The organism is Variovorax sp. GW821-FHT09B01 (assembly GCF_059418345.1).
This window is the reverse complement of the sequence record NZ_JBWKPQ010000022.1, coordinates 57,672-149,794: the sequence shown is the minus strand read 5'-3', so window position 1 is coordinate 149,794 and position 92,123 is coordinate 57,672. Positions and strand designations below refer to the sequence as shown.

Sequence of the window (92,123 nt, the reverse complement as noted above, 5' to 3'; positions counted from 1 at the left end):
AGCGGGGTCGCCTTTCTTTGCTTACTTTCTTTGGCGAGACAAAGAAAGTAAGTCGCCCGCCGGGGCGAGACCCGGCCAACTGTCCTTCGCAAGGCAAACAACTCAAATTCAAACCAACACCCACATCAACGTAGCCAGGGGAGGCAAGTCAACCACCACCGAGTCGACTTTCCCATGCCAAGCCAAAGCCTCACTGGCAACCACCCCATTCCCCACCCCACTCCCCCCATAAACAACCCCATCGGTATTGATGATCTCCCGATAGGACCCCGAACAAGGCACCCCCAACCGATACCCATGCCGAACCACAGGCGTGAAGTTGCAGACAGCCAATACAAACCCCCCATCCCGCCCCCGCCGAACGAACGCAAACACCGACTGCGCCGTATCGTCATGCACCAGCCACTCGAACCCCGCCCCTTCATGGTCGAGCTCGTGCAACGCCGGATAGTGCCGATACACGTTGTTGAGATCCCGCACCAGCCGCCGCACCCCTTGATGCGATGCGTGCTCGAGCAGATGCCAGTCCAGGCTGCGATCCGCATTCCACTCCGCCACCTGCGCGAACTCGCAGCCCATGAACAGCAGCTTCTTCCCCGGATAGGCCCAGAGATAGCCGTACAGGTTGCGCAGCCCCGCGAACTTCTGCCACTCGTCGCCCGGCATGCGCGCGATCATCGAGCCCTTGCCGTGCACCACCTCGTCGTGCGAGAACGGCAGCACGAAGTTCTCGCTGTGCGCGTACATCAGCCCGAAGGTGATCTCGCGGTGGTGATGCGGCCGGTACAGCGGGTCCTTGCCCGCGTAGGCCAGGGTGTCGTTCATCCAGCCCATGTTCCACTTGTAGTGGAAGCCCAGCCCGCCGTCCTCGGGCGGGCGCGTCACGCCGGGGAAGCTGGTCGACTCCTCGGCGATCGTCACCGCGCCGGGGCGCTCGGTGCCCACCACGCGGTTCATGCGGCGCAGGAACTCGATCGCCTCGAGGTTCTCGCGCCCGCCCTGCGCGTTCGGCACCCACTCGCCGGGCCCGCGGCTGTAGTCGCGGTAGAGCATCGAGGCCACGGCATCCACGCGCAGGCCGTCGATGCCGTAGCGCTCGAGCCAGTACAGCGCGTTGCCCACGAGGTAGTTGCGCACCTCCGTGCGCGACCAGTTGAAGATCAGCGTGTTCCAGTCGTTGTGGAAGCCCTCGCGCGGATCGGCGTACTCGTACAGCGCCGTGCCGTCGAAGCGGCCCAGGCCGTGCGCGTCGGTCGGGAAGTGCGCGGGCACCCAGTCGAGGATCACGCCGAGCCCGGCCGCATGGGCCGCGGCCACGAAGAAGCGGAAGTCGCTCGGGGTGCCGAAGCGCGAGGTCGGCGCATAGAGGCCGATCGGCTGGTAGCCCCAGGAGCCGTCGAACGGATGCTCGGTGATGGGCAGCAGCTCGATGTGCGTGAAGCCCAGGTCACGCACGTAGGGCACCAGGGTGTCGGCGAGCTCGATGTAGTCCAGCCATTCGTGGCCGTTCTTGCGCCGCCACGAGCCCAGGTGCACCTCGTAGATGCTGATCGGCGCGTCGCGCCCGTTGGCCCTGGCGCGGCCCGCGGGCATGGTCGCGACCGGCGGCAGCGGGCGCACCACGCAGGCGGTGTCGGGCCGCAGCCGCGACGAGAAGGCGAAGGGATCGGCCTTGCGCAGCAGCTCGCCCTGCGCCGACAGGATCTCGAACTCGTAGGCATCGCCCACCGCCACGTGCGGCGCGAAGACCTCCCACACGCCGCATTCGCGGCGCAGCCGCATCATGTGGCGCCGGCCGTCCCAGTTGTTGAAGTCGCCGACCACCGACACGCGCCGCGCATTCGGCGCCCAGACCGCGAAGGCCACGCCCTTGACACCGTCCATCTCGCGCAGGTGCGCGCCCAGGCGCTCCCAGGGGCGCAGGTGCGTGCCCTCGGCCAGCAGCCAGATGTCGGTGTCGCCGAGCACGAAGGGAAAGCGGTAGGGGTCGTCGATGCGCGAGACGTGTGAGCCCCAGTCGACCTGGAACGCATAGCCCATGCGCGCCTCGGCCGCGGGCACCAGGCCCGCGAAGATGTCGGAGCCCTCGTGCCGCTCGAGCGTGGCCAGCGGCCAGCCGGTGCGCGCATGCAGCACCGTCACGCCCTGCGCGCCGGGCAGCAGCGCACGCACCACCAGGCCGCGCGAGGTCTCGTGCGGGCCGAGCACGCCGAAGGGGTTGCCGTGCTCGGCGCGCATCAGCGCATGGACTTCGGCTTCGGGCAACTGCGTCGGGGCCATGGCGTGAGCGACCAATCAATCGGTGGTGGGATGGGCGGCGGGCTCGCCGAAGAAGGCGCCGAAAGGCGCCAGCGCGAGCGTGCGCCCTTCGGGGCCGCCGAGCGTCGCGCTCGAGGCCAGCGGTGCATCGACCAGCGGCCGCAGCTCGTCGCGCAGCACGATCGACACCGGTGCCGGGCCGAGGTTGAACACGACCTGCAGTGAACGCGCGCCCTCGCGCCGCTCGAACCACAGCACCGGCTCGGGCGCGTCGAAGAAGGCGATGGCGGCCGTGTGCAGCAATGGCTGCGCGCGGCGCCAATGCAGCATCGCGCGGCTGAAGGCCAGCATCGAGTCGGGATCGGCCTGCTGGCGGTCGACCGCCAGCGGCAGGTGCGCGGGCGACATCGGCAGCCACGGCGTGCCGGTGGTGAAGCCGCCCTGCGCATCGTCGCCGCGCCAGGGCATCGGCGTGCGGCAGCCGTCGCGGCCCTTGAACTCGGGCCAGAAGGCGCGGCCGTAGGGGTCCTGCAGCAGCTCGAACGGCACCTCGGCCTCGGGCAGGCCCAGTTCCTCGCCCTGGTAGATGCCGGCGCTGCCGCGCAGCGACAGCAGCAGCGCGAGCCACAAGCGGTTGCGTCGAACGTCGGGCACCGCGCCGTCGCTCCAGCGCGTGGCCACGCGCGGCACGTCGTGGTTCGACACCGCCCAGCAGCCCCAGCCGCCGGTGGCCGCGAGCGCGCGGTCGAGCGCCTCGACCTGCTGGCGCAGGTGCTTCGCCGTGTGGTCGGCGGTCAGCAGGCTGAACCTGTAGGCCAGGTGCAGGCGCCGGTCGCGCGCGGTGTACTGCGCCATCACGGGCGGCGCGTTCTCGTCGCCGACCTCGCCGAGCGCGACCGCGCCGTGGCGGTCGAGCAGGGCACGCAGCCGCTCGAGGAACAGCAGGTTCTCGCCCTGGCTCTTGTCGTACAGATGCTGCTGCATCGCATAGGGGTTGTCGGCGCGCACCGTGCTGACCTCGCCCACCGACTGCGCCGAGGCCGGCGGGTTGCTGCGTAGCAGGGCATCGTGGAACTGGTGATTGCAGGCGTCGAAGCGGAAGCCGTCGACGCCGCGTTCGCACCAGAAGCCGACCTCGCCGAGCAGCGCGTCCTGCACCGCGGGGCAATGGAAGTTGAGATCGGGCTGCTCGGCCAGGAAGCTGTGCAGGTAGTACTGGCGGCGGCGCGAATCCCATTGCCAGGCCGGCCCGCCGAAGACCGAGAGCCAGTTGTTGGGCGGCGTGCCGTCGGGCTTGGGGTCGGCCCACACGTACCAGTCGGCCTTGGGGTTGTCGCGGCTCGCGCGGCTCTCGGCGAACCAGGCATGCTGGTCGGAGGTGTGCGAGAGCACCTGGTCGATGATGAGCTTCAGGCCCAGTTCGTGCGCCCGCGCGAGCATGGCGTCGAAGTCGGCCAGGGTGCCGAACATCGGGTCGACCGCGCGGTAGTCGGCCACGTCATAACCGAAGTCCTTCATCGGCGAACGGAAGAAGGGCGAGACCCAGATCGCGTCGACCCCGAGCGAGGCCACGTGCGGCAGCCGCGCCGTGATGCCGGGCAGGTCGCCGATGCCATCGCCGTTGCTGTCCATGAAACTGCGCGGATAGATCTGGTAGATCACCGCGCCGCGCCACCAGTCATCGCTCTTGCTGCCGTTGCTGCTGCTGCCCATGCTGTCCCTTGGTCTGAAATCATTGTGGCATGCGAAATCCGGGCCAGCGGTACGCTCGTGCGCGCCCCGCGACTCTCTACACTGCACGCCCTCCATGACAGAGACGACTCCCCACGCCGCCGCGGGTTCCCCGCCCCACGCTTCCGATGCCGAAGGCCTGCCCGCGCTCGAGCGCCGGCTCGCGCGCGACCTCGACATCCTGGGCTGGCGCGCCCGCGCCTGGATGCCGCCCTGCGAACACGAGGGCGAGGCGGTGCTCGACGTGGCCATCGTCGGCGGCGGGCAGGCCGGGCTGGCCGCGGCGGCCGCGCTGGCCCACCAGGGCATCCACGCCGTGGTGTTCGACCGCGCGCCCGAAGGGTTCGAAGGACCCTGGGCCACCACCGCGCGCATGGAGACGCTGCGCTCGCCGAAGGAACTCACCGGCCCGGCGCTGGGGCTCGCGGCGCTGAGCTTCCGTGCCTGGTTCGAGGCCCAGCACGGGAGCGCCGCCTGGGCCGCGCTCGACAAGATCCCGCGGCTGCAATGGATGGACTACCTGCGCTGGTACCGGCGCGTGATGGCGCTCGAGGTGCGCAACGACTGCCCGGTCATGGCGATCGTGCCCGTGGCCGACGGGGCGCTGGTGCAGCTGGACCTGCGCCCGCCGGCCGGCGCGCAGCGCGTATTCGCGCGCCGCGTGGTGCTGGCCACCGGGCGCGACGGCCTCGGCGGCCCGGCGGTGCCGGATTTCGTGGCCGGCCTGCCGCGCGAGCGCTGGGCGCATTCGTCCGACGCCATGGACTACGGCCGGCTCGCCGGGCTGCGCGTGGGCGTGATCGGCGCGGGCTCCTCGGCCATGGACAGCGCCGCCACCGCGCTGGAGGCCGGCGCGCGCAGCGTCGAGCTGCTGATCCGCCGTCTCGACCTGCCGCGCATCAACAAGGGCAAGGGCGCCGGCGTGCCGGGCCTGACCCAGGGGCACTACGACCTGCCCGACGAGAACAAGTGGCGCGTGCGCCACTACATCAACCGGCTCAACGTGCCGCCGCCGCACGGCAGCACCCTGCGCGTGTCGCGCTTCGCCAACGCCTTCTTCAACTTCGGCTGCCCGGTCGAGTCGGTGGCGCTGGCCGGCGACGGCGCGATCCGCGTGGCGACGCCGCGCGCGACCTTCGAGTTCGACTTCCTGATCGTCTCGACCGGCTTCAAGGTCGACTGGGCCGCGCGCCCCGAGTTCGCCGCCATCGCGCCCCATGTGCGGACCTGGAAGGAACGCTACCTGCCCGCGCCCGGCGAAGAGGACCAGGAGCTGGCCGATTCGCCCGACCTGGGCCCGGTGTTCGAGTTCAAGGAACGGGTGGCGGACGCGTGCCCGGGGCTCGCGCGCATCCATTGCTTCTGCTATCCGGCCGCGCTCTCGCACGGCACGGTCTCGGGCGACATCCCGGCCATCAGCGACGGCGCCAAGCGGCTGGCCGCGGGCATCGCGGGGCTGTTCTACCGCGAGGACTTCGAGCGGCATTTCGCCAACATCGAGGCCTATGCCGAGCCCGAGCTGTACGGCGACGAATGGACGCCCGCGCCACCGCCCGACCGGCGGCCGGCACCCAAAGCCGGCTGAATGGCCCGGCCCGGCGGGAGCCCGGCGGCCGGGGCGCGATAATCCGCCTTCCCGGCCGCCCCGCGCCGGGCTCCTGCCGAAGCCCCGTCATGAACCCCAGCTACAAACCCAGCGACGTCGAGTCCGCTGCCCAGGCGCAATGGAGCGCCGCCGATGCCTACCGCGTGACCGAGGACGCGAGCCGCAAGAAGTACTACGCCTGCTCGATGCTGCCGTACCCCAGCGGCAAGCTGCACATGGGCCACGTGCGCAACTACACGATCAACGACATGCTCACGCGCTACCTGCGCATGAGCGGCTACAACGTGCTGATGCCCATGGGCTGGGACGCCTTCGGCCTGCCGGCCGAGAACGCGGCGCTCAAGAACGGCGTGCCGCCGGCCAAGTGGACCTACGAGAACATCGCCTACATGAAGGGCCAGCTCCAGGCCATGGGCCTGGCGATCGACTGGAGCCGCGAGATCGCCACCTGCGATCCGAGCTACTACAAGTGGAACCAGTGGCTGTTCCTCAAGATGCTCGAGAAGGGCATCGCCTACCGCAAGACCCAGGTCGTGAACTGGGACCCGGTCGACCAGACCGTGCTGGCCAACGAGCAGGTGATCGACGGCAAGGGCTGGCGCACCGGCGCCACGGTCGAGCGCCGCGAGATCCCGGGCTACTACCTGAAGATCAGCGACTACGCCGAGGAACTGCTCGAGCACACCCAGCACAAGCTGCCGGGCTGGCCCGAGCGCGTCAAGCTGATGCAGGAGAACTGGATCGGCAAGAGCGAGGGCGTGCGCTTCGCCTTCACCCATGACATCCAGGGCGCCGACGGCCAGCCGATCCAGGACGGCCGCATGTACGTGTTCACCACGCGCGCCGACACCATCATGGGCGTCACCTTCTGCGCCGTCGCGCCCGAGCATCCGCTGGCCGCGCATGCCGCCACGCTCGACCCGAAGGTCGCGGCCTTCATCGAGGAATGCAAGAGCGGCGGCACCACCGAGGCCGAGCTCGCCACGCAGGAGAAGAAGGGCGTGCCCACGGGCCTGACCGTGACGCATCCGATCACCGAGGAGCAGGTGCCGGTGTGGGTCGGCAACTACGTGCTGATCGGCTACGGCGACGGCGCCGTGATGGGCGTGCCCGCGCACGACGAGCGCGACTTCGCCTTCGCCAACAAGTACGGCATCGAGATCATCCAGGTGGTGCTGGTCGACGACGAGCCGCACTTCGACTATCACAAGTGGCAGGACTGGTACGGCGACAAGCAGCGCGGCGTGACCATCAACTCCGACAACTTCAGCGGCATGTCGTACAAGGAGGCCGTGGCGGCCGTGGCGCATGCGCTGGGCCAGAAGGGCCTGGGCGAGCTGCAGACCACTTGGCGCCTGCGCGACTGGGGCGTGAGCCGCCAGCGCTACTGGGGCACGCCGATCCCGATCATCCATTGCGAGGAGCACGGCGCGGTGCCGGTGCCCGAGAAGGACCTGCCGGTGGTGCTGCCCACCGACTGCGTGCCCGACGGTTCCGGCAATCCGCTGAACAAGCACGAAGGCTTCCATGCCGGCGTGGTGTGCCCGGTGTGCGGCAAGGCCGCGCGGCGCGAGACCGACACGATGGACACCTTCGTCGACTCGTCGTGGTACTTCATGCGCTACTGCGATCCGAAGAACGACCAGGCGATGGTGGCCGAGGGCGCCGACTACTGGATGCCGATGGACCAGTACATCGGCGGCATCGAGCACGCCATTCTTCACCTGCTGTACGCGCGCTTCTGGACCAAGGTGATGCGCGACCTCGGCCTGGTGAAGGCCGACGAGCCCTTCAGCAAGCTGCTGACCCAGGGCATGGTGCTCAACCAGATCTTCTACGCGCGCAACGAGAAGGGCGGCAAGGATTACTTCCCGCCCTCGGAAGTCACGCCGGAGCTCGACGCGCAGGGCCGCATCGTCGGCGGCACCGCGGCCGACGGCACCAAGGTCGAGTACGGCGGCGTCGGCAAGATGGGCAAGAGCGAGCGCAACGGCGTCGACCCGCAGGACCTGATCGAGAAGTACGGCGCCGACACCGCGCGCCTGTACACCATGTTCACGGCACCGCCCGAAGCCACGCTCGAGTGGAACGACGCGGCCGTCGAGGGCAGCTACCGCTTCCTGCGCCGCGTGTGGAATTTCGGCGCGGCGCAGTCGGGGCTCGCGGCCGCCGCGGGTGGCAAGCCGGCCTACGGCAAGCCGGCCCAGGCGCTGCGCCGCGAGGTGCACACCGTGCTGCGCCAGGTCGACTACGACTACCAGCGCATGCAATACAACACCGTGGTGTCGGGCGCGATGAAGCTGCTCAACGCGCTCGAGGGCTTCAAGTCCGACGGCAGCGCGGGCGACGCGGCCGCGCTGCACGAAGGCTTCGGCATCCTGCTGCGCTGCCTCTATCCCGCCACGCCGCACATCGCCCAACAGCTGTGGACCGAGCTCGGCTACGACCGGGCGCTCGGCGCCCTGCTCGACGCGCCGTGGCCCACGGTCGACGTCGAGGCGCTGGCGCAGGACGAGATCGAGCTGATGCTGCAGGTCAACGGCAAGCTGCGCGGCAAGCTGCTGGTGCCGGCCGGCGCCTCCAAGGACGAGATCGAGAAGCTCGCGCTGGCCTGCGAGGACTTCACCACCTTCGCGCCGGGCGCGAGCGCCAAGCGCGTGATCGTGGTGCCGGGCCGCCTGGTCAACGTGGTCATTTGAACAAGCCAAGCATGAACATCCGCACTGTCTCGCTGCCGCGCCGCGGCTTCCTCCTGGGCCTGGCGGCCGGCGGCGCCTCGCTGGGCCTGGCCGGTTGCGGCTTCGAGCTGCGCAAGCCGCCGGTCTTCGCCTTCAAGTCGATCGCGGTCTCGGGCAACTCGGCGCTGATCAATCAGGTCCGCCGCAACCTGCGCGCGGCGGGCACGGTGACCTTGCTGCCGGGCGACGACAAGAGTGCCGAGGCGGTGCTCGACATCCTCGGCGAGGACCGCGAGCGGCTGGTGGTGTCGACCAACTCGGCCGGCCTGCTGCGCGAGATCCAGCTCGTGCTCAAGGTGCGCTTCCGGCTGCACGCGCAGGGCGGCAAGGACCTGCTGGCGGCCACCGAACTCATGCAGACGCGCGACCTGACCTTCAACGAGACCAATGCGCTGGCCAAGGAAGGCGAGGCCGACCTGTTGTTCCGCGACATGCAGATCGACATCGCGCAGCAGCTGGTGCGCCGCCTCGGGGCGGTGAAGACGCTGTGACCGGCCGCTGACGCGATGCAGCTTGCCAGCGCCCAGCTTTCGGCCCACCTGCAGAAGGGGCTGAAGCCGCTCTATACGATCCACGGCGACGAGCCGCTGCTCGCGCAGGAGGCGGCCGACGCCATCCGCGCGGCGGCGCGCGCGCAGGGCTACACCGAGCGCAGCTCGTACACCGTGGCCGGCGCGCACTTCGACTGGAGCGCGGTGCTCGCGGCCGGCGGCTCGCTCTCGCTGTTCGCCGACAAGCAGATGGTCGAGATCCGCATCCCCTCGGGCAAGCCCGGCAAGGACGGCAGCGCCGCGCTGCAGCAGATCGCCGAGGGCGCGGCCGCGAACGACAGCACGCTCACGCTGGTGATGCTGCCGCGGCTGGACAAGGCCACGCGCACCGGCGCCTGGTTCTCGGCGCTCGAGAACAACGGCGCCAGCATCCAGGTCGACCCGATCGAGCGCGCCGCGCTGCCGCAATGGATCGCGCAGCGCCTCGCGCTGCAGGGCCAGCGCGTGAAGCCCGGCGACGAGGGCCAGCGCACGCTGCAGTTCTTCGCCGACCGCGTCGAGGGCAACCTGCTCGCGGCGCACCAGGAGATCCAGAAGCTCGCGCTGCTGCATCCGGGCGGCGAACTCGGCTGGGAAGAGGTCGAGGGCGCGGTCAACAACGTCGCGCGCTACGACGTCTTCAAGCTGTCGGAGGCCGTGCTCGGCGGCAACCCGCAGCGCGTGGCGCGCATGCTCGACGGCCTGCAGGCCGAGGGCGAGGCCGAGGTGCTGGTGCACTACACGCTGGCCGAGGACATCCGCGCGCTCAAGCGCGTGAAGGACGCCATGGCCGCGGGCCGGCCGCTGCCGATGGCGCTGCGCGAGAACCGCATCTGGGGCCCGCGCGAGCGCGCCTTCGAGCGCGTGCTGCCGCGACTCGACGACCGCATGCTGGCGCGGCTGCTGCGCGCGGCGCATTTGGTCGACGGCATCGTCAAGGGCCTCAAGCAGCCCGACTGGCCGGCCAGCGGCTGGCAGGCGCTGCAGCGGCTGGCGCTGATGCTGTGCCGGGCCTGCGGCAACGGTGGCGCCGCGGCACCGCGCCGCGCCTGAATTCCCGGCGTCAGCCGCCCGCAGGGTTGGCGTGGGAAAATGCCGGCCATGAACGCGTTCAATGTCAGCGAACACATGCAGACCCTGGGTCTGCAGGCAAAAACGGCCGCCGCCCTCATGGCGCGAGCGGATGCAGCTACCAAAAACGTAGCGTTGAAGGCGCTGGCCCGGCGCCTGCGCGAAGCCGGCGCGGTGCTCGCCACGGCCAACCAGAAGGACCTCGAGCGCGCCACGGCCGCCGGCCTGTCGGCCCCGATGGTCGATCGCCTGAAGCTCGGGCCCAAGGTGATCGAGACCGTCGCCCTCGGCTGCGAGCAGCTCGCGGGCATGGCCGACGTGATCGGCGAGATCATCGGCATGAAGCAGCAGCCCAGCGGCATCCGCGTCGGCCAGATGCGCGTGCCGATCGGCGTCTTCGGCATGATCTACGAGAGCCGTCCCAACGTGACCATCGAGGCCGCGAGCCTGGCGATCAAGTCGGGCAACGCCGCCATCCTGCGCGGCGGCTCGGAGGCCATCGAATCGAACAAGGCGCTGGCGCTGCTGGTGTCCGAGGCGCTGGCCGAGGCCGGCCTGCCGGTCGAGGCGGTGCAGCTGGTGCAGACCACCGACCGCGAGGCCGTCGGCCAGCTGATCGCGATGCCCCAGTTCGTCGACGTGATCATTCCGCGCGGCGGCAAGGGCCTGATCGAGCGCATCAGCCGCGACGCCAAGGTGCCGGTCATCAAGCACCTGGACGGCAATTGCCACGTCTACGTCGACGACACGGCCGAGTTCGGCATGGCGCTGCGCATCGTCGACAACGCCAAGACCCAGAAGTACAGCCCCTGCAACGCCGCCGAAGGCCTGCTGGTGGCGGCCTCGGTGGCCGAGGACTTCCTGCCGAAGATCGGCGCCATCTTCGCCGCCAAGGGCGTCGAGATGCGCTGCGATCCGGCCGCGGCCCAGATCCTGCGCGCCGATGGTGCTATCGATCCGGGAGCAAAGGTGGTGGATGCGGTCGAATCCGACTGGTCCGAGGAATACCTGGCCGCGGTGATCAGCATCAAGGTGGTGGCGGGCCTCGAGGAGGCCATCGCGCACATCAACCACTACTCGAGCCACCACACCGACGCGATCGTCACGCGCGACCACGTGAATGCCCAGCGTTTCCTGCGCGAGGTCGATTCGGCCAGCGTCATGGTCAATGCGAGCACACGCTTCGCCGATGGTTTCGAGTTCGGCCTGGGGGCCGAAATCGGCATCAGCACCGACAAGTTCCACGCCCGCGGACCGGTGGGCATCGAAGGGCTGACCTCGCTCAAGTACGTGGTGCTGGGGCAGGGCGAAGTCCGGACCTGAGGGGGCGCGACGGGCGCCGTCCGGTGCCCTTCGCGTCGGTGGTGCGTGTGGATTCCACGTAGGCCGTGGTGCTTGTCATCGGGGGGCGCGTCCCCAAATCCTAGAATCCCGCATACCTTTAAGTAGAAAACAAAGAAGGCCGCCGCATGGTTCCGCATCTCGTCACAGCCCTGACCGGCCCGATCAACGAACTGGAGCAGCGGGTGCTCGACTCGATGCCCGCCATCGAGCGCTGGTTCCGGCTCGAATGGATGGAGCACACGCCGCCGTTCTACAGCGCGGTCGACATCCGCAACGCGGGCTTCAAGCTGGCACCGGTCGACACCAACCTCTTTCCCGGCGGCTGGAACAACCTCACCAAGGAAATGCTGCCGCTGGCGGTGCAGGCCGCGCAGGCCGCGATCGAGAAGATCTGTCCCGAGGCGCGCAACCTGCTGGTGATTCCCGAGAACAACGCCAAGAACAGCACCTTCTACCTGGCCAACGTGGCGCAGATGGTGCGGATCTTCCACATGGCCGGGCTCAACGTGCGCGTGGGCTCGATCGATCCGGCGATCAAGTCGCCCAAGAAGATCGAGCTGCCGCACGGCGACACCGTCACGCTCGAGCCGGTGGTGCGCACCAAGCGCCGCCTGGGCCTGAAGAACTTCGACCCCTGCACCATCCTGCTGAACAACTCGCTCTCGGCGGGCACGCCGGGCATCCTCGAGGACCTGCACGAGCAGTACCTGTTACCGCCGCTGCACGCGGGCTGGTCGGTGCGCCGCAAGAGCAACCACCTGCACAGCTACGAGGAACTGTCCAAGCGCTTCGGCAAGCTGCTGGGCATCGATCCCTGGCTCATCAACCCGATCTACGCACGCGCCGACGGCGTCGATCTGGCCGAGGGCCGCGGCCTCGACGTGCTGACCAGCCACGTCGACGCGGTGCTGACCAAGGTGCGCCGCAAGTACAAGGAATACGGCATCAACGAGAAGCCCTTCGTGGTGGTCAAGGGCCAGAGCGGCGCCGAGGGCCCGCGCGTGCTGACGGTGCGCGACGCCAAGGAGGTCGAGGGCCTGGCGGGCAAGGTGCGCGCCGCGGCGGCCCGGCCGGCCGGTGCCCGCGAGCCCGGCGAGATCATCGTGCAGGAAGGCGTGCTGACCAACGAGCGTGTGCACAACGGCGTGGCCGAGCCCGTGGTCTACATGATGGACCGCTACGTGGTCGGCGGCTTCTACCGCGTGCATGCCGACAGTGCGCCCGACGAGAACCTCAAGCTGCCCGGCGCGAGCTTCGTGCCGCTGGCCTTCTCCGAGAGCGCGCACCTGCCGCAGCCCGGCGCCAAGCCCGGCGCCAGCGCGCCCAACCGCTTCTACATGTACGGCGTGGTCGGCCGGCTCGCGATGGTCGCCGCCAGCTACGAGATGGAAGCCACCGACCCGGACGCCGAAGTCTACGAATGACCCCCACCGCGCGCCGTGTTTGCGGCCCGCGCGGGTGACGGCAGAATAGCGGCCCCACAGCAACGGAAATCAAAGGGCGGCGAGGGCGAGGATCGAGGCGCGACGGATGCCACCGTCCGCCGATGCGCGCCCCCTGGCATACCTGATGCGTCGTCATCGCGAGCCGCCGGCCCTTTTCCCATCGACCTCGTGTCAGCCCCCAAATCCCTCTCCGCCGGCCTGATCGTCGGCGCCATCGGCGTCGTCTATGGCGACATCGGCACCAGCGTGCTGTATGCCGTCAAGGAAGTCTTCGGCCACGGCCACGTTCCCTTCACCGTCGAGAACGTCTACGGCATCCTCTCGATGTTCGTCTGGACGCTCACCACCATCGTCTCGCTCAAGTACGTGGTGCTCGTGCTGCGTGCCGACAACGAGGGCGAGGGCGGCCTGGTCGCGATGCTGGCGCTGGCCTCGCGCGCCGTGGCCGACAAGCCGCGGCTGCGCCACCTGCTGCTGGTGATCGGCATCTTCGGCACCTCGCTGTTCTACGGCGACGGGGTCATCACGCCGGCGATCTCGGTGCTGTCGGCGGTCGAGGGCCTGGAGGTGGTGTCGCCGCACTTCAAGCACTACGTGATCCCGATCACCCTGGTGGTGCTGTTCTGCCTGTTCGCGGTGCAGAAGCACGGCACCGCGGGCATCGGCCGCTTCTTCGGGCCGATCACGGTGGTGTGGTTCCTCGCGCTGGCGGTGCTCGGCGTGTGGCACATCGTCGACCACCCCGAGATCCTGAAGGCCCTGAGCCCGTTCTATGCGCTCAAGTTCATCTGGGACAACCCCGGCACCAGCTTCATCCTGCTGGGCGCCATCGTGCTGTGCGTGACCGGCGCCGAGGCGCTGTACGCCGACCTCGGCCACTTCGGCAAGGCGCCGATCCGCATCGCCTGGTTCACCGTGGTGATGCCGGCGCTGATCCTCAACTACTTCGGCCAGGGCGCGCTGCTCCTGGCCAACCCCGAGGCGGTGAAGAACCCGTTCTTCATGATGGCGCCCGAGTGGGCGCTGATCCCGCTGGTGCTGCTGGCCACCGCCTCCACGGTGATCGCCTCGCAGGCCCTCATCACCGGTGCCTTCAGCGTCACGCGCCAGGTGATCCAGCTCGGCTACCTGCCGCGCCTGAACATCGAGCACACCAGCGTGCGCACGGCCGGCCAGATCTACATCCCGCTGGTCAACTGGGGCCTGTTCGTGGCGATCGTGCTGGCGGTGGTCATGTTCCGCTCCTCGAGCAGCCTGGCCGCGGCCTACGGCATCGCCGTCACCACCGACATGCTGATCACCACGGTGCTGACCTTCTTCGTGATCCGCTACGCCTGGAAGCTGCCGCTGGCGCTGTGCATCGCCTCGACCGCGGCCTTCTTCTTCATCGACTTCATGTTCTTCGCGTCGAACCTGCTCAAGCTGCCCGAGGGCGGCTGGTTCCCGCTGGTGATCGGCGGCGCGGTGTTCGTGCTCATGATCACCTGGAAGGAAGGGCGCCGCCTCATGGGCGAGGTGCAGCGCTCCGATGCGATCGAGCTGAAGGCCTTCCTCGATTCGGTGTTCGAGAATCCGCCGGTGCGCGTGGACGGCACCGCCGTGTTCCTCACGGCCGAGCCCGGCGTGGTGCCCAATGCGCTGCTGCACAACCTCAAGCACAACAAGGTGCTGCACGAGCAGAACCTGTTCGTCACCGTGCGCAACCACGAGGTGCCGTGGATCCCGATGGACAAGCGCATCGAGATCGAGCCGCTGGGCCGCCATTGCTGGCAGGTGATCGTGCACTACGGCTTCAAGAACGACATCGACCTGCCGCGCGCGCTCGACAACGCGCGCCTGCGCGGTTGCCAGCTCGAGCCGATGCTGACCAGCTACTTTCTCTCGCGCGACGTCGTGATCCCCACGCTGGGCAGCGGCATGGCACCCTGGCGCGAGAAGCTGTTCGCGCAGATGCACCACAACGCGAGCGGCGCGGCGGCCTTCCTGGGGCTGCCGAACAACGCGGTGGTGGAGCTGGGGTCGAAGATCGAGATCTGAGCGAGGCCGGCCCGCGCGCCTCAGCGGAAGTCGTCCGACCGTTCCTGCGCGAGCCGCGCCATGTGCGCGGCGATCGCGCCGGGCGTGGTGAACCAGATATCGCCGCGATCGCGCGCGAGCGCCAGCTGCGTCAACACGCCGCGCAGATGGCGCAGCCGGTAGGGCTGGCCCACGATGTAGGGATGCAGCGCGAGGCCCATCACCAGCGGCTGGGTGCGCGATTGCAGCAGCATCTCCTCGAAGTTGTCGAGCACCATCGCGCAGAAGTCCTTCGCGTCCATCAGCCGGCCCACGATCATCGGGATGTCGTTGAGCTCCTGCGGATAGGGCACCGACCAGATCGCGCCGCCGCCGCGCGTGCGCATGCGCACCGGCTGGTCGTCGTGGCACCAGTTGAGCGTGTAGCCGTAGCCGGTCTCGGCCAGCAGGTCGGGCGTCAGCGGGCTCTCGGAGATCCACGGCGACAGCCAGCCCGCGGGCGCCTGCCCGCTCTCGCGCGCCATGCGTTCGCGGCAGCGCACCAGCAGCGCGCGCTCGTGGTCTTCGCCGAGCGCGCCCTGACGCTCGGCATTGCTGTGGCCATGGCCGATCAGCTCGTCGCCGCGCGCCACCACCGCCTGCACCAGTTCCGGGCAGTGGTCGTACAGGGCGGTGTTGACCAGCGCGCCCGTGGGCAGCCCGAGCGCGTCGAACAGCTCGAGGCAGCGCCAGGCGCCCACGCGGTTGCCGTACTCGCGCCAGCCGTGGTTGAGCACGTCGGGCTGCGGCGAGGCCGGGCCGAGGCAGGCGCCCAGCCCGTCGCCGAAGGCGAAGTGCTCGAGGTTGAAGCCGAGGTAGACCGCGAGCCGCGCGCCGTTGGGCCAGCGGTAGTCGGGCCGGCGCGTGATCGGCCGGTAGTCGAAGCGGTCGTGCGAGGGCAGCAGTTCGGGCCAGCGTGTCGTCATGCCCAGGCCGCCTGCAAGGTGCGTGCCCGATGGTCGACATATCGATCGAAAATTGTTGACCATCGTTCGGCCGAGGCGAGCCGGCGCGGGCGGCCCGGCACAATCGCGCGATGCGTTTCTTCAAGGACCTGAGCCTTTCCGCCTTCACCGCCGGCTTCGTCGCGGTGCTCGTCGGTTTCACGAGTTCGGTGGCCATCGTGTTCCAGGCCGCGCAGGCCTTCGGCGCCACGCCCGAGATGGTGGCCTCGTGGATGTGGGCGCTGGGCATCGGCATGGGGCTGGCCTCGGTGCTGCCCTCGCTGTGGTGGCGCAAGCCCGTGATGATCGCCTGGAGCACGCCCGGCGCCGCGGTGCTGGCGGTGGCCGGCGCGGGCCATGGCATGGGCGAGGCGGTCGGCGCCTTCGTCGTCTGCGCGCTGCTGATCGTGCTGGCCGGCGCCACCGGCTGGTTCGAGCGCGTGATGAACCGGATCCCGATGGCCATCGCCTCGGCGCTGCTGGCCGGCGTGCTCGCGCGCTTCGGACTCGCGGCCTTCACCGCGGCGCAGACCGCGCTGCCGCTGGTGCTGCTGATGCTGGCCACCTACCTCGTGGGCAAGCGCTGGCTGCCGCGCTATGCGGTGCCGCTCACGCTGCTGGTGGCGATCGCCTTCGCGGCCGCGCGCGGCGAGCTCGCCTGGTCGGCGGTGCATGTCTCGCTGACCTGGCCGGTGTTCGTCATGCCGGTGTTCCACTGGCAGGCGATCGTGAGCCTGGCGCTGCCGCTGTTCGTCGTCACCATGGCTTCGCAGAACCTGCCGGGCGTGGCGGCGATCCGCGCCGCCGGCTACGGCGAGCTGCCAGTCAGCAAGCTCATCACGATCAGCGGCCTGACCACGCTGGTGCTCGCGCCCTTCGGCGCCTTCGCGCTCAACCTCAGCGCCATCACCGCCGCGATCTGCATGGGCCGCGAAGCGCACGAGGACCCGGCGCGGCGCTACACCGCGGCCGTGAGCTGCGGCGCGATCTACGTCGTGATCGGCCTGTTCGGCGCGGCCGTGACCGGGCTGCTCACGGCCTTTCCGAAGGAGCTGGTGGCGGCCATCGCGGGGCTCGCGCTGCTCGGCACCATCGGCGGCGGACTGGCGGCCGCGGTGCGCGACGAGCCGCACCGCGAGGCCGCGCTGATCACCTTCCTGGTCACGCTCTCGGGCGTGACCATCGCCGGCATCGGCTCGGCCTTCTGGGGCGTGGTGGCGGGCGCGTTCGCGCTCGCGGTGCAGCGGCTGGGCAACCGGCCGGGCCCGCCAAAAGCCCCGGCCGGCCAGGGCCTCGCCGCTTCCGGCAACATCGCGACCGACAGCAGCAACATGGCGGCCCCGCCGGGCGCCGGAAAGACTTCCTGATGAAAAACATCCTCTTCGTGGCCGACCCGCTCGATCACTTCAAGATCTACAAGGACACCACCTTCTCGATGATGCGCGAGGCCCAGCGCCGCGGCCACCGCATCGCGGCCTGCCTGCCGCAGGACCTGCAGTGGGTGTCGGGCGGCAAGGTCACGGCCACGGTGCGCCAGGTCACGCTGACCGGCGACCCGAAGGACTGGTACGCCGTCGACATCGTCGAGAGCAAGGCGCTGGCCGATTTCGACGCCGTGCTGATGCGCAAGGACCCGCCCTTCGACGCCGAGTACATCTACGCCACCCACCTGCTCGAGCAGGCCGAGCGCGAGGGCGCGCGCGTGGTGAACAAGCCGCGCGCGCTGCGCGACCATCCCGAGAAGCTCGCGATCATGGAGTTTCCGCAGTTCACCGCGCCCACGCTGGTCACGCGCAGCGCGCAGGCGGTGCGCGACTTCCATGCGCAGCACGGCGACATCATCCTGAAGCCGCTCGACGGCATGGGCGGCATGGGCATCTTCCGCGTGAAGCAGGACGCGCTGAACCTCGGCTCCATCGTCGAGACGCTCAACAAGGACGGCGCCGAGACCATCATGGTGCAGCGCTTCGTGCCCGACGTGGTCGAGGGCGACAAGCGCATCCTGATCATCGCGGGCGAGCCCGCGCCCTTCGTGCTGGCGCGCATCCCGCAGGGCACCGAGGTGCGCGGCAACCTCGCGGCCGGCGGCAAGGGCGTGGCCCAGCCGCTCACGCCGCGCAACCGCGAGATCGCCGAGATCGTGGGCCGCGCGCTCGCGCCGCGCGGGCTGCTGCTGATCGGCCTCGACGTGATCGGCGACTCGGTGACCGAGATCAACGTGACCAGCCCGACCTGCTTCCAGGAGATCACGGAGCAGACCGGGTTCGACGTGCCGGCGATGTTCGTCGATGCGCTGGAGGCGCATCTGAAGCAGGCGGGCTGAGGCGAGCCCTCAACGACAACGGCCCCGGCGACGCGTCATGCGCCGCCGGGGCCGTTTGTCATACGGCGATCAGAAGTCGACGGTGCCGCTGACCGAGAAGGTGCGCGGGGCGCCGAGCACGAGGTAGTTCGAGCCCGGGTAGCCGCCGGTCGAGGCCCAGTACGACTTGTCGAACAGGTTGTCGATGCGTGCGCGCAGCGTCAGTGCGCGGCCGTTGCCGATGTCCATCAGGTAGCGCACGCCGGCGTCGACACGGGTCCAGGCGGGCAGGACCTGCGTGTTGGCGGCATTGGCGTACTGCTTCGTGGTGTGGATCACGCGCGCATTGAGCGCCAGGCCGCGCACGCCGGGAACGTCCCATTCGCCGCCGATGTTGAGCTGGGTCTTGGCCACGCCGATGGCGGTCTTGCCGTCGGTGGCGCCGTTGGCGGTGCGGCGCTGTTCGGCATCGAGCCAGGTCAGGCCACCCAGCACGCGCAGGCCCTTGACGGGTTCGCCGAAGAGGTTGAGTTCCACGCCCTGGTTGCGCTGCTCGCCGTTGGCGCCGAAGGTGCCGTTTTGCACGAAGTATTGTGGCTGGGTGGTCGAGAAGGCAGAGAGGCTGCCGCCCAGGCTGCCGCCGTCGTACTTCACGCCGATCTCCTTCTGCTTCGAGCGGTAGGGGGCGAACACCGTGCCTGCGTTGGTCACCGGCAGGCCCGACGAAGTCCGGGTCGGCGCGGTCTCTCCCGGCAGCAGCGCCTCGATGTAGTTGGCGTAGACCGAGACTTCCTTGGTGGCTTTGAACACCACGCCAGCCACCGGCGTCGTGCGCGCCGCCTCGTAGTCGCTCTGGGGCAGGCCGGTGCCGTAGTTGTAGGTGTCCTGGTCGATGTTCTGGCGCCGTGCGCCGAGCGTGACCAGCAGGCGGTCGTCGAGGAAGGACATGGTGTCGGCGATCGCGATGCTCTTCGAGCGGTAGCGCGCCTGGACCAGCGGATTGGACAGGAAGCCGCCGGCCGTGGGGCTGGTCGTGGTCAGCGGCATGTAGGAGTCGTAGTGCGCGTAGAGGTTGTCCGAGATCCCCCCGACGGTCGACAGCGCGTAGGCGTTGCGGCGCTTGTTGTCGTACATGGCTGCGGAGACGGTGACGTTGTGGCCGACCGGGCCGGTCTGGAACTTGCCGCGCAGGCCGATCTCGCCGGTGCTGACCTCGTCCTTGCGCACGTTGTCGAAGCGGTAGTTCGACAAGTTGCCGAAGGCATTGGTGATGGTGGGATTGGCCAGCACATTCGACTCCGTGCCGCGGCGCACGCCGGCGGCGGCCCAGGCCGTGATGTTGTCGGTGATGTCGACCTCGCCGCGCGCGGTGGCGAAGGTGTCGCGTTCCTTCGCGTAGGTCCAGGGCTGCGCGTAGTTGCTGCTGGCATCGGGTGCGCGCGGGATCGGCAGGTTGGAGGCCGGCGTCACGTTGGGACGGCCACCGCGGATTTCGTGGTCCTGGAAGCCGACGTCGGCCGAAATGCGCACGTTGCGGTTGCGCCAGTCGAAGCCCAGGCCCAGCGCGCTGAGTTCGCGCTTCTCGTCGTCGATGCCGGTGCCACCGTCGCGGCGCACGGCGTTCAGGCGGATGCCGGTGCTCTGGTCGGGGCCGAAGCGGCGCGCGATGTCGGCCGCCACGTAGCCCTGGCCGCCGCTCTGCACGCCGGCGCTCACGCGCGTGATCGGATCGCTGGGCGCGCGCTTGGGCAGCAGGTTGATCGCCCCGCCGATGCCGCTGCCGGCCGGTGCCGCACCGTTGAGGAAGGTGCTGGCGCCGAGGAAAACCTCGACGCGCTCGAACAGCTCGGACGCCACGTACTGGCGAGGCAGCATGCCGTACAGGCCGTTGTAGGAGATGTCGTCGGAGCCCAGCTGGAAGCCGCGCACCATGTAGAGCTCCTGGAAGTTGCCGAAGCCGCGTGCCTGCCGGATCGAGGGATTGTTGAGCAGCACGTCGGCCACGCTCTTGGCCTGCTGGTCCTGGATCAGGTCGGCGGTGTAGCTGGTGGCCGAGAACGGCGTCGACATCATGTCCTGGTTGCCCAGGATGCCGACCCGTCCGCCGCGCGCGACCTGGCCGCCCGCATAAGGCTTGGTCAGCCCTTCGGCCGAGGCATCGGCGCTGGCTTCGACGGTGATGGTGCCCAGCGCGGCGCCGGGGGCGGTGGGAGCGGTCGCGGCAGCCGGTGCCGGCGCGGCGCTCTGCGCCGAGGCCGTCAGGGCATGGAGGGCGAGCAGCGTCGCGGCGACGGTCGGGCGAAGGCTGGCGCGGAGAAGGGCGGAGGAGGCGGACATGGACGGTTCGTTTTTCACGCAAATGAGAACCGTTATTGTTAACGGACTCTGTCGGCCCGCCGATACTTTCTTGCAGTGTTGCAAAAATGTGTCAGAAAAAACGTTTCATCGGCAGGGCCATTGCCAGACCGAATTGGGCGTTGCCGCAGCGGCCGCGCCGGGCCGCCGCCCCCTCAGCGCTCCGAGCGCCGCCCGTCCACGAATACGTGCAGCTCGCCCGGCTGGAACGCGGTCCACTCCTCGTTGGTGGTCAGCGGCGCCGTCACCACCACCGCGACGCGGTCGTTGGGCGTGGTGTGCTGGGCGAAGTCGATCTCGAGGTCCTCGTCTGACAGCTGCGCGGTCACGAAGGGATGGCGCCGCTCCACGTACCAGAGGTGGGTGGAGGCATGGGCCCAGAGCGCCTGCCCGTTCGAGAGCATGAAGTTGAAGGTGCCGTGCCGCGCGAGCTGGGGCGCAAGTTCGCGCAAGGTCAGCGTGAGCTCCTCGACGCTCGGCACGCCCGCATGCGACTTCGCGAGCTCCTGCATCAGCCAGCAGAAGGCGTGCTCGCTGTCGGTGTTGCCCACCGGGTGGAAGTTGCCGTGCAGCCGCGGGCGGAAGTCCTTCAGGTCGCCGTTGTGCGCGAACACCCAATAGCGGCCCCACAGCTCGCGCACGAAGGGGTGGCAGTTCTGCAGATTGACCTCGCCCTGGGTGGCCTTGCGGATGTGGGCGATGACGTTGCGGCTCTGGATCGGGTAGCGCCGGATCAGCTCGGCCACCGGCGACTCGCAGGCCGGCTGGTGGTCGACGAAATGGCGCAGGCCGCGGTCCTCGAAGAAGGCGATGCCCCAGCCGTCGGCGTGGTGGTCGGTGCGGCCACCGCGCTGCGCGAACCCCGTGAAGCTGAAGGTCACGTCGGTCGGCGTGTTGCAGTTCATCCCTAGCAATTGACACATGGGGGCCATTAGACACCGCCCCCGCTTACCCGAGCGCCCGGGTTTGCTTCCGCGTCAGCGCAGGAAGCGGCCTTCCTTGGTCACGCGGACCATCTCGATGAAGCGCGAGCCGGTGTTGCTGGCGCCGGTGAAGTCGAGCTCCATGCCGGCGATGCGCAGCTTCATCGCCTTGAGCGCCGCATGCAGCCGCGCGCGCGTGAGGTCGCGGCCGGCGCGGCGCAGCGACTCGATCATCACCAGCGCGTTCACGTAGCCCTCGAAGCTCAGGTAGCCGATGTCGACCTTGGCGCGCTCGGCGAGCTGGCGGTAGTCGCGCGCCACCGGCTCGACCTCGCTCCAGGGATAGGGCACCACCTGCGAGATCGCCAGCCCGCTGGTCTTGTCGCCCACCAGCTTGGCCGTGACGTCGCCCGGCACGATCGACATGCCGTAGAACATCTGGCGCCCACCCGCGTCCCAGGCGCTTTTCATCACCTCGCCGCCGATGGCGCCGCCCAGGTACATGATCACCGCCTGCGCCTTGCTGTCGGCCAGCGCCTTGCCCATGGCGGCGTTGGTCGAGCCGTCGCCCTTGACCGCCACCGCCGCCACCGGCTTGAGCTGGTGCGCCGCGAGCGCGGCCTCGACCAGCTTCGTGACCTCGGCGCCGCCCGGGTTGTCGAGGCAGGCCGAGGCGATGCGCGTCACGCCGATGGTCGTGAGGTGCTGCACCAGCGCCTGCGCCTCGCGCGCGAAGGTGGCGCGCACGAAGTAGCCCGAGCCCATGACCTTCTCGCGCGCCGAATCCGACACCGCGTAGCCCGCGACCATCGGCGCGCCGCTTTGCGACAGCACCTTGGCCGCGGCCGCGGTGGTGGCCGAGCCGACGCAGCCGAAGAAGGCGAACGCGCGGTGCTCGCCGAGCAGCTTCTCGTAGTTGGCCACCGCCTTCTCGGGCGACAGCTCGTCGTCGAGCGACACCAGCCGGATCTTGCGGCCCGAGACGCCGCCCTGCGCGTTGACGGCGTCGAAGGCCAGCCCCGCGCCGGCCATCACCACCTTGATCGGCGCGCCCAGCGGGCCGCTCAGGATGCCGGTGTGGCCGAGCACCACCTCGGTGTCGGTGACACCGTTCTCGGCTGCGCGGGCCACGGAAAAAAGGCCAAGGCTGGCCGCGGCCGCCGAGGCGGCCATGAAGTTCCGACGATGCATGGGAGAAAACCGTCCAATCGATACAACTGATAACAATTGAAATCGATGGGCGGGTGTTTGCCCGCAGGGGTTTACCCCGGCTTGCGGGGCGCGTCGCCGGGATTCGCGCGGATGCGCAGTTGCCAGGCCGCGCAGATCGCGAGCGCGCACAGGCCGGCCAGCATCGCGAACACCTCGTCGAAGGCCGCCAGCCGCGCCGGGCTGGTCTGCGGGTTGGCGAGCGAGTCGCCGTGCGCCGCCAGCCGCCACTCGAGCACGATCGCGCACAGGCTCACGCCGGCCGCGCCGCCGAGCATGCGCACGAAGTTGATCGCGCTCGCGCCCTGCGGGATCAGCGGCTTGGCCAGCGGCCGCATCGAGCCCAGGTTCAGCGAGGGCAGGATGAAGCCCAGCCCGATGCGCCCGACGATCGCGAACGCCACCAGCAGCCACAGCGCGCTGTCGGCGCGCAGCATCATCATCAGCGCGAACGAGGCCGCCAGCAGCGCCAGCCCGATGCTCACCAGCGCCCAGGTCGGCTGCCGGTCGGCCAGCCGGCCCACGCCCGCGATGGTGGCCGCCAGCACGAAGCCGGCCGGCAGCAGGATCGTGCCCACGTGCGAGGCCGACAGGTGCAGCCCGACCTGCATGTAGACCGGCAGCAGGTAGGTGGAGCCGAACAGCGCGGTGCCGTAGATGAAGGCGACCACGCTGCCCATCGCGAACTGGCGGTAGCCGAACAGCGCGAGGTTCATCAGCGGCGTGCCGCCCGCGGCCGCCAGCCGCCGCTGCCACCAGATGAAGAGGCCGAACGAGAGCAGCGCGCCGCCCAGCAGCGCGGCCGCCTCGAGCGGCGAATCGCCGCGCAGCGCCACCAGCCCGTTGAGCAGGCACAGCGTGCCGACGGTGCCGAGCGCGAGGCCGCGCACGTCGAGCCCGCCGCTGCGCGCCGCGACCGCGCCGCCGGGTGCAGTGGTCGGCACGAACTTGTAGGCCAGCCACAGCGAAGCGAGGCAGAACGGCACCACCATGTAGAAGATCGAGCGCCAGCCGAACAGGTCGACCAGCACGCCGCCGATGCTCGGGCCGATGGCCGGCGCCAGCACCACGCCCATGCCGAAGATGCCGCTCGCGCGGCCCTGCTCGTGGGGCTCGAAGGCCCGCAGGATGATGATCGCGGGGATCGGCTGCACCACGCCCGCGGCCAGGCCCTCGGCCACGCGCGCCAGCAGCACCAGCGAGAAATCGTTGGCCATGCCGCCCGCGACGCCACCGGCCAGCAGCAGCAGCATGGTGCCCACGTAGGTGCGCCGGTAGCCGTAGCGCGCCAGCAGCCAGGGCGTGGTGAGCATCGAGACCGTCATCGCCACCATGAAGCCCGAGCTCACCCACTGGGCGCGCTCCTGGCCCAGCGAGAAGTGGTGGCTCATGCCGGGGATCGCCACGTTGACGATGGTCGAGGACATGATCGAGGCCATCGTGCCCACCATCACCGACAGCAGCAGGTACCAGCGGTAGCGTTCGCCGTAGCGCGCGCGCAGCGGGCCCATGGCGGGTGTCGGGGCCGGCGTGGCGGCTTCGGGCGTCTCGTGGTGGGTCATCGGCGGTGGGGGGAGCGGCGGGCGTGAAGGTCGGCGATGCCGGGCCCGTCGTCCTACAAGCATATCGGGCTTTGCGCGGCGGGCCGCATCGAAGGCGGCTCCACAATGCCCGGGCTGTCCCGCATCCGACCCTCCGCCGACATTACACAAAGACGACCATGGATCACTCTCCCCCCGCGACGACCGACGAAACGACGCCCGAGTTCGCCGAGGGCGCGACCACCCTGGCCGCCGAGCTCGCCGCGCCCACCGTCACGCGCGCCTACCGCTGCCAGTGCGGTCGGCCCGTGTTCCTGCGCAACAGCGAATGCCTGGCCTGCCACACGCCGCTGGGCTACGTGGAGGACAGCCTCGGCGTGGTGCCGCTCGCGCCCGCCGCGGCCGAGGACGCCAACGGCAATGCCGTCGCCGAGCCCGACAGCTACACGATCTTCGGTGATGCGCAGGGCCCGACCTACCGGCGCTGCGCCAACCTGATGACGCCCGCGGCCTGCAACTGGATGGTGCCGGTGGCGCGCCCGGGCCAGGCGCTCGCGCCCGACACGCACGGCCTCGCGCCCGGCTACTGCCTGGCCTGCAGCGTCACGCGCACCATTCCCGATCTCTCGGTGGCCGGCAACGACGAACTCTGGCGCAAGCTCGAGCAGGCCAAGCGGCGCCTGATCTCGCAACTGCTCGCGCTGCGGCTGCCGGTGGTGAGCCGCCATGCCGATCCGGTGCACGGCCTGGCCTTCGACTTCCTGAGCAACGTGCCGGGCGGCCCGCACGTGATGACCGGCCACGACACCGGCATCATCACTCTCAATGCCGAGGAGGCCGAGGACGCGGTGCGCGAGCGCATCCGCACCGAGATGCGCGAGCCCTATCGCACGCTGGTGGGCCACTTCCGCCACGAGATCGGCCACTACTACTGGGACCTGCTGGTGTTGCCCTCGGCCTGGCTCGAGGACTTCCGCACGCTGTTCGGCGACGAGCGCGCCGACTACGGCGCCGCGCTGCAGCAGCACTACAACCAGGGCCCGCCGCCCGACTGGGCGCAGCGCCTGGTGAGCAGCTACGCCAGCATGCATCCGTGGGAGGACTGGGCCGAGACCTGGGCCCACTACCTGCACATGGCCGACTCGGCCGACACCGCGATGAGCTTCGGCGTCGATGCCACCAACGTCGAACTCACGAGCGACCTGTTTACGCCCGAGGACCTGTGGCGGCCCGAGCATCCCGAGGCCGCGAAATTCCTCGACTTCATCAACAGCTGGGTGCGGCTGACCAACGTGCTCAACGAGCTGTCGCGCAGCATGGGCCAGCCCGACTTCTATCCCTTCGTGCTGCCGCGCACCGCCGTCGGCAAGCTGCAGTTCATCCACTGCGTGGTGACCGAACTGCGCGGCGATGGCGGGCCTTCGCTGGTGACGGCGCAGGACGTGGAGGCGGCGGCCGAGGCCGCGGCGGAAGCGCAGGAGCAGGGACAGGAGCAGACGCAGGTGCAGGGACAGCAGCAGTCGCAAGGGCAGACGGCCGAGGCGCCGGCCCAGCCCGCGGTTCAGTCGCCCTGAGCGCCCGCCGCGCAGCGCGCGCAGATGCAGGCCTGGCCGCGCAGCGCCTCGGGCAGGCGCTCGAGCGGTGCCAGCGAGAAATCCACCGCCATGCACCAGCACGGCGGCTGCGGCTGGCCGGTCTCGCGCTCGATCTCCATCGCGCAGCGGTTCGCCTCGCCGCACAGCGGGCAGCGCGTGGCGTCGACCGCCTGCACCATGTTCGCCATCACGCGAGCTCGAACGGCGGCAGCTTCTTCGGCACCGCCACGTTGTTCAGCGTGGCATAGACCGGCAGGCCGCCGCGGTAGGCCGGGTAGTCCTCCCCCTCGATCAGTGGCAGCAGGTAGCGCCGGCATTTCTCGGTGATGCCGTAGCCGTCGTCGGAGATGAAATCGCGCGGCATCGGCTTCTCGACGTTGGCCACCGAGGCCAGCGGCGCGCTGCCGATGGCGTAGGCATAGGGCACATCGCTGGTGCGTTCGATCGTCGGCATCACCGCGTTGTGGCCCTCGAGCGCGAGCTCGACCGCGCGCTGCCCGAGTTCGTAGGCCTGGCGCACGTCGGTGGCCGAGGCGATGTGACGCGCCGCGCGCTGCAGGTAGTCGGCCACCGCCCAGTGGAACTTGTGGCCCAGCGCGTCCTTCACCATCTGCGCCACCACGGGCGCCGCGCCGCCGAGCTGCGCATGGCCGAAGGCGTCGCGCGTGCCCTGCTCGGCGAGGAAGGTGCCGTCGGGATGGTGGCAGCCCTCGGACACCACCACCGAGCAGTAGCCGTGCTGCTTCACCAACGCATCGACGCGCGCGAGGAAGCGTGTCTTGTCGAACTCGATCTCGGGGAACAGCACCACCACCGGAATGCCCTGGTCGGCCACGAGGCCGCCGGCCGCCGCGATCCAGCCCGCGTGCCGGCCCATCACCTCGAGCACGAACACCTTGGTCGAGGTGGCGGCCATCGAGCGCACGTCGAACGAGGCCTCGAGCGTGGACACCGCCACGTACTTCGCGACCGAGCCGAAGCCCGGGCAGCAGTCGGTCAGCGGCAGGTCGTTGTCGATGGTCTTGGGCACGTGGATGGCCTGCAGCGCATAGCCCATCGACTGCGAGAGCTGGCTCACCTTGAAGCAGGTGTCGGCCGAATCGCCGCCGCCGTTGTAGAAGAAGTAGCCGATGCCGTGCGCCTTGAAGACCTCGATCAGCCGCTCGTACTCGCGCCGGTTCTTCTCGAGCGACTTGAGCTTGTAGCGGCAGGAGCCGAAGGCGCCCGCGGGCGTGCTGCGCAGCGCGGCGATGGCTTCGGCCGGCTCGGCGCCGGTGTCGATCAGGTCCTCGGTCAGCGCGCCGATGATGCCGTTGCGACCGGCGTAGACCCGGCCGATGCGCTCGGGATGCCGGCGCGCCGTCTCGATCACGCCGCAGGCCGAGGCATTGATGACCGAGGTGACACCGCCCGACTGGGCGTAGAAGGCGTTGGTGGGGTTCGTGGGCATGCGGGGTTCCTTCGCGCGGAGAGGAGAGAGCCATTCTGGCGCAGTCGCCGTCGGGCGGCCAACCGGCACGTGTCGTCACCGTCCGCGATTACAGTGCGTCGTGCAGCCTCGCACCCTACGCCGTGTGCATGAAAGCGTCGTGCATCGCCTCGCGTCGCTGCCCATCTTGTTGCACACCTGACCCTGCCTGGAGTTCATGCATGAGCATCTTTTCTCGCTTCTTCGGCCGCAAGAGCGAGTCCGCCGACGCCGACGCCGATGACGCCCATGACGTCGGCGCGCTGGCGGCGAATCCCGACATCGAGAACCCCATCGCGCTGACCGTGGTGTTCGCGCGGCCGCTGCAGCTCGACATCGCCGCGTTCGGCCAGGCACTGCGCGGCTTCCATGCCTCGACCGCCGATGCGCGCAGCGAGATCTCTCCCGATCCCGGTCCCTTCATCGCGTTGGCGGGCTGGAAGAAGCACGTGGTGCGCATGGTCGGCTTCGACGCGCCGATGCAGGCCGAGGCGCTCGAGAACTGCGTGGCGCCTGCGCACTATCCGCAAGCGCTGAAGGCGCAGGTGCGCGCGCACCGGGGCCATGTGATCCTCTACTACGGGGGGTACGAGGCCTCGGTGCTCGAGCAGTACGTGGCGCTCGCGACCGTGGCCGGCGCGCTGGCCCGGCTCGGCGCGCTCGCGGTGCTCAATGAAGCGGCACGCACCTCGTTGCCCGCGGCGGTGTTCGATGCCGAGGTCGAGGGCGATCGCATCGAGCTGCTGCGCTACCTGGATCTGACCGCGCTGTATTGCGGCTTCGTCAAGTACGAGGTCGAGGGCGTGCAGGGCGTGTGGATGCGCACCTATGGCGCCGATCGCTTCGGCCACGCCGACCTCGCCGTGCTGGCCGAAGGCCATCATGAGGGCGAGATCTACTTCCAGATGTTCAGCAACGTGCTGCGGTACCTGATCGACAGCGGCGCCGAGCTGGGTGCGGGCCATACCATGCAGGCCGACAAGAACAGCTTCCTGCGGCTGCGTGCGCCCTTGGCGACCGAGTACTTCCTCGACGGTCCCGGTCCGGTGCTGGTGGTCGAGGTGATCGGCGCGGACGAGATCAACCAGCGGCCGCACTGAGGCGCGCCGCTCAGCGCCCCGGAAATTCCGGCGCGCGCTTCTGCAGGAACGCGCTCACGCCCTCGCGGAAGGTCGACCGCTCGATCAGCTCGCGCTGGCGTTCGCTCTCGTAGTGCAGCTGCTCGGGCAGCGTGTGGCGCTCGGCCGCGGCGAAGGCGGCGCGCGCCTCGGTCACGGCATGCGCGGGCAGGCGCGCGAGGCGCTGCGCGGTCTCGCGCGCCTCGGCCATCAGGTTCTCGTCGTCCACGCAGCCCCAGATCAGGCCCCACTGCACCGCGCGCCCGGCGCCGAGCCGCTCGTCGAGCAGCGCCATGCCCATCGCGCGCGCCCGGCCGGCGCGGTGCGGAATGGCCCAGGTGCAGCCCAGGTCCGGCACGATGCCGAGCTTGGGCAGGAAGGGCAGGTAGAAGTAGGCGCTGCGCGCGGCCAGCGTGATGTCGGCCGCGAGCGCGAGGCCCACGCCGGCACCGGCGGCCGCGCCGTTGACGGCGGCCACGACGGGGGTGGGCATCGATTGCAGCGTCTCGATCAGCGGATTGCTCAGCGACTGCATCCATTCGGCGGTCTGGTCGCCGAGCGTCTTGCCGTCCTGCGGCGGGCGCATCGCGCTGAGGTCGGCGCCCACGCAGAAGGCCTTGCCGGCGCCCGTGAGGATCAGGGCGCGCACGGCGCGGTCGTCGCGGATGCGTTCGAGGTGGGCGCGCAATTCCTGCTGCAGTTCGATCGCCAGCGGGTTGAGCTTGGCCGGCAGGTTGAGCGTGAGGGTGGCGATGCCCTCGTCGAGCGCGTAGAGCACGCAGGGCTGCGCGCCCGGGTCCTGTGGTGGCTGCTGCGTCATCGGAATCTCTCCACGTGTTCGTCGGCTCGGATGTTCGGCGGGAATGGATGACCGTGCACGGCGCCCAAAGAAAAAGCCGCCCGTCGACGAGGCGGCTCTGGCTGGCGTGCTCCGATTCCCTGGCATCGATGGTTCGATGCCGGGGAGCCAGGGTCAAGCCGGGGACAACCCGTGGGGCAGCAGTCGCCAAGGCGACCGTCGGCGCGCGGGCACGGGCAGCGGGATCGCGGCCGGTTGCGCGTCCGACACCGTGATGCGCGCGGGCTCGAGCGCCGACACCAGGATGCGGCGGTGCTCGGTGCCCTCGAAGCGCTCGCCGGGCTCGAGCACGATGTCGCGCGGATCGCGGTCCAGGGTGACCCAGACCGAGCCGCTGCGGCATTCGATGCCGACGCCGGCGCCATCGGCCACGGCGAAGACCGCGCGCGCCGGCAGGCTGAGCTGGAAGCAGGAAGGGAAGGGGGTGCTCATGGCAAGCTCCATTGCATTCGTCATGCGAATGAATATATTGAGCGCCCAGTCCTTTACAAACGGTCTTTTGGAACTCATTGCATGCGTATCGAGAATGCAAAGAAGGCCTCGCCGGCCCAGCCCCAGAGCACGGTCGACCTGCCGCCGCTGGAACTCATGCGCAGCTTCGAGGCGGCGGCGCGCCGGCTCAGCTTCACGCTGGCCGCGACCGAGCTGCATCTCACGCAGTCGGCCGTGAGCCGGCAGATCCAGCAGCTCGAGGCCAGCCTGGGCGTGCTGCTGTTCGAGCGCCGCCATCGCGCGCTGGTGCTCACCGAGGCCGGCGGCGTGATGCAGCGCGCCGTCACCGACAGCCTGGAGCGGCTGCGCGATGCCACCGCGCGCGTGCGCGCCGGCTCGGCGCCGCGCCAGGTCGCGATCACCACCACGCCGGGCTTCGCCTCGCTGTGGCTGATTCCGCGGCTCGCGCGCTTCACCGGCAGCCATCCGCAGGTCGACGTGCGCGTGTCGGCCACGCTCGAGGTGCTCGACCTCGAACGCAGCCGCGTCGACGTGGCGGTGCGGCTGATGCCGGTCTCGCGCGGCAAGGGGCCGGCGCTGTTCGAGGAGAGCGTGGTGCCGCTGTGCTCGCCCGCGCTCGCCAAGTCGCTGCGCAAGCCGGCCGATCTCGCGAACCTCACCCTGCTCACGGTCGAGTACCCCGACCACAGCGAGGCGCCCACGATCGACTGGGAGCCCTGGCTCAAGGTGATGGGGCTGCACGACCTGCGCATGAAGAGCACGCTGCGCTTCACGCAGTACGCCGACGCGGTGGGCGCGGCGGTGGCGGGGCAGGGCGTGGTGATCGGGCGCCTGCCGCTGCTGCGCGAGCTGATGCGCGAGGGCCGGCTGGTGGCGCCGCTGGGCGAGGGCGCGGCCTCGCAGCGCGGCTACTTCGTCGAGACCTCGCGGCGTGCCGCGGGCAACCGCGACGCGCTCGAGTTCGCGCAGTGGCTGCGCGAGGAAGCCGAGGCGGCGCAGCGCGCCTGAGCACGCCGCGCCGGCGGGCGATCAGCCCGGCAGCAGCACCTTGTTCACGACGTGGATCACGCCGTTCGACTGGTAGACGTCGGCGATCGTCACCATCGCGGTGCCGCCCTTCGCGTCGGTCACGAGCACGTTGCTGCCGCTCATCATCGCGGTCAGCGTGCCGCCGCTCGCGGTCTTCAGCGTGGCCTTGCCGCCGCCGGCCTTGATCGCGTTCATCAGCGCGGCGCTGTCCATGCGGCCGGGCACCACGTGGTAGGTCAGCACCGTCGTCAGCGTGCCCTTGTTCTCGGGCTTGAGCAGCGTGTCGACCGTGCCGGGCGGCAGCGCGGCGAAGGCCGCGTTGGTCGGTGCGAACACGGTGAACGGACCGGGGCTCTTGAGCGTGTCGACCAGGCCCGCGGCCTTCACTGCCGCGACCAGCGTCGTGTGGTCTTTGGAATTCACGGCGTTGTCGACGATGTCCTTCGTGGGATACATCGGTGCGCCGCCGACCATGGGCGTGTTCGTGTTGCTGCTGCCACCCATGCCCATGCCGCCCGCGCAAGCGCCGAGCAGGACCGAGACACCGAGTGCGATGACGAGTTTCTTCATGAAGGTCTCCTTGAGGAGTGCGCCATGCGCGCACCGCCGTGTGTCTGTGGAACCGCCAACAGCGCGGAGGCGCGATGCGCTTGAGACCAATACGGGGCGCATGCGCGGCTGGATTCGCGCGGCGGTTTTTTTCTTCGATGCCGGCGCATGGGACACGTCGCCTTCACGCCACAGCGTTGCACAACGGTCTTGCGCGCCGCACGCGGCCTCGCCAGAATCCGGCCTTCATTTTTCAGCGACAGTTTTTCTTTCACGCGCGCACGGCGACGATCGACCTCCCGGGCGCCCCACCACTTCAATGAACCGTTCTCTGAACTCCTGACCGCACACCGACCGCCCCGGCCGGATGTGCATCCACGCATCCCGCCGCGGCCGTATCGACGAGGGCCCCGCGCGCAAACATTCGCCGGGGCCTTTTTGTTTTTGATCCGGAGTGTGTGCACATGAGTGCTCAGCGAAAGGCCCGCGACGACGAGAAGCGTCTGGGCCGGTTCTATTTCTCGGTGCCGGGCGAAGCCCCGCGCAATCCCGTCGTGGCCGCGATGGCACGCCGCGCATCCAGCCAGGGTGCGGGGCGCCACCTGCGCACGCATCGCGCCGAGCGGCGCGCGCAGAAGGTCGCGCTGCAGAAGGCGGCGCGCGGACTGAAGGAGGACTGACCATGCGTGAAGACATGGACAAGGTGATCGTCGAACGCCCGCGCGGCGGCTGGCGCGTGCAGGGCGACGGCCGCCCCTGGCGCAACAGCCCCGAGCGCGGCTCGCACCTGGGCATGCGGCGCGGCTACCAGCGCCCCAAGTGGCTCAGCGAGAACCTGCAGCCGCTCAAGCGCTGGCTGCACAAGCAGGTGCATCGGCCCTGGGACAAGGTGTGGAGCGAACTCTGCGAAGGCATCGACCGGCGCAACACGGTGCAGGCGCACATCTTCGTGCACATCGACCAGTTCGTCGAACGCCAGGCCGAGCTGCACGAGGGCGAGGTGTGGGTGCCGGGCCGCATGTGGCAGCAACGGATGGTGCCGCTGCGCGAGTCGGCGTCGGTGGAGCTGTTCGTGCATCCCGGCACGGGCATCCTGCTGCCCAACCGCCACCTGCAGCGCGCGAAGCAGCAGCGCAAGGCCGAGTGGGCCGAGCGCTATGGCAGCCGCGACACGGTGCGGCCCTATGCGCCCTATCACGTCATCGATGCCGTCACGCAGTGGCACCGCATCGATGGCGCCTGGTGGGAGGTGAGGCTCGCGCGCCTGCCCGAGGCGCGCGGCGGCGAGGCCGAGCCGCCGCACTACGACGTGCTGCGCCGCTGCTTCGTCACGCGCAAGGGTTGCGAGCCCCCGGCCTTCGGCAGCGCCGATGCGCAGGCCATGTACGGCCGGCCGCACGTGTACGCGCAAGGCATGCGCCGGCTGGGCCGGGTGGAGGTGCGCTCGCGGCTCGGCTGAGCCTCAGCGTCCCGCGGCGACCGCGCCCGCGCGTTCGTGCGCGCGCGGCAGCAGCAGGAAGGCCGTGGTGCCCGCGGCCAGCATCAGCGCGATGGTGAGGAACACCGCGCGGAACGGCTCGACACCGTTCGAGGCCGCCCATGAGGCGGCCACGCCGGTGGTCCACTGCATCAGCGAGACGCCGAGGAACATCGCCATGTTGAGCAGCGACAGCGCGCGCCCGGTCATCGCGGCCGGGTAGGCGGCGCGCGTGTACGAGTACTGCAGCACCGAGTAGCCCGAGAGCAGGCCGTAGAGGATCGGCAGGCCGATGTCGACCGCCAGCGACTGCGTGAACGCCATCAGCGCGAACATGATCGCGGCCACCGAGGCACAGCCCATGAGCCAGCGCCCGCGCCGCGCGCCGCCGGGATCGAGCCGGCCGAACAGGGCCGGGCTGATCATGCCCGCGACGGTCATCACCAGCGCGACGTTGCCGCTGCTCACGAGCGAGAGCCCGTGGCGGTCGTGCAGCACCGGGCCGAGCCACAGGCCGCGCAAGGTGATGAAGGCCGCATACGAAACGCAGGCGAAGCACAGCAGGCCCAGCGTGTGCGGCATCGCGAACAGCGGCAGCAGCTCGCGCACCGCCTTGCCCACCGTCTGGCGCTGCGTGGCCTGCGCATGCGGCGGCTCGTGCACGCGCCAGAACACGAAGCCCCACGACAGCACCGCGAAGCCCGCGAGGCAGGCATAGCCCGCGCGCCAGCTCGCGGCCTCGATCAAGAGCGCCAGCGGCGTGCCGGTGAACAGGATGCCCAGGCCCGCGAGGCTCATGACCAGGCCCGACATCGCGGTGAAGCGCGCGGCCTCGAAGTGGCGCGCGATGAACACGGTGCAGGCCAGGAAGGCCGGCGCGCAGCCGACGCCGATCATCGCCTGGCCGAGCAGCAGCGCGTGAAAGCTCGGCGCCAGCGCGCACAGCACCGCGCCCGCGATCGCGAGCGGAAAGGCCGTGAGCACCGTGCGGCGCACGCCGTACATGTCGATCGAGACGCCCATCGCGAGCTGCGTGGCGCCGAACATGAAGTGGAAGGTGCCGGCCCACAGGCCGAGCGCCTGCGCCGTGAGGCCGAAGTGCTGCGACAGCGGCGTGGCCATCATCGCGCCGACGGTGCGGAAGGCCTGGCTCAGCGCGAAGGCCGAGGCCAGCACGATCAGCATCGAGGTGGCCGAGCGTGCGCGGGCCGGGGAGAACGTCATGGGACAGCAGGAAACGGAGAGCGGCACGCATCCTAACCAGCCATGAAAAACGGCGCCCGAAGGCGCCGCGGTTCGCGAGTCGTTCGCTCGGCGATCAGGCTTCGCCCTTGACCTTCAGGCGCCAGGCGTGCAGCAGCGGCTCGGTGTAGCCGCTGGGCTGCTCGATGCCCTTGAACACCAGGTCCTGCGCGGCCTTGTAGGCGGCCGAGGTGTCGAAGTGGCCGGCCATCGGCTGGTACAGCGGGTCGCCGGCGTTCTGCTCGTCGACCACCTTGGCCATGCGCTGGAAGGTCTCGTCGACCTGCGCCTTCGTGACCACGCCGTGCAGCAGCCAGTTGGCGATGTGCTGGCTCGAGATGCGCAGCGTGGCGCGGTCTTCCATCAGGCCCACGTCGTGGATGTCGGGCACCTTCGAGCAGCCCACGCCCTGGTCGATCCAGCGCACCACGTAGCCCAGGATGCCCTGCACGTTGTTGTCGATCTCCTGCTGCTTCTCGGCCTCGGTCCATTTGGCCTCGGCGGCGATCGGCACCTGCAGCAGCGCGTTCAGGATGTTGTCGCGCTCGGCATCGGCGTCGATCTTCTCGAGCTCCTGCTGCACCGCGGTCACGCTGACCTGGTGGTAGTGCAGCGCATGCAGCGTGGCGGCGGTGGGCGAGGGCACCCAGGCGGTGTTGGCGCCGGCCTTCGGATGGCCGATCTTCTGCTCGAGCATGGCGGCCATCAGGTCGGGCATGGCCCACATGCCCTTGCCGATCTGCGCCTTGCCGCGCAGGCCGCACGACAGGCCGACCAGCACGTTGTTCTTCTCGTAGGCGCCGATCCAGGCGCTGGCCTTCATGTCGCCCTTGCGGATCATCGGGCCGCCCTGCATGGCGGTGTGCATCTCGTCGCCGGTGCGGTCGAGGAAGCCGGTGTTGATGAAGGCCACGCGCGCGGCGGCCTCGGCGATGCAGGCCTTGAGGTTCACGCTGGTGCGGCGCTCCTCGTCCATGATGCCGAGCTTCACGGTGTTGGCCGGCAGGCCCAGCAGCTGCTCGACGCGGCCGAACAGCTCGCTCGCGAAGGCCACTTCGGCCGGGCCGTGCATCTTGGGCTTGACGATGTAGATGCTGCCGGTGCGCGAGTTGCCCTTGCGCTTGAGGTCGATCATCGCGATGGTGGTGGTCACCACGGCATCGAGGATGCCTTCGGGGATTTCCTTGCCGCCGTCGTACAGCACGGCCGGGTTGGTCATCAGGTGGCCCACGTTGCGCAGGAACATCAGCGAGCGGCCGTGCAGCTTGATCGGCTGGCCGTTGGCGCCGGTGTATTCGCGGTCGGGGTTGAGGCCGCGCGTGAAGGTCTTGCCGCCCTTGGCGACTTCTTCCGTCAGCGTGCCCTGCACGATGCCGAGCCAGTTCGAGTAGGCGACCACCTTGTCGGCGGCATCGACCACGGCCACCGAGTCCTCGAGGTCGAGGATGGTCGACAGCGCGGCCTCGAGCACCAGGTCGCTGACGCCGGCGGCGTCGCTCTTGCCGATCGGCGTGGCGCGGTCGATGCGGATGTCGAGGTGGATGCCGTTGTGCTTGAGCAGCACCGACGACGGGGCGGCGGCATCGCCCTGGTAGCCGATGAACTGCGAGGGATCGGCCAGCGCGGTGCTGCTGCTCTGCAGCGCGACGACCAGCTGGCCGTCCTTCACGCTGTAGCCGGTGGCGTTCTTGTGCGAGCCGTTGACCAGCGGCGCGGCCTGGTCGAGCACGTTGCGCGCGAACTCGATGACCTTGGCGCCGCGCACGGGGTTGTAGCCCTTGCCCTTCTCGGCGCCGCCGGTTTCGGGAATCGCATCGGTGCCGTAGAGCGCGTCGTACAGCGAGCCCCAGCGCGCGTTGGCGGCGTTGAGCGCGTAGCGCGCGTTGAGGATCGGCACCACCAGCTGCGGGCCGGCCTGCTGCGCCAGTTCGGCGTCGACGTTGGCGGTGGTCGCCTTCGCGCCCTGGGGCTGCGGCAGCAGGTAGCCGATCTTCTCGAGGAAGGCGCGGTAGGCCGGCATGTCGGCGATCGGGCCGGGGTTCTTCTTGTGCCAGGCGTCGAGTTCGCTCTGCAGGCGGTCGCGCTCGGCGAGCAGCGCCACGTTCCTGGGCGCGAGGTCGGTGACGATGGCGTCGAAACCCTTCCAGAAGGTCTCGCTGGCCACGCCGCTGGCGGGCAGCACCTTCTCCTCGACGAAGCGGTGGAGTTCGGTCGCGACCTGGAGTCCGTGGGCGGTGGTGCGGGCGGTCATGTTTTCTCCTCGGGGACGAAATGCAAAGCGATGCGGTGGGGTGTATTCGGATTCGGGGCGCGCGCATGCGCGATCCATAACCTCCACTTTATTGCATACCGTAGTGAAGAGTAATAGCTCAAAGCGGGATTAATCGATGACAAAAATGAATGTAATCCGAGCCGCTCACCGTCATTGCGTTCACCCGCGGCCTGCAATGCGTTCACCCGCCCGCGGCTTCGGGAAGGGTAGGCCCCGATGGCCGCGCCGGGCCGGCCGGATAAATTTAACTTCTTAAATAAATCCGCCTTTTTGCACCGACGACATGACCGCCCCGAAGATCCTCCTGGCCTCCAACGAAAACCCGCTCGGCATGCCCGAGTCGGCGCGCCGCGCGGCCGCCGACGCGCTCGCGGGCGCCGGCACCTACCCCGACAGCAACGGCAGCGCGCTCAAGCAGGCGTTGTCGGCACGGCTGGACGTGCCGCCCGAATGGCTGGTGCTGGGCAGCGGCTCGAGCGAGATCCTCGAGCTGGCCGCGCAGGTCAGCCTGAAGCCGGGCGAGAGCGTGGTCTATTCGCAGTACGGCTTCGTGGTCTACGCCCAGGCCACGGCGCATGCCCATGCGCGCGCCGTCGTGGTGCCGGCGCGCGACTTCGGCCACGACCTCGACGCGATGCGCGCGGCGATCGGCGAGGACACGCAGCTGGTCTTCGTCGCCAACCCCAACAACCCCACCGGCAGCTTCATCGAGGCCGCGCCACTCGAGGCCTTCCTGCAGTCGGTGCCGGCGCACGTGACGGTGCTGCTCGACGAGGCCTACACCGAGTACCTCGCGCCCGCGCAGCGCTACGACAGCATCGGCTGGGTGCGGCGGCTGCCGAACCTGATCGTGGCGCGCACCTTCTCCAAGGCCTTCGGCCTCGCGGGCCTGCGCATCGGCTATGGCGTGGCGCAGCCGGCGCTGGCCGCGCGCATGAACGCGCAGCGCCCGCGCTTCAACGTCACGACGCCGGCGCTGGCCGCGGCCACGGCCGCGCTGGGCGACGCGGACTTCCTCGCGCGCAGCTACGAACTCAACACCGCCGGGCGCGCGCAGCTCGCGGCGGGCTTCGACGAGCTCGGCCTCGCGCACCTGCCCTCGTCGGGCAACTTCCTGATGGTGAAGGTGGGCGACAGCGCCGCGGTGCATGCGCGCCTGCTGGCCGCGGGCATCGAGGTCTCGCTGCTGGGCAACTACGGCCTGGGCGAATGGCTGCGCATCTCGGTCGGCCTGCCCGAGCAGAACCGCGCGCTGCTGGCCGCCTTGCGCTGAAGAACGAAGAGATCCAGGGACGACGACACGACAACAACGCGACAGACCATCCACCCCCGAGGAGACAGACCCCCATGAAACGCCGTCAGTTCGCAGTGCAGGCCGCTGCATTCGCCGCCGCCGCCGCCATCGCGCCGCGGTCCTTCGCGCAGGAGCGCACCCTGCGCATCCTGGTGGGCTTCCCGCCCGGCGGCTCGGCCGACGTGGTCGCGCGCCTGCTGGCCGACAAGATGCGCGTGACGCTCAACCAGAACGTCATCATCGACAACAAGCCCGGCGCGGCCGGCCGCCTCGCGCTCGCCGAGGTCAAGCGCTCGGCGCCCGACGGCAACACGCTGGTGTTCTCGCCGAGCGGCGCGCTGGTGATCCATCCGTGGCTCTACCCGAGCCTCGGCTACGACCCGGTCAAGGACTTCACGCCGGTCGCGCTCGCGGGCACCTTCGACTTCGCGGTCACGGCAGGCCCCGGCGCGCCGGCCGGCGACCTCAAGGCGGTGCTGGCCTGGATGAAGGCCAACCCCACCAAGGCCAACTACGCGACCTCGGGCGCGGGCACGGTGCCGCACTTCGCGGGCCAGCTGCTGGCGCAGGCCTCGGGCGTGCCGATGACGCACGTGGCCTACCGCGGCGGCGCGCCGGCCGCGCAGGACCTGATCGGCGGCCAGGTGCCGCTGATGGTCGACACCGCCTCGGAGACCATCGAGCACCACCGCGCGGGCAAGGTGCGCATCCTCGCGATGACCGGCGCGCAGCGCAATCGCTCGCTGCCCGAGGTGCCCACGCTCAAGGAGGCCGGCATCGACGTCACGGCCAATGCCTTCTTCGGCCTCTACGGCCCGGCCGGTCTCCCGGCCGAGACGGTGCAGCGCCTCGACCGCGCCGTGGCCGAGGCGCTGCGCGCGCCCGACGTGCAGGAGCGCATCTACGCGCTGGGCCTGGTGCCCACGCACGCCGGCCCGGCCGAACTCGCGGCCACGCAGGCGGCGCATCTGAAGATGTGGGAGCTGCCGATCAAGAACTCGGGCTTCAAGGCCGAGGGCTGAGCGAGGCGCTCAGACCAGCCCGGTCAGCTCGCGTGCCGCTGAACGCACCGCCTCGGCATGGCGCGCGTCGTAGCGATGCGCGGGCATGGTCAAGGTGACCGCCGCGGCCAGGCGGCCATCGCCATGGAACACCGGCGCCGAGATGCCCGCGAGCTCGGCGCTGCGGTCGCCCACCAGCGCGCAGAAGCCCTGCGCGCGGATCTCCTCGTAGCGTCGGCGTTCGGCCGCGGCGCGCGGCAGCTCGGCCTCGGGCCCCCAGGCGATCAGCACGCGCGCGCCCGCGCCGCGGTCGTTGGGCAGCAGGTCGCCGGCGCGCACGTGGTCGCGCACCACCTGCGGCGAATCGACACGGAACTGGCACAGCCGCACCCAGCCCGTGCCCTGCGGCTGCCGCACGTGGTAGGCCGCGCTCTCGCCGGTGGCCGCGACCAGCGCGCGCAGCACCGGCAGCACGATGCGGTCGAGCGACTGCGCGGCCGCGTAGAGCCCGTGCAGCCGCGCGATCTCCGAACCGAGCGCATAGCGGCCGTCGTCCTGGCGGCGGATCAGCCGTGCGTGCTCGAGCGAGGCCAGGAGGCGCAGCACCGTGCTCTTGTAGAGCTGCGTGCGCTCGGCGAACTGCGCGAGCGACAGCGCCTCGTCGCCGGGGCGGAAGGCACCGAGCAGGCTCAAGGCGCGGTCGACCGCGGCCGCGCCACCGGGCGCGGCATCGCGGTCGGACATCGATTCGGTCTGGGCTTTGCGGGGCATGGGGCAGGGTGGGTGGCTTGACAGCGATGCCGGGGCCGGCGTCTAATTCTGTTCTGCAAAATATAGTTCTGTTAGATAGAACTGTCAAATTCCCGATGACAACTCCCGATGTGCTCATCAGCGAGGTCGGTCCGCGCGACGGCCTGCAATCGGTCGCGGCCACCATGCCGACGGACTACAAACTGCGCTGGATCGATGCGCTGCACGCCGCCGGCGTGCGCGAGATCGAGGTCGCCTCCTTCGTGCCCGCGAAGCTGCTGCCCCAGATGGCCGACGCGGCCGAGGTGGTGCGCCATGCGATCACCTTGCCCGGCCTCACCGTGATGGCGCTGGTGCCCAACCGCAAGGGCGCGCAGGCCGCGCTCGAGGCCGGCGTGCACAAGCTCACCATGCCGGTGTCGGCCAGCGTGGCGCATTCGCTGGCCAACGTGCGCAAGACGCCCACCGAGATGGTCGAGGAGGTGCGCGCCATCGCCGAGCTGCGGCGCGCGATCGCGCCCCAGGTGAAGCTCGAGGCCGGCATCTCCACCGCCTTCGGCTGCACCCTGCAGGGCCTGGTGCCCGAGGACGACGTGATCCGCCTCGCCGCCCAGTGCATCGAGGCCGGCGCCGACGAATCGGGCCTGTCGGACACCGTGGGCTATGCCAATCCCGCGCAGGTGCGGCGACTGTTCAAGCGCCTGCGCGCCGAGCTCGGCCTCCACGCCGGCGCGGCCCACATGCACAACACGCGCGGCCTCGGCATTGCCAACTGCCTCGCGGCCTGGGACGAGGGCGTGCGCACCTTCGACGCCTCGCTCGGCGGCCTCGGCGGCTGCCCCTACGCGCCCGGCGCCTCGGGCAACGCGGTCACCGAGGACCTGGTCTTCATGTTCGAGGCCATGGGCGTGCGCACCGGCATCGACATCGCCAGACTCATCGCGGCGCGCGCGCCGCTCATGGCCGGCCTGCCCGGCGAACCGGTCTACGGCATGACGCCCGAGGCCGGCCTGCCCAAGGGCTTCGCCCAGGAGAACACCGCCCATGGCTGACACCAATCCGCTGCCCTACGCCGGCGTGCGCGTGGTCGAGTTCACCCACATGGTGATGGGCCCGACCTGCGGCCTGATCCTGGCCGACCTCGGCGCCGAGGTCATCAAGGTCGAGCCGGTCGAGGGCGACAACACGCGCCGCCTGCTCGGCTCGGGCGCGGGTTTCTTCCCGACCTTCAACCGCAACAAGAAGAGCATCGCGCTCGACCTCAAGCAGCCCGAGGGCATCGAGGCCGCGCTGCGGCTGATCGCCACGGCCGACATCGTGAGCGAGAACTTCAAGCCCGGCACGATGAAGAAGCTGGGCCTCGACTACGACACGCTCAAGACCCTGCACCCGGGCCTGATCTACGTGAGCCACAAGGGCTTCCTGCCCGGTCCCTACGACCACCGCACCGCGCTCGACGAGGTGGTGCAGATGATGGGCGGCCTGGCCTACATGACCGGCCGCTCGGGCGATCCGCTGCGCGCGGGCACCAGCGTCAACGACATCATGGGCGGCATGTTCGGCGCCATCGGCGCGATGGCCGCGCTGCGCCAGCGCGAGCTCACGGGCAAGGGCTGCGAGGTGCAGTCGGCGCTGTTCGAGAACAACGTGTTCCTGGTGGCGCAGCACATGATGCAGTTCGCCGCCACCGGCAAGCCGGCCGACCCGATGCCCAGCCGCATCTCGGCCTGGGCGGTGTACGACGTGTTCACCGTCAAGGACGGCGAGCAGATCTTCCTCGCGGCCGTCAGCGACAAGCAGTGGGCCGTGTTCTGCCAGGCCTTCGGCCTCGAGGAACTGGCGGCCGACCCGCGCCTGAAGACCAACAACGACCGCGTGCTGGCGCGCGAATGGATGATGCCGATCCTGCGCTCGCACCTCGCCGGGCGCAGCGCGGCCGAGCTCGCCGCGGTGTTCGAGAAGAACGAGCTGCCGTTCGCGCCCATCACCAAGCCGCAGGCGCTGTTCGACGACCCGCACCTCAACGCCACCGGCGGCCTCGCGCCGGTGCGCATGAACGACGGCCACATGGCCAAGGTGCCGCTGGCACCGTTCACCCTCGACGGCGTGCGGCCCGGCATCCGCCTGCAGCCGCCGCGCCTGGGCGAACACACCGTCGAGCTGCTGCGCGAAGCCGGCTACGACGACGCAGCGATCGAGGCGCTTCGGCGCCGCCACATCACCACAGGAGACTGATCCCATGACATCCATCCCACGGCGCGGCCTGCTGGCCGGCGCCGCGACCGCGTTCGCCTGCGCCCTGGCGCTCACCGCCTGGCCGGCCCATGCCGACACCGCTTGGCCCGACAAGCCGGTGCGCCTGGTCGTGCCCTACACACCCGGCGGCGCCACCGACATCGTTGCGCGGCTGGTCGCGCAGAAGCTCGCCGAGGACACGAAGTGGAGCTTCATCGTCGACAACCGCGCGGGCGGCAACGGCAACATCGGCATCGACGTGGTGGCCAAGGCCAAGCCCGACGGCTACACCATCGGCATGGGCCAGACCGCGAACCTCGCGATCAACCCGACGCTGTTCCCGAAGATGCCTTACGACGCGCTGAAGGACGTGGTGCCGGTCTCGGTCGTCGCCGCGCAGCCCGTGGTGCTGGTGGTGCGCGCCGATTCGCCGTACCGCTCGCTGGCCGACTTCGTCGCCGCGGCCAAGGCCAAACCCGGTGAGATCAAGCAGGCGCTGGCCGGCACCGGCACCCTGGGCCACATGGCCGGCGAGGTGCTCGCCAAGCGCGTGGGCTTCAAGGTGCTCAACGTGCCCTACAAGGGCGCGGCGCCGGCCATCACCGACCTGCTCGGCGGCCAGACCGACTGCATGTTCGCGACGCCGCAGGGCGCGCTGTCGATGGTCAAGGCCGGCAAGCTGCGCGCGCTGGCCGTGACCTCGGCGAAGCGGCTGCCGGTGATGCCCGACATCCCCACCGTGGCCGAGACCTACAAGGGCTTCGAGGCGGTGGACTGGAAGGCGGTGGTGGTGCCCGCGGGCACGCCGAGCGAGATCGTGAAGAAGCTCAACGCCGCGATCGACAAGGCGCTGGCCAAGCCCGCGACCATCGCGCAGCTGCAGGCCGAGGGCAGCATGCCGGTGGGCGGCAGCCCCGAGCAGGCGGCGCAGTACGTGCGCGCCGAGCATGCGCGCTGGGGCGCGGCGGTGCGCGAGGCCGGGGTGCAGCCCGAATAGCCGGTTCTCGTTCCGGCGCCGGGATGAGCCCGCGCGGCGCCGGGCTTCCCGCCGCCTCTATATAGTTCGGGCGCCATGGACCGCCTGAAGCAGCTCGAATCCTTCGTCTCGGTCGCCACGCGCGGCAGCCTCACCGCGGCCGCCAAGGCCGAGGGCGTGGCGCCCGCGATCATGGGGCGCCGGCTCGATGCGCTCGAGGAGCGCCTGGGCGTGAAGCTGCTGGTTCGCACCACGCGGCGCATCACGCTCACGCACGAGGGCAGCGCCTTCCTCGAGGACTGCCAGCGCCTGCTGGTGGAGTTCGCCAATGCCGAGGCCAGCGTGAGCGCGGGCGGCGTCAAGGCCAGCGGCCACCTGCGCGTGACCGCGCCCGCGGGCTTCGGCCGGCGCCACGTCGCGCCGCTGGTGCCGCGCTTCCATGCGCTGCATCCCGAGGTGACGATCTCGCTGAACCTCAGCGACCGCGTGGTCGACGTGGCCGGCGAGAGCTTCGATTGCGCGGTGCGCGTGGGCGACCTGCCCGATTCCTCGCTGGTCAGCGTGCGGCTGGCCGACAACCGGCGCCGCTGCGTGGCCACGCCCGAGTTCGTGCTGCGCCACGGCGCGCCGCGCCATCCGAACGAGCTCTCGCGCTTCGCCTGCCTGGCGCTCACCAGCGACGCCTCGCAGACGCGCGGCTGGGCCTTCCGCATTCCCGACGACCAGGGCGGCCACGAGCTGATCCATCTGCGGCCCAGCGGTCCGCTCGACTGCTCCGACGGCCAGGTGCTGCACGACTGGTGCCTGGCCGGCCACGGCATCGCCTGGCGCAGCACCTGGGAGGTCGAGGCCGAGATCGACGCCGGGCTGCTGGTGCCGCTGCTCGACGAGTTCGCGGCACCGCCCAACGGCATCTACGCGGTGTTCGCGGGCGCCAAGCACCTGCCGCTGCGCGTGCGACTGTGGCTTGATTTCCTCAAAGACCAATACGGGCGGCCCGAATTCTGGGGTGGACGGACCTGAGCCGGGCGCGCGGCTGCACAATCTGTTTGCATTTGCAAACCCCACGCGCCCCGACGAAGAGAACGCCACGATGACCCTCGAAGCCATCCTCGCCTACCTGCATCTGCTGGCCATCCTCACGATGGTCGTCTTCATCGCCAGCGAGGCGGCGCTGTGCCGCGTCGAGTGGCTCAATGCCGCGGTGGTCGAGCGGCTCGCGCGCGTCGACATGGTCTACGGCATCGCCGCCGTGTCCGTGCTGCTGACCGGCATCGCGCGCACCCTCTGGGGCGTGAAGGGCACGGCCTGGTACTGGACCAATCCGCTGCTGCACTTGAAGCTGGGGCTGTTCATCGTGGTCGGCGTGCTGTCGATCTTCCCGACCCTGAACTACCTGCGCTGGCGCAAGGCGCTTCGCGCCAGCGGCACGCTGCCTTCGGAGGCCGAGGTGAAGAAGACGCGCAAGCTGGTGATGATCCAGGCGCATCTGATCGCCGTGATCCCGCTGGCCGCGGTGTTCTTCGCGCGCGGCTTCGGCAGCAAGTAGCCGCATGGCGAACGCCGGCATCCAGTTCCTGTTTGCCGGCACGATCTTCGGCAGCGCCTTCCTTCTCTTCCTCGTCCAGCCGCTGATCGCCAAGCAGATCCTGCCGTGGTTCGGCGGCTCGGCCGCCGTGTGGTCGATCTGCATGGTGTTCTTCCAGGTCGCGCTGCTCGCGGGCTATGCCTATTCGGACTGGATCTCGCGCCACCTGCGCATGCGCGCGCAGGCGCTGCTGCATGTGGCGCTGCTGCTCGCGAGCCTGGCCTTCCTGCCGATCGTGGCCGGCGCGCAGTGGAAGCCGGCCGGCGCCGAGGACCCGGCCTGGCGCATCCTCGGGCTGCTGGTCGGCACCATCGGCCTGCCGTACTTCCTGCTCTCGACCACCGGGCCGCTGGTGCAGTCCTGGGTGTCGCGCACGCCCTGGGGCGCGCGCGTGTACCGCTACTTCTCGCTGTCGAACCTCGCATCGCTGCTCTCGCTGCTGAGCTACCCGGTGCTGATCGAGCCGCGCAGCACGCTGATGCAGCAGGCCATCGGCTGGTCGTGGGGCTACGCGGGCTTCGTCGTGCTCTGCGCGGGCACCACGCTGTACATGGCGCGCCGCTGGAACCACGACCTGCCGGCCGCCGCCGCGTCCACCGATGCGCCCGTCGCGGCACCGCGCCGCATCGACCAGCTGCTGTGGCTCGCGCTGCCCGCGCTCGGCTCCTGGCTGCTGCTGGCCGTCACCAACCACATCACGCAGAACATCGCGGCCGTGCCCTTCCTCTGGGTGCTGCCGCTGTCGCTCTACCTGCTGACCTTCGTGCTGTGCTTCGAGAGCGACCGCTGGTACCGGCGCGGCCTGTTCGTGCCGCTCGCGGCCGCGATGCTGGCGCTGTGCGCCTACCAGCTGCAGGACGGCGCCGGGCTCAAGATCCACACCGCGCTGACGATCCACGTGGCGGGCCTGTTCGTGCTGTGCATGTTCCTGCACGGCGAGACCGCGCGGCTGCGGCCCGGTCCCGCGCACCTCACGCGCTTCTACCTGATGCTGTCGCTGGGCGGTGCCATCGGCGGCGTGACGGTCGGGCTGGGCGCGCCCTACCTGCTGCCGGCCTACTACGAGCTCGGCATCGGGCTGGTGCTGGCGGCGCTGCTCGGTGCGCTGGTGCTGCGCGCGCGCTGGCTGCTGTGGGTGCCCGGCGTGGGGCTCGCGGCCTGCTGCGGCTGGCTGCTCTCGGAGCAGGTGCGCAGCGACCACGAGGGCCTGCGCACCCTGGGGCGCAATTTCTACGGCTCGATGCACACCTACGATGTGCGGCGCCAGGACCCGCCCGACTACGTGCGCCAGTTCGTCCACGGCTCGATCAAGCATGGCGAGCAGTTCCTCTCTCCCGAGCGCCGCCGCGAACCCACCACCTACTACGGCGCCACCTCGGGCATCGGCCGCGCCATCGAGGCGCTGCCGATCGGCGCGCGCCGCGTCGGCCTGATCGGGCTGGGCGCCGGCACGCTCGCGACCTACGGGCGCACGGGCGACGTCTACCGCTTCTACGAGATCAATCCCGAGGTGTTCGACATCGCGGACCGCGAATTCACCTTCCTGCGCGACAGCCGCGCGCGGATCGAGCGCGTGCTCGGCGACGCGCGGCTGGCGCTGGAGCGCGAGAGCGCGCAGGGCTTCGACGTGCTGGCGGTCGATGCCTTCTCGGGCGACTCGGTGCCGGTGCACCTGCTGACCGCGCAGGCCATGCAGGTCTATCTGCGGCACCTGCGGCCCGACGGCGTGGTGGCCTTCCACGTCACCAACCACTTCCTCGCGCTCGCGCCCGTGGTGGCCCGCATCGCGCAGTCGCAGGGGCTGCATGCGGTGCTGGTCAGCGACGACGCGGAGGATTCGGCCTGGCTGCACGCCACCGATTGGGTGCTGGTGGCGCGCGATCCGCAGGTGCTCGCGCGTGCGCCGATCGCCGCGGCGGCCCAGCCGATCGCGGTCGACCCCACCGCGCGGCCCTGGACCGACGACTACAACAACCTGTTGGGCGTGCTCAAGTAACAAAGCCCGCACGAGGCGGGCTTTGTTCACAAAGGTTGCGGAGAAAAGCGGTCTCAGCCCTTGGCGGCGTCCGCTTCGCACTTCTTGACGAAGCTGTTCTTGGCGGCACCGGCGAGCGCCTTGCCGTTCTTGTCGACCGCCTTGGCGGCGCAGGCGGGAGCGGCGGCGGCCTTGGCTTCCTTCTCGCACTTCTTGATCGAGCTGGCCTTGGCGGCGCCGGCCAGGGCCTTGCCGTTCTTGTCGACGGCCTTGGCTTCGCAGCCGCCGGCGGCTGCGGCGGGGGCCGCCGCGGCGGGAGCGGCCGGGGTGGCGGCCTTGTCCTGGGCCTGGGCGGCGCCGAAGGAAAGGCAGGCGCCGAGCGCGATGGTGGAGGCGACCAGGGAAAGGAGCTTCTTCATGGTGTGTGTCCTTGCAAATGGGTTGTGACAGTGGCTGCCCCGCCTCGGGGTTGACCATCGTAACGGGCGAAGGGGACGGTCGGATGACGATCGTCAACTGCGACCGAGTTTGCCCCCGGTAAAATTCGCCGATGCTATTGGTCAAACAGGAGCTGCTCGCGGCGCTCGCGAACACGCTCGAATCCCTCTCGCCCGGCGCCGGCCTCAAGGCCGCGTTCGAGTCCCCCAAGGTCGCGGCCCACGGCGACTTCGCCAGCAATGCCGCCATGCAGCTGGCCAAGCCGCTCGGCCGCAAGCCGCGCGAGCTCGCCGAGGAACTGAGCGCCGCGCTGCTCGCCACCCCCGCCTTCGCCCAATGGGTGCAGGCGGTCGAGATCGCCGGCCCCGGCTTCCTCAACATCCGCCTGAAGACCGCCGCCAAGCAGCAGGTGGTGCGCGAGGTGCTCGACGCCGGCGCCGCCTTCGGCCAGCGCCCGGCCACCGGCGAGAAGGTGCTGGTCGAGTTCGTCTCGGCCAACCCCACCGGCCCGCTGCACGTGGGCCACGGCCGCCAGGCCGCGCTCGGCGACGCCATCTGCAACCTGCGCGCCTCGCAGGGCGAGCAGGTCTGGCGCGAGTACTACTACAACGACGCCGGCGTGCAGATCCAGACCCTGGCCAACAGCACGCAGCTGCGCGCGCGCGGCTTCAAGCCCGGCGACGCCGAATGGCCGAGCGGCGAGAAGGCCGCGGCCTACAACGGCGACTACATCGCCGACATCGCGGCCGACTTCATCGCGAAGAAGACCGTGAAGTCGGAGGACCGCGAGGTCACGGCCAGCGGCGACATCGAGGACCTGGAGGCGATCCGCGAGTTCGCCGTCGCCTACCTGCGCCGCGAGCAGGACCTGGACCTGCAGGCCTTCCGCGTGCGCTTCGACCAGTACTACCTCGAGTCCAGCCTCTACACCAGTGGCCGCGTCGAGCGCGCGGTGGCGCAGCTGGTCGCCGCGGGCAAGACTTACGAGCAGGACGGCGCGCTGTGGCTCAAGTCGACCGACTACGGCGACGACAAGGACCGCGTGATGAAGAAGCAGGACGGCACGTACACCTACTTCGTGCCCGACGTCGCCTATCACATCGCCAAGTGGGAGCGCGGCTTCCACAAGGTCATCAACATCCAGGGCACCGACCACCACGGCACCATCGCGCGCGTGCGCGCCGGGCTGCAAGCTGCCGGCGAGGGCATTCCCGAGGGCTACCCCGACTACGTGCTGCACACCATGGTGCGCGTCACCAAGGGCGGCGAGGAGGTCAAGATCAGCAAGCGCGCCGGCAGCTACGTCACGCTGCGCGACCTGATCGAGTGGACCAGCACCGACGCCGTGCGCTTCTTCCTGCTGAGCCGCAAGCCCGACACCGAATACACCTTCGACGTCGACCTGGCCGTGGCGCAGAACAACGACAACCCGGTGTACTACGTGCAGTACGCGCATGCGCGCATCTGCTCGGTGCTCGCGGCCTGGGGCGGCGATGCGGCCGTGCTGCAGGGCGTCGACCTGTCGCCGCTCGAGAGCCCGGCGGCCCAGTCGCTGATGCTGCTCTTGGCCAAGTACCCCGAGATGCTGAGCGCCGCGGCCAAGGATTTCGCGCCGCACGACGTCACCTTCTACCTGCGCGAACTGGCGGCCACGTACCACAGCTACTACGACGCCGAGCGCATCCTGGTCGACGACGAGGCCGTGAAGCTGGCGCGCCTGGCGCTGGTCGCCGCGACCGCGCAGGTGCTGCACAATGGCCTCGCGATCCTCGGCGTCACCGCGCCGCGCAAGATGTGAACCCCCTCCCCATGAAGAAGACAACCAGACAACGCGGCAACATCGTCATCGGCCTGATCATCGGGCTGGTGCTCGGCCTGGGCGTCGCGCTGGGTATCGCGGTCTACGTGACCAAGGTGCCGATCCCCTTCGTCACCAAGACGCAGCGCGGCGGTGCCGAGCAGGACGAGGCCGAGGCGCGCAAGAACCGCGACTGGGACCCGAACGCCCCGCTGGCCGGCAAGCCGCAGCAGCCGCGCCCCGCGGCCGCCGGCCCGGTCGGCGCGCCGCCTTCGGGCGACGGCAGCAATCCCGCCACCGCCACGGTCTCGCCCGGCACCCCGCCGCCCACGGCGCCGGTGCCGGTGGTGGTCGCGCCCAAACCCGCGCGGCCCGCGCCGGTGCCGGCCGAGGCCAATGCGCTGCCGCCCTCGAACGATCCGCTCGGCGACCTGGCCCGGGCCCGCGCCGGCAGCGTCGGCGGCAGCACCACGGTGGCCGCCGCCCCGTCGTCGAGCAGCGGCAATGCCGCGGCAGCCACCGGCTCCGGCGGTGCCGATCCCTTCATGTACTTTGTGCAGGCCGGCGCCTTCCGCACCACCGAGGACGCCGAGGCGCAGCGCGCCAAGCTCTCGCTGATGGGCGTCGAGGCCCGCGTGACCGAGCGCGAGCAGGCCGGCCGCACCGTCTACCGCGTGCGTGCCGGTCCGTTCAACAAGAAGGACGACGCCGACCGCCTCAAGGAACGGATGGACGGCGCCGGCCTCGACTCGGCGCTGGTGCGCGTCCAGCGCTGAGCGCCGTCCGGCCGGGGAGCGCCGCCGCCGGGTGGCCTCTCCCGACAACGGTCATGGTTTTTCTTTAAGCTTCGCCGCGGTCCGCGCCGCCCCCGGTTTCCCGGAGCCCCGAGCACCGCGCGCGGGAACTCCGCTTCATCGGCCCGGCTCAGTCTGCCGTCTACCAACTGGAGAGCTCTTTCCCATGAAACGTCGTGATTTCTCGCTGGCCGTCGCCGCTGGCTCGCTCGGCCTGATGGCCCATCTGCCCGCGCAAGCCCAGGCCCGCGCACCGAAGGCCGGCACCGAATACCTCGTGCTCGACAAGCGCGTGCCGGTCGACGCACCGGCCGGCAAGATCGAGGTGATCGAGTTCTTCTCGTACAACTGCCCGCATTGCAACGACTTCGAGCCCGCGCTCGAGGCCTGGGCCAAGGGCCAGCCCAAGGACGTGGTGCTGCGCCGCGTGCCGGTGCCCTTCGTGGGCAACGACGTCGAAGCCAAGCAGCGCCTGTACTACGCGCTCGAGGCGCTGGGCAAGGTCGACGAGTACCAGCCCAAGGTCTTCAACGCGATCCACGCCCAGCGCCAAAACGTGAACGGCGACGCCAACATCGTGGCCTGGGCCGAGAAGAACGGCCTCGACGGCGCGAAGTTCAAGGAGCTGTTCACCTCCTTCGGCGTGGCGAGCAAGGCCAAGCGCGCCTCGCAGCTGACCGAGGCCTACAAGGTGGCCGGCGTGCCCGCGCTGGCCGTGGCCGGCCGCTGGTACGTGGACGGCGAACTCGCCGGCAACATGAACAAGGCGCTGGCCGTGACCAACTATCTGATCGGCGAAGCCCGCAAGGGTTGAGACCGGTCTCGCGGCCCTGGCCGCTCCGCCGCCGGGAGGCCGGAATCCCATCGAGGGTTCCGGGGCGGCCGGGCCGTCATCCGGCCGGTCGGCAGAACGCGGGGCGATCCCGCGGGGTGCCGTGCCCGGGTTCGCCGCCCCGGGGCTTTTTCATCCGCGCGCATGGGTCTGGCGCGATGGGCCGCATACAATGCAGAGCAAGTTTCGTGCCTCTATGACATCGCACTCTCACCCCACCTCCTCCCTTCGCCGCACCGGTCGCCTCGTGCTGGCCGCGCTGCTGCTGGCCGGCTCCGCCGCCTCCGCCCTGGCCGAAACGGCCGACCGGACCAAGCCGATGAACATCGAATCCGATTCGATGCGCTACGACGATCTCAAGCAGACCAGCGTCTTCACCGGCAACGTGGTGGTCACCAAGGGCACCATCATCATCCGCGGCGCGCGCATCGACGTGCGCCAGGACCCCGAGGGCTACCAGTACGGCGTGGTCACCGCGGCGCCCGGCAAGCTCGCCTACTACAAGCAGAAGCGCAACGGCAACGGCGACGAGTGGATCGAGGGCGAGTCCGAGGTCATCGAGTACGACAGCCGCGCCGACAACGTCAAGTTCATCCGCCGCGCCGTCATGCGCCGCCTGGTCGGCGCCACGCCCAACGACGAGAGCAGCGGCGCGCTGATCGTCTACGACCAGAGCAACGACACCTACACCGTCAACGGCTCGACCGTGCCGCCCAACGCCGGCGTGTCGGCGCCAGGTGGCGGTGGCCGCGTCAAGGCCATCCTCACGCCGAAGTCGGCCGCGCCCGCCGCACCGGGTGCGCCCGGCGCCTCGGCGCCGGCCACGCGCCGTCCCGCGGCCCCGGCGCCCACGCCGGCACCGGGCGCCGGACTGCGCTCCACCACCACGCTGAGCGGCGAAGGGGAAGAACGCAAGTGATCGAAGCCGCCGGAACCCAGGAAGCCAACGGCGTGCCGGGCAGCCGCCTCGTCGCGCGCGGCCTGCAAAAGAGCTATGGCAGCCGCAAGGTGGTCAAGGACGTCTCGCTCGACGTGCAGAAGGGCGAAGTGGTCGGACTGCTCGGGCCCAACGGCGCCGGCAAGACCACCTCGTTCTACATGATCGTCGGGCTGGTGCGCGCCGACGCGGGCGAGATCTCCATCGACGGCGAGCCGATCGCCCACATGCCGATCCACCGCCGCGCGCGCATGGGCCTGAGCTACCTGCCGCAGGAAGCCTCGATCTTCCGCAAGCTCACGGTCGAGGAGAACGTGCGCGCGGTGCTCGAGCTGCAGCGCGAGCCCGATGCCAACGGCCGGCCGCAGGCGCTGTCGAAGCAGCGCATGGAAGAGCGCCTGTCGGAGCTGCTGGCCGACCTGCGTGTCGACCACCTGCGCGATTCGCCCGCGCTCGCGCTGTCGGGCGGCGAACGCCGCCGCGTCGAGATCGCGCGCGCGCTGGCCACCCAGCCGCGCTTCATCCTGCTCGACGAACCCTTCGCCGGCATCGACCCGATCGCGGTGATCGAGATCCAGCGCATCATCAGCTTCCTGAAGGAACGCGGCATCGGCGTGCTCATCACCGACCACAACGTGCGCGAGACGCTGGGCATCTGCGACCACGCCTTCATCATCAGCGACGGCCATGTGCTGGCACAGGGCACGCCCTCGGAGATCGTCGACAACGCCGAAGTGCGCCGGGTCTACCTGGGCGAGCACTTCCGGATGTGATGACCCTCGTGCAAGTCATTTCCTGAGGGCATGAAACAAGGCTTGTCGCTGCGCGTTTCGCAGCATCTCGCGCTGACGCCTCAGCTGCAGCAGTCGATCCGGCTGCTGCAGCTCTCCACGCTCGAACTGAGCCAGGAGGTCGAGCAGATGCTCGACGAGAACCCCTTCCTCGAGCGCACCGCCGAGGAAGCCGCGCGCGAGGAGTTCGGCCTCGACGCCGCCGACACGCCCGCGCCGCGCGAGGACACCGAGCGCGAAGCCGAGAGCGACTACGCGAGCGCCGCGCCTTCGACTTCGACCACGTCCACCGAGACCACCTCGTCGTCCGAGGCCGAGCCGGCCCTCGACTCGCCCGAGCGCGAGCCCGACTGGGAAGGCGACGGCACCGTCGACATGGCGCCCGACGACAGCGAATGGGGCAGCGACGCGCCCGCGCGCAACAACAGCAGCACCGGCGACGACGAGCGCGCCGATGCCACCGAGCTCGCGCGCAGCCAGGAATCGCTGCAATCCTTCCTGCACCGCCAGGCGTTGAGCCTGCGGCTCAACGAGAACGACAGCGCCGCGCTGCGCTTCCTGATCGAGTCGCTCAACGACGACGGCTACCTCGAGGATTCGCTGCCGGCGCTGGCCTCGGGCCTCGCGGGCGACGACAACGACCAGTTCGACGAGCTGGTGCACCACTTCCAGGTCGCGCTGGGCCTGCTGCAGAGCCTGGAGCCCGCGGGCGTGGGCGCGCGCGACCTCGGCGAATGCCTCGCGATCCAGCTGCGCGCGCTGGCTGACGAGGACGAGACCGAGGAAGAAGAGCTGGTGCGCAAGACCGCGCTCGCCATCTGCAAGCAGCCGATGGAGCTGCTCGCGCGGCGCGACTTCAAGCGCCTGGCCACGCTCACGCGAACCAACGAGGAGCTGGTGCGCTCGGCGCTGCAGATCATCGCGCGGCTCGAACCCAAGCCGGGCCGCCGCTTCGTCGACGTCGAGCGCAACATCGTCATTCCCGACGTGATCGTCACCAAGACCGGCCGCGGCACCAACGTGAAGTTCCGCGTCATGCTCAACCCCGAGGTGATGCCGCGGCTGCGCGTGCACGACATCTATGCCGGCGCGCTCAAGTCGCACAAGGGCGAGGGCAGCCAGGCGCTGTCGCAACGGCTGCAGGAGGCGCGCTGGTTCATCAAGAACATCCAGCAGCGCTTCGACACCATCCTGCGCGTGAGCAACGCCATCGTCGAGCGGCAGAAGAGCTACTTCGTGCACGGCGAACTCGCGATGCGCCCGCTGGTGCTGCGCGAGATCGCCGACGAGCTCGGGTTGCACGAGTCCACCATCTCGCGCGTGACCACCGCGAAGTACATGTCGACGCCCTTCGGCACGGTCGAGCTCAAGTACTTCTTCGGCTCGGCGCTGGGCACCGAGACCGGCGGCAATGCCTCGAGCACCGCGGTGCGCGCGCTGATCAAGCAGTTCGTCGGTTCGGAGAGCGTGAAGAAGCCGCTGTCGGACAGCCAGATCTCCGAGATGCTCAAGGAGCAGGGCATCGAGTGCGCGCGCCGCACCGTCGCCAAGTACCGCGAGGCGCTGCGCATTGCGCCCGCCAACCTGCGCAAGGCCCTGTAGAAAGCCGCCGATGGCCCGACGCCTGCTGTCGCGCTGTGGGCTCCGGGTGTTCGCCATCGCGGCCGCGCTGCTGGCCGCCGGTTGCGCCACCTTGCCCGACGAGGCTCCGCGCGCCCCCACCAAGGCCATCGCCGTGTCGAAGGACACCGCGCTCGGGCGCATCGCGCTGGCCGCGCAGCCCGACCCCGACCTCAGCGGCTTTCGCCTCATGCCCGGCGGCGACTTCGCCTTCGACACCCGCATCCAGCTCGCGCGCCGGGCCCAGCGCACGCTCGACGTCCAGTACTACCAGATCGAGAACGACGAGACCGGCCGCTACCTGCTGCGCACCCTGCGCGATGCCGCGCAGCGCGGCGTGCGGGTGCGCGTGCTGATGGACGACCTCTACACCGCGGGCGAGGACGAGCTGCTGCGCGGCTTCGCGGCCACGCCCAATGTCGAGCTGCGCCTGTTCAACCCCTTCCCGGCCGGCCGCGGCAGCCTGCTCGCGCGCTTCACGGCCTCGCTGTTCGACTTCAGCCGCGTCAACCGGCGCATGCACAACAAGCTGTTCATCGCCGACGGCGCGATGGCCGTGGCGGGCGGGCGCAACATCGGCAACCAGTACTTCCGGCGCACCGCGGGCGAGAACTTCATCGACCTCGACACCTTCGTGACCGGCGCGCTGATCCCGCGCCTGGGCAGCCTGTTCGACCAGTACTGGAACAGCCCCTACGTGCGGCCCGTCGAGTCGGTGGTGGCGAGCACGCTGCCGAACGATGAACTGCGACGCCGCTTCGAGGCCGCCACCGGCCCCGACACCACGCCGCCGCCGCCGAAGCCCGCGCCCAACGACCTGCTGGGCTACGGCCCGATCGCCGAGGACCTCGACGCCGGCCGGCTAGGCCTGATCTGGACCACGGCCGAGGCCTATGCCGATTCGCCCGACCGCGTGATCGGCAAGACCGCCTCGTACGGCGGCGTGCCGCTGCTCGACGTCGACAGCGTGCGCTACAACGTGGTCGAGCAGATGCGCCGCGCGCGCAGCGAGGTCACCATCGTCTCGCCCTACCTGATCCCGGGCGCCGCGGGGCTCGAGGTGATGAACGAGATCCGCCGGCGCCAGGTGAAGATCAGCGTGGTGACCAACTCGCTCGCCGCCACCGACGAGCCGCTGGTGCACACCGCCTACCGCCGCTACCGGCCCGAGATGCTGCGCCTGGGCGCCGAGCTCTACGAACTCAGCACCAACCGCACCCGCCGCAGCGTGCGGCTGGGCCTGTTCGGCACCTCGGTCGGCCGGCTGCATGCCAAGTCGGCGGTGATCGACCAGCGCATCCTGTTCGTCGGCTCGATGAATTTCGACCCGCGCTCCGAGGTCCACAACACCGAGATCGGCCTGTTCATCCGCAGCCCCGAGATGGCGCAGCAGGCGCTGAAGCTGCTCGAGGTGCTCAAGCAGCAGGGCGCCTACAGGCTGCGCTTCGCCGAAGGCAGCGACTCGCGCCTGGAGTGGGTCAGCGAGGAGGCCGGCAAGACCACGGTGCTGAGCGAGGAGCCCGACTCGGGCTTCTGGGACCGCACCATGCTCGAACTGCTGGCGCCGCTGACGCCCGAGAGCCTGCTCTAGGCGGTTTGGGCGGCTTTCGCAAACCGTCGGTTTCCGTTCCGCAAACCTCGGCCTGTCATGCTGTGGTGCCTCTGCGAGCAGGGGGCCCGAACACCACCGACAGGAGCACGCGCATGAAATGGATCCACTACACCGCGCCCGGCGCGGCCGCCAGCAGCTACGGCGTGCTGGAGGACGACCGCGTCCGCGCGGTGAACGGCAGCCCCTTCGGCGGCCACGACTTCACGGGCGCCGTGCATCGCCTGGCCGACGTGCGGATCGAGGTGCCGCTGCTGCCGCGCACCTTCTATGCGGCGGGGCTCAACTACGTGCGCCACATCAAGGAATACGCCGAGCAAAGCGGCCAGACGCTCGCGATCCCCGAGAAGGCCGACATCGGCTACCGCGCGGTCAACGCGCTGGTTCCTCACGAGGCAGCCGTCGTCATTCCGTCCAACGCGAAGCAGGTGGAGTACGAGGGCGAGCTGGTCGTGGTGATCGGCCAGAAGGCCCGCCACCTGAGCGAGGCCGACGCGCTGTCGTGCGTGCTGGGCTACACCATCGGCAACGACGTGAGCGAGCGGCTCTGGCAGGCCTCGGACCGCACCTTCTGGCGCGCCAAGAACTGCGACACCTTCAAGCCGATGGGGCCGTGGATCGAAACCGATTTCGACCTGGAAGCGGCCCGCACCACGGTGCGCGTCAACGGCGAGGTGAAGACGCAGTTCCGCACCGGCGAGATGCTGTTCGGCATCGCGACCTTCATCAGCGCGATGACGCGGCATCTCACGCTGTACCCGGGCGACGTGATCTGGATGGGCACCGACGGCAAGTCGCCGCACCTGAAGGCCGGCGATGTCGTCGAGGTGGAGATCTCGGGCCTCGGCTGCCTGCGCAATCCCTTCGTCGCCGAAGAGGCCTGAGGGCGACCGTTCAACGACCCGCGGTGCCGCGCGCCGCGGTGGTGGCCGGCAAGGCCCAGTCGGGCGGATGGCGCGACCATTCGCGCAGGAACTCCAGCAGGTGGCGCACGCGGCTGGGCATGTTGCGCCGGGTCGAGAACACCACGTGGATGTCGAGCTCCTCGGGCACCGCGCCGGGCAGCAGGGCCTCGAGCGTGCCGGCCTTCAGTTCCTCCGACACCATGTAGTGTGGGTGCAGCGAGATGCCGATGCCCAGCAGCGCGCACTGCTTGATCGCATCGCCCATGTTGGCGCGCACGGTGCCGCGCACGCGCACCTCCTGCGGCGGGTTGCCGGCGAACTTCCACACGCCCGAGCCCGACTTGATGATGTGCACCAGGCAGTTGTGGCGCGCCAGGTCGGCCGGCGTGGCGGGCCGGCCGTAGGCCTTCAGGTAGGCCGGCGACGCCACCACCACCTGCGGCGCCTTCAGCAGCGACTGCGCGACGTAGCTCGCGTCCTCGAGCGAGGGCGCGATGCGGATCGAGAGATCGAGCGCCTCGGCCACCAGGTCGGAGCGGCCGTCGTCATGGACCACCGTCACCTCGATGTCCGGGTAGCGGTGGGTGAACTGCGCCACCACGCGCATCAGGTGGTAGGCGCCGAACGAGGGCGGCGTGCCCACGCGGATCGCACCGCGCGGCAGCTGCACGGCATCGCGCACCTCGCCCTCGATCGCCTCGTAGCGCTCCAGCAGGTCGCGCCCCGAGTCGAGCACGCGCGCGCCGGCCTCGGTCAATGCCACCTGCTTGGAGGTGCGCTTGAGCAACTGCGCGCCCATCGAGGCTTCGAGCCAGGCCACGTGCTTGGTGATGGTGGCGCGCGACACCGAGAGCTGCATGGCTGCGCGCGCGAAGCTTCCGCAGCGCGCGACCTCGGTGAATATCTGAAGGCAGCGAAGGCGATCCACGTCGTTCGACCCGGTTCAAGGTTTCCAAATCGCAAACCTTGGATTGTCGAACAGGGTGTGTCAGCGGGCAAGCCGACTCCTAGACTCGTCCGCCACATGACCGCCGATGTTTCCATTCCCGACGCCGCGCGCCTGCTGCCCGAGCTGACGCAGGCGCTGCACCGCTTCTTCCATGCGCTCGACCGGCGCGACTACGACGCGATGCTCGCGCTGTTCGCCGACGACTGCCGCTGGCTGCGCCAGGGCCGGTGGCTCGAGGGCAAGCCGGCCGTGCGCGCCGCGCTCGAAGCGCGCGCCGCCGATGTCGAGACGCGCCATGTGCTCACCAATGCCCATGTGAGCGCGCAGGACGGCACATCGGCTGAGGTCGAGGCCTACATGACGGCCTACCGCCATCCCGCCGCAGCGCAGCCCGACGGCGCGCCGCCGCGCATCGCCGGGCCGCTGCGCTTCAACCTGACGACCACCGTCTTCCGCCGCGATCCGGGCCAGGGCTGGCGCATCGCCGAGCAGCGCATGGTGACGGCCTTCGACTTCGCCTCAGCTTCCGCCGAATGAACGCCTTGCCCGCCTCCTTCGTCCACCGCGGCGTCGCCACGCGGCTGGTGATGCGCGAAGGCGCCATCGACGGCCTGCGCGCCGAGCTCGATGCGCTGGGCATCGCGCGGCCGCTGGTGCTGGGCGGCGCGCGCACGCAGCGCTCGGCCCTGTTCGCGCGCAGCCTCGCGGCGCTGGGCGACCTGCCGCATCTGCTGGCCGACCCGGTGCCCGCGCATTCGAGCGTGGCGCTGGTCGAGCAACTGGCCGCGCGCGCGCTGGCCGAGGGTGTCGACGGCTTCGTCGCCGTCGGCGGCGGCAGCGCCTCCGACACGGCCAAGGCGATCGCGCTGCTGATGGCGGAGGGCGGTGCGCTCGCCGACCACGCGGTGCGCTTCACGCCGCCCGATTCGCTGGTGGCGCCGCGCCTCCTCGCGCCGAAGCTGCCGATCGTGGCCATTCCGCAGACCGCCTCCGGCGCCGAAGTCACGGCGTCGCTCGGGGTGCGCGGCGACGACGGCGCCAAGCTGTTGTTCACCGATGTGCAGCTCGCCGCGCGGCTGGTGCTGATCGACCCGCGCGCCAACCTCGAGATCCCCGCGGCGCTGATGTGCGCCACCGGCATGAACGGACTCGCGCATTGCCTCGAGGGCCTCTATTCGATGGAGCGTTCGCCGCTGGCCGAGACGCTGGCGCTCGATGCGATGGCGCGCTTCGCGCAGGCGCTGCCCGCCGTCCACCGCGATCCACAGGACGTCGCGGCGCGCGCCGCGCTGCTCTATGCCGCGCACCTTTCGGGCCAGGTGCTGGTCAACGCGCGCACCTGCCTGCATCACGCCGTGTGCCATGCGATCGGTTCGGTGACCGGCGTCGGCCACGGCGATGCCAATGCCGTGATGCTGCCGCACGCCATCGCCTTCAATGCCGAAGCCGCGGCCGGGCCGCTGATGCGGGCCGCCGCGGCGTGGGGCGCGCCCGACGTGCCTGCGCTGGTGGATGCCCTGCGCGCGCTGCAGGCGGCCATCGGCGTGCCCACGCGGTTGCGCGACATCGGCGTGCCGCGCGATGCGCTCGACCGCATCGGCGCCAAGACGATGCGCGAACGTGGCCTCTACTACAACCCGCGGCGCGTCGCGGGCGCGCACGAGATCCGCGCGCTGCTCGACGTCGCGTACTGACGGCCTTCCCCGAACACGCCCCCCTTCATTCGCCAGAGGACTCCATCCATGACCATCCGCATCGTTCCCGGCGGCGCCACCCTCGGTGCCCGCGTCGAGGGACTCGACCTGTCGCGCCCGCTGTCCGCCGAGGTCTTCGAACAGCTGCTGCAGGCGCTCGGCCGCCACGGCGTGCTGAGCTACCCCCGGCAGGAACTGTCCGCGACCCAGCTGCGCGACTTCTCGGCGAACTTCGGCCGGCTCGAGGTCAACGTGGCGGGCGCCTACCAGGAGCCGGGACTGCCCGAGGTCATGGTGCTGTCGAACATCGTCGAGAACGGCAAGCCGCTCGGACTCTCCGACGCGGGGCAGGACTGGCACACCGACATGTCCTACAACCGGATGATCGCGTTCACCAACGTGCTCTACGGCATCCGGATTCCGCACCGCGACGGCCAGCCCCTCGGCAACACCGAGTTCTGCAACATGCATGCGGCCCACGAGGCCCTGCCCGATGCGTGGAAGCGGCGCCTCGAGGGCATGACCGTGCTGCACGACTTCGACAAGTTCTGGGAAATGATGCGCCGCGAGCGCGGCAGCACGCGTCCGCCGCTCACGCCCGCGCAGCGCGCGGCGCGGCCGCCGGTCTCGCATCCGCTGTTCCTCGTGCACCCGATCACGGGCCGGCGCGTGCTCTACGCCAACCCGGGCTATGCGATCCGCATCAACGAGATGAACGAGAAGGAAAGCGCCGAGGCGCTCGAATTCCTCTTCGCGCACCAGACCCGCCCCGAGTTCCGCTACGCGCATCGCTGGGAGGTCGGCGACGTGCTCATGTGGGACAACATGGGCACCATCCACAACGCGATTCCCGACTACCGGCCCGACGAGCCGCGCTACATCAAGCGCTGCCAGGTGATGGCGACGCGCTTCTTCCATGACGACGGCACGCCGCGCGCGGTGGCCGACACGGCGCTGGCCGGCGCATGACGCACAGCGCGGCCGCCTGCTATTCGATCGCCGACCTGCGCACGCTCGCGCGCCGGCGGCTGCCGCGCGCCGTGTTCGACTTCTTCGACGGCGGTGCCGAGGACGAGCGCACGCTCGCCGGCAACGGCCGCGCCTTCGAGCGCTGGCAGTTCGCGCCACGCGTGCTGGTCGACGTGGCGGATGCCTCGTCCGCCTGCAGCCTGCTGGGCGCGCCCGCGGGCATGCCGGCCGCCATCGCGCCGACCGGCGCGGCGGGCTTCGGCTGGCGCGGCGCGGACCTGGCGCTCGCGCGCGCGGCGGCCAGGATGGGTCTGCCCTACACCCTGTCGAGCAGCGCCACCGCCGCCATCGAGACCATCGCCGAGCAGGCGCCCGGGCGCCTGTGGTTCCAGGCCTATGTGCTGCGCAACCGGGACTTCTTCTGGCAACTGGTCGACCGTGCCCGCGAGGCCGGGTACGAGGCGCTGGTGATCACCGTCGACCTGCCCGTCGGCGGCAAGCGCGAGCGCGATTTCCGCAACCACTTCTCGATCCCGTTCCGCTTCACCTCGCGCAACGTGCTCGACTTCGCCTCGCGGCCGCGCTGGGCCCTCGACATGCTGCTGCGCGGCCTGCCCGCGATGGAGAACCTGCGCGGGCTCGAGACGGCGGCGACCAGCGCGGGCGCCATCGCCTCGTCCGTCGGCCGCAGCTACGACCCCGCCTTCGACTGGGCGCGGCTGGCCGAGGTGCGCGAGCGCTGGCCGCGCAAGCTGATCGTCAAGGGCGTGAGCCGCGCCGACGATGCCACGCGCCTGGCCGCGATGGGCGTGGACGCCATCGTCGTCTCCAACCATGGCGGCCGGCAGCTCGACGGCGCCGTTCCCAGCCTGCAGGCACTGCCCGAGGTGCTGCAGGGCGTGGCCGGGCGCTGCCCGGTGCTGGTCGACGGCGGCATCCGCCGCGGCGCGGACATCGCGAAGGCGCTGGCCCTGGGCGCGCACGGCGTGCTGCTGGGCCGCGCGACGCTGTTCGGCGCGGTGGCCGCGGGCGACGCCGGTGCACAGCGCGCCCTCGACATCCTGCACGACGAACTGCTGCGCACGATGCGCCTGTGCGGCGCCCCGGGCGTGGCGCAGCTTTCGGCCGACCTGCTGCGGCCGGCCCCGTGAATCCCCGAACCGAAAGGAAAAACAAGATGACGAGACATCTCCCCACCCGCCGCCTGCTGCTGATCGCTGCCGCATTGCTCGGCAGCGCCGGCCTCCATGGCCGCGCACAGGCCCAGAACGACTATCCCGACAAGCCGATCAAGCTCGTGGTCGGCTACAGCGCCGGCGGCCCGACCGACATCCTGGCGCGCGTGTTCGCGCAGGACATCGGCACCGCGCTCGGGCAGTCGGTCATCGTGGAGAACAAGCCGGGTGCCAACGGCAACATCGCCACCGAGTACGTGCAGCGCGCCGCGCCCGACGGCTACACGTTGGTCGTCAACACCATCTCGCACAACGTGAATCCGCTGCTGCAGCCCGAGCGCGTCAAGTACGACCCGGTCAAGGACTTCACGCCCGTGAGCATGGTCGCGGTGCTGCCGCAGCTCATCGTCGTGGCCGGCGACTCGCCGTACCGGACGCTCGGCGACCTGGTGAAGAAGGCGCAGAGCGGGCCGAGCGCGGTCAGCTACGGCACGGCCGGCGTGGGCGGCTCGGCGCACCTGGCGGCCGCGCTGCTCGAGCAGCGCACGAAGACGAAGATGAACCACATCCCGTTCAAGGGCAACGCGCCGGCGTTGACCGAGGTGATGGCGGGCCGGGTCGACTTCATGTTCTTCCCGATGGTCGGCGTGTCCGACTTCGTCGCGAGCGGCCGCATCCGCATCCTGGCCACCACCACCGCCCAGCGGCATCCCGACTATCCGCAGGTGCCCACCACCGCCGAGCTCGGCTTCAAGGGCTTCGAGGACTATGCGCAGCCGATCGGCTTCATCGCGCCCGCGGGCCTGCCCGCGCCCATCGCGGCCAAGCTCGACACCGCCATCGCCGCGGCGCTCGCCAAGCCGGCCATGCAGGCCAAGCTCAAGTCGCTGGGCGCCGAGGTCAAGCACCTCGGGCCGGCCGCGTACCGCCAGTGGCTCGGCGAGGACCGGGCCCGCTGGGCCCAGCTGATCCAGAGCGCCGGCATCAAGGGCGAGTGAGCGTCCCGCCTCAGGTCCCGCGCACCGCCGACCACACCAGCCGCAGCCCCAGCAGCCCCATCACGCCGCCGGCCGCGCGGTCGATCCAGGTCTTGTAGCGCAGGTAGGCCGAGCGCGGCGCCGCCGACGACAGCGCGAGCGCGACGATGGCGTACCAGCCGGTCTCGATGCAGAAGATCACGGCCGGCACCGCGAGCGCCAGCACCAGCGGCACCTCGCGCGGCAGGAAGGCCGCGAAGATGCTCGCGTAGACCACGGCCGTCTTCGGGTTGCTGACCTGCGTGGCCAGCCCGAGCAGGAAGGTGCGCTTGCCGCGGCCGCCCGATGCGGCGGGCGTGCCCGCCTCCGGCGCCATCGCGAGCGGCTGCCGCGCGCCGCGCCAGATGCGGATGCCCAGGTAGACCAGGTAGGCGCCGCCGAAGCCCTTGATCGTGAGGTAGAGCGCCGGCACCGCGAGGAACGCGGCCTGCAGCCCCGCGAGCGCCGCGATCGCGAACACCAGCCCGCCCGCGCCCATGCCGAGCGCGGCCGCGAGGCCGTCGGCGCGCGAGGCCACGGCCGTGCGCGCCACCATCACGAAGCTCGGGCCCGGGCTCATCGCGCCCACGGCCATGGCGCCGGCGATGCCGAGCAGGGAAAGGGTGGTGTCCATCATCGGAAGTGCTCTCTTTCGGAATTCATTGCTGCACGTTCACCGCCTCGACCTGCACCAGCAGCTTCACCTTGTTCTCGAAGCCGAAGTTCAGCCCCCAGGTGATGCCCCAGTCGCTGCGCTCGACGGTGGTCTCGAAGTCGCCGCCGCAGACCTGGCGGTTGATCAGCGGGCTCAGGTAGCAGTTGAAGCGCACGGCCTTGAGGGTGACCGGCTTGGTCTGGCCCATCAGCGTGAGCGTGCCGGGCACCTCGGCCACCTTGTCGCCGCTGAAGGCGATGCGCTCGGCGACGAAGCGGCCGGTGGGGAATTCGGCGACGTTGAAGAAGTCCTTGCTCTGCACGTGCCGGTTCAGCAGGTCGACGCCGGTGTTGATCGAGCTGATGTCCATCGTGATGTCGACCTTGCCGCTGGTGCCGGCGGCATCGATCTGCACGCTGCCGTCCTTGGTGCTGAAGCGGCCGCGGTTGGTGGTGGTGCCGTAGTGGCCCATCTCGTACATGACGAAGGTATGGGTCGGGTCGACCACGTAGCTGGCGCCCTTGACCGGGCCGCCCGCGGGCTTGGCCGCGACGGCCGGGGCGGTGTATTCCTGCGCGGCGACGAGGCCGGACGCGGCGAGCGCGAAGCCCAGCAGGGCGGCGGAAAGCAGTGTCTTGTTCTTCATGGCGGGTGCTGCGTGCGGGGGAGTGTGGTGGGGTCAGGGCGTGCCGAGGCCGTCGACGACGAGCTTGAAGCGCACCTGCACGTCGTTGGCGATCACCGAGGTGTCGGTCCATTCGCCGTCGCCGACCTTGTAGTCGATGCGCTGCAGCACGAAGCTGCCGCTGACCACCGACTGGCCGTTGGCGGCCGGCGCGATCGTCACGGGCACGGTCAGCGGCCTGGCGATGCCCTTGAGCGTGAGCTTGCCGGCCATCTCGAAGCGGCCGTCGCCGAGCGCCTTGATGGCCGTGGTCTGGAAGCCGGCCTGCGGGAAATGCGCGGCATCGAACCACGGCGCCTTGGGCAGCTCGGCATCGGTCATCGGGATGCCGAAGGCCGCGCTCGCGGTGTCGATCTGCAGCGCCACGCTGCCGCCCTCGGGCTTCCTCGGGTCGAAGGCGATGCGCGCGTCGAACTTCTTGAACGAACCCTCGACCGGCACGCCCATCTGCTTGCTCACGAACACGATCTGGCTTTTCTCGGGCACCAGCCGCGCGGGCGGTGGCTCGGCATGGGCCGCCGGAAGGAGGAAGGTGGCGAGCGCCAGCGCGCCGTGCCAGCGGCGAAGAAGGGAGGTCATGCGTTGGGTTTCCTGGAAGTCGACGACGGCCCGGGCCACATGCGCCGCAGCAGGCCGTCGCGCGCGATCCACTGGTGCTTGACGACGGCCGCGACGTGCAGCATCGAGACGGCGGCCAGCAGGTAGGCACCGGCCCGGTGCAGCGGCTGCAGCCACTGCTCGGCGAGGGCGCGGTCCACGGGCACGAAATCGGGCAGCGGCAGCACGCCGAACCACACCACCGGCACGCCGAGCGCCGAGCTCTGGGCCCAGCCCAGCAGCGGCACGGCGAAGAAAAGCAGGTACATCAGGCGGTGGCTGATCGTGCGGCCCGTGCGCTGCCAGCGCGGCATGGCGGTCAGCACGAAGTCGGGCACGCCGGGCGGCGGATGGCCGAGCCGCCACAGCAGGCGCACGGCGGACAGCAGCAGGATCGCGATGCCGGTCCACTTGTGCCAGCTGTAGAAGCGCACGCGCTGCGGCGAGAACGGCAGCCCGGTCATGTACAGGCCCAGCCCGAGCGCGCCGAGGATCAGCAGCGCCAGCAGCCAGTGCAGCCCGATCGCGACCGGCGTGTAGCGGGCCGCCTTCAGTTCGGCGAGGGTCGGGGCGGAGGGGGCGCTGGGCATCGGCGGGCGGGCCGGCATCGGGGATGGCGCGCAGCATAGCTCGGAACGCCGCGCCCGGTGGCGCCGCGCCCAGGAGGCTGCTAACGCGGCGGCGCCTGCTGCGCGCGCCGCAGCAGCGCATGCAGCTCGGCCGGCTGCACCGGTTTGCGCAGCGCATGCCAGCCGCGCTCGTTGGCCAGCCGCTGCGTGGCCTCGTCGATGTCGGCCGACACCAGCGAGATGGCCAGCGCGGGCTTGAGCTGCTGCAGCCGGGTGGCCAGCGCGATGCCGTCGAGCGCGCCCGGCAGCCGGATGTCGCACAGCGCGAGGTCGAGCGCCTGCAGGTCGGCCAGCGCCAGCGCCTCGGCGGCGCTGCCGTAGACGCGCGGCTGGGCGCCCCACTGGCGCAGCAGCGACTGCAGGCTGTCGGCGACCACGGCGTTGTCCTCGACCACCAGCACCGCGAGGCCGGGGCGCAGCGCGGGCGCGGCCTCGGGCGGCGGCTTGAGGGCGGCCGGTGCCAGCGGCGCCGCGTCGGCGGGCGCGGCCGCGAGCTCGAAGGCGAACACCGAGCCGCGCCCGGGCGCCGAGCGCAGCACCACCTCGATGCCGAGCTGGGTCGCGAGCCGCCGCACGATCGCCAGCCCCAGACCGTGGCCGCGCTGCAGGTTGCGCTCGACGTTGCCGATCTGCTCGAAGTCGCCGAACACGCGCTCGTGCGCCTCGGGCGCGATGCCGATGCCGCTGTCGCGCACCTCGACGCGCCAGGCGGCCTCACCCTCGCGCCGGCGCGCGCGCACCGCCAGCAGCACGCGGCCCGCGGGCGTGAACTTGACGGCGTTGTCGACCAGGTTGGCGAGCACGCGGCGCAGCGAGACCGCGTCGCTCCAGGCCACCGCGTCGCTCGGGCAGCGCACCAGCACGCGGCGCTCGCCGGCCTGGCGCGCGAGTTCGTGCAGCAGCGGCGCCAGCGCGACCGCGGCCGGGCGCAGCGGGTCGGCCGCGGCCTCGATGCGACCGATCTCCAGCAACTGGTTGGTGAGTCCTTCCAGCGCCTGCTGGGCGCGTGCCAGCGAGCCCACCGTGTGCTGCACCGCCATCGTGTCGGCGCCTTCGCGCAGCTGCTGGCGCAGCACCTCGGCCTGCAGGCCGATGGCCATCACGGGCTGGCGCAGGTCGTGGTTGGCGGCCGAGAAGAAGCGCAGCCGCTCGGCCTGGGCCTGCTCGGAGGCGCGCAGGCCGGCCAGCGCCTGCTCGCGCAGGGTGCGCTCGTTGAGGCGCAGGCCGATGTTCTCCTCGAGCTGGCGCGAGCGTTCGGCCACCAGCTTCCACATCATGGCGGTGAGGCCGGCGCCGATGACGGCGACCGCGATCATCATCGGCGGCCCGAGCCAGATGCCCATCACGATGATCGGCGCCAGCAGCAGGGTGATCGCGAGCTGCGTGGCCGGCGTGTAGAACGAGACCGAGAAGGCGGCCGACAGCGTCATGCCCATCACGATCACGCCCAGCAGCAGCTGCAGCTCGATGCGCGAGGGGTCGAACAGCAGCACGCCGGCCGCGCCGTGCGCCAGCTCCCAGATGCCGGTGCGCAGCACGTGCACGCGCTGGGCGCGGCGCAGGCTGTCGGGCGTGAAGGGCTCGGGCAGGCGCTGCGGCACGAAGGCGCGCATCACCGTCACCAGCGTGATCAGGCCCAGCCAGGCCAGCGACAGCGGCAGCGAGAACTGCCAGGCGAACAGCGCCGCGATGCCGCAGTTCAGCAGGTACTGCACCGCCAGGATCGGGCCGATCGGCTGCACCGAGATGCGCAGCACCTCGCACTGGATGGCGAAGCCGTCGTCCCGCGCGGCCCCTGGCGCTTCGGGGTTTCCGCCGGCGCTGGCGGGGCGGGCGGCGGGCGCCGCGGAGTCGTGCAGGGGCTTCATGGACCGGACCACTATAGGCAAGCAGGGCGACACAGCGACAATGGCAATCCCGTAGCCGGCCGTCGACCAAGCGAACTTCCGTGAATGATCTCTCCCTTTTCCTGCCTTGCGCCGCCGGCGTCGAGGAGTTTCTCGCGCAGGAGGTGCATGCGCTCACCGGCCGTGCCGGCGACGACCTGCTGATGCTGCGCGGCGGCGTGCGGGTGCGCGCCGACTGGCGCGAGGTGCTGCAGCTCAACCTGCACTGCCGCCTCGCGCAGCGCGTGCTGGTCGAGCTGGCCCAGGGCCTGTACCGCAACGAGAACGACCTCTACGGGCTGGCCAGCGGCGTGGCCTGGGAGATCTGGTTCACGCCCAAGCAGACCTTCAAGATCGAGACCACGGCCCAGCACAGCCCGCTGCAGAGCCTGAACTTCGCCACCCTGCGCATCAAGGACGCGATCGCCGACCGCTTCCGCGCCCGCGCCGGCGGCGTGCGCCCGAGCATCGAGACCCAGTGGCCCGACTGCCGCGTGTTCGCGCACCTGACCACCGACACCTGCACCCTCTACATCGACACCTCGGGCGAGCCGCTGTTCAAGCGCGGCTGGCGCCAGGACAAGGGCGACGCGCCGCTGAAGGAAACCCTGGCCGCCGCCATGCTGGCCGCCAGCGGCTGGTGGAACCCCGAGACCGGCGAGGTCGCCGACAAGCCGCTGTACGACCCCTGCTGCGGCAGCGGCACCATCGCCATCGAGGCGGCCCAGATCGCGCTCGGCATCCCGGCCGGCTGGCTGCGCCGCTTCGGCTTCGAGAAGCTGCTGCCGTTCCAGCCCCACGTGTGGGCCGCGGTGCGCGCCGCCTCCGAGCCGCCGGCGGCCGAAGCGGGCGCCGCGCCGCGCATCTTCGGTTCCGACGTCTCGCACCGCATGGTCGATTTCGCGCAGCGCAACGCCGAGCGCGCGGGCGTGGACCAGGCGGTCGAGTTCCGCGGCGGCGACGCGCTGCAGCGCATGCCGCCCGCCGAGGCCGGCCTGATCGTGCTGAACCCGCCCTACGGCGAGCGCATCGGCATCGGCGGCGTGGCGCGCAGCGGCGCGCGCGAGACCGCGCAGGTGGCGGCGCCGGCCGAGGGCGATGGGGAAGGCGACGGCGGCGAATTCTTCCCGCAGCTCGCGAGCCACTGGAAGAAGAACTACCCGGGCTGGACCGCCTGGGTGCTCACGCCCGACCTCAAGCTGCCCAAGCGCATGCGGCTGAAGGAATCGCGCCGCGTGCCGATGTGGAACGGTCCGATCGAGTGCCGGCTGTTCCGCTTCGACATGGTCGCGGGTTCGGCGCGGGGCTAGCGGCTTCATGCGCGTATCCGCAGACAGCTCGGCGCTGCCCGCGCCGCCGTCGATCGTCATCGACACCAACATCGCGCTCGACCTGCTGGTGTTCGAGGACCCGGCCTGGGCCCCGCTGGCCGCCGTGCTCGCGGCCGGCGAACTGCGCTGGGTCGCCACCGAGCCCATGCGCGGCGAACTCGCGCGCGTGCTGCGCTATCCGCTGATCGCGCGCCGCATGGCGCAGCGCGCGCTCGAACTGCCGGCCGTGCTGGCCGATTTCGATGCCCGCGCGCGGCTGGTGGAGGGCGTGCCCAAGCGCGCGCCCTACGTCTGCAGCGACCCCGACGACCAGATGTTCGTCGACCTCGCGGTGGCGCACCGCGCGCGGCTGCTCAGCAAGGACAAGGCGGTGCTCTCGATGCGCAAGCGGCTGGGCACGCTCGGGGTGGCGGTGCAGGCGGCCTTCGAGCCGCTGCCGTAGCCGGCCGGCGCTCAGGCGCCGTGCCAGCGTCCGAGCAGCCGTGCCACGGCGCGCACGCGCTGCGTGTCGCGGCCCCAGCGCCGGCTCGCGGGCAGCTTCTGCGCCCACTTCATGCGCCGCGCCGCGTTCGCGATGCGCTCGCGCACGTCGGCGTTCACGTCGGCCAGCGCCGCATGCCAGTGCTGGCCGGCGGCGTCGGGCGCGGCGGCCTCGAGCATCATGGCCGTGGAATGCAGGTAGCTGAGCCAGTCGCGCGCCTGGCACTCGGCCAGCGTCATCACCTCGGAAGGGTCGTCCTCGAAGTCGATGTAGCCGATCACGCCGTCGGGGCACTGCACCAGGTTGCGGTCGAAGGCCTGGCTCAGGTGCTGGCCGTGCGCATGCACGGTGGCGATCGCCGCCAGCCCTTCGCGCCAGACCGCGAGCAGCGCGGCCGGGCCGGCGGTGGCGGCCTGGTCGAGCCGCTCCTGCAGCACCACGGTGCCGCGGCCGCTGGCGCCCAGGTCGGAGATCAAGAGGCCGTCGGCCTGCTCGGCCAGCACCCGGGGCACGCGCAGGCCGGCCGCGGCCAGCTGGCGCAGCCGGCGCGCCTCGGTCGCGATGGCGGCCTCGCCGCCGGGGTTGGGCACCGGCTTGATGATGTCCAGCCGCGCCATGCGCGCCACCGCGGCCATCACCCGGTAGCCCCACTTGCCGTGGCGCGGGCCGGCCTTCTTGAGCCACACGCGCTCGTCGCCGAAGCGGTGGCTGGCCACGTTCTTGGCCTGGCGCGGCAGGGTGGTGCGCAGGAAGGCCGCGTAGTCGCCCGGCGCGGGCGGGGAGGGGATCGCATCCAGCGGGGCCGGGCCCGAGGCCACGCCCTTGCGCATCGAAAGGCGCGCGCCGGCGCCGCCACGTCGCAGCGGATTCATGCGGCCAGCGCGAGCCCCTGGGATGCGGCGGGAGCGCTCTGCATGCCCTGCATTCCCTGTGTCAGGGGTTGGAAACTGTCGGCACTGGCCAGCGGCCAGTAGGTGCGGAACACGTTGTGCTGCTCGTCGAGCGGGCCCAGCAGCGCGCCCGGCTGCACCTGCATCACCAGGTTGCTCAGCAGGCGCACCTCGGTGTCGGAGATGCGGCGCACGATGTGGTGGGCGGTGATCTGCTGCGGATGATCGAGGCCGGCGGCCTGCACCAGCTCCTGCAGCGCATGCAGCGTGCTGCGGTGGAAGTTGCGCACGCGCTCGGCCTTGGTCGGCACCACCAGCGCCTGCTGGCGCACCGGGTCCTGCGTGGTCACGCCGGTCGGGCAGTGGCCGGTGTGGCAGCTCTGCGCCTGGATGCAGCCCAGCGCCATCATGAAGCCGCGCCCCGCGTTGCACCAGTCGGCGCCCAGCGCCATCATGCGCGCCAAGTCGAAGGCGGTGATGACCTTGCCGGCGCAGCCCAGCTTGATGCGGTGGCGCAGGTTCACGCCCAGCAGCGTGTTGTGCACCAGCAGCAGGCCTTCCTGCAGCGGCGCGCCCACGTGGTCGCTGAACTCGACCGGTGCCGCGCCGGTGCCGCCCTCGGCGCCGTCGACCACGATGAAGTCGGGCGTGATGCCGGTGGCCTGCATCGCCTTGACGATGCCGAACCATTCCCAGGGATGGCCGAGGCAGAACTTGAAGCCGGTGGGTTTGCCGCCCGAGAGCTCGCGCAGCCGGGCCACGAAATGCATCATCTCGGTCGGCGTGGAGAAGGCGCTGTGCGAGGAGGGCGAGATGCAGTCCACGCCGATCGGCACGCCGCGCGCGGCCGCGATCTCGGGCGTGACCTTGGGCGCCGGCAGCACGCCGCCGTGGCCGGGCTTGGCGCCCTGGCTCAGCTTGATCTCGATCATCTTCACCTGCGGGTCGCGCGCATTGGCGATGAAGCGTTCCTCGCTGAACGTGCCGTCCTCGTTGCGGCAGCCGAAGTAGCCCGAGCCGATCTCCCAGATCAGGTCGCCGCCATGCACCCGGTGGTGCTGCGAGATCGAGCCCTCGCCGGTGTCGTGCGCGAAGCCGCCGCTCTTGGCGCCCTGGTTGAGCGCGAGGATGGCATTGGCCGAGAGCGCGCCGAAGCTCATGGCCGAGATGTTGAACACGCTGGCGCTATAGGGCTGCGTGCAGACCTGGGCCGGATTGGCATCGGCCGGCTGCGGCGTGCCGCCGATCACGATGCGGAAGTCGTGGTTGGCCAGTTTCGTCGGCTGCATCGAGTGGTTGATCCACTCGTAGCCCGCGATGGTCACGTTGAGCTGGGTACCGAAGGGACGGTTGTCGGGCTCGCCCTTGGCGCGCTGGTAGACCAGCGAGCGCTGGGCGCGCGAGAAGGGCGCGGCCTCGGCGTCGCTCTCGATGAAGTACTGGCGGATCTCGGGCCGGATGAATTCCAGCAGGAAACGCAGGTGCCCGATCACCGGGTAGTTGCGCAGGATCGCGTGCCGGGTCTGCCGCAGGTCGTGCACGCCGGTGCCCGCGAGCACCGCGAACACCACCAGCGCGAGCCAGGCGAACCAGAGATGGGGGGAGGCCAGGACGAAGGCCAGGCTGGCCGCGAAACCGGCCACGCACAGGGCGAAGGCGGTGTAGCGGACCGGAAACGGAGTGATCGTGGGCATGGTTGTGAGGGGCTGCCGGAGCCTGCTGCATCATAGAGGGCTGCTTCGAACTTGCCATGACGACCACCCCACCCGACTCCGCCGGCACGAATCCGGCCCCCACCCCCGACCTGCAACCCCTCGGTCCCGACGACTTCGACGCCCTCGACCGGGCGCTCGACGCGATGCGCGAGCACGACGAGGAAATCCCCCAGTGGGAGTTCTGCGAGGGCTTCCTGGCAGCGCTGGTTTGTACCCGCCGCGTCATCGAGCCCGCGGAGTACTGGCCCGTGCTACTGGGCGACGGCTTCGTGCCGGCCCAGCAGATGGAATTCGTCTGGCACTGGAAGCGCCGCTGGCGCGAGATCGAGGTCGGCCTCGATGCCGACGTCGAGACGCTCGAGGACGAGCGCAGCTGGCAGCCCGAGGTGCTCGACACCCGCGGCGCCGTCGCCGCGCTGCCGCCCGAGGAGCGCGCCGAGATGGAGGGCGAGGCGCTGCCCTCGTTCGCCCAGGTCTGGGCGCTGGGCTTCATGTACGCGGTCGAGAACTGGCCCGAGGACTGGACCCCGCCGCGCGACAAGGAGGCGGCCCAGATGCTCGACGACGCGCTCGAGAACATCGTCGTGCTGACGGAGGACGACAAGGCCAAGCCGGTGCTCTCGATGTACGACGAGAACGGCCCGCCCAGCGTGAGCCAGCAGCGGCTGGACGATTTCGGCGCCGCCATCTGGGCCGTGTACGACCTGCGCCAGCTCTGGAAGAGCCTGGGCCCCAAGGTCGAGACCCTCCGCAAGGAGGCCACGCCGGGCCGCAACGACCCCTGCCCCTGCGGCAGCGGCAAGAAGTACAAGAAGTGCCACGGTGCCGGCTGAGGGCGCCAGTACCGCTTCACCACCGGCCGCGGCACTGAGCGCGCGCGCGGCCTGGGCCATGGTGCTCGCGCTGTGCGCGGGCGTGGCGCTGAGCCAGGCCTTCCGCACCGTCGGCGCCATCATGGCCAGCCCGCTGCAGGCCGAGTTCGGCCTGTCGCCGCAGGCGCTGGGCATCTTTTCGGGCGCCTTCCATTTCGCCTTCGGCGCGATGCAGCTGTTCATGGGCATCGGCATCGACCTGCACGGCGTGCGGCGCACCGTGCTGGTGGCCTTCCCGGTCGCGATCGCGGGCGCGCTGCTGTCGGCCCTGTCCTCGAACTACCTGGTGCTGGTGCTGGCGCAGGCGCTGATCGGCGTGGGCTGCGCGCCGGCCTTCCTGGTCTGCACCGTCTTCATCGCGCGCCACTTCCCGGCCGAGCGCTTCGCCACCGTCTCGGGCCTGGTGCTGGCGATCGGCGGCCTGGGCATGCTGGTCACGGGCACGCCGCTGGCCTGGCTGGTGCAGGCGCATTCCTGGCGCGCCGGCTTCGTGCTGCTGGCGCTGGCGGCCGCGCTGGCCTGGCTCGCGATCTGGCACTGGGTGCGCGAGCCCGCGGCGGCCGTGCCGGCACGGCGCGAGTCGGTGCCCGAGGCGATCCGCCAGTTCGGCGCGTTGCTGATGCTGCGCCATACGCTGGGCATCGTGGTGCTGGGCGGCGTGACCTACGCCGCCTTCATCTCGCTGCGCGGGCTCTGGCTCGGGCCGCTGATGATCGAGCGGCACGGCTTCTCGCTGGTGCAGAGCGGCAATGTCGCGCTCGCGGTGTCGGTGATCTCGCTGGTCGGCGCGCCGCTGTTCGGCCGGCTCGACAGCACCGACCCCGCCGCGCGGCGCCGCCGCATCGTGCTCTGGGCGCTGGCCTACACGGGCCTGTTCGCGCTGATCGCCTTCGTGCACTCGGCCTGGCTCGACATCGCCGGCATGCTGCTGATCGGCGTGCTCTCGGGCTTCATCGTCTGGCAGTACGCCGACGTGCGCGGCGCCTATCCGGCGGCGCTCACGGGCCGCGCGATGGCGGTCTTCACCATGGCGATGTTCATGGGCGTGGCGCTGATGCAGTGGGGCACGGGCGTCGCCGCCTCGGTGGCGGCCGCGCACGGCGGCGATCCGCTCACGGCCGTGCTGGCGACCATCGCCGTGCTGCTGCTGGCGGGCATCGCGGCCTTCGCCTGGCTGCCGGCGCCGACCGCGAAGCCGCGTTCCTAGATCTTGAACGCGCGCTGGATGTCCGGTCGCACCAGGTCGGCGTACTCGCGGTGCTTGCGGATGTAGCCCGCGATGAACTGGCACACCGGGATCACGTGCAGGTTGCGCGCGCGGGCCTCGTCGAGCACGTGCTTCGCGATCTTCGAGCCCAGGCCCTTGCCCTCGTGCGCGGGCATCACCTCGGTGTGGGTGAACATGATCGCGTCGGTCAGCAGGTTGTATTCGGCCAGCGCGGCGAGCTCGCCGCCGATGCGGGCCTCGTAGCGGTGCTCGGCCTCGTTGTTCGAGAGGATCGGGGCGTTGTCGTCGGTGCTCATGGTTGTCCTTGCAATGGTCGTGTTCAGGCGGGCCGGCTCGCGAGGTACCTGGCGAGGTTGGCGGCGGCGGTGGCGCGCACCTTGTTGCGCAGCATCGGCGACCAGCCCAGCAGCAGCCCCGGCGTGCCCAGCGCCTGGCGCGACCAGGTCCAGAACGGGAAGCTGTCGCGGTGGGTGGCGATCAGGCCCTCGGGCGTGAAGCCGAAGCGCGCGTCGATGCTGTTGTCGACCAGGCGGCCGGTGGCGCTGAAGCGATAGTGGGCGTCCCAGTGGGCGCTGCCGCCGCGCTCGTCGGCGCGCACGTCGCGATGGCTCAGGCGCCAGACGTCGGCGCCCTTGGCCTTCGTGGCCTCGCACAGCATGCGCCACATGCCGCCGACCTCGCGCCGCCCGCGCAGCGAGAAGGCCTCGTCGTCGAACACCGCGTCGGGTGCGTAGCAGGCTTCCATGGTGGCGGCGTCGAGCTGGGCGAACGCGCCGTAGAAGCGCTCGATGGTCTGCGCGTTGGTGGTGGCTGTCATGGGGCCTCGGGCGCCGGGAGCGCGGTGGTTGTGGAGCGGGTCAGAGCGCGGCCGGAAGGGTGCGCACCAGGAAATCATAGACCGCGCGGATGCGCCGGTCGGTGCGGACCTCGCGGTGCACCGCCAGCCACACCGGCAGCGCGGGCAGCTTGAGCGCGGGCAGCACGCGCACCACCTCGGGGTCGCTGCGCGCCAGCGATTCGGCCACGAAGCCGATGCCCATGCCGTGGCGCAGCGCCTCCCAGTAGACGCTGACGTCGTCGGTGCGGAAGCAGAAGTCCTCGCGCTGCAGCGGCGCGCCGAGCTCGGCCGAGCTGCGCAGGATGCTCTCGTCGCGGTCGTAGCCCAGCAGGTCGTGCCGCAGCAGGTCGGTCCAGTGGCGCGGCGTGCCGCGCCGGCGCAGGTAGTCGCGCTGCGCGAAGGCGCCGAGCGCGAAGCGGCCCACGCGCCGCGCCACCAGGCTCGCGGTCTCGGGCCGGGTCATGCGCAGCGCGATGTCGGCCTCGCGCCGCAGCAGGTTGCTGACCTCGTTGCTGGCCACCAGCTCGATCTGGATCTCGGGCAGCTCCAGCCGCATGCGCGCCAGGATCGCCGGCAGCAGGTGGCGCGCCGCCGCCTGGCTGGCCGACAGCCGCACCGTGCCCGCGGTGGCGGCATTGGCGCCGGCCACGCCGCGCGACAGCGCCAGCGCGCCGTTCTCCATCACGCGCGCCGACTCGGCCAGCTGCGTGGCCATGGCGGTGGGAAGCAGGCCCTGGCCGGTGCGCTCGAACAGCACCACGCCGAGCTGCGACTCGAGCTCGGCGATGTGCCGCCCCAGCGTCGGCTGGCTCGCGTTGAGCAGGCGCGAGGCGGCCAGCAGGCTGCCGCTGTCGAGCGCCGCGAGGAAGGAGCGGATCAATCGCCAGTCGAAATCGAGGTCGGTGCCGCGCCGCATGGGGTATTCAATTCTGAATATCTGTTGTCAATGGTTGTCTAATTGTGAAGTCAATCTTGACTTCCGATAATCCCCGGCATGGACGAGCGAAGAAACTTTGTCCGGCTGCTGGGAGGCGGTGTGGTGTTGGCCGCGGGCGCCGCGGCACTGGCCACCTGGTGGCTGCACGACGACATGCCGGCCGCGGCCCTCGAGATCTGGAACGGTCCGGGCGACGAGCCCGACGTGCGCCGGCGCGCGATCGCCTATGCGGTGACCGCGCCCTCGGCCTACAACCACCAGCCCTGGCGCGTCGACCTGCGCGAGCCCGATGCGATCGTCCTGTACTGCGACCGCGAGCGCCTGCTGCCCGAGACCGACCCCTTCGGCCGCCAGGTGGTGATCGGCCAGGGCGCCTTCCTCGAGCTGCTGGTGATGGCGCTGGCCCAGCAGGGCGTGGCGGCCAGCGTGCAGCTGTGGCCGCAGGGCGAACTGCCCGCCGACCCGCGGCAGTGGGGCCACCTGCCGGTGGCGCGGCTGCGGCTCGCGGGCGGCGGCACGCCCGATCCGCTGTTCTCCCAGGTGCTGCGCCGGCGCACGCCCAAGCAGCGCTTCGACACCGCGCGCCCGGTCTCGGCCGAGCTGCTGCAGGGCGTGAGCGCGGCGGTGCCCAACGGCGGTTCGCTGCGCGCCGACGGCACGGTAGAGATGGCCCGCGTGCTGCCGCTGCGCCGACTCTGCCTGGCCGCGGCGCGGGTGGAGATCACCACGCCCAACACCGCGCGCGAGAACCTGCGGCTGCTGCGCGTGGGGCCCGAGGAGATCCTCGCGCACCGCGACGGCTTCTCGCTCAACGACCCGGCGCTGCGCGTGGCCGTGGCGCTGGGCCGCTTCGACCGCGAGGTGCCGGCGCGCGAGGGCAGCCGTGCCTTCGAGCGCACGCTGGCGCTGTATGCCGACCAGGCCAGCACGGCCATGGGCTTCACCTGGATCAGCACCGCGGGCAACAGCCGCACCGACCAGCTCAACGCCGGCCGCGCCTACCTGCGCCAGCAGCTGCGCGCCACCGACCTCGGGCTGGGCATGCACCCGATGAGCCAGCCGCTCGAGGAGTTCGCGGAGATGGCTGCGCACCACGCGGCGGCGCACGAGATGCTGCTGGGCCTGCCGCCGCCGCGCGACGCGCGCAGCCGCACGCTGCAGCTGCTGTGCCGGATCGGCTATCCGATGGCGCTGGTGCCGCCCGCGCCGCGCCGGCCGCTGGGCGAGTTCGCGCTGGCCTGATCAGGCCGCGTTCGGGGCTTCGAGCAGCTGCACCAGCGTGTGCAGCGCATGCCGCACCGTGGCCGCGCGCACCGTGGCGCGGTCGCCGTCGAAGCGGCGCCGCTCGGTGCGCACCTGGCCGTCGACCGACCAGCCGAACCACACGGTGCCGACCGGCTTGTCCGGCGTGCCGCCGGTGGGGCCGGCGATGCCGGTGACCGCCACCGCGACGCGCGCCGGCGCCGAATGCGCGATCGCGCCCTGCGCCATCGCGCGTGCCACCGGCTCGCTGACCGCGCCATGCGCCTCGACCAGCGCGGCGTCCACGCCCAGCAGCTCGGTCTTGGCCGCGTTGGAGTAGGTCACGAAGCCGCGCTCGAACCAGGCGCTGGAGCCCGCGAGCTCGGTGCAGGCGGCGCCGATCAGGCCGCCGGTGCAGCTCTCGGCGGTGGCCAGCAGCCAGCCCTTCTTCAGCAGCAGGCCGGCCAGGGCCTCCACCAGCTCGGGCGTGTCGAGGTCCTGCGATGAAGGGGGCGGGAAGGAGGATTCCATGGGTCGGGGTCTCACCAGGCGCGCCAGAGCGCGATCACCAGCAGCGAGCAGAAGGCCGCCACCAGGTCGTCGAGCATGATGCCGAAGCCGGCGTGCCACCAGCGCACCTGCGCGGCATCGCGCTGCTTGAACAGGCCGTCGGCCCAGGCCACGGGGCCCGGCTTGGCGGCATCGAAGAAGCGGAACAGGGCGAAGGCGACGATCTGCGCCCACAGGCCGGCCGGCGTCACCAGCCACAGCACGATCCAGAACGCGACCACCTCGTCCCACACCACCGCGCCGGGGTCGGCCAGGTTCATGTCGCGCGCCGTCAGCGTGCAGGCCCACCAGCCCAGCGGCAGCGAGACCCCGATGATCCAGCCGATCGCGGCCGGCGACAGCCAGTGCTGCATCACCGAGAACGCGGCCCAGGCCCACAGCGTGCCCACGGTGCCGGGCGCGAAGCGCGACAGGCCGGAACCCAGGCCCAGCCCGATGAAGTGCGCCGGATGCGAGAACAGGAAGCGCGCGCTCGGGCGGCGGATGGAGGGCGGGGGCATGGCGCCGGAAGTGGGCATTGGACGGGCGGGATCGGAGACGGGAACGGCGGCGTGCATCAGCCGGGAGTGTCGCGCATCTTGCCGCAGCGGGTGCCGGCGGGGCGCGCGGCCCGCCGTCTTCGATTTTATTTATCAAAGCGATTGCTTGTTTAATTCGGGATGGCGGCCTAGTATCCAGGCACCTTTCCAGATCCGGGCCCGGGCGCTTTCGCCGCCGGGGCCGACGCTTTCACCATGGCCTCTTCCTCCTCTCCCGCCCTCGACCGCTCCCGCGCCGACCCGCCGGCCACCGCCGGCTGGGGCGAACTCTTCAGCGGCCGCAACGGCTGGCGCGCGCTCGCGCTGACCGGCGGCGTCGCGCTGCATGCGGTCAACGTCCACATCGTCACCACCGTGCTGCCCTCGGTGGTGCGCGAGATCGGCGGGCTCGACTGGTACGCCTGGAGCACCACGCTGTTCGTGCTCGGCTCGATCCTCGGCGCGGCGCTGTCGGTGCGCCTGCTCGCGGTGCTGGGCCCGCGCGGCGCCTGCCTCTCGGCGCTGGCGGTGTTCAGCGCCGGCTCCATCGGCTGCGCGCTCGCGCCGGCCATGCCGTGGATGCTGGCCGGCCGCACGGTGCAGGGGCTGGGCGGCGGGCTGCTGGCGGCGCTGAGCTACGGCCTGATCCAGCTGGTGTTCGCGCCGCGGCTGTGGCCGCGCGCGGTGGCGCTGGTGTCGGGCATGTGGGGCGTGGCCACGCTGTGCGGGCCGGCGGTGGGCGGGCTGTTCGCGCAGGGCGGCCACTGGCGCTGGGCCTTCTGGACCCTGCTGCCGGTGGCGGCCGCGCAGGCGCTGCTGGTGACGCTGCAGCTGCGCCCCGCGGCCGGCGTGCGCCACGAGCGCCCCGCCACCGCGCCGCGCATCGCGCTGCCGCAGATCGCGCTGCTGCTGGCCTCGGTGCTGGTGATCGCGGCCAGCGAGTTCGGCGCCTCGCTGCCGGCGCAGGCCGCGGGCGTCGCGCTGGGGCTGGCGCTCGGCATCGCCGCCACGCGCGTCGACCGCGCCTCGGCCGTGCGGCTGCTGCCCACGGGCGCCTATTCGATCGCCGCGCCGCTGGGCGCGATCTACGCCAGCGTGGCGCTGCTGCTGATCGGCACCACCACCGAAATCTTCGTGCCCTATTTCCTGCAGCTGCTGCACGGCCACACGCCGCTCGCGGCCGGCTACCTCACGGCCGCGATGGCCGGCGGCTGGAGCGTGGGCTCGCTGCTCTCGTCGGGGCGTAGCGGCGCCGGTGCCGACCGCATGCTGCGCGCCGGCCCGGTGGTCTGCACGCTGGGCCTGGCGGCGCTGGCCGTGCTGCTGCCCGCGCCGGGGCATCTGCCCGCCGCGCTCGAGACGTTGGCCGTCGCGCTCGCGCTGGCGGCCGTGGGGCTCGGCGTGGGCATCGGCTGGCCGCACCTGCTGACGCGCGTGATGTCGCGTGCGCCGGCCGGCGAGGAAGGCCTGGCCTCGGCCTCGATCACCACGGTGCAGCTCTACGGCATGGCGGTCGGCGCCGCGGTGGCCGGGCTGGTGGCGAACGCGGCCGGGCTCACGCAGCCGGGCGGCGTCGAGGGCGCGCGCTCGGCGGCCGTGTGGCTGTTCGCGAGCTTCGCGATCGCGCCGGCGCTGGTGGTGCTGCTGGCGCGGCGCGTGGTGTCGGCCACGCGCGAGTCTTAAGCCAGCACCCCTTCCCACGGCAGCGCGCGCTTGGTCGCGCGCTCGCGCTGCGGTTCGCCGCGCAGCCGCGCCACCAGCTCGTACACGTCGGCCGGGATGTAGGCGCCGCGCCAGGCCACGTGCTGGTCGGCGCGGCACAGCACCAGCCGGTGCGCGTAGGCCGGCGGCACCACGGCGGCGTCGATGTCGAGCACCGTGAGCGGCATGCGGTAGGTGTCGGCCGCGCGTTCCAGCGCGCGCACGTCGGCGCTGCGGTCGAAGCGCAGCAGCGTGTAGCCCGGGCCGAAGGCGTCGTACAGCGAGCGGCCGTCGGCCAGCCAGAAGTGCGGCGCGCGGCAGCCCGGCACGGTCGAGGCCGTGAAGGCGCCCATCGAATAGACCGGCGGCACGTGCTCGCCGTCGGGCACGATGATCGGCGAGCCGGTGTAGAAGTAGCCGAAGTTCAGGCCCGCGCAGCAGAACTGCTGCACGTTGAGCTCATAGGCCTCCTGCCCGATGTCGGCGCGCAGCGCGTCGCCCTCGGGGCCCGGTGCCTCGATGTTCGAAGGCACCGCGCGGCGCGCGCGGATCATCTTCTGCGCATGGTCCATCGCGAACTGCGAGACCTGCTCGGTGATCGGCAGCCGCTCGGCCTCGTAGGCGTCGAGGATGCCCTCGTCGGCCCAGCCCTGCACGCAGGCCGCGAGCAGCCACGAGAGGTTGAGCGCGTCGGCGATGCCGGCGTTCATGCCGTAGCCCGCATAGGGCACCCACAGGTGGGCGGCGTCGCCCGCGAGGAACACGCGGCCGTCGCGGAAGCGGTCGGCCACCAGGCGGCGGCCCACCCAGTCCTCCTTGCTGAGGATCTCGTACTCGAAGTCGGGACCGACGCCGAGGATCTCGCGCAGCGAGCGGTCGCGGTCCACCGAATCGAACTCGGGCTCCTCGGCGTTGAGGTGGTTGTGCACCAGCCAGGTCTCGTGGCCGTCGATGGCGAACATGGTGCCGCAGCGGCGCGGGTTCATCGCGTAGTAGGACCACGCGGGCTTGCCCGGGATCAGCGCGCGCAGGCCGGGCGCGCGGATGCAGGTCGACTGCACGCGCTGGATCACCGCCGTGCCCTCGAGCTTCGCGCCCATCTGCTTGCGCACCGCCGAGCTGCCGCCGTCGCAGCCGACCATGTAGCGCCCGCGCAGGCTGCGCGTCACGCCGCTGTCGAGGTCGGTGGCGATCGCCGTCACGCCCTCGGCGTCCTGCGTGAAGCCGCCGACCTGCGTGCGGTTGAGCAGGGTCACGCCCGGCAGCGCGGCCGTGTGGCGCAGCAGGATCGGCTCGAGGTAGATCTGGTTGATGCGGTGCGGCGGCTCGGGCGTGGGCCACCAGGCATCGGGGCCCTCGGTCTCGGTGTAGCGGTCGCGCCGGCAGGGGATCGGGATGCGCGCGAGCTCGGTGCCGGTCACGCTGGTGCGGAACACCACGTCGTTCGGATGGTCGGCCGGCAGGCCCGCGTCGCGCAGCTTCTGCGCCACGCCCAGGCGGCGGAACTGCTCCATGGTGCGCGACGCCACATGGTTGCATTTCACGTTCGGCGGCTCGGCGAAGGCACGCGTCTCGCAGACGATCGTGCTGACGCCGCGCGAGGCCAGGTCCATCGCGAGCGAGAGGCCCACCGGGCCGGCGCCGACGATCAGCACGTCGGCCTGGAGATCGAGGTCGTTCTTCATGCGCACGGGGTCTATTCGAGCTTGATGTTGGCGGTGCGGATCACCTGCGCCCACTTGCGGGTCTCCGCGCGGATGTAGGCATCGAAGGCCTCGCTCGACCCCGGCGCGGGTTCCACGCCGAGGTTGCGCATCGCGGCCTTGATCTGTTCGTCGCCGAGTGCCGCGTTGATCTCGGCATTGAGCCGCGCGACCACCGGCGCCGGCGTGGCCGCGGGCGCCACCACGCCGAACCAGCCGGTCGAGTCGTAGCCGGGCAGGCCGGCCTCGGCCACCGTTGGCACCTCGGGCAGCATCGGCAGCCGCGCGGGGCTGGTGACGGCGAAGGCGAGCAGCTTGCCGGCCTTGATCTGCTGCAGCGCCGAGGGCAGGTCGACCACCGCGAGCGGCACCTGTCCCGCGAGCGCGTCGAGCGCGGCCGGACCCGAGCCGCGGTAGGGCACCTCGACCAGCTTGACCTCGGCCATCTGCGCGAACAGCGCGGCCGACAGGTGCATCGCCGTGCCGTTGCCGCCATGGCCGATCGACAGCCCGCCGGGCTGCGTCTTCGCGAGCGCGATCAGCTCGCGCTGGTTGCGCGCCGCGATCGAGGGATGGCCCACGATCACGAACGGGATCGCGGCCAGCATGCCCACGGGCTTGAAGTCCTTCAGCGGATCGAAGGGCATCTGCGCATAGAGGCTCGCGTTGGCCGCGAGCGCGCCCGCCGCGCCCACGCCCAGCGTGTAGCCGTCGCCCGGTGCCTTGGCCACCAGCGTGAGTCCGACGTTGCCGCCTGCGCCGGGCCGGTTGTCGACCACCACCGGCTGGCCCAGCTTCTCGTTGAGCCGCGGCACCAGCATGCGCACCACCGCGTCGGCGCTGCCGCCGGGCGGGAAGGTCACGACCACGCGGATCGGCTTGTCGGGAAAGGCGCCCGCGGCGGGTGCCTGCGCGAAGGTGGGTCCGCCGGACAGCGCGGCGGCCGCGGCCAGCAGCAATTGCCTGCGCAGCGGTTGTGTCGCGCCGCGGGCGATCGTTGCGGTCATCGGTACTCCTTGAATGTTCATGTCTGTTCTGCGTCCGATTGAACGATGGGCGGATTCATTCGTAAATCAAGAAATTCAGAACCAAATATCATGTTTCCTGATGAAAGCGAACTTCAGTCCTACGATCCGCCAGCTGCGCGCCTTCCTCGCCGTCTACCAGCTGCGGCAGCTCAGCGCCGCGGCGCAACGGCTGTTCGTCACGCAGTCGGCCGTGAGCATGCTGCTGCGCCAGCTCGAGGACGGATTGGGCACGCGGCTGTTCGACCGCACCACGCGCTCGCTCAAGCCGACGGCCGCCGCGCAGGAGATGCTGCCCGCGGCCGAGCGCATCCTGCGCGACGTCGATGCGCTCGCGGCCGGCTTTCGCGACCTCGCCACGCTCGAGCGCGGCCGCGTCTCGATCGCGATCACGCCGACGCTGGCCTCGTTCCTGCTGCCCGAGGCGATCGGACTGTTCCAGCAGCAGCATCCCAAGGTGCGCGTGGTGGTCAGCGATTGCGCGCCCGACCAGTTCATCGCGCGCATCCTCGGCGAGCACGTGGACTTCGGCATCGGCACGCCCGAGCGGCCCGGCGCCGAGGTCGAGACGCAGCGCCTCTTGCGCGACCATCTCGCGCTGGTGTGCCGCAGCGACCATCCGCTGGCGCAGGCACGCGTGGTGCGCTGGACCGACCTCGGCCGCCATCCGGTGATCACGGTGCGGCCCGGCTATGGCGTGCGCCCGTTGATCGACGGCACCGCCAGCGATGCGGGCGTGGCGCTCGAGGTCGCGCACGAGGTGTCCTTTCTCTCGACCGCGCTGTGGATGACCGCCTGCGGCATGGGCCCGTCGATCATGCCCTCGGCCTTCGCGCGCGCGGCGGGCGATCCCGCGCTGGTCATCAAGCTGCTGAGCGCGCCGCGCGTCTCGCGCGACATCTCGGTGGTCACCAAGCGCGGCCACACGTTGTCGGAGGCGGCGCGCCAGTTCATCGACGTGCTCAAGCGCACGCTGTGAGGAGGACTGGCGTTCAGGCGAAGTGATCGAAGGAGCCGAAGCGCTGCGCCACCGGCGCGCCCGCGGCATCGACAAAGCGCAGCCCGCTCTCGGCATCGATGCGCCCGATGCGCGTGACCGGCGTCGCGCTGTCGCGGCCGGCCTGTTCCACCGCCGCGCGCGCCGAGGCCGGCGCGGTGAACACCAGCTCGTAGTCGTCGCCGCCCGAGATCGCCATCGCGCGCAGCGTGGCGCGTTCCAGGCCCGCGGCGGCGGCCGAGCCGTCGGCCACGGCCGCGATGCAGTGCATCGCCGCGTCGACGTCGAGCGTCGCGCCCACGCGGCTCGCGCGCAGGATGTGGCCGAGGTCGCCCGCGAGGCCGTCGCTCACGTCGGCCGCCGCGCTCGCGATGCCGCGCAGCGCCTGGCCCAGCGCCACGCGCGGCGCGGGCTGCTCCATGCGGGCGCGCGTGCGCTCGAACAGCGGGCCCGGCAGCGACAGCGTGCCGCGGAAGTTCTCGAGCGCCAGCCGCGCATCGCCGAGCGTGCCGCTGGTCCACAGCTCGTCGCCCGCGCGCGCGCCCGAGCGCAGCAGCGCCGCGCCGGCCGGCACTTCGCCGAACACGGTGATGCAGATGTTGAGCGGGCCGCGCGTGGTGTCGCCACCCACCAGCTCGCAGCCGTGCTCGTCGGCCAGCGCGAACAGGCCGCGCGAGAAGCCCTCGAGCCAGTTCTCGTCGACGCCCGGCAGCGCCAGCGCGAGCGTGAAGGCCAGCGGCTTCGCGCCGCAGGCCGCGAGATCGCTGAGGTTGACCGCCAGCGCCTTGTGGCCGAGCCGCGCCGGATCGACGGTCGAGAGGAAGTGCCGGCCCTCGACCAGCATGTCCGAGGAGACCGCGAGCTGCATGCCCGGCGCGGGCGCGAGCAGCGCGCAGTCGTCGCCCACGCCCAGCGGCGAGCGTGTGGCGGGGCGCTGGAAGTAGCGCTGGATCAGGTCGAATTCACCCATGCGCCGAGCATAAGCGGGGAAAGGCATGCGCCGATGGCCGACACGCGGCGCCGCCGCGATGCATTAGATTGGGGGACTGTCCGAGGAGATCCGCCGAATGCCCGATACCCTGACCCTGTCCGCGACCGAACGCGTCGGCGAAGCCATGCGCCGCTCGCTCCCGCTGCTGCCCGGCGAGGCGCGCGGCACGGTCGAGGCGATGCTGCAGCCCGAGGCGCTGGCGATCGTCGCCGGCACGCTGGTGGTGTGGGCCGGCTCGCATTTCTTCGGCGTGGGCGAGGTGGTCGACATCATCCTGCTGGTGGTCGGCTTCGCGGCGCTCGGCATGTCGGTGTTCTCGGGCGCGGGCGAGCTGTCGGAATTCACCACCAAGGCCGTCAACGGCCGCACCAGCGCCGACCTCGACGAGGCGGCCGGCCACTTCGCGAAGGCCGTGATGCTGCTGGGGATCTCCGCGATCCAGGCGATGCTGTTGCGCGGCGCCGCCAAGCCCGTGGTCCAGCGCGGCATGCCGCGCGTCGAACCGTTGCCCGACGTGGGCACGCCGCCGCCGGCCGGCAACGGGCTGTCGCTGAGCCGGCCGCGCTCGCTGCCGGGCGGCGAGCTCGGCGGCACCACCATGTACGGCGAGATCGCGGTCTCGCGCGCCCAGAGCCTCAGCGAGCAGAAGGTCACGCTGTTCCACGAGCTCGTGCACCGCTACTTCTCGCCGCGCACCGGCCCGCTGCGGCAGCTGCGCGCGCAGTTCCGCTGGAACGCCTATTCGAAGTCCTCGCTGCTGCGCTACCTCGAGGAAGCGATGGCCGAGGGCTATGGCCAGCTGCGGGTGCACGGCCTGTCGCAGGCGCTCGGCGCCTACCGTTTCCCGATCCAGTTCGGCTACGTCACGGTGTCGCAGATGCGCGCCGAGGGCATGGCCATCGGCACCATCTCGCTGGGCGGCACCCTGTTCTGGGTCGGCGTGAGCGACGGGCCGATGCCCACGCATCCCCGCATGCCGCAGGCGCTGCCGCCGTTGCCCGCTCAGCCTCCGGCCCAACCGTCCTCTCCGCGGCTGCAGCCCGCGCCCGCGCGATGATCGACGAAGCCACCGCCATCGGCGTCGCGCGCCGCATCGCGCTGCAGCAGGGCTGGGCCTTCGTGGAGCCGGTGCAGGCGCGGCTGCGCAAGCCCTGGTTCTTCTCGAAGCAGTCCGCGCGCTGGGAGATCGAGAGCAATGCCGTCGCCTTCGGCGCGCGCGCGCGCTTCGTGATCGATGCCGAGGACGGCACGGTGCTCGAGAAGGGCTACGTGCCGCGCTGAGGCGCCTCTGCTACGTCGCCCCGCGAAAGCGCAGCGACGCCTGCCGCACCACCTCGGCCAGCAGCCGCTCGCGCCCCTGCCGCTCGCGCAGCCAGCGCGCGTCGTTGCGGTTGGTCTCGACGCTGGTGCGCAGCTCGCCCAGCGCCTGGGTGGCGTTGAGCGCCTCGCTGTGCCATTCGAGCTGGGTCATGGTCATCAGGATGTGGTCGCGCAGCGGCATGTGCTGGCCGCTGGCCGGGTCGACGTAGACCGCGTCGAGGCCGAAGCGACAGGCCTGGAAGCGGTTGTAGGTATAGACCAGGTAGTCGTCCTCGCTGGGCTCGAAGGGCTGCTCCTGCAGGAACCAGGCGGCCAGCGACTGCACGTAGCCCGCGAGCGCGGCGGCACGCGCCACGGTCAGCGGGGTGTCGAAGACGCGGATCTCGATGGTGCCGAACTCGGGCTTGGGCCGGATGTCCCAGTAGAAGTCCTTCATGCTGCGCACGACGCCGGTGCGGGTCATGCGCTCGAAGTAGGCCTCGAATTCCTTCCAGCTCGTGGTGAACGGCGCGCGGCCCGACAGCGGGAACGCGAACACCGAGTTCAGCCGCGCCGAGTCGAACTGCGTGTCCTGCCCCTGCACGAAGGGCGAGGAGGCCGACAGCGCGATGAAGTGCGGGATGTAGCGCGACATGCGGTGCAGCATCAGCAGCGCCGAGTCGGCATCGGGGCAGCCGATGTGCACGTGCTGGCCGAAGATGGTGAACTGCTTGCTCAGGTAGCCGTAGAGCTCCGACAGCTCGCGAAAGCGCGGCTTGTCGTAGATGCGCCGCTCGTGCCATTGCTGGAAGGCATGCGTGCCGCCGCCCACCACCGCGATGTTGAGCTTGTCGGCGTTCTTGATCAGCGCGTCGCGGATCGGCGTGAGCTGCGCGATCACGTCCTGCGCCGAATGGCAGATGCCGGTCGAGATCTCGATCATGCTCGAGGTCATTTCGGGCACCACGCTGCCGGGCAGCGGCGTCTGCGCCATCAGCCGCAGCATGTCTTCCGCATACGGCGCGAGGTCGTAGTCGTGCGTGTTCACGAGCTGCAGCTCGAGTTCGACGCCGAGCGACAGCGCCTCCGACTTGTTGAAGGGCTCGAGCTTGACGGCGCGGCTCGCGGGATCGGCCGGCAGCGGTGCCGAGCGCACGTCGTCGCTGTCCGGGTCGATCGCGGGGCTCGGGGGAGTGGTCGTGTGGCTGCTCATCGCTGCGTGTCCTCGGCGGTGCTGCTGAAGGCCTCGGGCGCCCAACGCACCGAGCTCTCGCCGACCGCATGGATCGCGACCGTGGCGAGCACGGCGCCCAGCAGTTCCATCAGCAGGATCGAGGGCAGCGCGACCTGGGTGATCATGGTGCCGAGCAGCGGCGAGGCGGTGGCGAAATTGGAGGCGATCAGGAGCGCGATCGAGGACAGCGGCGACATCGCGCAGCCGACCCAGAAGGCCTGCTTCCAGCTCGCGCCGCTGCCGGGGTTGGCGATCGCCACGCCGGCGATCTTGGCCACCATGCGCACGGCGATCAGCGCCAGCACCACGCTGGCCACGGGCAGCGTCCAGTCGGCCTGCGCCGCGACGATCGACACCAGCACGAACATCAGCATGGTGAGCAGCGAGGACGCGGTGCCGAGCTGGCGCTGCCAGGCCCAGGGCTTGGGATTCAGGGTCTTGAGCAGCACGCCGCCGATCAGCGCGGCCAGCGGCGCGGAGCCGCCGATGTGCGCGGTGACGGCGGCGCCGGCCGCGATCAGCGCCAGCAGCAGCAGCGAGGTGTTCTCGCTGGTCGGGCTCATCACGCGCAGCGCGGTGCGCAGCGCCAGCGCCATCAGCGCGCCCACCACGAAGGACAGGCCCAGCACCACCGCGATCGGGTAGAGCTTCTGCAGCACGGTCTGCGGCGCGCGCTCGATCAGGCCGGCCTGCGCATAGCCGAGCGCGAGCGCGTAGAAGGTGTTGAGCGTGGCCAGCGTCATCGCGCGCTCGGTCACCGGGCCGGCGGCGCGGGTGTCGATGATCACGCGGCTCAGCACCGCGGGCGAGGCGACGATCGCCATCAGCGCGAGCGGGTTGGCCACCGGGTCGGGCAGGCCCAGCAGGCGCAGCACCCAGAACACGCCGAAGTAGGTCAGCGTGGCTTCGAGCAGGCTCTGCACCAGCACCATCGGGTTGTGGCGGAACCAGCGCAGCGGCAGACGGCCGCCGGCCTCGAACAGCACCACGGCCACGCCGAGCTCGAGCAGGAACAGGCTGATGCCGCGCAGCGGCCAGATCGCGCCCTCGAAGCCGGCGAAGCCGACGATGGTGCCCACGATCGAATAGCCGACCACCTTGGGCATGCCCATGTAGCGGCGCACCAGGTGGCCGGAGGCCGCGGCCGCGGCCAGCAGCAGCGACCACAGCACGGTGGGAAGGCCGGCCGACGGGCGGGCCCATTCGGACCAGAAGCCCATCAGGTCGGCGGTGAGACTCGTCAGATTCATGCGGGTAGGAAGAAGCTCATGGGCCGGCTGCGCCAGCGCGCCCGCAGCGCGCCGCGGATGCGGGCGCGGTCGGCGAGGCTCACGCTGTGCGCGCGCAGCGCCAGGCGGAATGCGAAATAGAAGCTCACGCTCACATTGAGCGCACCGATCACCGGGATCGCCGCCACCGCCCACCACAGCAGCGGTTGCTGCAGCACCGGCAGGCCGAGCGACACCACCGCCGCGCCGATCTGGCCGGCCGACAGCGTCACGTGCCGCACGTCGAGGCCGAGCCCGAAGAAGCCCGCGACCGCTGGCAGCAGTCCGAGCATCAGGCCCAGCGAAATGTTGGCGGCGAAACCGGAGATGTGGGTGCGCATGAAGTCGGCCCATCGACGGGCCCGGGCGGCGCCCAGGACGGCGCCGATGCGGGGGTTGTACCGCATGGCGGAGTCCAGCCGATGCAGGACAAAGGCGTTTTCTGCCCAGCCCGCGATCAGGCTGGAGGCGAACAGCAGCACGCCGGTGAAGGCCGCGAACAGCGCCGTGGGGCCCGCGAGCGACAGCGACTGCAGCACGGTGGCCGCATGCGCGGCATCGAGCAGCGGCTGGTGCAGCGCGAGCCGCCAGGCGATGGCGAGCGCGGCCACCGCCGGCACCACCACCAGCACGTTGCCCAGCACCGCCGCCACCTGCGAGCGCACCAGGTTGGCGACCTCGTCGACGAATTCGTCGAGGCCGCTGTCGGCGCGGATCTCGCGCAGCCGCGCGGCCAGCGCCGGCGCCGTCATGGCCGGCTGCTTGGTGGCGAGCGTGAGGTGCAGCAGCTGGATCGCGACGAAGCTGGCGGCGTACATCACGCCCGAGCCCAGGCCGCTCCAGAAGGCCGACAGGCCCAGCGCGTAGATGCCGAACTTCGCGAGCACCGTGAGCGAGGTCAGCGCGCCGCCGCCCGCGGCCTTGCGCACCATCTGCCGGTAGCTCGCGCGGTCGCGCGTGATGTAGTGCTCGCCGGTCTCGGCGCTGCGCTCGGTGACCTTGGCCGCGAGCATCGACGAGTTCGAGGCGATCAGCGCGCGGATGCTGTTGCGCTCGCTGCCGGCCTGCACCAGCCGGCCGACCAGCCGCGCGATGCTGACCGCGGGCGTGGGCGACATCAGGCCGTCGAGCAGCTCGCGGATGCGCAGCACCCGCTCGCGCATCTGCCGTACGCGGAACACCAGACCGACCGAGATGCCGTTGTCTTCCAGGTGCGCATAGACCGAGGCGGCGCTCGCGCGGCAGGCATCGAGCCGGTCGCGGAACGCGACGAAGGCCGCCTGCACCGCGGCCTCGTCGCGCGGGCGGTCCTCGAACAGGCGCTCGCGCAGTTCGTCGAGCTCGGCCATCAGCGCATGGAAGGGCCGGCTCTCCTCGGTGCTGCGCATGCGCAGCCGCAGCTCGGACGAGAAGCCCGCGGCCACCAGCTGGCTCGCGCAGTAGGTGATGGCATCCATCAGCGTGGCGCGCCAGCGCGGCACGGTGGTGCCGTCGTCGGCCGCTTCATCGGCCAGCAGCGCGCCGATGCGCACCAGCTGCGGCGCTTCGAGCAGTGCGATCCAGCGCGCATCGAAGTCGCCCGGCAGCACCATGCGGAACAGCTCCGAGGCATCGGTGGTCTCGGGCGTGCCCGGCAGGATCTTGCGGCGCAGCCGCTCGTTGAACTCGCTGAGGAAGGCGGTGCGCGGCGCGAAGCCGTAGTCGGCCAGCAGCGTCGACAGGTCGACGTCGCGCGTGAAGGCACGCCACCAGGCGCGCACGCGCTCGCGCAGCTCGGGCCGTGCCTCGATGGCGTCGAGCAGCAGCTGCACGCGGCCCATGGCCGCCTGCGGCGAGGCACGGTCGCCGCGCAGCCAGTCGAACAGGTCGATGAGCCAGATGTGGCGCCGAGCCACGTCGGCGGAAGGATCGAGGCCGGCGAGCAGCCCCTGCAGGTCGCGCGAAGCGGCAGCCATGGGAGGAGGGAATCGAGAAGGGAAGAGGAGGGCGATGCCGCAGCGGGAGAAATTCCGTGCGGGTGCCCGAGCGGGAAAGGCTAGTGCAGCACGCGCGAGACCGGCGCGCCGCCGATGTCGGCCTCGAGCACGAACATCGGGATCGGCACGTCGAAGCGTTCGCCGTCCTCGGTCACCACGAGGTAGCTGCCGTGCATGGTGCCGCTGGCGGCCTGCAGCCGGCAGCCGCTGGTGTAGCGGAAGCTCTCGCCCGGCGCCAGCAGCGGCTGCTGGCCGATCACGCCCAGGCCCTTGACCTCCTGCGCATGCCCCGAGGCGTCGTTGATCAGCCAGTGCCGCGCGATCACCTGGGCACCGGTCGAGCCGGTGTTGGTGATCGTGATGGTGTAGGCGAAGGTGTAGATGCCTTCCTTCGGCGAGGACTGGTCGGCGAGGTAGCGCGGCTCGACCTCGATGGAAAGGGGGCTGTGTGACATGCGCGCGATGGTAACTGCTGGGTTTTGGCGCGGGGAGAGCTTCCCGGTACCGGGCCGGCTTTCTTGCAGGATTGGGGAAGATCAGATAATCTGGTCGGTATGACCAGAATTTCACTTCCAGGCCATTGGCCGCTGCAGGACGCCAAGGCGCGCTTCAGCGAACTGGTGCGCCGCGTCCACAGCGAGGGGCCGCAGCACGTCACGGTCCACGGGCGCGACGAGGTCGTGGTGATCGCGGCCGAGGACTTCCAGCGCCTGCAGGGCGCGCGCACGGGCCAGGCGCTGGTCGACGTGCTGCAGGCCTCGCCCCATCGGGACATCGAGCTGTCGGTCGGCGCCTCCGAAGCCTCGCCGGTGCGCAGCGTCGAGCTGTGAATGCCGTGAGCGCCATGAGCGCGATGAGCGGCTTCCTGCTCGACACCAACGTGCTGTCCGAGCTGCGGCGCCCGCGTCCCGAGCCCCGGGTGGTCGCCTTCGTCGGCGCGCAGCCGCTCGAAAGCCTGTTCGTCAGCACCGTCACCTTCGCGGAGATCCGCTTCGGCATCGAGCTGGTGGCCGACATCCACAAGCGCGCCCAGCTCAACGACTGGCTGCAGCTGCAACTGCGGCCGATGTTCGGCTACCGCGTGCTGCCGGTCAGCGAGGACGTGATGTTCAAGTGGCGGCTGATGGTCGAACAGGGCCGCAAGGCCGGGCGCACCTTCTCGCAGCCCGACCTGATCATCGCCGCCACCGCCGCGCAGCACGGCCTCGCGGTGGTCTCGCGCGACGCGGGCGGCTATGCCGGCACGGGCGTGGCGCTGGTCGATCCCTGGCAGGCATAGAAGAAGTCCGGAAGCTCCGCTGCGCCTTTGGCCGGCTGCGACAATCGCCGCCCATGACCTTCCGCATCGCCCCCTCCATCCTTTCCGCCGACTTCGCCCAGCTCGGCCAAGAGCTCTCGGACGTGATCGCCGCGGGCGCGGACTGGATCCATTTCGACGTGATGGACAACCACTATGTGCCGAACCTGACCTTCGGTCCGATGATCTGCCAGGCGCTCAAGCCGCATGCCAAGACGGCCGACGGCACGCCGGTGCCGATCGACGTGCACCTGATGGTGCAGCCGGTCGACGCGCTCGCGGCCTCGTTCGCGCAGGCCGGGGCCGACTACATCAGCTTCCATCCCGACGCCACGCCCCACGTGCACCGCAGCATCCAGGCGATCCGCGCGGCCGGCTGCAAGCCGGGGCTGGTGTTCAACCCGGCGCGCGGGCTCGAGGTGCTCGACTGGGTGATCGACGACATCGACCTGATCCTGATCATGAGCGTCAACCCCGGCTTCGGCGGCCAGAGCTTCATCGACTCGGCGCTGCGCAAGATCGAGCAGGCGCGCAAGCGCATCGAGCAGAGCGGGCGCGACATCCGCCTCGAGGTCGACGGCGGCATCAAGGCCGACAACATCGCGCGCGTGGCTTCGGCCGGCGCCGACACCTTCGTGGCCGGCAGCGCGATCTTCAACGCCAAGGACTACGGCGCGGTGATCTCGCAGATGCGCACGCAGCTCGCGGGCGTGGCCGCCGCCTGAGCGGCAACCGGGCTTCGAATCAGCGCTTGGCCTGCTCGCCGACCTTGTCGGCGCGCAGCCCCTGGTCGGTGTCGACCAGGCCGCGTTCCACGTCGTCATGCGCGCGGCGGCCGCGCTCGGTCGGCTTGCCGTCGCGGGTCTGCTGGCTGTCCGAGGACTGGTCGCGTTCGTGCGGCAGCCGCGGCGACGACTCGCCGCCCTGTTCGATCTTGGTCTTGCCGCCGCCCGCGTCCTTCTGCGGATCGGCGGGCTTGCGGGTCGTGGTGTTGTCCTTGGCCATGGGGCCTCCTTCGGTCGTTGGTGGGCACCAGCTTGCGCGGCGGCCCTCGCAGGGCCGGTAGGACAGCCCAGGGCACGGCTGTAGGCTGCGTGTCGATCGCGGGCGTGGCCTCGTGGCCGCGAGGATCGGTGCTATGAAAAGCGAAGCATCTTTGCACCTGTCAAGAGGCCTCCTCATAATCCCCGCATGGCTTCCTCTCCCTTCGACGCCGTCGCGCACGACAGCATCCGCCTCCACGCCTTCGCCTCCCTGAATCCCGGCCCCCGGCTGCTCGTGATGGGCGGCGTGCATGGCGACGAGACCAGCGGCACCGCCGGCATCGAGCGGGTGCTGGCCGAGTTCGCGGCGGGCGAGCTCGCGCTGCTGCGCGGCGAGCTCACGCTGGTGCCGGTGGCCAATCCGCTGGCGCGCCGGCGCCTGCAGCGCGAGGGCGAGCGCAACCTCAACCGGCTGTTCAAGCCCGCGGCCGAGCCGGCCGACTACGAGGCCCGCGTGACCAACGTGCTGGCGCCCGTGATCGCGCGCCACGAGGTGCTGCTCGACCTGCATTCGTTCCAGAGCGCGGGCGAGGCCTTCGCGATGATCGGCCCGCGCGACAACACCGGCACGCTCGAGCCCTTCGCGCGCGCCGCCGAGGAAGGCCAGCTCGCGCTGCACCTGGGCACGCCGATCGTGGTCGAGGGCTGGCTCGACATCTATGCTGCCGGCCTCGCGCAGCGCGGCGCCGCGGTCGACGAGGCCGCCATCGACTTCGGCCGCGGCACCAACGAATACATCCGCAGCTGCGGCGGCTACGGCGTCACGCTCGAATGCGGCCAGCACCAGGATCCGCAGGCGCCCGAGGTGGCCTGGCGCGCGATCCGCCGCACGCTGGCGCTGCTGGGCATGGCGGCGCTGCCGCCGGGCCTCGCGGCCGGGCCGGAACAACCGCCGCGGCTGCTGCGCCTGGCCAGCGTGACCGACCGGCTGCATGCCGACGACCGCTTCGCGCGCGACTGGGCCACCTTCGATCCGGTGCGCCGCGGCGAACTCATCGGCACGCGGCACGACGGCACGCCCGTGACCGCGCCCGACGACGGCTGCATCGTGTTC

At 70.7% G+C, this 92,123-nt stretch carries 84 protein-coding genes and 1 pseudogene (1 of these 85 only partly in view); 48 read left to right on the top strand and 37 right to left on the bottom strand.

The features are described 5' to 3' along the window. Positions 1-108: 108 nt before the first annotated feature. Positions 109-2,280 carry a 1,4-alpha-glucan branching protein GlgB gene (gene glgB / locus AC07RV_RS37010; RefSeq protein ID WP_296781749.1) on the bottom strand — a complete coding sequence of 724 codons (2,172 nt, stop codon included), beginning with the start codon at positions 2,278-2,280 and terminating at the stop codon, positions 109-111. 15 nt (positions 2,281-2,295) lie between these two features. Beyond that, on the bottom strand, positions 2,296-3,972 hold the full coding sequence (locus AC07RV_RS37005) for an alpha-amylase family glycosyl hydrolase (RefSeq protein ID WP_296781748.1): 1,677 nt from the start codon (positions 3,970-3,972) through the stop codon (positions 2,296-2,298). A 94-nt stretch (positions 3,973-4,066) separates the two neighbouring features. On the opposite strand from AC07RV_RS37005, the gene AC07RV_RS37000 reads away from it, so the two are divergent. The 7 genes from AC07RV_RS37000 to AC07RV_RS36970 all read left to right on the top strand — a co-directional run bounded on the left by AC07RV_RS37000 (position 4,067) and on the right by AC07RV_RS36970 (position 14,761). Continuing rightward, the gene (locus AC07RV_RS37000) at positions 4,067-5,575 is read left to right on the top strand and encodes a flavin-containing monooxygenase (protein ID WP_296781747.1); all 1,509 of its coding nucleotides are present in this window, start codon (positions 4,067-4,069) and stop codon (positions 5,573-5,575) included. An 89-nt stretch (positions 5,576-5,664) separates the two neighbouring features. Then, on the top strand, positions 5,665-8,295 hold the full coding sequence (gene leuS, locus AC07RV_RS36995) for a leucine--tRNA ligase (protein WP_296781746.1): 2,631 nt from the start codon (positions 5,665-5,667) through the stop codon (positions 8,293-8,295). Positions 8,296-8,306: 11 nt separating this feature from the next. Then, a complete protein-coding gene (locus AC07RV_RS36990; protein ID WP_296781745.1) occupies positions 8,307-8,825 on the top strand; it encodes an LPS-assembly lipoprotein LptE in 519 nt (172 codons plus the stop codon). Between the two features lie 15 nt (positions 8,826-8,840). Continuing rightward, the gene (gene holA / locus AC07RV_RS36985; protein WP_208513423.1) at positions 8,841-9,917 is read left to right on the top strand and encodes a DNA polymerase III subunit delta; all 1,077 of its coding nucleotides are present in this window, start codon (positions 8,841-8,843) and stop codon (positions 9,915-9,917) included. A gap of 48 nt (positions 9,918-9,965) precedes the next feature. After that, on the top strand, positions 9,966-11,258 hold the full coding sequence (locus AC07RV_RS36980) for a glutamate-5-semialdehyde dehydrogenase (RefSeq protein ID WP_208513422.1): 1,293 nt from the start codon (positions 9,966-9,968) through the stop codon (positions 11,256-11,258). A gap of 146 nt (positions 11,259-11,404) precedes the next feature. Beyond that, complete coding sequence (gene gshA, locus AC07RV_RS36975) at positions 11,405-12,703, top strand: glutamate--cysteine ligase (protein ID WP_093350539.1); 1,299 nt, start codon at positions 11,405-11,407, stop codon at positions 12,701-12,703. 189 nt (positions 12,704-12,892) lie between these two features. Continuing rightward, on the top strand, positions 12,893-14,761 hold the full coding sequence (locus AC07RV_RS36970) for a potassium transporter Kup (protein ID WP_093350542.1): 1,869 nt from the start codon (positions 12,893-12,895) through the stop codon (positions 14,759-14,761). A 20-nt stretch (positions 14,762-14,781) separates the two neighbouring features. Here the strand turns inward: AC07RV_RS36970 and AC07RV_RS36965 are convergent, their stop codons facing one another. Beyond that, complete coding sequence (locus AC07RV_RS36965; RefSeq protein ID WP_296781744.1) at positions 14,782-15,705, bottom strand: polysaccharide deacetylase family protein; 924 nt, start codon at positions 15,703-15,705, stop codon at positions 14,782-14,784. Positions 15,706-15,812: 107 nt separating this feature from the next. Between AC07RV_RS36965 and AC07RV_RS36960 the strand changes: the two are divergent. Continuing rightward, a pseudogene (locus AC07RV_RS36960) lies at positions 15,813-17,090 on the top strand (benzoate/H(+) symporter BenE family transporter); the annotation flags it as partial. Further along, the gene (gene gshB, locus AC07RV_RS36955; RefSeq protein ID WP_296781743.1) at positions 17,090-18,046 is read left to right on the top strand and encodes a glutathione synthase; all 957 of its coding nucleotides are present in this window, start codon (positions 17,090-17,092) and stop codon (positions 18,044-18,046) included. The pseudogene AC07RV_RS36960 and the gene gshB, both read left to right, overlap by 1 nt. A gap of 69 nt (positions 18,047-18,115) precedes the next feature. Here gshB and AC07RV_RS36950 read toward each other — a convergent pair whose 3' ends face one another. From AC07RV_RS36950 to AC07RV_RS36935, 4 genes are all read right to left on the bottom strand, one after another. After that, positions 18,116-20,362, bottom strand: coding sequence for a TonB-dependent receptor (locus tag AC07RV_RS36950; RefSeq protein ID WP_296781742.1), 2,247 nt, complete (start codon positions 20,360-20,362; stop codon positions 18,116-18,118). 173 nt (positions 20,363-20,535) lie between these two features. Next, complete coding sequence (locus AC07RV_RS36945; protein ID WP_296781741.1) at positions 20,536-21,303, bottom strand: class II glutamine amidotransferase; 768 nt, start codon at positions 21,301-21,303, stop codon at positions 20,536-20,538. A gap of 54 nt (positions 21,304-21,357) precedes the next feature. Continuing rightward, entirely contained in the window at positions 21,358-22,434 is a 1,077-nt protein-coding gene (locus AC07RV_RS36940) for an ABC transporter substrate-binding protein (protein ID WP_296781740.1), read from the bottom strand. A gap of 131 nt (positions 22,435-22,565) precedes the next feature. After that, positions 22,566-24,074, bottom strand: a complete 1,509-nt coding sequence (locus AC07RV_RS36935; RefSeq protein ID WP_296781739.1) for an MFS transporter — start codon at positions 24,072-24,074, stop codon at positions 22,566-22,568. Positions 24,075-24,232: 158 nt separating this feature from the next. Here AC07RV_RS36935 and AC07RV_RS36930 point away from each other — a divergent pair, with 158 nt between their 5' ends. Next, the gene (locus AC07RV_RS36930) at positions 24,233-25,627 is read left to right on the top strand and encodes a zinc-binding metallopeptidase family protein (RefSeq protein ID WP_296781738.1); all 1,395 of its coding nucleotides are present in this window, start codon (positions 24,233-24,235) and stop codon (positions 25,625-25,627) included. Here AC07RV_RS36930 and AC07RV_RS36925 read toward each other — a convergent pair. Both AC07RV_RS36925 and AC07RV_RS36920 read right to left on the bottom strand, forming a co-directional pair. Beyond that, the gene (locus AC07RV_RS36925; protein ID WP_296781737.1) at positions 25,615-25,836 is read right to left on the bottom strand and encodes a cysteine-rich CWC family protein; all 222 of its coding nucleotides are present in this window, start codon (positions 25,834-25,836) and stop codon (positions 25,615-25,617) included. The genes AC07RV_RS36930 and AC07RV_RS36925 overlap by 13 nt on opposite strands. Beyond that, positions 25,836-27,098: a 6-phosphofructokinase gene (locus tag AC07RV_RS36920; protein WP_296781736.1), complete on the bottom strand. Its 1,263-nt coding sequence runs from the start codon at positions 27,096-27,098 to the stop codon at positions 25,836-25,838. The genes AC07RV_RS36925 and AC07RV_RS36920 overlap by 1 nt, the downstream gene beginning before the upstream one ends. Positions 27,099-27,298: 200 nt before the next feature. Between AC07RV_RS36920 and AC07RV_RS36915 the strand changes: the two genes are divergently transcribed. Beyond that, entirely contained in the window at positions 27,299-28,216 is a 918-nt protein-coding gene (locus tag AC07RV_RS36915; RefSeq protein ID WP_296781735.1) for a DUF4261 domain-containing protein, read from the top strand. Between the two features lie 10 nt (positions 28,217-28,226). Here the strand turns inward: AC07RV_RS36915 and AC07RV_RS36910 are convergent, their stop codons facing one another. Then, positions 28,227-29,054, bottom strand: coding sequence for an enoyl-CoA hydratase-related protein (locus tag AC07RV_RS36910; RefSeq protein WP_296781734.1), 828 nt, complete (start codon positions 29,052-29,054; stop codon positions 28,227-28,229). 153 nt (positions 29,055-29,207) lie between these two features. Beyond that, on the bottom strand, positions 29,208-29,525 hold the full coding sequence (locus AC07RV_RS36905) for a DUF2917 domain-containing protein (RefSeq protein WP_256222837.1): 318 nt from the start codon (positions 29,523-29,525) through the stop codon (positions 29,208-29,210). 81 nt (positions 29,526-29,606) lie between these two features. Between AC07RV_RS36905 and AC07RV_RS36900 the strand changes: the two genes are divergently transcribed. Beyond that, a complete protein-coding gene (locus AC07RV_RS36900) occupies positions 29,607-30,554 on the top strand; it encodes a LysR substrate-binding domain-containing protein (RefSeq protein WP_296781733.1) in 948 nt (315 codons plus the stop codon). A gap of 21 nt (positions 30,555-30,575) precedes the next feature. Here AC07RV_RS36900 and AC07RV_RS36895 read toward each other — a convergent pair whose 3' ends face one another. Continuing rightward, complete coding sequence (locus tag AC07RV_RS36895) at positions 30,576-31,085, bottom strand: fasciclin domain-containing protein (protein ID WP_296781751.1); 510 nt, start codon at positions 31,083-31,085, stop codon at positions 30,576-30,578. A gap of 503 nt (positions 31,086-31,588) precedes the next feature. On the opposite strand from AC07RV_RS36895, the gene AC07RV_RS36890 reads away from it, so the two are divergent. Together AC07RV_RS36890 and AC07RV_RS36885 are read left to right on the top strand one after the other, a co-directional pair. Beyond that, a complete protein-coding gene (locus AC07RV_RS36890) occupies positions 31,589-31,804 on the top strand; it encodes a hypothetical protein (protein WP_093350583.1) in 216 nt (71 codons plus the stop codon). 2 nt (positions 31,805-31,806) lie between these two features. Continuing rightward, the gene (locus tag AC07RV_RS36885; protein WP_296781732.1) at positions 31,807-32,583 is read left to right on the top strand and encodes a hypothetical protein; all 777 of its coding nucleotides are present in this window, start codon (positions 31,807-31,809) and stop codon (positions 32,581-32,583) included. A gap of 3 nt (positions 32,584-32,586) precedes the next feature. Here the strand turns inward: AC07RV_RS36885 and AC07RV_RS36880 are convergent, their stop codons facing one another. Together AC07RV_RS36880 and AC07RV_RS36875 are read right to left on the bottom strand one after the other, a co-directional pair. After that, positions 32,587-33,825, bottom strand: a complete 1,239-nt coding sequence (locus AC07RV_RS36880; RefSeq protein WP_296781731.1) for an MFS transporter — start codon at positions 33,823-33,825, stop codon at positions 32,587-32,589. Between the two features lie 94 nt (positions 33,826-33,919). Next, the gene (locus AC07RV_RS36875) at positions 33,920-36,094 is read right to left on the bottom strand and encodes a malate synthase G (RefSeq protein ID WP_296781730.1); all 2,175 of its coding nucleotides are present in this window, start codon (positions 36,092-36,094) and stop codon (positions 33,920-33,922) included. A gap of 304 nt (positions 36,095-36,398) precedes the next feature. Between AC07RV_RS36875 and hisC the strand changes: the two genes are divergently transcribed. Next, the gene (gene hisC, locus AC07RV_RS36870) at positions 36,399-37,388 is read left to right on the top strand and encodes a histidinol-phosphate transaminase (protein WP_296781729.1); all 990 of its coding nucleotides are present in this window, start codon (positions 36,399-36,401) and stop codon (positions 37,386-37,388) included. A gap of 74 nt (positions 37,389-37,462) precedes the next feature. Continuing rightward, complete coding sequence (locus AC07RV_RS36865; RefSeq protein ID WP_296781728.1) at positions 37,463-38,431, top strand: Bug family tripartite tricarboxylate transporter substrate binding protein; 969 nt, start codon at positions 37,463-37,465, stop codon at positions 38,429-38,431. A gap of 9 nt (positions 38,432-38,440) precedes the next feature. Here AC07RV_RS36865 and AC07RV_RS36860 read toward each other — a convergent pair whose 3' ends face one another. Then, entirely contained in the window at positions 38,441-39,181 is a 741-nt protein-coding gene (locus AC07RV_RS36860) for an IclR family transcriptional regulator (RefSeq protein WP_296781727.1), read from the bottom strand. Positions 39,182-39,276: 95 nt separating this feature from the next. On the opposite strand from AC07RV_RS36860, the gene AC07RV_RS36855 reads away from it, so the two are divergent. The 6 genes from AC07RV_RS36855 (at position 39,277) to AC07RV_RS36830 (ending at position 45,955) form a co-directional block, all read left to right on the top strand. Next, positions 39,277-40,212, top strand: coding sequence for a hydroxymethylglutaryl-CoA lyase (locus AC07RV_RS36855; RefSeq protein WP_296781726.1), 936 nt, complete (start codon positions 39,277-39,279; stop codon positions 40,210-40,212). Further along, positions 40,205-41,395 (top strand): CaiB/BaiF CoA transferase family protein, encoded by a 1,191-nt coding sequence (locus tag AC07RV_RS36850; protein WP_208508920.1) that lies wholly within the window; start codon positions 40,205-40,207, stop codon positions 41,393-41,395. The genes AC07RV_RS36855 and AC07RV_RS36850 overlap by 8 nt, the downstream gene beginning before the upstream one ends. Before the next feature lie 4 nt (positions 41,396-41,399). Beyond that, a complete protein-coding gene (locus AC07RV_RS36845; protein WP_208508921.1) occupies positions 41,400-42,392 on the top strand; it encodes a Bug family tripartite tricarboxylate transporter substrate binding protein in 993 nt (330 codons plus the stop codon). A gap of 75 nt (positions 42,393-42,467) precedes the next feature. Beyond that, positions 42,468-43,394, top strand: a complete 927-nt coding sequence (locus AC07RV_RS36840) for a LysR family transcriptional regulator (RefSeq protein ID WP_203204055.1) — start codon at positions 42,468-42,470, stop codon at positions 43,392-43,394. A 70-nt stretch (positions 43,395-43,464) separates the two neighbouring features. Continuing rightward, on the top strand, positions 43,465-43,920 hold the full coding sequence (locus tag AC07RV_RS36835; RefSeq protein WP_093350618.1) for a DUF2214 family protein: 456 nt from the start codon (positions 43,465-43,467) through the stop codon (positions 43,918-43,920). A gap of 4 nt (positions 43,921-43,924) precedes the next feature. After that, positions 43,925-45,955: a spermidine synthase gene (locus AC07RV_RS36830; RefSeq protein WP_296781725.1), complete on the top strand. Its 2,031-nt coding sequence runs from the start codon at positions 43,925-43,927 to the stop codon at positions 45,953-45,955. 53 nt (positions 45,956-46,008) lie between these two features. Here the strand turns inward: AC07RV_RS36830 and AC07RV_RS36825 are convergent, their stop codons facing one another. Then, positions 46,009-46,353 (bottom strand): hypothetical protein, encoded by a 345-nt coding sequence (locus tag AC07RV_RS36825; RefSeq protein WP_203204058.1) that lies wholly within the window; start codon positions 46,351-46,353, stop codon positions 46,009-46,011. Between the two features lie 131 nt (positions 46,354-46,484). Between AC07RV_RS36825 and argS the strand changes: the two genes are divergently transcribed. The 8 genes from argS (at position 46,485) to AC07RV_RS36785 (ending at position 55,637) form a co-directional block, all read left to right on the top strand. After that, positions 46,485-48,170, top strand: coding sequence for an arginine--tRNA ligase (gene argS / locus AC07RV_RS36820; protein ID WP_296781724.1), 1,686 nt, complete (start codon positions 46,485-46,487; stop codon positions 48,168-48,170). A gap of 11 nt (positions 48,171-48,181) precedes the next feature. Next, on the top strand, positions 48,182-48,946 hold the full coding sequence (locus AC07RV_RS36815; protein WP_296781723.1) for an SPOR domain-containing protein: 765 nt from the start codon (positions 48,182-48,184) through the stop codon (positions 48,944-48,946). Between the two features lie 184 nt (positions 48,947-49,130). After that, a complete protein-coding gene (locus AC07RV_RS36810) occupies positions 49,131-49,778 on the top strand; it encodes a thiol:disulfide interchange protein DsbA/DsbL (RefSeq protein WP_093350631.1) in 648 nt (215 codons plus the stop codon). A 214-nt stretch (positions 49,779-49,992) separates the two neighbouring features. Continuing rightward, on the top strand, positions 49,993-50,715 hold the full coding sequence (gene lptA / locus AC07RV_RS36805; protein WP_296781722.1) for a lipopolysaccharide transport periplasmic protein LptA: 723 nt from the start codon (positions 49,993-49,995) through the stop codon (positions 50,713-50,715). Next, the gene (lptB, locus tag AC07RV_RS36800; RefSeq protein WP_057595581.1) at positions 50,712-51,506 is read left to right on the top strand and encodes an LPS export ABC transporter ATP-binding protein; all 795 of its coding nucleotides are present in this window, start codon (positions 50,712-50,714) and stop codon (positions 51,504-51,506) included. Before lptA ends, lptB begins: the two co-directional genes overlap by 4 nt. A 30-nt stretch (positions 51,507-51,536) precedes the next feature. After that, complete coding sequence (locus tag AC07RV_RS36795) at positions 51,537-53,126, top strand: RNA polymerase factor sigma-54 (RefSeq protein WP_296781721.1); 1,590 nt, start codon at positions 51,537-51,539, stop codon at positions 53,124-53,126. 10 nt (positions 53,127-53,136) lie between these two features. Continuing rightward, on the top strand, positions 53,137-54,735 hold the full coding sequence (locus AC07RV_RS36790; protein WP_296781720.1) for a phospholipase D family protein: 1,599 nt from the start codon (positions 53,137-53,139) through the stop codon (positions 54,733-54,735). Between the two features lie 113 nt (positions 54,736-54,848). Further along, positions 54,849-55,637, top strand: a complete 789-nt coding sequence (locus AC07RV_RS36785; protein ID WP_296781719.1) for a fumarylacetoacetate hydrolase family protein — start codon at positions 54,849-54,851, stop codon at positions 55,635-55,637. A 10-nt stretch (positions 55,638-55,647) separates the two neighbouring features. On the opposite strand, the gene AC07RV_RS36780 is transcribed toward AC07RV_RS36785, so the two are convergent. After that, complete coding sequence (locus AC07RV_RS36780) at positions 55,648-56,586, bottom strand: LysR family transcriptional regulator (protein ID WP_296781718.1); 939 nt, start codon at positions 56,584-56,586, stop codon at positions 55,648-55,650. A 96-nt stretch (positions 56,587-56,682) separates the two neighbouring features. Here AC07RV_RS36780 and AC07RV_RS36775 point away from each other — a divergent pair, with 96 nt between their 5' ends. Genes AC07RV_RS36775 through AC07RV_RS36755 form a run of 5 tightly spaced genes read left to right on the top strand, consistent with a single transcriptional unit; the run spans position 56,683 to position 61,443 of the window. Then, positions 56,683-57,144: a nuclear transport factor 2 family protein gene (locus AC07RV_RS36775; RefSeq protein WP_296781717.1), complete on the top strand. Its 462-nt coding sequence runs from the start codon at positions 56,683-56,685 to the stop codon at positions 57,142-57,144. After that, positions 57,141-58,301 (top strand): iron-containing alcohol dehydrogenase family protein, encoded by a 1,161-nt coding sequence (locus AC07RV_RS36770; protein ID WP_296781716.1) that lies wholly within the window; start codon positions 57,141-57,143, stop codon positions 58,299-58,301. The genes AC07RV_RS36775 and AC07RV_RS36770 overlap by 4 nt, the downstream gene beginning before the upstream one ends. 48 nt (positions 58,302-58,349) lie before the next feature. Continuing rightward, positions 58,350-59,270 (top strand): TauD/TfdA dioxygenase family protein, encoded by a 921-nt coding sequence (locus tag AC07RV_RS36765; protein ID WP_296781715.1) that lies wholly within the window; start codon positions 58,350-58,352, stop codon positions 59,268-59,270. Continuing rightward, complete coding sequence (locus tag AC07RV_RS36760) at positions 59,267-60,421, top strand: alpha-hydroxy acid oxidase (RefSeq protein ID WP_296781714.1); 1,155 nt, start codon at positions 59,267-59,269, stop codon at positions 60,419-60,421. Before AC07RV_RS36765 ends, AC07RV_RS36760 begins: the two co-directional genes overlap by 4 nt. Positions 60,422-60,447: 26 nt before the next feature. Further along, positions 60,448-61,443, top strand: a complete 996-nt coding sequence (locus AC07RV_RS36755) for a Bug family tripartite tricarboxylate transporter substrate binding protein (protein ID WP_296781713.1) — start codon at positions 60,448-60,450, stop codon at positions 61,441-61,443. A 10-nt stretch (positions 61,444-61,453) separates the two neighbouring features. Here the strand turns inward: AC07RV_RS36755 and AC07RV_RS36750 are convergent, their stop codons facing one another. The 5 genes from AC07RV_RS36750 to AC07RV_RS36730 form a co-directional block, all read right to left on the bottom strand. After that, entirely contained in the window at positions 61,454-62,098 is a 645-nt protein-coding gene (locus AC07RV_RS36750; RefSeq protein WP_296781712.1) for a LysE family translocator, read from the bottom strand. A 22-nt stretch (positions 62,099-62,120) separates the two neighbouring features. After that, the gene (locus tag AC07RV_RS36745; protein WP_093350658.1) at positions 62,121-62,762 is read right to left on the bottom strand and encodes a YceI family protein; all 642 of its coding nucleotides are present in this window, start codon (positions 62,760-62,762) and stop codon (positions 62,121-62,123) included. Between the two features lie 33 nt (positions 62,763-62,795). Then, positions 62,796-63,380: a YceI family protein gene (locus tag AC07RV_RS36740; protein ID WP_296781711.1), complete on the bottom strand. Its 585-nt coding sequence runs from the start codon at positions 63,378-63,380 to the stop codon at positions 62,796-62,798. Beyond that, positions 63,377-63,988: a cytochrome b gene (locus AC07RV_RS36735; protein WP_296781710.1), complete on the bottom strand. Its 612-nt coding sequence runs from the start codon at positions 63,986-63,988 to the stop codon at positions 63,377-63,379. The genes AC07RV_RS36740 and AC07RV_RS36735 overlap by 4 nt, the downstream gene beginning before the upstream one ends. Before the next feature lie 80 nt (positions 63,989-64,068). Next, complete coding sequence (locus tag AC07RV_RS36730; protein WP_296781709.1) at positions 64,069-65,895, bottom strand: ATP-binding response regulator; 1,827 nt, start codon at positions 65,893-65,895, stop codon at positions 64,069-64,071. 80 nt (positions 65,896-65,975) lie between these two features. Here AC07RV_RS36730 and AC07RV_RS36725 point away from each other — a divergent pair, with 80 nt between their 5' ends. Continuing rightward, positions 65,976-67,223 (top strand): THUMP domain-containing class I SAM-dependent RNA methyltransferase, encoded by a 1,248-nt coding sequence (locus AC07RV_RS36725; RefSeq protein WP_093350668.1) that lies wholly within the window; start codon positions 65,976-65,978, stop codon positions 67,221-67,223. Between the two features lie 7 nt (positions 67,224-67,230). Then, a complete protein-coding gene (locus tag AC07RV_RS36720; RefSeq protein WP_296781708.1) occupies positions 67,231-67,686 on the top strand; it encodes a PIN domain-containing protein in 456 nt (151 codons plus the stop codon). Positions 67,687-67,697: 11 nt separating this feature from the next. On the opposite strand, the gene AC07RV_RS36715 is transcribed toward AC07RV_RS36720, so the two are convergent. Together AC07RV_RS36715 and AC07RV_RS36710 are read right to left on the bottom strand one after the other, a co-directional pair. Then, positions 67,698-68,597 carry a BUD32 family EKC/KEOPS complex subunit gene (locus tag AC07RV_RS36715; RefSeq protein WP_093350673.1) on the bottom strand — a complete coding sequence of 300 codons (900 nt, stop codon included), beginning with the start codon at positions 68,595-68,597 and terminating at the stop codon, positions 67,698-67,700. Beyond that, positions 68,594-70,309 carry an FMN-binding glutamate synthase family protein gene (locus tag AC07RV_RS36710; protein WP_093350675.1) on the bottom strand — a complete coding sequence of 572 codons (1,716 nt, stop codon included), beginning with the start codon at positions 70,307-70,309 and terminating at the stop codon, positions 68,594-68,596. The genes AC07RV_RS36715 and AC07RV_RS36710 overlap by 4 nt, the downstream gene beginning before the upstream one ends. 56 nt (positions 70,310-70,365) lie before the next feature. Here AC07RV_RS36710 and AC07RV_RS36705 point away from each other — a divergent pair, with 56 nt between their 5' ends. Both AC07RV_RS36705 and AC07RV_RS36700 read left to right on the top strand, forming a co-directional pair. Then, the gene (locus AC07RV_RS36705) at positions 70,366-71,163 is read left to right on the top strand and encodes a UPF0149 family protein (protein ID WP_208508547.1); all 798 of its coding nucleotides are present in this window, start codon (positions 70,366-70,368) and stop codon (positions 71,161-71,163) included. Between the two features lie 58 nt (positions 71,164-71,221). Beyond that, entirely contained in the window at positions 71,222-72,409 is a 1,188-nt protein-coding gene (locus tag AC07RV_RS36700; protein ID WP_296781750.1) for an MFS transporter, read from the top strand. Here AC07RV_RS36700 and AC07RV_RS36695 read toward each other — a convergent pair. The 3 genes from AC07RV_RS36695 to AC07RV_RS36685 are packed head-to-tail and all read right to left on the bottom strand — an operon-like array spanning position 72,406 to position 74,184. Beyond that, positions 72,406-72,726, bottom strand: coding sequence for a GNAT family N-acetyltransferase (locus AC07RV_RS36695; protein WP_093350683.1), 321 nt, complete (start codon positions 72,724-72,726; stop codon positions 72,406-72,408). The genes AC07RV_RS36700 and AC07RV_RS36695 overlap by 4 nt on opposite strands. A gap of 23 nt (positions 72,727-72,749) precedes the next feature. Next, positions 72,750-73,247, bottom strand: a complete 498-nt coding sequence (locus tag AC07RV_RS36690; RefSeq protein WP_296781707.1) for a nuclear transport factor 2 family protein — start codon at positions 73,245-73,247, stop codon at positions 72,750-72,752. Positions 73,248-73,287: 40 nt separating this feature from the next. After that, positions 73,288-74,184 (bottom strand): LysR family transcriptional regulator, encoded by an 897-nt coding sequence (locus tag AC07RV_RS36685; RefSeq protein ID WP_296781706.1) that lies wholly within the window; start codon positions 74,182-74,184, stop codon positions 73,288-73,290. Between the two features lie 78 nt (positions 74,185-74,262). Here AC07RV_RS36685 and AC07RV_RS36680 point away from each other — a divergent pair, with 78 nt between their 5' ends. Beyond that, positions 74,263-75,447, top strand: a complete 1,185-nt coding sequence (locus AC07RV_RS36680) for an Acg family FMN-binding oxidoreductase (protein ID WP_296781705.1) — start codon at positions 74,263-74,265, stop codon at positions 75,445-75,447. Here the strand turns inward: AC07RV_RS36680 and AC07RV_RS36675 are convergent, their stop codons facing one another. Together AC07RV_RS36675 and AC07RV_RS36670 are read right to left on the bottom strand one after the other, a co-directional pair. Beyond that, the gene (locus tag AC07RV_RS36675) at positions 75,448-75,978 is read right to left on the bottom strand and encodes a CinA family protein (RefSeq protein ID WP_296781704.1); all 531 of its coding nucleotides are present in this window, start codon (positions 75,976-75,978) and stop codon (positions 75,448-75,450) included. An 11-nt stretch (positions 75,979-75,989) separates the two neighbouring features. Further along, positions 75,990-76,517 carry a phosphatidylglycerophosphatase A family protein gene (locus AC07RV_RS36670; RefSeq protein ID WP_203204085.1) on the bottom strand — a complete coding sequence of 176 codons (528 nt, stop codon included), beginning with the start codon at positions 76,515-76,517 and terminating at the stop codon, positions 75,990-75,992. A gap of 234 nt (positions 76,518-76,751) precedes the next feature. On the opposite strand from AC07RV_RS36670, the gene AC07RV_RS36665 reads away from it, so the two are divergent. Further along, positions 76,752-78,218 carry an MFS transporter gene (locus tag AC07RV_RS36665; protein ID WP_296781703.1) on the top strand — a complete coding sequence of 489 codons (1,467 nt, stop codon included), beginning with the start codon at positions 76,752-76,754 and terminating at the stop codon, positions 78,216-78,218. Here AC07RV_RS36665 and AC07RV_RS36660 read toward each other — a convergent pair. Beyond that, on the bottom strand, positions 78,215-79,921 hold the full coding sequence (locus AC07RV_RS36660; protein ID WP_296781702.1) for an FAD-dependent oxidoreductase: 1,707 nt from the start codon (positions 79,919-79,921) through the stop codon (positions 78,215-78,217). The two genes, AC07RV_RS36665 and AC07RV_RS36660, sit on opposite strands and share 4 nt — an antisense overlap. Before the next feature lie 11 nt (positions 79,922-79,932). Then, positions 79,933-80,946, bottom strand: coding sequence for a Bug family tripartite tricarboxylate transporter substrate binding protein (locus AC07RV_RS36655; protein WP_093350704.1), 1,014 nt, complete (start codon positions 80,944-80,946; stop codon positions 79,933-79,935). A 100-nt stretch (positions 80,947-81,046) separates the two neighbouring features. On the opposite strand from AC07RV_RS36655, the gene AC07RV_RS36650 reads away from it, so the two are divergent. After that, the gene (locus AC07RV_RS36650; RefSeq protein WP_296781701.1) at positions 81,047-81,943 is read left to right on the top strand and encodes a LysR family transcriptional regulator; all 897 of its coding nucleotides are present in this window, start codon (positions 81,047-81,049) and stop codon (positions 81,941-81,943) included. A 13-nt stretch (positions 81,944-81,956) separates the two neighbouring features. Here the strand turns inward: AC07RV_RS36650 and thiL are convergent, their stop codons facing one another. Next, positions 81,957-82,931, bottom strand: coding sequence for a thiamine-phosphate kinase (gene thiL / locus AC07RV_RS36645; RefSeq protein WP_296781700.1), 975 nt, complete (start codon positions 82,929-82,931; stop codon positions 81,957-81,959). Between the two features lie 97 nt (positions 82,932-83,028). On the opposite strand from thiL, the gene AC07RV_RS36640 reads away from it, so the two are divergent. Then, positions 83,029-84,009, top strand: a complete 981-nt coding sequence (locus AC07RV_RS36640; RefSeq protein ID WP_296781699.1) for a hypothetical protein — start codon at positions 83,029-83,031, stop codon at positions 84,007-84,009. Next, on the top strand, positions 84,006-84,233 hold the full coding sequence (locus AC07RV_RS36635; RefSeq protein ID WP_093350714.1) for a hypothetical protein: 228 nt from the start codon (positions 84,006-84,008) through the stop codon (positions 84,231-84,233). Before AC07RV_RS36640 ends, AC07RV_RS36635 begins: the two co-directional genes overlap by 4 nt. A 10-nt stretch (positions 84,234-84,243) precedes the next feature. On the opposite strand, the gene AC07RV_RS36630 is transcribed toward AC07RV_RS36635, so the two are convergent. The 4 genes from AC07RV_RS36630 to apaG all read right to left on the bottom strand — a co-directional run bounded on the left by AC07RV_RS36630 (position 84,244) and on the right by apaG (position 89,184). Further along, the gene (locus AC07RV_RS36630) at positions 84,244-85,464 is read right to left on the bottom strand and encodes a YbdK family carboxylate-amine ligase (protein ID WP_296781698.1); all 1,221 of its coding nucleotides are present in this window, start codon (positions 85,462-85,464) and stop codon (positions 84,244-84,246) included. Continuing rightward, positions 85,461-86,735: a cation:proton antiporter gene (locus AC07RV_RS36625; protein WP_296781697.1), complete on the bottom strand. Its 1,275-nt coding sequence runs from the start codon at positions 86,733-86,735 to the stop codon at positions 85,461-85,463. The genes AC07RV_RS36630 and AC07RV_RS36625 overlap by 4 nt, the downstream gene beginning before the upstream one ends. Then, on the bottom strand, positions 86,732-88,708 hold the full coding sequence (tlpB, locus tag AC07RV_RS36620; protein ID WP_296781696.1) for a transporter-like protein TlpB: 1,977 nt from the start codon (positions 88,706-88,708) through the stop codon (positions 86,732-86,734). Before tlpB ends, AC07RV_RS36625 begins: the two co-directional genes overlap by 4 nt. A gap of 80 nt (positions 88,709-88,788) precedes the next feature. Further along, positions 88,789-89,184 (bottom strand): Co2+/Mg2+ efflux facilitator ApaG/CorD, encoded by a 396-nt coding sequence (gene apaG, locus AC07RV_RS36615; protein ID WP_057593319.1) that lies wholly within the window; start codon positions 89,182-89,184, stop codon positions 88,789-88,791. Between the two features lie 99 nt (positions 89,185-89,283). On the opposite strand from apaG, the gene AC07RV_RS36610 reads away from it, so the two are divergent. From AC07RV_RS36610 to rpe, 3 genes are read left to right on the top strand one after another with little or no spacing between them, the layout of a single operon-like run. Then, positions 89,284-89,559 carry a type II toxin-antitoxin system Phd/YefM family antitoxin gene (locus AC07RV_RS36610; RefSeq protein WP_203204093.1) on the top strand — a complete coding sequence of 92 codons (276 nt, stop codon included), beginning with the start codon at positions 89,284-89,286 and terminating at the stop codon, positions 89,557-89,559. Between the two features lie 14 nt (positions 89,560-89,573). Beyond that, positions 89,574-90,008, top strand: a complete 435-nt coding sequence (locus tag AC07RV_RS36605; RefSeq protein ID WP_208511524.1) for a type II toxin-antitoxin system VapC family toxin — start codon at positions 89,574-89,576, stop codon at positions 90,006-90,008. Between the two features lie 53 nt (positions 90,009-90,061). Beyond that, complete coding sequence (gene rpe, locus AC07RV_RS36600) at positions 90,062-90,751, top strand: ribulose-phosphate 3-epimerase (protein WP_296781695.1); 690 nt, start codon at positions 90,062-90,064, stop codon at positions 90,749-90,751. A gap of 19 nt (positions 90,752-90,770) precedes the next feature. On the opposite strand, the gene AC07RV_RS36595 is transcribed toward rpe, so the two are convergent. Further along, entirely contained in the window at positions 90,771-91,031 is a 261-nt protein-coding gene (locus AC07RV_RS36595) for a hypothetical protein (RefSeq protein ID WP_296781694.1), read from the bottom strand. Positions 91,032-91,217: 186 nt separating this feature from the next. On the opposite strand from AC07RV_RS36595, the gene AC07RV_RS36590 reads away from it, so the two are divergent. Further along, on the top strand, positions 91,218-92,123 hold the 5' portion of the coding sequence (locus AC07RV_RS36590; protein WP_296781693.1) for a succinylglutamate desuccinylase/aspartoacylase family protein. Its footprint extends 81 nt past the window's final position; the window shows 906 of its 987 coding nt (coding positions 1-906); its start codon is at positions 91,218-91,220; the stop codon falls past the right edge of the window.

What these genes read in the sequence shown, in the direction of transcription:
- glgB (WP_296781749.1), bottom strand. Translation starts at nt 2,280, where the DNA reads ATGGCCCCGACGCAGTTGCCCGAAGCCGAAGTCCATGCGCTGATGCGC.
- AC07RV_RS37005 (WP_296781748.1), bottom strand. Translation starts at nt 3,972, where the DNA reads ATGGGCAGCAGCAGCAACGGCAGCAAGAGCGATGACTGGTGGCGCGGC.
- AC07RV_RS37000 (WP_296781747.1), top strand. Translation starts at nt 4,067, where the DNA reads ATGACAGAGACGACTCCCCACGCCGCCGCGGGTTCCCCGCCCCACGCT.
- leuS (WP_296781746.1), top strand. Translation starts at nt 5,665, where the DNA reads ATGAACCCCAGCTACAAACCCAGCGACGTCGAGTCCGCTGCCCAGGCG.
- AC07RV_RS36990 (WP_296781745.1), top strand. Translation starts at nt 8,307, where the DNA reads ATGAACATCCGCACTGTCTCGCTGCCGCGCCGCGGCTTCCTCCTGGGC.
- holA (WP_208513423.1), top strand. Translation starts at nt 8,841, where the DNA reads ATGCAGCTTGCCAGCGCCCAGCTTTCGGCCCACCTGCAGAAGGGGCTG.
- AC07RV_RS36980 (WP_208513422.1), top strand. Translation starts at nt 9,966, where the DNA reads ATGAACGCGTTCAATGTCAGCGAACACATGCAGACCCTGGGTCTGCAG.
- gshA (WP_093350539.1), top strand. Translation starts at nt 11,405, where the DNA reads ATGGTTCCGCATCTCGTCACAGCCCTGACCGGCCCGATCAACGAACTG.
- AC07RV_RS36965 (WP_296781744.1), bottom strand. Translation starts at nt 15,705, where the DNA reads ATGACGACACGCTGGCCCGAACTGCTGCCCTCGCACGACCGCTTCGAC.
- gshB (WP_296781743.1), top strand. Translation starts at nt 17,090, where the DNA reads ATGAAAAACATCCTCTTCGTGGCCGACCCGCTCGATCACTTCAAGATC.
- AC07RV_RS36950 (WP_296781742.1), bottom strand. Translation starts at nt 20,362, where the DNA reads ATGTCCGCCTCCTCCGCCCTTCTCCGCGCCAGCCTTCGCCCGACCGTC.
- AC07RV_RS36945 (WP_296781741.1), bottom strand. Translation starts at nt 21,303, where the DNA reads ATGTGTCAATTGCTAGGGATGAACTGCAACACGCCGACCGACGTGACC.
- AC07RV_RS36935 (WP_296781739.1), bottom strand. Translation starts at nt 24,074, where the DNA reads ATGACCCACCACGAGACGCCCGAAGCCGCCACGCCGGCCCCGACACCC.
- AC07RV_RS36930 (WP_296781738.1), top strand. Translation starts at nt 24,233, where the DNA reads ATGGATCACTCTCCCCCCGCGACGACCGACGAAACGACGCCCGAGTTC.
- AC07RV_RS36925 (WP_296781737.1), bottom strand. Translation starts at nt 25,836, where the DNA reads ATGGCGAACATGGTGCAGGCGGTCGACGCCACGCGCTGCCCGCTGTGC.
- AC07RV_RS36920 (WP_296781736.1), bottom strand. Translation starts at nt 27,098, where the DNA reads ATGCCCACGAACCCCACCAACGCCTTCTACGCCCAGTCGGGCGGTGTC.
- AC07RV_RS36915 (WP_296781735.1), top strand. Translation starts at nt 27,299, where the DNA reads ATGAGCATCTTTTCTCGCTTCTTCGGCCGCAAGAGCGAGTCCGCCGAC.
- AC07RV_RS36910 (WP_296781734.1), bottom strand. Translation starts at nt 29,054, where the DNA reads ATGACGCAGCAGCCACCACAGGACCCGGGCGCGCAGCCCTGCGTGCTC.
- AC07RV_RS36905 (WP_256222837.1), bottom strand. Translation starts at nt 29,525, where the DNA reads ATGAGCACCCCCTTCCCTTCCTGCTTCCAGCTCAGCCTGCCGGCGCGC.
- AC07RV_RS36900 (WP_296781733.1), top strand. Translation starts at nt 29,607, where the DNA reads ATGCGTATCGAGAATGCAAAGAAGGCCTCGCCGGCCCAGCCCCAGAGC.
- AC07RV_RS36895 (WP_296781751.1), bottom strand. Translation starts at nt 31,085, where the DNA reads ATGGGCATGGGTGGCAGCAGCAACACGAACACGCCCATGGTCGGCGGC.
- AC07RV_RS36890 (WP_093350583.1), top strand. Translation starts at nt 31,589, where the DNA reads ATGAGTGCTCAGCGAAAGGCCCGCGACGACGAGAAGCGTCTGGGCCGG.
- AC07RV_RS36885 (WP_296781732.1), top strand. Translation starts at nt 31,807, where the DNA reads ATGCGTGAAGACATGGACAAGGTGATCGTCGAACGCCCGCGCGGCGGC.
- AC07RV_RS36880 (WP_296781731.1), bottom strand. Translation starts at nt 33,825, where the DNA reads ATGACGTTCTCCCCGGCCCGCGCACGCTCGGCCACCTCGATGCTGATC.
- AC07RV_RS36875 (WP_296781730.1), bottom strand. Translation starts at nt 36,094, where the DNA reads ATGACCGCCCGCACCACCGCCCACGGACTCCAGGTCGCGACCGAACTC.
- hisC (WP_296781729.1), top strand. Translation starts at nt 36,399, where the DNA reads ATGACCGCCCCGAAGATCCTCCTGGCCTCCAACGAAAACCCGCTCGGC.
- AC07RV_RS36865 (WP_296781728.1), top strand. Translation starts at nt 37,463, where the DNA reads ATGAAACGCCGTCAGTTCGCAGTGCAGGCCGCTGCATTCGCCGCCGCC.
- AC07RV_RS36860 (WP_296781727.1), bottom strand. Translation starts at nt 39,181, where the DNA reads ATGCCCCGCAAAGCCCAGACCGAATCGATGTCCGACCGCGATGCCGCG.
- AC07RV_RS36855 (WP_296781726.1), top strand. Translation starts at nt 39,277, where the DNA reads ATGACAACTCCCGATGTGCTCATCAGCGAGGTCGGTCCGCGCGACGGC.
- AC07RV_RS36850 (WP_208508920.1), top strand. Translation starts at nt 40,205, where the DNA reads ATGGCTGACACCAATCCGCTGCCCTACGCCGGCGTGCGCGTGGTCGAG.
- AC07RV_RS36845 (WP_208508921.1), top strand. Translation starts at nt 41,400, where the DNA reads ATGACATCCATCCCACGGCGCGGCCTGCTGGCCGGCGCCGCGACCGCG.
- AC07RV_RS36840 (WP_203204055.1), top strand. Translation starts at nt 42,468, where the DNA reads ATGGACCGCCTGAAGCAGCTCGAATCCTTCGTCTCGGTCGCCACGCGC.
- AC07RV_RS36835 (WP_093350618.1), top strand. Translation starts at nt 43,465, where the DNA reads ATGACCCTCGAAGCCATCCTCGCCTACCTGCATCTGCTGGCCATCCTC.
- AC07RV_RS36830 (WP_296781725.1), top strand. Translation starts at nt 43,925, where the DNA reads ATGGCGAACGCCGGCATCCAGTTCCTGTTTGCCGGCACGATCTTCGGC.
- AC07RV_RS36825 (WP_203204058.1), bottom strand. Translation starts at nt 46,353, where the DNA reads ATGAAGAAGCTCCTTTCCCTGGTCGCCTCCACCATCGCGCTCGGCGCC.
- argS (WP_296781724.1), top strand. Translation starts at nt 46,485, where the DNA reads ATGCTATTGGTCAAACAGGAGCTGCTCGCGGCGCTCGCGAACACGCTC.
- AC07RV_RS36815 (WP_296781723.1), top strand. Translation starts at nt 48,182, where the DNA reads ATGAAGAAGACAACCAGACAACGCGGCAACATCGTCATCGGCCTGATC.
- AC07RV_RS36810 (WP_093350631.1), top strand. Translation starts at nt 49,131, where the DNA reads ATGAAACGTCGTGATTTCTCGCTGGCCGTCGCCGCTGGCTCGCTCGGC.
- lptA (WP_296781722.1), top strand. Translation starts at nt 49,993, where the DNA reads ATGACATCGCACTCTCACCCCACCTCCTCCCTTCGCCGCACCGGTCGC.
- AC07RV_RS36795 (WP_296781721.1), top strand. Translation starts at nt 51,537, where the DNA reads ATGAAACAAGGCTTGTCGCTGCGCGTTTCGCAGCATCTCGCGCTGACG.
- AC07RV_RS36790 (WP_296781720.1), top strand. Translation starts at nt 53,137, where the DNA reads ATGGCCCGACGCCTGCTGTCGCGCTGTGGGCTCCGGGTGTTCGCCATC.
- AC07RV_RS36785 (WP_296781719.1), top strand. Translation starts at nt 54,849, where the DNA reads ATGAAATGGATCCACTACACCGCGCCCGGCGCGGCCGCCAGCAGCTAC.
- AC07RV_RS36775 (WP_296781717.1), top strand. Translation starts at nt 56,683, where the DNA reads ATGACCGCCGATGTTTCCATTCCCGACGCCGCGCGCCTGCTGCCCGAG.
- AC07RV_RS36770 (WP_296781716.1), top strand. Translation starts at nt 57,141, where the DNA reads ATGAACGCCTTGCCCGCCTCCTTCGTCCACCGCGGCGTCGCCACGCGG.
- AC07RV_RS36765 (WP_296781715.1), top strand. Translation starts at nt 58,350, where the DNA reads ATGACCATCCGCATCGTTCCCGGCGGCGCCACCCTCGGTGCCCGCGTC.
- AC07RV_RS36760 (WP_296781714.1), top strand. Translation starts at nt 59,267, where the DNA reads ATGACGCACAGCGCGGCCGCCTGCTATTCGATCGCCGACCTGCGCACG.
- AC07RV_RS36755 (WP_296781713.1), top strand. Translation starts at nt 60,448, where the DNA reads ATGACGAGACATCTCCCCACCCGCCGCCTGCTGCTGATCGCTGCCGCA.
- AC07RV_RS36750 (WP_296781712.1), bottom strand. Translation starts at nt 62,098, where the DNA reads ATGATGGACACCACCCTTTCCCTGCTCGGCATCGCCGGCGCCATGGCC.
- AC07RV_RS36745 (WP_093350658.1), bottom strand. Translation starts at nt 62,762, where the DNA reads ATGAAGAACAAGACACTGCTTTCCGCCGCCCTGCTGGGCTTCGCGCTC.
- AC07RV_RS36740 (WP_296781711.1), bottom strand. Translation starts at nt 63,380, where the DNA reads ATGACCTCCCTTCTTCGCCGCTGGCACGGCGCGCTGGCGCTCGCCACC.
- AC07RV_RS36735 (WP_296781710.1), bottom strand. Translation starts at nt 63,988, where the DNA reads ATGCCCAGCGCCCCCTCCGCCCCGACCCTCGCCGAACTGAAGGCGGCC.
- AC07RV_RS36730 (WP_296781709.1), bottom strand. Translation starts at nt 65,895, where the DNA reads ATGAAGCCCCTGCACGACTCCGCGGCGCCCGCCGCCCGCCCCGCCAGC.
- AC07RV_RS36720 (WP_296781708.1), top strand. Translation starts at nt 67,231, where the DNA reads ATGCGCGTATCCGCAGACAGCTCGGCGCTGCCCGCGCCGCCGTCGATC.
- AC07RV_RS36715 (WP_093350673.1), bottom strand. Translation starts at nt 68,597, where the DNA reads ATGAATCCGCTGCGACGTGGCGGCGCCGGCGCGCGCCTTTCGATGCGC.
- AC07RV_RS36710 (WP_093350675.1), bottom strand. Translation starts at nt 70,309, where the DNA reads ATGCCCACGATCACTCCGTTTCCGGTCCGCTACACCGCCTTCGCCCTG.
- AC07RV_RS36705 (WP_208508547.1), top strand. Translation starts at nt 70,366, where the DNA reads ATGACGACCACCCCACCCGACTCCGCCGGCACGAATCCGGCCCCCACC.
- AC07RV_RS36700 (WP_296781750.1), top strand. Translation starts at nt 71,222, where the DNA reads ATGGTGCTCGCGCTGTGCGCGGGCGTGGCGCTGAGCCAGGCCTTCCGC.
- AC07RV_RS36695 (WP_093350683.1), bottom strand. Translation starts at nt 72,726, where the DNA reads ATGAGCACCGACGACAACGCCCCGATCCTCTCGAACAACGAGGCCGAG.
- AC07RV_RS36690 (WP_296781707.1), bottom strand. Translation starts at nt 73,247, where the DNA reads ATGACAGCCACCACCAACGCGCAGACCATCGAGCGCTTCTACGGCGCG.
- AC07RV_RS36685 (WP_296781706.1), bottom strand. Translation starts at nt 74,184, where the DNA reads ATGCGGCGCGGCACCGACCTCGATTTCGACTGGCGATTGATCCGCTCC.
- AC07RV_RS36680 (WP_296781705.1), top strand. Translation starts at nt 74,263, where the DNA reads ATGGACGAGCGAAGAAACTTTGTCCGGCTGCTGGGAGGCGGTGTGGTG.
- AC07RV_RS36675 (WP_296781704.1), bottom strand. Translation starts at nt 75,978, where the DNA reads ATGGAATCCTCCTTCCCGCCCCCTTCATCGCAGGACCTCGACACGCCC.
- AC07RV_RS36670 (WP_203204085.1), bottom strand. Translation starts at nt 76,517, where the DNA reads ATGCCCCCGCCCTCCATCCGCCGCCCGAGCGCGCGCTTCCTGTTCTCG.
- AC07RV_RS36665 (WP_296781703.1), top strand. Translation starts at nt 76,752, where the DNA reads ATGGCCTCTTCCTCCTCTCCCGCCCTCGACCGCTCCCGCGCCGACCCG.
- AC07RV_RS36660 (WP_296781702.1), bottom strand. Translation starts at nt 79,921, where the DNA reads ATGAAGAACGACCTCGATCTCCAGGCCGACGTGCTGATCGTCGGCGCC.
- AC07RV_RS36655 (WP_093350704.1), bottom strand. Translation starts at nt 80,946, where the DNA reads ATGACCGCAACGATCGCCCGCGGCGCGACACAACCGCTGCGCAGGCAA.
- AC07RV_RS36650 (WP_296781701.1), top strand. Translation starts at nt 81,047, where the DNA reads ATGAAAGCGAACTTCAGTCCTACGATCCGCCAGCTGCGCGCCTTCCTC.
- thiL (WP_296781700.1), bottom strand. Translation starts at nt 82,931, where the DNA reads ATGGGTGAATTCGACCTGATCCAGCGCTACTTCCAGCGCCCCGCCACA.
- AC07RV_RS36640 (WP_296781699.1), top strand. Translation starts at nt 83,029, where the DNA reads ATGCCCGATACCCTGACCCTGTCCGCGACCGAACGCGTCGGCGAAGCC.
- AC07RV_RS36635 (WP_093350714.1), top strand. Translation starts at nt 84,006, where the DNA reads ATGATCGACGAAGCCACCGCCATCGGCGTCGCGCGCCGCATCGCGCTG.
- AC07RV_RS36630 (WP_296781698.1), bottom strand. Translation starts at nt 85,464, where the DNA reads ATGAGCAGCCACACGACCACTCCCCCGAGCCCCGCGATCGACCCGGAC.
- AC07RV_RS36625 (WP_296781697.1), bottom strand. Translation starts at nt 86,735, where the DNA reads ATGAATCTGACGAGTCTCACCGCCGACCTGATGGGCTTCTGGTCCGAA.
- tlpB (WP_296781696.1), bottom strand. Translation starts at nt 88,708, where the DNA reads ATGGCTGCCGCTTCGCGCGACCTGCAGGGGCTGCTCGCCGGCCTCGAT.
- apaG (WP_057593319.1), bottom strand. Translation starts at nt 89,184, where the DNA reads ATGTCACACAGCCCCCTTTCCATCGAGGTCGAGCCGCGCTACCTCGCC.
- AC07RV_RS36610 (WP_203204093.1), top strand. Translation starts at nt 89,284, where the DNA reads ATGACCAGAATTTCACTTCCAGGCCATTGGCCGCTGCAGGACGCCAAG.
- AC07RV_RS36605 (WP_208511524.1), top strand. Translation starts at nt 89,574, where the DNA reads ATGAGCGCGATGAGCGGCTTCCTGCTCGACACCAACGTGCTGTCCGAG.
- rpe (WP_296781695.1), top strand. Translation starts at nt 90,062, where the DNA reads ATGACCTTCCGCATCGCCCCCTCCATCCTTTCCGCCGACTTCGCCCAG.
- AC07RV_RS36595 (WP_296781694.1), bottom strand. Translation starts at nt 91,031, where the DNA reads ATGGCCAAGGACAACACCACGACCCGCAAGCCCGCCGATCCGCAGAAG.